The sequence below is a fragment of the Paenibacillus sp. 453mf genome, assembly GCF_900116105.1.
GTDB lineage: Bacteria > Bacillota > Bacilli > Paenibacillales > Paenibacillaceae > Paenibacillus > Paenibacillus provencensis.
The window spans coordinates 982,484-1,097,826 of record NZ_FPAC01000001.1; the positions used below are offsets into that span (position 1 = coordinate 982,484).

Consider the following 115,343-nt stretch of genomic DNA (forward strand, 5'->3'; position numbering starts at 1 on the left):
CAATTTTTGGGGAGGATTTTAACTAACATGGCAAATCGAATTTTAATCGTGGACGACGCAGCATTTATGAGAATGATGATTCGGGACATTCTGACAAAAAACGGGTTTGAGGTTGTCGGAGAAGCCCAAGATGGAGCACAAGCTATTGAAAAGTATAAGGAGCTTCGTCCTGACTTGATTACAATGGATATCACCATGCCAGAAATGGACGGAATTGCCGCACTGAAGGAAATCAAAAAGATTGATCCTAACGCTAAAGTCATCATGTGTTCTGCAATGGGACAGCAGGCAATGGTAATTGACGCCATTCAGGCTGGTGCGAAGGACTTCATCGTTAAGCCGTTCCAATCCGATCGTGTAATCGAAGCGATTAACAAGACGTTAGGTATTTAATCGATAGATGGAAGCCGCTAGTAGTACCAACACGATGGAAACCAGCTATTATGGCCAGCTGCTATGGGTAATTGTAGTCCTTATTGCGATAATCGCAGCCATCGTGCTGCTCGTACGCTGGCTGGGTCGTAAGAATCAACACTTTTTCCAAAAGAAAGCGATGCGAGTTGTGGGTGGAGTCGGTCTTGGACCGAGCAAGTCAATTCAAATCGTTGAGATCGGAAGTAAACTATATATCCTTGGGGTTGGTGAGGATATCAATGTTATTGATACCTTGGCTGATCCCGAGGAGATCAGTCTGCTAATGAAGCAATTTGAGCTTGAAGGAAGGGAAACAACAACATTATTCTCAACTATCGAGACTCTGAAGACCCGGCTTAATCGAAAAACGACCAAGTCTGAAGAAGTTGATGAAGCTGACTTTAAGCAATTATTTGAACAGAAACTTCAAGAAATGCCAGATCGCAAGGAACAGATGGAAGACTGGCTTCAAGAAGATACTAGAGATCGGTCGAGGGATTCATGAATAAGAAGATTGTAGTTGCATGTCTGTTGTGGGTGTGCCTGACGGTATTCCATGGTACAGAGGCCTTTGCCGCACAGCCGATCCCTGATATTTCTATCGAGTTTGGGAATACGGAAGGCGAAGAACCGAGCACAAGCGCATTATCAATTATTTTACTCGTTACGGTATTAAGCATTGCACCTGCAATTCTCGTATTAATGACAAGCTTTACTAGGATCGTTATCGTCCTGAGCTTTGTCAGAACATCGCTCGGTACGAACCAAATGCCGCCGAACCAAGTACTTGTCGGACTGGCACTTTTTTTGACCTTGTTTATTATGTCTCCAACCATATCACAAATGAATGAAGCCGCACTCCAGCCTTATCTGAGAGGAGAGCTTACACAGACGGAAGCACTGGAGGAGGCAGCGGATCCGATGAAGGAATTCATGTTCTCTCATACAAGAGAGAAGGATTTGCTGCTGTTTATGGAATACACCGGAACGGAAAAACCCGAGTCCTATGAGGATATTCCATTACATGTACTTGTTCCAGCCTATGCCATAAGTGAATTGAAAACTGCATTCCAGATGGGCTTTATGATATTTATTCCATTTTTAGTCATTGATATTGTCGTGTCGAGTGTACTTATGGCGATGGGGATGATGATGCTCCCGCCTGTCATGATATCACTGCCCTTCAAGATACTTCTCTTTGTTCTGGTGGATGGCTGGTATTTGGTCGTAAAATCTCTGTTATTAAGTTTCAGTCCTTAAATTAGGGCGCATCTAGACATTGGAGGCAAGCGGCCATGACATCCGATTTTATCATTGAGCTGGCTGGGCAAGCGATTTTTATTGCACTGGAAATCAGTGCGCCAATGCTTGTATTAGGGCTTGTAGTAGGTCTTATTATCAGTATTTTTCAAGCGACAACACAGATCCAGGAGCAGACACTGGCTTTTGTTCCCAAGATTATCGCGGTACTTGTGGCGCTATTGTTATTTGGGCCCTGGATACTTGCAACAATGGTCGATTTCACATTTAACATTTTGGATAATCTTCATACTTATATCGGGTAGGCATACACAAACATGGAGATGATGCTTCAAGGTTTTTCTGTCGCTCTGCTTATTTTTTGTCGAATTACAGCATTTTTTGTTGCTGCACCTATATTTTCCACTCCGGGGGTTCCAGGGGTATTTAAGATTGGAATATCTTTTTTTATCTCAGTCATCGTGTACCTCACTTTTGGCTTGGGTCAGTCGGTTCCGATGGATGGTCAATATATTCTGCTCATTGTTAAAGAAATTCTGATGGGTCTGCTGCTGGGTTACATTGCACTGCTCATGATTACAGCGATACAAACAGCAGGCGCATTTATCGATATTCAGATTGGGTTTGGGATGGCAAACGTCTATGACCCAATGACAGGCGCGGCCGCTCCTTTGACCGGTAATGTGAAGTATGCATTTGCTGTTCTGTTGTTTCTGACCATGAACGGTCACCATCGGATGCTGGATGCGATTGTATACAGCTATGAGTGGGTACCGCTGATGGGGAATGATCTTTTTAATGCAATCGCAAGCGGGAATATTGCTGAATTAATCATTACAGCTTTCGCTCAGGCATTTATGCTCGCATTTCAACTGGCAGCACCTCTGGTTGTCGCTCTATTTATGACTGATGTCGGTCTCGGCTTCTTGGCAAGAACAGCGCCGCAGTTCAATGTGTTCGTCATTGGTGTTCCGTTGAAAATTCTGGTAGGACTCGCGATGATGCTGGTTACCATACCAGGCCTGTTATATTTATTTGAAAATTTGTTCGCAGTCATGTTTGAAGCTATGCAGGGAGTTCTGGAAGTGATTAAACAGGGAGCTTAAAGCTTGAATCTGCGGGGCGGGGGTTAGAGCAGTAATGAGATTTAAACTGGACCTGCAGATGTTCTCAGGGGAAAAGACGGAGAAAGCTACCCCGAAAAAACGTCAGGAATCTCGTAAAAAGGGTCAAGTGGCCAAAAGTATGGAAATATCCGGAGCGGCCATTTTACTCGCCTGTTTCATGTGTCTGCTCATCTTTGGTGGATTTTACAAGGAACGCATAGCAGACGTCTTCAGAGATATCTTTGTTAACAGGCTGGATATGGAAGTGACAAGCGAGAACGTAATGGTCATGTTCGGACAGTTTGGAATGGAAATTCTTATCCTCCTTGCACCGATCTTTGCCATCGCTGTTATCATCGGATTTGCAGCCAATTATATTCAGGTCGGATTTTTGCTTACAGGCGAAGGGGTCACGCCTAAATTCAGCAAGCTGGATCCGATCAAAGGCTTCAAGAACATATTTTCCATGCGAGCACTGGTGGAACTGTTGAAATCCATACTTAAGCTCGTCATTATCGGTTATTTGGTTTACGACATCCTGTGGGGGGCACGTGATGAATTTGCAGGCCTCAGCTTGTTGTCATTGGATGGCATTCTGAAATTTGCAGCGGAAATGACGCTGGACCTCGGAATCAATATTGGCGCAGCCTTATTTGTACTTTCTATTCTGGATTACATGTATCAGAGATATGAGCATGAGAAGAACATCAGAATGTCCAAACAGGACATTAAGGATGAGTATAAAAAGATGGAGGGCGACCCTCTCATTAAAGCGAAAATTCGCGAACGGCAAAGACGCATGGCGATGCAGCGGATGATGCAGGAAGTTCCCAATGCGGACGTCATTATTACGAATCCTACTCACTTTGCAGTCGCTTTGAAATATGATGGCAATGAAATGGAGGCACCCACTGTAATAGCAAAGGGCGCAGATCATATGGCATTACGCATTCGGGAGATTGCCAAAGAGCATGGTGTGGCGCTTATGGAGAATAAACCGCTTGCCAGGGCTTTATTCCAAAGGACAGAGATCGGAGATTCTATTCCGGCAGATCTCTTCCAGGCGGTCGCTGAAATTCTTGCCTATGTTTACAAATTAAAAGGAAGATCGAATCATAAGGGGAATCGGAGGCATGGAAACTAGTGAAAATTAAAGACCTATCAATCCTGATCGGGATCATTGGCATCGTGCTAATGATGATTCTCCCTATTCCTGTTGGACTACTTGATGCACTGCTAGTAATCAACATCGCTATCGCTTTGGTTATTTTGCTAGTGGCGATGAATATGAGGGAAGCTCTGGAATTCTCCATATTCCCTTCCTTGCTGCTTGTGACGACCTTATTTCGTGTAGCACTTAACCTCGCAACGACCAAGCACATTTTGCAAGATGCTTATGCGGGACAGGTTGTTGCCACTTTTGGGAGCTGGATCTCCGGCGGTCAGCCGGTTATCGGTTTCATCGTGTTTCTTATCCTTGTCGTTGTTCAATTTATTGTAATAACGAAAGGTTCGGAGCGCGTGGCGGAGGTAGGAGCTAGATTTACGCTCGATGCGATGCCCGGGAAGCAGATGAGTATAGACGCGGATTTAAACGCAGGTCTTATTAATGAGCATCAGGCTAAAGATCGCCGAAGTAAAATCGAACGCGAAGCGGACTTTTACGGTGCGATGGATGGTGCGAGTAAGTTTGTTAAGGGAGACGCGATTGCGAGTATCGTTATTCTGCTCATCAACCTTATCGGCGGTTTTATTATCGGTATGGTAATGATGGGTATGAGCTTTACTGATGCGTTGTCTACTTATTCTCTGTTAACGATCGGAGACGGACTGGTCAGCCAGATCCCTGCACTACTCATTTCTACCGCATCCGGTATTATCGTTACACGTGCAGCTTCTAACGGCACAATGGCGGATGATATTACATCCCAGCTCTTCTCTTATCCGAAGCTTCTATATATTGTTGGAGCAACGGTTGCATTCCTAGGATTCTTCACACCAATTGAGCTGATTACAACATTGCCACTTGCGTTACTTCTCTTCTTTGCAGGGTGGAAGATGCAGCAGAATCTGAACAAACAGCAAATAAGTGATGAACAAATGGAAGAAGAGCAGCAGATTGAAGAGGTACGCAGTCCGGAAAGTGTAATTAATCTGCTTCAAGTGGATCCGATCGAATTCGAATTTGGATATGGACTTATCCCTTTAGCAGATACAGGACAAGGTGGAGATTTGCTTGACCGTATCATCATGATTCGAAGACAGTGTGCTCTTGAGCTGGGACTTGTCGTTCCGGTAATTCGGATAAGAGACAATATTCAGTTAAGGCCAAGCGAATATGTGATCAAGATTAAAGGGAACATCGTCGGGAGCGGTGAGCTTCTGCTCAATCACTATCTGGCGATGAGTCCAGGATATGATGATGATTCTATAACCGGGATTGAAACAACCGAACCTGCTTTTGGGCTTCCAGCACTATGGATTGACGAAGCCACTAAGGATCGGGCTGAATTGTCCGGCTATACCGTCGTCGATCCGCCTTCTGTTGTGGCGACTCATTTGACGGAAATGATTAAGAAGCATGCGCATGAGCTTCTAGGTCGTCAGGAAACGAAAGCTCTGGTGGATAACTTGAAAGAGAATTATCCAGCTCTGGTCGATGAGCTTATTCCATCGGTATTGTCCATTGGTGATATTCAAAAAGTACTGGCTAAACTTCTTCGTGAGAAAATTTCGATTCGGGATATGGTGACTATTTTTGAGTCGCTCGCGGATTACGGTACCTATACGAAAGATCCGGATGTACTCACGGAATATGTTAGACAAGCTCTATCCAGACAGATTACACAGCAGTTTACTCAAAAAGGGGAGACGATGCGTGTCATTACGGTTGGACCGAATCTGGAGAAGAAGATTGCGGAGAGTGTTCAGCAGACGGAGCAGGGGAGCTATCTAGCGCTTGATCCGGTATCAAGTCAGACGCTGTATCAGAAGCTGATGGAGCAAGTGAACCGACTGATTCAGACAGGTCAACAGCCGATTGTACTTACTTCACCGACAATCCGTATGTATTTGCGGCAATTGATCGAAAGAACGATGCAGGATATACCGGTCTTGTCCTACAGCGAACTGGAGCCTAATGTTGAAATTCAAAGTATCGGGGTGGTTAATCTATGAGAGTGAAAAAATATAGGGTGGATACCATGCCTGAAGCAATGGGCCTGATTCGCAGTGAGCTAGGAGCAGATGCGGTCATTTTATCGACAAAATCTATCAAAACAGGCGGATTTGCCGGGCTGTTCCGCAAACAAAAGATTGAAGTTGTAGCGGCGGTTGAGGAGCCGGCGGGATCGGCAGCATCGACCAATCTGCAACCAAGCCCTCCGGTTTCTCCGGCTCAGTCAAGATCGATCCCAAGAGCAATGGCCCCGGATGCTTACCGAAAAGTAGCAGACGGTATGAATAACGGAGAACAGGCACCGGCCAAGGAAAAACAGGAAGATGCAAAGCAAGAGAGTACGTCATACTGGGGGTCACGTTCAACAGTCCTTCCATCTCTTCCTGTTCAAGAGCCGCACCCGGAAGGGGCGGATTTTTCCGCTTCTACTGATCAAGCTCTGCTTGTTGAAATTCAGCAAATGAAGCAGATGATGGTCTCACTTGCTAAGCGAGATGCTCATGAAGCCGTGCTGCCAAGCAACCTGAATGAAGCGCGTACCAAACTAGTTCAACATGGCGTCAGCGATGAATTATGGATGAAATGGATCGATTCAGTAGCGGAGCAAGGGACAGAACAAACCGAGCAGAGCGGCTTAGCAATGGTGAAGGAAGAGATGAGGCAATTCCTCGCAGAGCGCATGGATGGCGGCATTGCACAGGACACACGTATCGTGTACGTTGCGGGTCCGACGGGTGTAGGTAAGACGACGACCATTGCCAAGCTGGCTGCTGAGCAAATGTTTAAGCACAAGCGCAAGGTCGGGCTTGTTACGGCAGATACGTACCGGATTTCAGCTGTTGAGCAGCTTAGAACCTATGCTTCCATTTTGGGGGTTCCGCTTGAGGTGGTTCAATCCCCTGCAGATACCAAGCGGGCAATGGAGCGTCTAGTGGATTGTGATCTTATTTTTATGGATACCGCAGGGCGAAACTATCGAAATGAAATGCTGGTGTCGGAATTGAACAGCCTGCTTCTCAATGAACCTAATAGTGAGATGGTGCTTGTCCTGAGTCTTACTTCAAAGACAGAGGACATGCTTGTCATCTTAGACCATTTCACTAAATATGGCCTATCTAAAGTCATCTTTACCAAAATGGATGAAACGGACAGTCTGGGTTCTATAATTAACGTGCTGTATCGTTACCCAGTGACACTGTCTTACATTGCTGATGGGCAGAATGTGCCTGATGACCTTATGGTGCCGGATGCCAAGACGCTCTCAGATTGCATATTGGGAAGTGATGGAGGATGAGTGATCAGGCTGCATCTCTCAGAGAATTAATGGCAACAAGGCCTATTCCGAAGATTCCGGAAGAGAACCTTACAACGAAGCAAAAGGTGAAGAAGCAGGCCAAATTGATTGCGGTAGCAAGCGGCAAAGGCGGTGTAGGGAAGTCCAACTTCACTTTAAATCTCGCATTGAAAATCCATGCTGCAGGCAAAAAGGTTCTCGTATTCGACGCTGATATGGGAATGGCCAACATCGATGTACTCATGGGGGTTTCCTCTAAATTCAGTCTATATCATGTGCTGACAAGAGAGAAACGGATTTCAGACATTATACAGCTTGGACCACTTGGTCTTCCTTATATCGCAGGCGGCTCCGGATTTGTAGAGCTGTTGTCTCTGACTGAACAGGATATCGATGCATTCACCCGTGATTTGGAGAGTCTAGCTTCGGAAATGGACTATATTTTCTTTGATACCGGTGCCGGATTATCACTGGAGAATAGAAGCTTTATCGCAGCAGCCGATGAATGTATTGTCGTGACGACCCCAGAACCGACGGCGATCACTGACGCTTACGCACTCATCAAGATGATGCACAAAATTAACGGTCACAGCCCTTTTGGTATGATCGTCAATCGGGCTGAGAACAAACGGGAGGCTGAGCAGGTCAGCTCGAAGATACAGCTGGTTGCTAAACGTTTTTTGGGAGCAGACATTCCGTTAATCGGATACGTGACCGAGGATAGTCATGTGATGCGTGCGGTCAAGAAGCAAACCCCCTTTACTACGTTATATCCGAACTGCACGGCTTCTAAGGATATGGAACGAATCTCCCAAAACTACACGGAGATGGGCAGACCGATATCGAGCGAGGGACCGGGTTTAAGAGGATTTGTTGCCAAGTGGCTGAGGAAAACGGCCCAATAAACAAGTTGAAATTATTTTAGAGGTGTCTTACATGTCAGTCTATCAGGTACTTGTGGTTGATGATTCAGCATTTATGAGAAAAATAATAACCGATTTAATTCAGCAGGATCCTTCTTTTCGTGTAGCAGATACCGCTGCGACAGGTGTGGAAGCTGTTGAGAAAGCCAGAAGACTTCACCCTGATTTAATTACGATGGATGTTGAAATGCCAGAATTAAACGGGCTTGATGCCTTGAAGATCATTATGTCCGAGCAGCCGATTCCCATCATCATGCTGTCAGGAATTAATGAGACCGGTCTTAAAGAAACCATCAAGGCGCTAGAAGCAGGTGCATTTGATTTTATACGTAAGCCCTCCATTCAATTTCGTCAGGATATTTATGAGGTGGGCAATGAGCTTCGTAACCAGATGAAGGAAGCCGTTCAGATGATGGAGCGGAGAGCCCGGAGAGCCGCGGAGAAGGATGAGGCTGCAGCAAGGACTGCTTCCTCAGGAGAGGAGCCGTCTACGTCTGCTAGGACCAAGAACAGAGATGCTGTTGTTCATCATAAGCTGCCTGACAAGACTATCGCACAAGAGTCTAAATCTGCTCATCCGGAGACAGCAAGCAAGAACATTCCAGCTCCGAGATCGGCGAAGAGCAAGTTGGATGACATCAAGTCCATTACCCAGAGGCTGGCCCAAGAATTAGAAACAGCCAAAAAAGAAACTGAGAAAAAAACAAGATCGAAATCGAGCAGAGCGGATAAGGAGCCTGCCAAACTGTCTTCCGATGTGATTAAAACAGAGCAGGAATCCTTGGCTCAAGTGAAAGCAGCCAAGACCAAGAAGCCTAAGAAGGCCGATTCATCGTCAAAACCTTCTGGTTCTTTCAGCAAATTGGTTGCCATCGGATGCTCGACAGGGGGCCCGCGTGCACTTAAGACGCTGCTGTCTCATTTCCCCGGGGATTTTGAGGCTCCGATTGTGATCGTCCAGCACATGCCGCCGGATTTTACCAGATCGCTGGCTGCTCGGCTTGATTCCTTCAGTGAGATTCATGTGGTTGAAGCAGCTCATGGAATGATCTTGAAGGCGGGAACTGCTTATATCGCTCCTGGCGGCTATCACATGAGAGTAAGGGAGAATGTTAATTCGGATTATGAGATTGAGCTCGGCAGTGAGGACCCGGTGAATGGACACAGGCCCTCAGTCGATACCCTATTTGAATCATTACTCCCGTTTGATGCTCTGGAAAGACATATAGCCATCTTGACGGGGATGGGCAGCGATGGAGCAAGAATGATGAAGCGTCTCTTCGAAGCTGGAGTTACTTCTACATTTGCCGAGAATGAGGAGACCTGCGTCGTATATGGGATGCCGCGTGCTGCAGCGGAGCTCGGATGTGTAAACCAGCTGCTCCCGCTGGAGGAGCTGGCCGAAAGACTGGTTAAAGCGGTCACTAGAAACGGTTAATTCGATAAAGGAGGTAATACAAAGTGGATATGAATCAATATTTATCCATGTTCATTGATGAGTCTAATGATCATCTCCAATCATTGAACGAGAAGATGCTCGAATTGGAAAATAATCCGGAGGACATCAGCATTGTTCAGGTTATATTCCGATCGGCTCATACACTTAAAGGAATGGCTGCTACTATGGGATTTGAGGATCTTGCCTCATTGACTCATAAGATGGAGAATGTGCTGGATTTGGTCCGCAATGAGAAATTGACCATGCAGGAGCCTATATTTGATGTTCTATTTCAGAGCTTGGATGCACTCGAGTCCATGGTCCAGGACATTATGGCAGGCGGAGAGGGCAAGGCTGACGTGTCTGCCATTGTAGCTAAGCTACAGGCGATCGAGAATGGAGAAGCGAGTGTTGCTGATGCTGCATCAGAGATCAGCGCAGCAGATACATCTTCTAGTTCAACAGCGTTATCACTTGATGAATTTCAAGCATCCGTATTAACGCAGTCCATTACTGATGGGCAGGGCGCGGTGTTTGTACACGTCACCATCAGTAAGTCAAGCCAGCTTAAATCTGTTAGAGCTTACATGGTATTTGATTTGCTTGAGCGTTCCGGTGAGGTTATTAAGACAGAGCCTTCAGTACAAGAAATTGAGCAGGACCAATTCGATTACGATTTTTCACTATACTACATAACTCAAATGCAACCGGAAGAGCTGCAGCAGGCCATTCTGAACATTTCCGAGATTGAGAAGGTAGAAGTCGTACCATTAACCTTAGAAATGCTGGGACAGATCGCCAGCAACGAAGCGGCTGCTACTGTAGAGATGCCCCTGATAGAAGAGAAGAAAGCAGAAGTTAATAAGAATGATAAAGGAACTGCTAAACCGACCAAGCCGGCAGCAGACAAGAGTAGTGCGAAGCCAGCCGGCGCCGCAGTTGGAAATCGAACGATTAGAGTGGATATTGAACGGCTTGATGTACTGATGAATTTGTTCAGTGAGCTGCTGATTGACAGATCTAGACTAGAGCAGCTGGCAAGTGAGCTGGATCATTCTGATCTAATAGAAACGGTTTCTCATATGAGCAGAGTGAGCTCAGATCTGCAAAATATTGTTCTGAAGCTCAGGATGGTTCCGGTAGACACCGTCTTTAACCGTTTCCCAAGAATGGTAAGGGATCTGGCAAAGTCGCTGGATAAAAAGGTGGATTTGGTTATCACCGGTGCCGAAACGGAACTTGACCGCACGGTCATTGACGAAATTGGCGATCCGCTTGTCCACTTGCTTCGAAACGCTGTGGATCATGGTGTTGAGTCCATCTCCAAGCGAATAGAGGCAGGTAAGCCTGAAACAGGAACAATTCAATTAAGAGCCTTCCACAGCGGCAATCATGTATTCATTGAAATCGAAGATGATGGAGCTGGAATATACCGCGACAAGCTGCTTAAGACGGCTGTATCCCGCGGTGTAGTCACAGAAGCTGAAGGAGAATTGATGACAGACGAGCAGGTGTATCAGCTGTTGTTCGCTCCTGGATTTAGTACAGCCGAGACGATATCGGATATTTCCGGAAGAGGTGTAGGACTTGATGTCGTTAAGGCAAAAATAACTTCGCTCGGCGGAAATGTATCGATCCACTCCACGCCGGGACATGGAACGAATTTCTCGGTTCAGCTGCCACTTACGCTATCCATTATTGCAGCGATGTTGATTAGACTTGGGGAAGAAAAGTATGCAATTCCGTTATCCTCCATCGTGGAAACGGCAATTATCAAGAAAGAAAAAGTCCGTTATGTACACGGTTCAAAAATGATCAGCTTCAGAGACTCTATGATTCCTTATGTTTCGCTGTCGAAAGTGTTTAATGTCAGCGGATATACCGATGACGAAGAGGACGAAGTTGAAATTGTAGTCATTCGTAAGGGTGAACAGCTTGCTGCACTTGCGGTAGATGATTTTATCGGACAGAACGAAATTGTAATCAAGACTTTAGGTAAATACTTACCTGCCATACAAGGCATCTCAGGAGCAACGATTCTTGGGGACGGCCAGGTGGCTCTCATTATTGATCCAAATGGCTTCATTAAATAGAAGATTAGTTTTTTCATGTTTCATTATAGATAGATTCGGCGGTGCTGGATTCCCGCATCCGAGGTTGTTCATTTCTTAAGGAGGTATTAGGTCATGGCAGAAGATATTAAAGTAATCGTATTTAAATTGGGTGAAGAAGAGTATGGCATTGAGGTCGATCAGGTTCAGACGATTGAGAGAATGATGCCGATTACGAGAGTTCCCAAAACCTACTCATTTGTAAAAGGCGTAGTTAATCTTCGTGGCATTGTTATTCCAGTTATTGATTTGCGTGGACGCTTTTCTCTCCCGGAGACGGAATACACCGATCATACTCGAATTATTATGGTCACTGTACAAGACATGCAAGTTGGATTTATTGTCGACTCGGCAAATGATGTATTAGACATCCATTCAGGAGATATCGAGAATCCACCAGAGGTTATTGGTGGCATAAAAGCCAAGTACTTGAGAGGTGTTGCAAAGCTGGGTGAAGATCGCTTGCTCATCATGCTCAATCTGGTGGAAGTGCTGAATAAGAGCGAAATTATCATGCTTGAAGGTATAGAAGGATAATGACACGCTCTTTTGATCAATTTCATGATATTGAAATGGATGTTCTGAAAGAAATAGGCAATATAGGTGCAGGCCATGCGGCTACTGCATTATCAACACTGCTGAACAGGCCAATCGATATGGGAGTTCCAACTGTTCAGCGTGTACCGTTCGAGTCGATTGCAGAAAGCGTTGGTGGTGACGAGAGTATCGTTACTGCTGTCTACTTTAGAGTGGAAGGTGATGCACCGGGGAATTTGTTTTTTATGATGACGCCGGAAGCAGCAAAACAGCTGTTGCATCACTTTAGTCGATCCGTGACAAATGAGGTGCTTGAATTCTCGGATATGGAACGATCCATCCTGTCCGAGATTGGAAATATACTTGCCGGATCCTACCTGTCTTCACTGGCAGACTTTACTCAACTAGCCATGCTGCCTACCGTACCCGGCTTTGCCGTTGATATGGCAGGTGCAATACTAAGTTACGGGCTGCTTCATATGAGTCATATGGGAAACGAAGCCTTACTAATAGATACGAATTTTTTGGAGGGATCAAATCGGGTGCAAGGACAATTTTTCCTTATACCTGATCCCGAATCCTTTGCCGCTATATTTGAAGCCCTTGGAGTACATGGCTGATGATTGAGCAAAAGAAGCTGATTAAGGTAGGAATGGCGGATTTAAACATTCTAGTTGAGCCAGGAGTTATTAGAACGACTGGGCTTGGATCCTGTGTCGGTGTCACATTGCACGATCCTGTGAGCAGAATTTGCGGCATGGCGCATGTTATGCTCCCCTCCTCTTCTATTGCAAGAGAAAGCATTGATTTGAATAGGGCAAAGTATGCTGATACCGCAATCGTACTATTGTTAGATAGAATGAAGGCGCAAGGAGCATCTCATCAGCATATTGTTGCGAAGATGGCAGGCGGATCACAGATGTTTCAATTTGCCGGATCTGGGGATACGTTACGTATTGGCCCTCGAAATACGGAAGCGTGTAAAGAAGCTTTGAATATAGCAGAAATTCCTCTGATCGCAGAAGATTGTGGTGGACACCATGGCAGAACCATTGATCTGGATCGGGATACAGGGGTGCTGACTATTCGAAGCGTTCAGATGGGTGTGAAGGAGTTATGACAACGTTGTTTGGTACGATTCGCATAAATTTTGTGTTTGGTCTTATTGGACTTGTGTATACATTTTTTGTTTCATACAGCAGTAATTTGTTATCTACCAGTTTATATCGTGCGGGAACGGCCTTTGTAATCTGGTTTGTCATTGCTTTTATTTGCAGATGGGTGCTGGGATACGTTCTGGCACCTTCGCAAAGTGCTGGAGATCATAGCAAGCAGAATGAAGAAAAGGAACATAAGGGAACCCAGCTGGATATAACGGCTCCTGATGACGATGAGGAGCTAAGGAATCTATTAAAGTATTCACCGCAAGAAGAAAGTGTCAATGAACCGAAAAAATCAGCAGCTAAAACGGGATTTGAACCACTTAATCCTCCGAAGCTTGTTCGGACAAAAGATGCTGAAGAATTGGCAAAAGCCGTTCGACACTTGTCAGACAATTAAGGGGGTGAAGCGATATGACAGGCCGAAATTCGTCCCATTTGGCAGATATGGACCTGTGGGAAAGATGGAAGGAACAAGGGGACCTGGATGCAAGGAACCAGCTGATTGAAAAACATCTTCATATCGTTCAGTATGTCTCAAGTCGACTTGCCGTCGGATTGCCCAAGAATGTATCAAAAGATGATTTGGAGAGCAATGGTGCTCTAGGACTGATGGATGCACTAGATAAATTTGACTATAAGCGCGGACTTCAATTCGAAACCTATGCCTCATGGAGAGTGCGAGGTGCAATTCTCGATGGCTTGCGCCAAGGTGACTGGGTGCCTAGATCTGTTAGAGAGAAGGCGAAGAAAATTGAGGAGGCCTATCAGCATCTTGAACAGAGATATTCAAGAAGTGTAACTGATGAAGAAATGGGCCAGTATCTCGACGTTTCTGCAGGAGATTTCAGGAATATGCTGCAGGAAGTGGCAGTAATGTCGCTTTATTCACTTGAAGATCCGCTGCGTGAAGAGGATGCCGAGACGCGTATGTCTCTATTAATCGATGAGAAAGCATATGCGCCTGAGCAGACCGTAAGAGATATTCATTTGAAGCAGGCTTTGATGCAGGGAATCGATAAGCTGACGGAAAAAGAAAGAATCGTTGTATCCCTACTATATTATGAGGATTTATCCTTGAGTGAAATTGCAGAAGTCATGTCATTGTCACCATCACGTATTTCCCAGCTTCACTCCAAGGCAATTCTGAGGCTGAGAGGTACTCTTGAAAAACAGCGTGAACTCTTAATGAACAGGCATTAGAATTAGAGTAATTTTAAAATAAGCTGTCTATGGAGAAAGAAGGAAGGTTGCAGATGACGCAGAAATTAGACCCAGCGCAGTACATCAAGGTACTGTTTTCAGCAGATCACAGCAGCGCAGTACTTGATATGATTAGACAAGAAGAATTTGAAATTACAGCTGGGGAATTAAAAGCATATCTTGCTCAGCAAGGAATCGTATACGGAATTCACGAGGATGTTCTACAAGATATCGCGAATCGTCCATCAGCATATTATGGATTAAAGCCGACGGTTGCTTCTGGTGAAGATCCGGTCCCAGGGACCGATGGAGTCATTGAATTAATTACGAACTTGATTGAAACCGGAGAGCGCAAGCCGCTCGAAACAGAGGGCGGGAGAGTAGACTACAAAGAAATTACTCAGCTCAGCAACGTGAAAAAAGGGCAGGTTATTTCCAGGCGGATCCCGCCTGAGCCAGGCATACCTGGGAAGAGTGTCAAAGGTGAAACGATACCCTACCGTCCAGGCAAGGAAGCCAGATTTAAGCCAGGCAAGAATGTGGTCGTTAATGCTGAAGGCGATGCGATGTATGCCGCACTAGATGGTCTTGTAACTCCTACGGAAAAGGATCGGATCAATGTATTCCCTGTGTACGAGGTGAACGGAGACATTGATTATAATACCGGAAATATCGATTTTGTAGGGACGGTCGTAATCAGAGGGAACGTTTTGACGGGCTTTAAAGTTAGAGCTGCAGGAGATATCCGTGTAGTTGGCGGGGTCGAAGGTGCCGAACTCTATGCTGGAGGTTCTATACAAGTTACAAGCGGAATCATTGGGTATAATAAGGGGCTTATTCAAGCAGGCGTCGATGTTAAGAGCTCGTTTATTCAAGATGCCAATGTAGAGGCCGGAGGGAGTGTATATGTAACTCAGAGCATCATGCATTCTAATATTAGGGCAGGCAAGCAATGCATATGTGAAGGTACCAAAGGCCTCATTGTTGGCGGTGTCATTCAGGCTGGTGAAAAAGTCATAGCAAGGACAATTGGGAATACGATGTCAACCCTGACAACGATTGAAGTGGGTGTCGTTCCAGAGCTGCGCAATGAGCTTGCACAGCTGAGGACAGAGCTCAAAGCCCAAACTGAAAGCATCGACAAGACGGCAAAGGCATTACATTTGCTGGATCAAATGGCTGCATCGGGGCAGCTGGCCCCTGATAAAATAAGTATGAGAATGAAGCTTCAGGTCACCCATCAGTCAAGTATGCGAGAACTTGCTGAAGTTAAGGAACGGATTCTTGAAATTGAGAAAATGCTCGAGGACACATCCAATGCCAGTGTAGATGTCATGAAGACCATCTACGGCGGTTCTAAAATAGTTATCGGCAGATACACTAGATTTGTTAAAGATTCAGCGACAAGAATATCGTTTTATTATCATAATGGCGATATATCAATGCTACCCTTAAAAGGAATGTAAACTTTATTACAGCCAAAGGAGTGACTTTTCAGATGAGTCTAAAAGCGGTTGAACTTCAGATTGCTATTCCGCGCACGAGTGAGGCGGGACGTTATCAAAGCGAATACGACCACAGAAGATCATCAGAGCAGTCGCTGCTCGCGGACAATCAGTCCAAACAGATCAAGAAGAAAGCCAAGCAAAGTCCAAAGACGAACGAGTCAGAGCAGGCAAGTATCAAGGATCAGCGCAATTCTTCACACACAATGGTGGGTCAGTTGAATCAGAGTAATGAGCAAGCTGATGAAACAGCAACAGTGCCCGCGGAGCATCCATTTAAGGGGAAAAATTTTGATGTAAGTTTGTAGTCTCATAAGAAGATGGCAAAGCTTCTGAATAGCAATAATTCTTAATATAATCAGAACGCACGTGCACGTAAATAAAGGAGAACAGGCTCATGCAACCATGGAGTACTATCGTCTTGCTTGGCCTATGTGTCATTGTATTCGCTTGGTTTGTGCCCAAATCAAGGACGGATTCAGGACAAAAGGCTGTAAAGGACGTAGAGTCTACACTGGATCGATACCTGGCAGAAATTGAACTTGAGAATGAGAAGGTTATTCACAGGCTCAAGCTCTATCAGCAGGAATGGTCAGAGACAGACAAACGCAGAGAACAGGAAATTCTTGATTTGAGCCAGCAGCTCAGTTCACTACAGTCCCATCTAGCGGCACAGTCAGCTCATAAGGAAACAGTGACGTCACCAGCATCTATTCAAGAGAGAGAGCTTGCTGCTGCGGTAGAAGATCCGATCATACAGAACAAGGAAACCTCTTCAGAAACAAATTCAATTCAGTCACGATTTCCAGAGTTGTTCAGGCTCTACTTGGAAGGGAAGTCTGTAGATTATATCTCCAGCAAGTTGAACATGCCTAAAGGAGAGGTCCAGGTTATATTGCAGCTAGGGAATAAGGAGGAGAGTCGATGATCAAAAATCGGTCCTTTCTTATTGGACTTGGAACCGGAATTGCAGCAGGCGCTTTGATTCTACAACTGGCTTTGATCGGACAAGGACAAGCTGGAGGACAGCCGACTCAGGATCTCAGTACACTATCGAGAGAAGAGCTTCAAGAGGCAGCGGAAGAATTGGAGCTCAAGGTCTATGATGCATCTGCTGAGGTCATGACAGAAGAGGAATGGACCGAGGCTAGGGCGGGGGAGCAGGCGCAGGATAACAGCACATTATCCGGCACTAACTCCGGCAATACGTCGAGCAGCGGTGGACCTGCTGTAAGTGTGCCTGAACAGCCGGATCAGCCGGAAGCACCGGAGAATACCAATGCTCCCAATCCGGCCGGCGAGCCAGTACCGGGTACGGTTTCTTATCGTGTAATAAACGGGGCTACCTTAAATGATGTAGCAGATAATCTGTTGTCTCTTCGCGTGATAGAGGATCGGGACGCATTCGTTGAAGAGGCAATAAATCAAGGAATCAACAGGAAGATTCAGGTAGGCACCTTTGAGTTCACTGAGGGAGAATCAATAGATTCTATAATATCAAAACTTATATCAGGTCCCTGAACAGAGACGAGATTTTTGAAGGTATTGTGAAAATAAATGAGATTCATGCCAACTTTGTTGCATCGAGGATGCAGTTGTGATATATTAATTGACGGTGTTAAAACACACGCTGTGCTAATTCTGTCGAGGGTGCTTGCCTTATGGTAAGTCTTGACGGGAAATGATGCCGGCGGAGGACACAAAAACCAATAATTAGGAGGTGTGTGGAGATGGCAGTTATCTCCATGAAACAGCTTCTCGAAGCTGGGGTTCACTTCGGTCACCAAACTCGCCGTTGGAATCCAAAGATGGATCGTTATATCTTCACTGAAAGAAACGGTATTTACATCATTGACTTGCAAAAGACAGTGAAAAAGGTTGAGGAAGCTTACAACTTTGTTAAGAGTATCGCAGGAGAGAATGGAACAATTCTTTTCGTAGGTACTAAGAAACAAGCTCAAGATTCCGTAAAAGAAGAAGCAGAGCGTGCGGGTCAATTCTACATTAACCAACGCTGGCTTGGTGGTACTCTGACTAACTTCCAAACTATTCAAAAACGTATCGATCGTTTGAAGCAGCTGGAAACTTGGGAAGAGGATGGCACATTCCAAGTGCTGCCTAAGAAAGAAGTTATCATTCTCCGCAAAGAGAAAGACCGTCTCGAGAAATTCCTCGGCGGTATCAAGAACATGAAGGGTCTTCCTAGCGCCCTGTTCGTAATCGACCCACGTAAAGAGCGTATCGCTGTTGCGGAAGCTCGCAAATTGGGTATCCCAATCGTAGGTATCGTTGATACAAACTGCGATCCGGACGAAATCGATTATGTCATTCCTGGTAACGATGACGCGATTCGCGCGGTTAAATTGCTTACTGGTAAAATGGCTGATGCTGTTATCGAAGCTCATCAAGGCGAAGAAACATCCGCTTAAGCATGACTTTGTAAGGGTCTCATGTATATGAATTAAATGAAAAGGGTGGTTGGTAGGTGGATAACCTTTCACTGCCCTTTTTTTAGGGTCATACGCAAAATTATCCTCTGGAGGGAAAACAAATGGCAGTAGATGCGAAATTGGTTAAAGAACTTCGCGAAAAAACTGGCGCTGGTATGCTGGATTGCAAAAAAGCACTGGAAGAAGCGAACAATGATGTAACAAAAGCAACTGAAATTCTTCGTGAAAAAGGTCTGGCTGCAGCAGCAAACAAAGCTGGCCGTGTAGCAACAGAAGGTGTGGTTCAATCTTACATCCACGCTGGCGGACGTATCGGCGTATTGGTTGAAGTTAACTGCGAAACAGACTTCGTAGCTATGACTGATCAATTCAAAGAGTTTGCACGCGACATCGCTATGCACATCGCTGCTTCCAGCCCGCGTTATGTAACTCGTGAAGAAGTTCCTCAGGAAGAACTTGAGAAAGAAAAAGAAATTTTGAAAGCTCAAGCTCTGAACGAAGGTAAGCCAGAAAAAATCGTTGAAAAAATGGTTGAAGGCCGTATCGGCAAATACTATGAAGAGTTCTGCTTGCTTGAGCAATCCTTCGTTAAGAATCCTGATCTGACAATTCAACAATTGCTGAACGAAAAAATCAGCACAATCGGTGAAAATATTTCCATCCGTCGCTTTGTTCGTTACGAACTGGGTGAAGGTCTTGAGAAAAAACAAGATAACTTCGTAGAAGAAGTTATGGCACAAGTGAAAAACTAATTATTGAAACATTTATGAACAGAAATCGTACTTGCCCATGTCTTCTGAAGATATAATTAGATTAGCTTCAAGAGATTTTACAAGACACCTTTATATTGAAAGAAGAACTGGATAGTCCGAGATTCGGCTCAGAAAGTTTTCTTTAACTAAGAGTGGAACACAATCCGTGTTCCTTTCTTTTTAACTAATATGAGGTTTACAAGTGCTTATTTGACGTGGGGAAGCGTCATTTTGAAGTGGAGGGTGAACATTTGAAACAGCCTGTATTTAAAAGGGTAGTACTTAAGGTCAGCGGCGAATCGCTGGCAGGACAAAATGGATATGGCATCGATGCGGAAACAATCTCATCAATTGCAACGCAGGTCAAAGAAGTTGTGGAACTGGGTGTGGAAGTTGCAATCGTATGCGGTGGAGGTAACATCTGGCGCGGCATCGCAGGCAGCGAGAACGGAATCGATCGGGCTACTGCAGATTACATGGGTATGCTCGCCACGGTGATGAACTCCTTGGCGCTGCAAGATGCACTTGAGCAGATTGAAGTGCCGACTCGTGTGCAAACTTCAATTGCGATGCAGCAAATTGCAGAGCCTTATATTCGCCGTAGAGCGATTCGTCATCTTGAAAAAGGACGCGTCGTCATCTTTGCGGCAGGAACAGGTAACCCATTCTTCTCCACAGATACGACAGCAGCGCTTCGCGCGGCAGAGATTGAAGCTGAAGTGATCCTGATGGCCAAAAATAAAGTGGATGGAGTTTATTCCGCAGATCCATTTAAAGACAGCACAGCTGTGAAATATGAGCAATTAACATATCTTGATGTATTGAACAAGAACCTGGGAGTTATGGACTCCACTGCTTCCTCACTCTGTATGGATAACAACATTCCACTCATTGTATTCGCTATTACTGAACAAGGGAATATCAAACGTGTTCTGCTGGGCGAAAAAATTGGAACCATCGTTAAAGGGAGTGTAGACTAATGCCACAATCAATTAAGAAGAATGCTGAAGAACGCATGGACAAAGCGATTCAAGCACTGAAACGGGATCTTTCAACACTTCGTGCAGGTCGTGCAACACCTGCTCTACTTGATCGTATTCAAGTTGAATACTACGGTGCAATGACGCCTTTGAACCAGCTTGCGAATATTAATACACCGGATTCCCGTACGCTGATGATTCAGCCTTGGGATAAATCCTCTCTCGCCGATATCGAGCGTGCGATCATGAAATCTGACTTGGGACTGACACCAGCGAATGACGGAGCGATGATTCGTTTGTCAATTCCTCCGCTTACAGAAGAGCGCAGAACAGAGCTGGTTAAATTCACGAAGAAATTCGGTGAAGAAGCCAAGGTTGCGATTCGTAATATTCGCCGCGATGCGAATGATGATATTAAGAAACTCGAAAAAACCGATATTTCGGAAGACGAGTCTCGCAGACATCAAGAGGATATTCAAAAAGCAACAGACAAGTTCGTTGCAGAAGTGGATAAAGTTCTTGCTGCAAAAGAAAAAGAAATTATGGAAGTATAATTAAGCATAGCATACGGCCCCTCCGCCTTCGGTGGGGTTTGCTCTTTTCACAAGAGTGAAAAGAAACTTCATGGGAATTTTGGAGGAAGTCGAATGATGAAACGCTTTCGGTCATGGTTAAACGGTGATGACAAGAAAGAGCTGCCACAGTTGTCCAAGGATAACATCCCGAAGCATGTTGCGATTATTATGGATGGTAACGGAAGATGGGCTAAACGGCAGGGCTTGCCCCGTATTATGGGTCATCAGAGTGGCATGAAGGCTGTTAAACGTGCTACGATAGCTGCAAATGATTTAGGTGTGGAATATTTGACCATGTATGCCTTTTCCACCGAAAATTGGACCAGACCAAGAGACGAAGTTGATTTTTTGATGAGATTGCCCGTTGATTTTTTATCACAGGAACTGGATGAACTCATTGAAAAAAATGTGCGCGTCGAAATGATGGGGCATGAAGAGCAGCTTCCGGAACATACAATCAAGGCGGTTAAAGAGGCGATCGAGAAGACCAAACACAATACCGGAATGGTACTGAATTTTGCTCTGAATTATGGTAGCCGCAAGGAAATCACGGAAGCGGTGAGATCACTCGGTCATAAAATTGAAGCCGGGGAACTTCAAGCAAGTGAGATTACGTCTGAGCTCATCGGGGAACATTTGTTATCAAGCAGCATGCCTGATCCTGATTTGCTTATACGCACAAGTGGTGAGCTTCGTTTGAGTAATTTCATGCTGTGGCAGCTTGCTTATAGTGAAATGTGGTTTACTGACATTTATTGGCCTGAATTCGAGAAGCAGCATTTGTATGAGGCTGTAGCTGAATATCAGCAAAGAACGAGAAGATATGGCGGTTTGAAGTAATGGAGGATGGACCAAGTTGAAAGAGCGAGTCATAACGGGAATTGTTGCCGGAGTATTTTTTCTGGGATTTGCAATATTGGGAGGAACTTGGTATAACGTTCTGATCCTCATGATGTCTCTGATCGGTTTATACGAATTTATTCGTATGATTGGGGTCTCGACATTTGGGGGAACTGCATTTATAGGCTATATAGGTGTTCTGATACTCGTATTTCCATCAATACTTGCAAGCTTAGATATTTCAATGTCGCTTATTCAGATCGTATGGCTCTTAATGCTGCTGTTCCTCTCTGCTACAGTAACGACCAAGAACAAACTGACCGTTCAAACAGCGGCACTGATGTTTATTGGTGTCGTATATGTTGGGATCGGTTTTTATTATATTGCAGCAACTCGTCAGTTACAGGACGGTTTGTTCTGGACTTTTATGATTTTAGTCAGCATATGGGGCAGTGATGCCGGTGCTTATTTCGTAGGCAAGAGTATCGGTAAACATAAGCTCTGGCCTGTGATCAGCCCGAACAAAACGATTGAAGGGGCCATCGGCGGCATCGTAATCGCAGTTATCGTTTCGATAGCTTTTGCTCTATTGTCAGATGGAATCGTTGGTGTTGGAAACGCAGTGCTGATCGGACTGTCATCTGCGATCATTGGACAAATGGGTGATTTGGTTCAGTCTGCATACAAACGTGTGTATGGAATTAAGGATTCAGGCAGTCTGCTGCCTGGGCATGGCGGTATCCTTGATCGCTGTGACAGCTGGATATTTGTATTTCCGTTTGTACATATGCTCGCACTGATACCTTACTAGCAGAGATAATGTATAACCACAATTGTGCGATCAAAGAATGACATGAGGTGTACCATATGAAGAAAATATCAGTTCTTGGTTCGACAGGCTCCATTGGAACTCAGACATTGGATGTCATATCAATGCATCCGGATAAATTTCAAGTAGAAGGCTTATCTGCTGGATCGAATGTGGAGCTGCTGATAGAGCAGGCGAACGTTTATCGCCCTAAGAAAGTATCTGTAGGTCGTATGGATGATGTCGATATCGTCAAATCAAATGTTCCTGCGGGTACAGAAGTGTTTTTCGGCGAAGAAGGATTAATTGAAGTGGCTGCCGGAACGGATGCAGAGATGGTAATTACAGCGGTCATGGGTAGTGTGGGTCTCAAATCTACCTTGGCGGCTATCAAGGAACAGAAGCAAATCGGACTTGCGAACAAGGAGACCCTTGTGACAGCAGGACATTTGGTTACATCACTCGCCAAAGACAAAGACGTGCAAATTATACCTGTGGACAGCGAACATTCTGCCATATTTCAATGCCTGAACGGCGAAGAGATTCGTGAAGTGAAGAATATAACGTTAACTGCCTCAGGCGGATCATTTAGAAATTTAAGCCGAGATCAGCTTCAGCATGTGACGGTGGAGGATGCACTGAAGCATCCAAACTGGTCCATGGGTTCCAAGATTACGATTGATTCAGCGACAATGGTGAATAAAGGACTTGAAGTCATTGAAGCCAGATGGCTGTTCGGTCTGCCTTACGAGCAAATCAACGTTTTGCTGCATCCAGAGAGTATTATTCATTCCTTTGTCGAGTTTCAGGATACGAGCATGATTGCGCAGATGGGAAATCCTGATATGCGGGTGCCGATTCAATATGCATTAACTTATCCGAAAAGGCTGCCTTCACCTGCAAAATCTTTGTCGCTCACTGAGATTGGATCTTTGCATTTTAAAGAGATGGATATGGAACGATTCCCTTGCCTGCGGCTTGCATTTGAATGCGGCAAAATGGGAGGTACCGCAACAACGGCGTTTAATGCAGCTAACGAAGTAGCTGTTGCGCGGTTCTTGAAAGGTGAAATTTCCTTCCTCAAGATCGAGGAGATCATTGAACGGGTAATTGAAGCTCACAGCAATGAACTAAATCCTGATCTTTCTGAAATTGACAGAGTGGATCAATATGTAAGGACGCTAGCAGGACAAATGTAAACAAGGTTTCATCCTGCTTACTAGGTTCAATAAGGAGATGCTGCTCAAAAGATTTGATTCTCTTGTATCCCCTGTCTGAATAATGATAATGTAAGTAGGACATGACTAGCTCTTCTTAAGTAAAAGGAGGATGGAAGTAATTTGGAAACCTTGCAAATCGTAGTACTAACAGTACTCATGTTTTTCGTCATTGTGACGGTGCATGAATGGGGCCATTACTATTTTGCCAAGCGTGCAGGAATTCTCGTCAGAGAATTTGCGATCGGTTTTGGTCCAAAGCTGTTTTCTTATAAGCACCAGGAGACGGTGTTCACTCTGCGTTTGCTTCCGTTTGGAGGATATGCACGGATGGCGGGTGAAGATCCGGAACTCATTGAGATTCAGCCAGGTCAGACGATTGCGATTAAAGCAGCAGACGGACTGGTGAAATCGATATACCTTGATCAGCTGGATAACCGCAAAAATGTGGTGCGTGGAGAGATCCTCACGATTGATCTGGAGCGCAGACTTATGATTGAGATGGACGTTGATGGAGAGAAGCAGCAATTCCCTGTCCATCCACAGGCAATGCTCATTGCAAGAGGACAGGAGACACAGATTGCTCCTAAGGATCGCCAGTTTAACAGCAAGACGGTCGGTCAAAGAGCACTGGCCATTTTTGCCGGACCGTTTATGAATTTCCTGCTGGCCTTCGTCCTGTTTGCGATTCATGCCATGATAGCCGGCGTCCCTGCTGAGAACCCAACCTATGTGAAGATCGGCAATATCAGTGAAGGAATGCCTGCTGCAGAAGCAGACCTTCGCAAAGGCGATATTATTGAAACTATTAATGGCGAAGCCATTGGTGGAGATTATAATAAAATGGTGGCCATGATTGCTGAATCAATGGATAAACCCATGGATTGGACTGTGCGTAGGGGAGAAGAGGTATTCAATCTAAGTATTACGCCTAGACCAATGGAAGGCCAGGAAGGTGGGAAAGTCGGAATCACACCTGAATTGCAAACAGAGGATGTCGGATTCTTCCAGTCCTTTGCTGTGGCCGGTGATCATATGGTTACAACTACAAAAAGCATATTTGAAGGCTTCCGGATGCTGATTGCTCAGTTCAATATCGATGATCTGGGAGGACCGGTTCGCACATTTGAAGTGACGGGTCAAATTGCGAAGCAGGGCATTTTACAGTTGACACAATGGACGGCAATCCTTAGCCTGTATTTAGGGATATTCAATCTATTGCCGATTCCAGCATTGGATGGAAGCCGACTTATCTTCTTGGGGATTGAAGGGCTTCGCGGCAAACCGATTGATCCGAATCGTGAAGGCATGGTGCACTTCATTGGGTTTGCGATGCTGTTCTTGTTGATGATTGCTGTAACCTATAACGATATTTTAAGATTGATTAATGGATAATTGTTGTTCGCATATCATAATGACCGAATGGATCATTAATGATGTGAGAACTATGGGAGGACGGAAACGAGTCTTATGTCGAACGATAAACAGTTTGTCACTGAAATTACACCCCAGTCTGAGGATTTCTCTCGCTGGTATATAGACACCATTAAGAAAGCGGATCTGATGGATTACTCTCCAGTTCGGGGATGTATCGTATTCAAACCGGATGGCTATGAAATCTGGGAGCATATTCAGGAAGAAATGGACCGTCGTTTCAAAGAAACAGGTCATCGTAATGCATACTTCCCGATGTTTATCCCGGAGAGCTTCTTCCAGAAGGAGAAGGAGCATGTTGAAGGCTTTAATCCTGAACTGCCATGGGTAACTGAGGCAGGAGGGGAGAAGCTTGAGGAGAGACTTGCGATTCGTCCTACCTCTGAAACGATCTTTGGACATATGTATTCCAAATGGATTCAGTCCTATCGTGATCTGCCGGTTATGATCAATCAGTGGGCAAATGTGGTTCGTTGGGAAAAACGTACGATGCCTTTCTTGCGTACAAGTGAGTTCTTGTGGCAAGAAGGTCATACTGCTCATGAAACAGAAGAGGAAGCTCGTCAGGAAACGATGCAAATGCTGGAAGTGTACCGTGAGGTCGTGGAGAACGTACTGGCGATTCCGGTCATCAAGGGGCAAAAGACCAGATCCGAGAAATTCGCCGGTGCAGTGGACACATTCTCCATTGAGGCCATGATGAAGGATGGACGAGCGGTTCAAGCGGGAACTTCCCATTACATGGGCACCAATTTTGCCAAAGCTTTTGAAATACAGTACTTGAACCGGGAAAATACACTAGAGTATGCACATACCACTTCATGGGGGACAAGCACACGTCTGATTGGTGCCATGATTATGGTGCACGGTGATGATCGTGGACTGGCACTGCCTCCAAAGGTTGCGCCTACACAAGTGATCATGATTCCAATTGGACCTCCAAAGACACGTGATCAAGTCGTTGGCCGGGCTGATGAGTTGTATGCAGAACTGAAGAAGGCTGGTATTCGTGTTAAAATGGACGATCGCAGTGATGTGCGTCCTGGGTGGAAGTTTAACGAGTATGAAATGCGCGGTGTTCCTGTACGCCTTGAGATCGGTCCTCGTGACATGGAGAACGGAGTATGTGTGCTTGTATCCAGAATCTCCGGTGAGAAGAAGGTTGTTCAGCAGGCAGACTTGGTAGAAGAGATCAAGGCTATGCTGGAGCAAGTACAGAACGAAATGTTCGAGCGTGCGCAGAACTTCATGAAGGACAACTTCTACTCCGTGGATACACTTGACGAGATGAAGGAACTGATGGAAGAGAAACGCGGCTTCTCACTTGCCGGCTGGTGCGGTTCGGATGCTTGTGAAGACAAGGTCAAAGAAGTGACAGGGGCGACTAGCCGTAACATTCCGTTTGAACCCGCTGAGGAAAAACATACTTGTCTGGTATGTGGACAGAAAGCAGAACATACGGTAGTATTTGCTAGAGCATATTAATTTTTTTTGAGTATACATGAATCAATTTCATAATACCTTCGGCTGCTTCAATCAAGACTATTAATTGATTCACACGTGTAAGAGAATGACAAGCTTCTGTCCGAAATGAGACGGTGCCTTTTAGCGGATCGGTTCCCATTTTTGTGTGCAGGAGCTTTTCATGTTCTATGGTTTGAAACGGGGGGAGAAAGATTGAACGGAACGGATGAGAAGAGAAAACGGTTTGAGCTGCTGATGAAACAGGTTGATTTGCCGGCGGGCATCGTGGAGCCTCATTTTATCGACGGCTTTATCGACCAGGTGGAAATTAGCCGCATGAACCGTGAATGGCACATAACCATTACGAAGGATACACTGGTTCCCGCTCCTGTCTTTAAAGCATTCTGTCTGCATATTCGAGATAAAATGAGTCATATAGCCAAGATTTCGTTTACTTTCAACTACGGTACTGCTGTATCCGAAGCAGATATTGTCGGAGAGTATTGGAATTTGTTCCTGGAATGGGTGCATCAGCAAATTCCTTCTGTTAATGGATGGATGAACCGGGCGACTCAGGAAGTTGAGTCTGGTCTACTCACGCTAACAATGAGTGATGGCATGGCGCTGGAGCTTGCCCGCAAGAAGCAGATTGATCAGGCAATAACCACGTATTATGATCGTTACTTCAAGCTCCCGCTTAAGGTGAAGATGCTGGTTGGCGAGAGTAACCGAGAAGAGCTGGAGAAGTTTGAACAGAAGAAACGGGAAGAAGAACGTGTTGTCATTGAGAACATGATGAGCATGATTGAAGCCGAGATGGCCCCAATAGAGGAAGAAGAAGGCGATGTTAGGCTTCAAATGGGATATGAGATTAAGGAGCCGGCAGTGCCTATTCAGGAAGTTCAGGATGAAGAGAAGAAGATTACTCTTCAAGGTACCGTATTTGGTCTGGACAAAAAAGAGCTCCGCAACGGTAATACGCTTTACATGTTCTACTTGACCGACTTTACGGATTCCATGCAGATGAAAGTATTTGCGAAGTCCAAAGAAGATGTCAAAATTATGAATCTGCTGGCGAATGGAAAATGGCTGAAGGTTCGCGGGCGAGTTGAATACGATCGATTTATGCAAGTACCTGAGCTCGCCATGATCCCTTCAGATCTCGTCGAGGTGCAGGCACCGCCAACACGTAAGGATAACGCAGCAGAGAAGCGAGTCGAATTTCACCTTCATACGAAGATGAGTACGATGGACGCGGTAACTTCCATCGATACTTATGTCAAAACGGCAGCCAAATGGGGACACAAAGCGATTGCTGTAACAGATCATGGAGGCGTTCAAGTATATCCGGAAGCAGCCAAGGCTGCTAAAAAGCACGGCGTCAAAATGATTTACGGACTCGAGGCGAATATCGTCAATGATGCTGTAGAGGTTGTTATGAAGCCGCAGCCCTTGGAGTTAAAAACAGCGGAATATATTGTGTTTGATATAGAGACGACAGGTTTATCGGTTACACAGAACAAGATCATCGAAATTGCAGCAGTAAAAATGCAGGATGACAAGGAAGTGGATCGATTTGCGACCTTTGTGAATCCTCATGAACGAATTCCGTATAACATCCAGCAGCTGACCAACATTAACGATGATATGGTCAAGGATGCGCCAGAGCTTGAGCCTGTGCTGCAGGACTTCGTCAAGTTTGTGGGAAACGGGATATTAGTGGCGCACAACGCGAGATTTGACATTGGCTTTATTCAAGCCAATCTCAAAACAATCGGGATGGAACCATTGGAGAATCCCGTACTGGATACACTGGAGCTCGCCAGATTGCTGCATCCAACGATGAAAAATCACCGCTTGAATACACTGGCGGATAAATATAAGGTTTCGCTTGAGAATCATCACCGGGCGATTGATGATACGATTGCGCTTGCCGGCATACTGACAGGGCTGCTGAATGATGCTTCACAGCTGAAGGGTATCACAATGCTGGACCGGCTGAATGATTACGTAGGCATGGACCTGTCCAATGCAAGGCCGTTCCACAGTGGGATATATGCACTTAATGGTACAGGCAAGAAGAATTTGTACAAGCTGGTTAGTCTGTCCCATACACAGCATTTCAAGCGGGTTGCGACGATCCCGAAGTCGAAGCTGGTGGGCCATCGAGATGGACTGCTAATCATGTCCGGCTGCGAGAAGGGTGAGTTTTTTGAAGCTGTACTCAATAAATCGGTTGAAGAAGCTGAGGAGATTGCCCAATTCTATGACATTTTGGAGATTCAACCGATTACGATGTATATGCATCTTGTTGACAAGGGACTGGTGGCGACGCCGGACGAGATTAAAATTGCGATTCGCAAAGTGGTTGAGATTGGTGACAAGCTGGGCAAACCGGTCGTTGCTACAGGGAATGTGCATTACCTTGATCCGAGAGACAAAATTTATAGAGATATTACGATTCACGGGATAACCGGGTTTAGTCCACTTAAGGATATGCGTAAGCCGGATGCTCACTTCCGTACAACAGACGAAATGCTGGAGGAATTCGAGTTCCTTGGCAAGGACAAAGCTTATGAAGTGGTCGTCACGAATACGAGTGAGCTGGCCGACCGCTTTGAAGAGATACAGCTCTTTCCCAAAGAGCTCTTTACCCCAATTATTGAGGGAGCTGAAGAAGAGATTCGCAGCAAGTGCTACGAGACAGCTAAATCTATTTACGGTGAAGAAGTACCGGATGTTGTCGTTAAACGACTGGAAAAAGAGCTGGAGCCCATTATCAAATTCGGATTCTCTGCCAACTATCTTATTTCAGAGAAGCTGGTTAAGAAGTCGAACCAGGATGGATATCTGGTAGGCTCCCGGGGTTCCGTAGGTTCCTCTGTCGTAGCTACATTCCTTGGTATATCCGAGGTTAATCCGCTGCCTCCGCATTATATTTGTGTTAATCCAGAATGCAAGCACAGCGAATGGTTCCTTGATGGCAGTGTGAAGAGTGGATTTGACCTCCCTCTGAAGGATTGTCCTGAGTGCGGCAAACCTTACAAGGGTGAAGGTCAGGATATCCCTTTCGAAACGTTCCTTGGCTTTAAGGGTGACAAGGTTCCCGATATTGATCTTAACTTCTCTGGTGAATACCAGCCCAAGGCTCACCATTTTACAAAGGTAATGTTTGGTGAGAAGAACGTATTCCGTGCAGGGACGATTGGTACGGTAGCGGAGAAGACGGCCTTCGGATTTGCGAAGAAATACGAGGAAGCTCATCACAAATCCTGGAGAGGTGCGGAGCTAAATCGGCTTGCATCAGGATGTACCGGCGTGAAGCGGAGCACCGGACAGCATCCGGGCGGAATTGTCGTTGTACCGGACTATATTGAAGTTGAGGATGTCACACCTGTACAGTATCCGGCAGATGACACCAGTGCGGAATGGAAAACGACGCACTTTGACTATCACGCCTTCGAGGATAATTTGCTCAAGCTGGATATTCTGGGACATGATGATCCGACGATGATGCGGATGCTTCAGGATTTGACAGGCGTTGATCCAACTACAATTCCAATGAATGATCCCAAGGTCATGAGCATGTTCAACTCAACGGATGCGCTTGGTGTAACCCCCGAGCAGATCCGTACGCCAGTTGCCACTTATGGCGTGCCGGAGATGGGTACCAAATTCGTTAGACAGATGCTGCAGGAATCCCAGCCAAGCACCTTTGCTGACCTCTTGCAAATATCAGGGTTGTCCCACGGGACTGGCGTATGGCTCGGCAATGCACAGGAGCTGATCAAGAACGGAACCTGCAACATTAAGACCGTAATTGGCTGTCGGGACGATATCATGCTGTTCTTGATTTATAAGCACGGCATGGATGCTGCACTTGCCTTCAAAATTACCGAGAGTGTACGTAAGGGTAAAGGACTCAGTCAGGAATGGATTGATGAAATGAAGAACTGTAAGGTTCCGCAGTGGTACATCGATTCCTGTCTGAAAATCCAGTACATGTTCCCGAAAGCCCATGCTTCTGCTTATGTTATATCAGCAGTTCGTACTGCATACTACAAGCTGTATTATCCTATTGAATATTACGCAACCTATTTCTCAGTACGTGCTGAGGATTTTGATATTGAGCTGGCATGTCAGGGCTATGAAGCAATATCTCGGAAGATCGTTGAGATTGAGCAGCTTGGCTTCCAGGCTTCGACGAAGGAGAAATCGATGTTATCGGTGCTAGAGATGGCGCTTGAAATGACAGCACGAGGATATAGCTTCAAAACGATTGATCTGTATCGATCGGATGCGACACGCTTCACGATTGAGGGGGATTCCCTGATTCCTCCTTTCTCTGCCCTTGCAGGTATTGGTGACAATGCAGCTCGCAATATTGCAGCAGCACGTGAACACGGGGAGTTCTTGTCCATTGAAGATTTCCAGCAGAAATCGAAGGCGAGTAAGACAGCGGTGGAGCTGCTGACGCAAATGGGCTGCTTCCGTGGTCTGCCAGAGAGCAATCAGCTGTCACTCTTCTAGTCAGAAATCATGACTAACCGATACAGAGACAGCGAGTCAAGTGACTATACTTGTCACTAATGTCTGACTATGTTATAATTTTTATGGTAATCATGAGGATAAAACCGTTGCTTAAAGAGTGGGGAAACCCACTCTTTACTCTTTGGTATACACTTTAATTTGCCGGTTAACCGGAACGAACCTGACTTGGAGGTTACCTTATTTGAGCACAAAGATTAAAACTACCGTGGAAGAAATGATCAAGCCTTTTCTGGATGAGCATGAATTTGAGCTCATAGATGTAGAATACGTGAAAGAAGGAAGCAATTACTTCCTGCGTGTTTACGTGGATAAAGAGGGTGGCATCGATCTGGATGATTGCGGATTGATCAGTGAATTTTTAAGCGCAGAGCTGGATAAGAAGGATCCGATCCCTGATGCATATTTTCTAGAAGTCTCTTCTCCCGGTGCTGAACGCCCCCTGAAGAAGTCTGCCGACGTGGCCAAGGCGGTAGGAAAGAATGTGTACGTCACTACATATGAGCCGATAGACGGTCTGAAGGAATTTGAAGGCGAATTGTTATCTTTTGAAAACGACGAATTGGTTATTGCCTCAGGAAAAAAAGAGCATGCCGTTCCTTATTCAAAAGTGGCGAGTGCACGTTTGGCCATTGTTTTATAAGTGTTAAATTTACACACTATATGATCAGATTCGTCCCGCGTGCAACGGCAAGGTTCTCTTTAATGTTTCTGTATAAAGAGAACTTCGCCGTTTTACGCTATGGATGACATGTTTGAAAGGGGGATTTACATTCATGAGTATGGATTTTATTGAAGCGATGAATGAACTAGAAAGGGATAAGGGAATCAGCAAGGACATTTTGTTCGAAGCGATTGAAGCTGCGCTGATTTCGAGCTATAAGCGTAATTTTAATACAGCGCAGAATGTTCGTGTTGACATGAACCGGAATTCAGGGGTTATCCGTGTATATGCTCGTAAGATGGTTGTAGAAGAGGTGCTGGATCCTCGGACCGAAATTTCTTTGCCTGCAGCAAGAGAGATTAACCCGCATTTTCAGCTGGAGGATGTAGCTGAGATCGAAGTTACACCAAGAGATTTCGGCCGTATTGCAGCTCAAACGGCAAAGCAGGTTGTAACACAGCGTATTCGTGAAGCGGAACGCGGGCTTATCTATAATGCTTTCGTTGATAAAGAAGAGGACATTGTTACAGGTGTTGTACAGCGCCAGGATCTGCGCAGCATTTATATTGACCTCGGCAAGGTTGAGGCGGTTCTTCCTCTTACGGAGCTTATGCCGAATGAGAAATTTGTTCACGGGGATCGGATCAAGGCATATATCACTAAGGTTGAGAACACGACAAAAGGTCCGCAAATTGTGCTTTCTCGCACACACCCTGGGCTGCTGAAGCGTCTGTTTGAGCTTGAAGTGCCTGAAATCTTCGACGGTGTAGTCGAGATTCGTTCCGTTGCGCGCGAAGCAGGCTTCCGTTCGAAGATCGCCGTTCATTCTCGTAATGAAGAGGTGGATCCGGTTGGTTCTTGCGTAGGACCGAGAGGGACTCGTGTTCAGACGATCGTTAACGAGCTTCGCGGAGAAAAAATTGATATCGTGAAATTCTCTGAATCGGTTGAGGAATATGTTGCTAACGCACTGAGCCCATCTAAGGTTCTGGAAGTTCAGGTGTTTGAGAACGAGAAGATGGCTCGAGTTATTGTTCCGGACTATCAGCTGTCTCTAGCCATTGGTATCAAAGGTCAGAATGCGCGTCTTGCTGCCAAGCTAACGGGCTGGAAGATTGATATCAAGAGCGAAAGCCAGGCAGAGCAGGAATTTGGCAGAGAAAAAGACTCTTCTGGTGAAATGCATCAGGATTCCATCACCGTCGATTAAGCTGTACTGAAGTGATTGGGGGTCTACAGAATGAAACAACGCAAAGTACCGCTTCGCAAATGCGTGGCTTGTCAAGAAATGATGCCGAAGAAACAGTTAATCAGGGTTGTTAAAACACCGGAAGATGAAGTGCTGATTGACCTTACGGGCAAGAAATCTGGTCGTGGTGCTTATCTTTGCGGTAAGGAAGCTTGCTTCCGTCTGGCTCAGAAGAACAGATCACTCGATCGGGCGCTCAAGTCGCAAGTGAAGCCTGAGATCTATGAGCAGCTTGCACAAGACTTTATCAGTGCCGAAGATGAATTTTTGGCCGCAAGGGATAGGGCTGAAGATGAATAAGGCGCTGTCCTATGTAGGTCTTGCGACGCGAGCAGGCAAACTAGTTTCTGGTGATGAAATTGTACTAAAAGCTATCCGGTCTTCCGAAGCGAAAATGGTTATTGTTGCGGCCGATGCATCAGCTAATACACTCAAAAAATTCCGTGACAAGTGCAATTCGTACAACGTTCCTCTTCTTATCGGCTTCAATCGGGAAACACTTGGCAGTGCCATGGGTAAACCAGAACGTGTTGTACTCGCTGTAACGGATCCGGGATTTGTCAAAATGATCGCGAAGCAGGCCTTGACAATGTCGGAGGTGGAGTATATTGAGTAAACAAGATAGCAAACTGCGAGTTTATGAATATGCAAAATCACTCAACATGAGCAGCAAAGAAATTATTACCATTCTTAAGAAGCTGGATATCCCCGTTAACAATCATATGAGCGTAATGGAGAATGGATCCGTTGCGAAGGTAGAACAATTTTTTAACAATATAAAAGCGGGAGCCGCAATTAAACGTGAGCAGAGCTCATCCGCTCAGACGGTTGCGACATCGGCGGTTCATGAAGATCAAGGAGCGACCGAGCGTCCTAATTCGTCTTTTCAAGGAGGTGCCACACAGAATTTGCAAAACGAAGTGAAGAACAATGAGTCTAAGAATACACGGAATGCTTCTGAGAACAGTAACTCAATACCAAAAAAACAACAGGAAAAGCAGGTAGGTATGAATAATAGACCAAATCAAAACAATAACAGTGGATCCCAACGGCAAAGCGGTCAAGATAACCGCAGATCAAACGGCAGTGTAGGCCAATCAGCTGGAGGTCAAGGAAACCGTCCTTCACAAGGAGGAAATGCAAGCCGTCCTTCACAAGGAGGAAATGCAAGCCGCCCTTCTCAAGGAGGAAACGCAGGACGTCCTTCACAAGGCGGAAATGCGAACAGGCCTTCTTCCCAGCAAGGCAGTGGCCAAGGAAGTAACCAAGCCAGAAGCAACAACAGCACAGCGGGCGGCAACAACCGCGGTGGCCAAAACCGTAACAACAGTAACAACAGTAACAGCAGTAACAATAATAATCGCAGTGGCGGCGGACGTCGTTTTGAAGATGGCAACGGCAGAGGCAACTACCGTGGCAACAACCGCGGTGGAAAAAACAACCGTGGAAGAAACCAATCCAATCAGCCACCTCGTGAGAAGATCGACAATACACCAAAGAAAATTATCGTTCGCGGTAACATGACGGTAGGTGAATCGGCGAAACTGCTTCACAAGGATGCTTCTGAAGTCATCAAGAAACTCATATCGATGGGTGTAATGGCAACCATTAATCAGGAGCTGGATATCGACACGATTCTGCTTCTTGCAGGTGAGTTCGGTGTTGAAGTTGAAGTGAAGATCCCAGTTGAAGACGATCGCTTCGAGACGGTTGAAGAAAACGATGATCCAGCCGATTTGAAAGCTCGTCCTCCAGTTGTTACGATTATGGGTCACGTTGACCATGGTAAAACAACACTTCTGGATACCATTCGTTCCACAAGTGTAACTTCTGGCGAGGCAGGCGGCATCACCCAGCATATTGGTGCATACCAAGTAGAGATTAACAACAAAAAGATTACCTTCCTCGATACTCCGGGTCACGAAGCGTTTACAGCGATGCGTGCCCGCGGTGCGGAAGTAACGGATATGACGATTATCGTGGTTGCAGCTGATGACGGTGTCATGCCTCAGACAGTAGAAGCAATTAACCATGCTAAGGCAGCAAATCTGCCGATTATCGTTGCTGTCAACAAGATTGACAAGCCGGGAGCAGATCCGGATCGTGTTAAGCAGGAGCTTACCAACTATGAGCTCGTTCCGGAGGAGTGGGGCGGAGATACCATCTTTGTTAACGTTTCGGCGAAGCAAAAAATGGGTATTGAAGACTTGCTCGAAATGATCCTGCTCGTGGCAGAAGTGAACGAATATAAGGCGAACCCGAACAAGCGTGCACGTGGTACAGTTATTGAGGCTGAGCTGGATAAAGGCCGCGGACCAGTGATGCGTCTGCTTGTTCAACACGGTACACTCAAAGTCGGAGATGCGTTTGTAGCAGGTAATTGCTTCGGACGTGTTCGTGCTATGGTAAATGATAAAGGCCGTAAGCTCAAAGAAGCAGGTCCTTCAACTCCGGTTGAAATTACAGGTCTGCAGGAAGTACCTCTTGCGGGTGATCCGTTTATGGTATTTGAGGATGAGCGTAAGGCTCGCTCCATTGCTGACAAGCGTGCAATTACACAACGTGAATCCGATCTGGGTACTCATACGCGTGTAACACTGGACGACTTGTTCAAACATATCAAGGACGGAGAGATCAAAGATCTTAACGTGATTATCAAGGGAGACGTTCAAGGTTCGGTTGAGGCACTTAAGGGGTCTCTAGCGAAGATTGAAGTTGAAGGTGTACGCGTGAAGATTATCCACAGCGGCGCTGGTGCGATCACCGAGTCAGATATCATTCTGGCAGCTGCATCCAATGCCATTGTGATCGGATTTAATGTTCGTCCTGACGTTCAGGCGAAATCTACGGCTGAATCGGAAAAAGTCGATGTACGTATGTACAACGTTATTTATAACGTAATTGAAGAGATCGAGCAGGCCATGAAAGGGATGCTGGACCCTGAATTTAAAGAGAGTGTCATCGGTCATGCCGAAGTACGTAATACCTTTAAGATCAGTAAAGTGGGAACCATTGCGGGATGTATGGTTACTTCCGGTAAAATTTCCCGTGCAGCACAAACTCGCGTCATTCGGGATGGAATCGTTATTTTTGAGGGCAAACTAGACTCATTGAAACGTTACAAAGATGATGCTAAAGAAGTGGCGCAAGGTTATGAGTGCGGTATTACCATTGAGAATTTCAACGATATTAAAGAGGGCGACGTTATTGAAGCGTTCGTAATGGAAACAGTTGAACGCAAATAATGTCCTTTGCTAGAGAGGTGAACACCTATGGCTAAAATTAGAACAGGACGTGTTAATGAGCAGGTAAAGAAAGAACTGAGCTTGCTGATTCAATCCGAGCTGAAAGATCCGCGTATCGGTTTTGTAACGATTACGGGTGTCGAAGTAACGAATGACTTGTCCCAAGCCAAAGTATATTTGAGTGTTCTCGGTGATGAGGAACAGAAGAATAATTCCCTGAAGGCTCTGGATAAAGCGAGCGGTTTTCTTCGCAGCGAATTGGGCAAACGGGTTAGACTTCGTCATGTTCCCGAGTTAATATTCAAGATTGATGAATCCATCGCATACGGAAGCCGCATCGAGAAGCTGCTCACCGAGATCGATAAACCGGATTCTAAATGAAAATGAATAGAGGCGACGGCAATGCAGACTTATGAACAGGCGCTTGAGCAAGGAAAAGAATTTCTTCTCTTGCATGATGACTACCTGGTCGTGTCGCATGTACAGCCGGACGGAGATGCAGTCAGCTCCACCGTTATGGTGGGCTGGCTTCTCTCATGTCTGGGGAAGAAATTCACAATGATTAATGAAGGACCGATACCACAGCGCATGCAGTATATGTGGAATGCGGACCAAATACTTAATGCTTCAACTCAATCCCCGCCGAAGCAGTTTCAACATGTCATATGTGTTGACTGTGCGGATTATGAGCGTGTAGGTAAAGTTACACACTGGTTTGCAGATGAAGCCGATATTCTAAATATTGATCATCATCCAACGAACAACGCTTATGGCAAAGTGAACATTATTAAGGATGATGCAGCAGCAACTGCAGAAATTTTATATGATCTTGTGGAAGCTTGTGGCGTGGCTTGGGATAAGGAAGCGGCGACAGCGGCATATACCGGTCTATTGACCGATACCGGAGGATTCCGATATTCAAGCACGAGTCCAAAGGTGATGAAGATGGCTTCTGATCTGCTTGCACTTGGTGTAAATGGCCCCGTGCTTGCTGAACGACTTCTCGAAGAGATTACATTGGCACAGCTGAAAGTATTGACAAGAGCTCTTAATACATTGTCTATTTCTGAAGATGGACAAATTGCCTGGGTCGTTGTCACTCCTGAAGATATGGCTGAGTGTGGTGCTCTAAATGATGATCTCGAAGGAATCGTTAACTATCCGCGGAATATTCAAGGCGTCGAGGTCGGCATCCTTTTTAAAGTCATCAATGATGAGGCTGCTAAAGTCAGCTTCAGATCGGCTGGTAAGGTGGATGTGGCTGCTCTGGCCAAAGGTTTTGGCGGCGGCGGACATGTTCGCGCAGCAGGGGCTAGAGTTGAAGGTCCATGGCAAGAAACGGTGAATCAAGTAGTAGAACGGGTGAAATCGCAATTATGAACGGATATGAAGGAGTGCTTCCTGTATACAAGCCAGCAGGCTTTACATCACACGATGTCGTAGCGAAGATGCGGGGCATTCTGAAGATGAAGAGGATTGGACATACGGGTACACTAGACCCTCAGGTCACAGGAGTGCTTCCATTGTGTCTCGGAAGAGCAACAAGAGTAGTTGAATACTTGCAAGAGCTTCCGAAGGAATATGAGGCAACACTTCGATTGGGTATTGCAACAGATACAGAAGATATAACAGGTGAGATTATTGATCGAGCTGACCTGGTTGAGGTTACTCCAGAAGAGGTCGAACAAGTCCTGGGACAATTTGTAGGGAAGATTGCTCAGGTTCCGCCCATGTATTCAGCAGTTAAGGTGGATGGAAAGAGGCTGTATGAGCTGGCTCGTCAAGGAAAGACGGTTGAGCGCAAAAGCCGCGAGGTGACCATCCATGAGCTGGAGCTGAAGAAGCTTACAAGCAAAGACGGCTATCCCGAAATTTCATTCCGTGTGCTGTGCTCCAAAGGTACTTATATTCGTACATTATGTGTGGATATTGGCAAGGAGCTGGGTTATCCGTCAACTATGGTAGAGCTCACGAGAACGATGTCGGCGGGAATTCCCTTGGGGCGTTGTCTTAAGATCGAGGAGATTCAGGAATGTGTTAATGAAGGGACTCTGTCCAGTTATCTCATTCCAACCGACCAATCCATTTGGAACATGCCTGCTTACATCCTGGAAGAAGGTTATGAAAAATCCGTGTTTCAGGGAAAAAAGCTGTCTGATACACTCGTGAATCAAAAAATTAATGAGGAAGGATTAATAAGGCTATATTCTGCCAATGAACAATTTCTAGGAATTTTTGATTGGACAGCAGAATCAGGTATAATTACACCTGTTAAAGTGTTTTTACCAGAGCCTTCTTAATATTTTATCTTAATATAGGTTTTATCGTAAAATCGTGGGAATTGCAGGTGAATAATCGTGATCAGAAAGATGTTATCTTTTCCGCTGGCAGAAGGTGTGCTGGATGAACTGTCGAAGCCGCAAGTGCTTGCTATTGGACAATTTGACGGACTCCATCCCGGCCACGCCAGCGTCATACAAACCGCAGTGAATCTTTCCCGGGAGCAGGGAATACAGGCTGCTGTTCTGACATTCCATCCTCATCCGAAAGAAGTCATACGGAAAGGGGATTACCAAGGATATTTAACTCCGCTGAAGGAGAAAGAGGCCATTCTTGAAGAGATGGACATCGATGTCATGTATGTTCTGGAATTCAATGAATCTCTGTCGAATCTATCTCCTGAACAATTCGTGAATCAATTTCTAATCAAACTGGATGTCCAAACAGCTGTTGTCGGATTTGATTTTCGATTTGGCCACAAGGGCGCGGGTGATGAGAACACACTCAGGGAATTAGGGGCGCCTTCCATGAACGTTGTTACTGTTCCGCCGCTCAAGCTGAATGGTGATAAGATCAGTAGTTCCTTTATTCGAAAAGCACTTCATGAAGGCGACATAGATGAAGTTACTCGTATGCTGGGCAGACCATACTCCTTTACGGGAATTGTTATGGATGGAGAGAAGCGCGGCCATACGATCGGCTTCCCAACAGCCAATGTCGAGCCTTCTGGGAATTTTGTTGTCCCTCTTAAAGGTGTTTATGCGGTGTGGGTTACACATGATAATAGGAGACTTCCGGGTGTTATGAATATTGGGGTTAAGCCAACGTTTCACGACAACCGTACCAAGCCTTCCTTTGAAGTACATTTGCTCGATTACAGCGGGGACTTGTATGGAGAAGAGCTGAAGGTTGAGCTTATTCATTTTCTTAGAACAGAGCAGAAATTTTCTTCAATTGATGCGCTGATCGCTCAGATTAAGCAGGATTCGGAAACGGCAAGTCAGCTTCTGTCTGGCGAATCTCAAAACTAGTAATAAATGTGAAGTTTAGATTTACATGAAATAGGCAAGTATGTTATACTAAAAGACGTTGTTAATTAAACAACATAACCTTAGCTTTGGTTGAAGGGCTCTCACCGGCCGCAACGAGGCTAAAGGCGATTATACTGAAGGAGGTGAACAGGATGGCATTGACTCAAGAACGTAAACAACAATTGATCGACGAGCACAAAACTCACGAGTCCGATACTGGATCTCCAGAGGTGCAAGTTGCTATCCTTTCGGAAAACATCAAGAACTTGACTGATCACTTGCGTACGCACAAGAAAGACCACCATTCCCGTCGCGGGCTTTTGAAAATGGTAGGTCAACGCCGTAAGCTTCTTGCTTACGTGAAGAATAAAGACGTTAAACGTTACAGCGCTTTGATCGAGAAGCTTGGATTGCGCCGTTAATCATCGTATATCCTAACAACGACAGCCTGGTTGTCCCCGTCCTCTATGAAGAGTACGGGCTCGCAGCCGGGTTGTTTTGTAGATTGGGCTTCTTTTTATTCATAGTAGACAATGTAGAGATTGTCTAATGCGGTGTTTATGAATCAGCTTCAAGCAGGTAATACTGGATATAACGATATTAATGGAGAAGATAAGGAGGGATCTCATGGAACAACGTGTTGAAATGATGCTTGGTGGCCGAAAGCTCGTTTTGGAGACCGGAAGACTTGCCAAGCAGGCAAATGCTGCTGTGACTGCACGCTATGGAGACACTGTCATTTTATGTACTGTCACTGCTTCTAGTGAACCAAAGGATTTGGATTTTTTCCCGCTAACAGTCAACTATGAAGAAAGGTTGTATGCTGTAGGTAAAATCCCAGGTGGATTTATCAAGAGAGAAGGAAGACCTAGTGAGAAAGCAATTCTTGCAAGCCGTCTGACTGACCGTCCAATTCGTCCGCTATTTCCCGAAGGATTCCGTAATGATGTTCAGGTTCTGAACCTCGTAATGAGCGTGGATCAGGATTGTGAACCTGAAATTACAGCGATGATCGGTACTTCTGCAGCGCTTAGTATTTCCGATGTTCCGTTTAATGGTCCAATTGGAGGCGTAGCTGTAGGTCGTGTAAACGGCGAGTTCGTTATTAACCCTAACATTCAGCAGCAGGAAGCCAGCGACATCTATGTAGTTGTTTCCGGAACGAAGGATGCTATTATGATGGTTGAAGCCGAAGCGAACGAAGTGCCTGAAGAGGTTATGCTCGAAGCGATCATGTTTGGTCATGAAGAGATCAAAAATATTGTTGCTGTTATTGAGCAGCTTGCTGCGATGGCTGGCAAAGAAAAAATGCAGGTTAAACTGCATACTGTTGATGAAACGGCAAATAAAGAAGTGCGTGATTATGCGGCAAGCCGTCTGGTTGAAGCAGTCCGTATAGAAGAGAAGCATGCAAGACAGGATGCGATTGATGCTATTAACGATGAAACGGTTGCTTTCTTTGAAGAGAAGTACATAGAAACTCCGGAACTGCTCAAAGACGTGAAAGAAATTCTTCACGACATCGTTAAAGAAGAAGTTCGTCGTCTAATTACACACGATAAGGTTCGCCCAGATGGACGAGCACTGGCTGAGATTCGTCCAATCGACTGCGATACAAGTCTGCTGCCTCGTACGCATGGATCTGGTTTGTTTACTCGTGGGCAAACTCAAGCACTCAGTGTATGTACGCTTGGAGCACTTGGAGATGTTCAAATCCTGGACGGTATCGATCCGGAAGAGACTAAACGCTTTATGCATCACTACAACTTCCCTCCGTTCAGCGTCGGAGAAGCAAGACCGCTTCGTCCTCCGGGTCGTCGCGAGATTGGTCATGGTGCGCTTGGTGAGAGAGCTCTCTCCAAAGTTATTCCTCCAGAGTCGGAATTCCCATACACGATCCGTCTTGTATCCGAAGTAATTGAATCTAACGGTTCTACTTCCCAAGCAAGTATTTGTGCGTCAACGCTTGCCATGATGGATGCAGGGGTGCCGATCAAAGCGCCAGTTGCTGGTGTAGCTATGGGTCTGATCAAAGATGGGGAGCATGTATCCATCCTGACAGACATTCAAGGTATGGAAGATCACCTTGGTGATATGGACTTTAAGGTTGCGGGTACAGCTGAAGGTGTAACTGCGATTCAGATGGATATCAAGATTGATGGTATCGACCGCGGAATTTTGTCTGACGCGCTTACGCAAGCAAGAGAAGGACGGATGCATATCCTGGGTAAAATGATGGAGGCGATCCAAACGCCTAGAGAAACACTTTCTCCATATGCTCCTAAAATTCTCACGATGTACATTAATCCGGATAAGATCCGTGATGTCATCGGTGCAGGCGGTAAAGTAATCAATAAGATCATTGAAGAGACAGGTGTTAAGATTGACATCGAGCAAGATGGTCGTGTCTTTATTTCTTCTGCCGATCAAGAGATGAATGATAAAGCCCGTGCCATCATTGAGGGCATTGTACGTGAAGTCGTTGTAGGCGAGATCTATGTCGGTAAAGTAAAACGCGTTGAGAAGTTTGGTGCATTTGTGGAAGTGCTCCCTAACAAAGAGGGATTGGTTCACATTTCCCAACTATCGACAGAGCGTGTTGCCAAGGTGGAAGATGTCGTTGCAGTCGGTGATTCTATCACCGTTAAGGTAACGGAGATCGATCAGCAGGGACGTATTAACCTTTCGCGCAAAGCGGTATTGACAGCTGAAACGAAAGCCTAACATCTAATTGCTCTTAAAGAGAGACAGAACTCGAATTCTGGCTCTTTTTTTGAAGCATTGGAGTCCAAATTTTAAAGCAGATATTATACGAACGCCATTCCGGCGTTTTTTTTGTACATATTGGAACCGCTGCCGTCATAAAATGGGACAAATGAGGGGCGGGGGGTTAGACGTGTGAAGATGCAACATAAAAAATGGGCTGTCGTCATCGCTAGTACGTTAGCTGTGGTTACCATTGGACAAGCCACGGGCATTACGAATCATTTTCCACTTTATCGGAGTGTAAATACTGAGGATGCTTTCGATATGTACGTGAATGCGGTCCCTGAGGACGAGCTGAAGAAGCAAATTGAAGAAAAGGCAGCAGAGTATAAGGTACCACCTATTGACGCCAAGGTTGATCGGGTCTGGAAGGCCATTCCTGGATATAACGGAATTGAAGTGGATGTTCAGGCTACTTACCTTCAGGCACGTTCGAATCCGAATGCAGTCTCCATACCTTTAGTGTATAAGCAAATCCCTCCAAAGGTGTCGCTCGATGACTTGGGGGCTCAGCCGATTTATCGTGGAAATCCGGAGAAGAAGATGGCTTCCTTCATGATAAACGTTGCATGGGGAAACGAGTATATCGTTCCCATGCTGGATATCCTTGATGAGTATAAGGTAAAGGCTACGTTTTTTCTCGATGGGAGCTGGCTGAAGAAGAACGAACAAATGGCCAAGGAGATACAGAAGAGAGGACATGAACTGGAGAATCACGCCTATTCACATCCGAATATGAGCCAGCTGACGAGTGAGAGAGCTGAACTTGAAATATCGAAGACCAAGTCACTCCTTCATGAAATGCTTGGTGTGGAGAACAAATGGTTTGCTCCCCCTTCCGGAGATTATGATCAGGAGACGGTGGAGCTCGCAAGGCAGCAGGGCTTGAAGACCGTCTTGTGGACTATAGATACCGTTGATTGGAAGAAGCCGAGTCCAGATAGTGTGGTGGCCAAGATTACTAAAGGGGTTGAGCCAGGCTCACTTATTCTGATGCATCCGACAGCATCCTCAGCCGCGGCTATGCGAGGGATGATTGAAGGGATTACGCAAAAAGGGATCAAGCTGGGTACGGTTAGCGAAACCTTGTCTTCTGAGAGACTGGATGTACCGGAAAGTTGAGTGAAGCCGTTTTTTTTGGTAGGATTAATGCTGTCGATCGTTATTAATTTTTAGGAAAAAGCAATGGAGGGCCAATCGTGAAAAAAATAGTACTTAGTAATGGCCTAAGAGTGGTCATGGAGCAGATTCCGACCAGCCGATCGGTATCCTTCGGTATTTGGGTGAAGACGGGTTCTCGTAATGAGGATGATTCAATAAATGGAGTGTCACACTTTATCGAGCATATGCTGTTTAAAGGAACAGACCGTTTTAATGCTAAGGACATAGCTGAGCAGTTCGATGCCATCGGCGGTAATGTCAATGCGTTCACTTCCAAGGAGTATACTTGCTATTATGCAAAAGTATTGGATGAGCACTTGCCTATCGCTGTTGATGTGTTGTCAGATATGTTCTTCCACTCCAAATTTGACAGTGAAGAGCTAGTGAAGGAGAAGAACGTTATTCTCGAAGAGATCTCCATGTACGAAGATACGCCGGATGATATGGTGCATGATCTTATCTCCCTGGCTGCTTATGGAGAGCATTCATTAGCTTATCCGATATTAGGTACGGAAGAGAAGCTCAGTGCGATGAACGAGTTCAGCCTGCGTTCCTATATGAAAGAGCAGTACACTATCGAGAACACCGTCATTAGTTTAGCTGGAAACATTGACGAGGAGAGCACGCTCGAGCTGCTTGAGAAGTTTTTTGGCTCTTTTAATGTACATAGCCCGTCTGATCAGTCTGGGATTGAGGTTCCTGATTTTAAAGGTAATCTGCTGTTTCACAAAAAGAAAACAGAACAGAATCATATTTGCCTGGCATTTCCCGGATGTTCAATCCATGATGACAAGCAGTATGCCATGGTACTCATTAATAATGCAATCGGCGGCGGAATGAGTTCACGTCTGTTTCAAGAGATCCGTGAGAAGCGCGGACTCGCTTATTCTGTCTATTCGTATCATAGTGCGCATGCAGATAGTGGACTATTTACGATCTATGCGGGTACAGCGCCTAAGCAAACAAAGGAAGTCATGGACCTGACAAGAGAGATTTTGCAGGATCTAGCTGAGAATGGGCTGACTGAGGATGAGCTGCGCAAAGGGAAGGAACAGCTGAAAGGCAGTCTCATTTTAAGTCTGGAAGGTACCGGAAGTCGTATGAATCGAAACGGTAAGAATGAACTGATGATAGGCAAGCATCAAACGCTTGATGAAATTATCGCCAAAATTGAGCAGGTTTCGATGGATGATGTGAATGCTGTTCTGGATCGAATGTTTGCACACCCTTATGCTCTTGCTATGGTAGGAGCTTCGGATCGTGCGTTTGCATCACTTAGGAGGGACGATTTTGTCAATACACGTACAAATTAAAAAAATGCCTGGAACCGAAGATATTCCGCTTCCGATGCAAATGTCTGAGCTGGCCGCCGGGTTTGATTTATATGCCGCTGTTGATGAGGAGACGGTGCTGAAGCCGGGAGAAAGAGCCTTAATTCCTACGGGATTTGCGATGGCAATTCCTGCAGGCTACGAAGCACAGATTCGGCCTAGAAGCGGTCTAGCCTTCAAACATGGGATAACTTGTCTTAATACACCCGGCACGATTGATGCTGATTATCGGGGAGAGGTTAAGGTTCTCCTTATTAATCTTGGTAACGAGCCATTCACGATTGCACGTGGAGAAAGAGTAGCTCAAATGGTCATTCAGGCTGTACCTCAAGTCATTATTGCAGAGGTTTCCGAGCTGTCTGAAACGGTGCGCGGTGCAGGCGGATTTGGCCATACAGGTAAATAGAAGAAAGTGAATTGTGAAGCCGCTCTAACTGAGAGCGGCTTTTTTTGTGCTTTAAGCGAAATATGCAAAATCCTGGGTTTTGAATCACCAGGGCGAACTTCACGGCATAAGATGACAACGTAAAGTCGTAGAAAGGAGTGACATCCTGATGTTGACCGGATTACGGATCGTCGTTCTAGGCGGAGATGCACGTCAGCTAGAGGTCATTCGTCGCTGCGCTGAGCTTGATGCGTCGGTTAGTATTGTTGGTTTTGATACGCTACTGCACATCCCGGAGGGAGCGGTAAAGGAGGAATTGAATGAACATCTCCTCACTTCTGCAGATGTAGTAATATTGCCCGTTGTAGGGTGTGATGATGAAGGAAATATTCAAGCCAAATATGCCGCAGAAGGAACCGTTCTTCAATTAACACCTGAACTAGCAGGAGCACTTCCTGTACATAGTTCGGTCTTTACAGGAATAGCGAAGCCGTATTTGAAGGAGCTGTGCAGCAACCATAATTTGCGTCTAGTGGAACTGCTTGAACGGGATGATGTCGCCATTCATAATTCAATCCCAACTGCAGAAGGCGCGATCATGATTGCGATTCAGAATACAGATTTTACGATTCACAATTCGGCAGCACTAGTGCTGGGTATGGGACGTACGGGATTTACCATGGCTAAAACATTGCAGGGACTCGGTGCCGATGTAAGGGTGAGTGTAAGACGTGAGGAAGATGCAGCCAAAGCGTCGGTGATGGGCCTAAAGCCTTTCCTGACAAGGGATTTAGCGAATTATGCCGGGGAGGCCGACTTGATTTTTAATACGATACCGTCTATGATTATCACAGCACAAATCCTGTCCAAAATGAAACCTAAATCGTTAATTATTGATCTGGCCTCAGCGCCTGGAGGGACCGATTTCCGCTATGCGGAAAAGCGCGGAATCAAAGCGATGCTCGCTCCTGGGCTCCCTGGCATTGTTGCTCCCAAAACAGCTGGTGAGATTATCGCAAACTCGATCGTCAGTTTGCTGCTTTGTGATCAATAATGAACGGAGGAATTAGGTTATGAATTGGCAGGGAAAAACGGTTGGTTATGCGATTACAGGTTCACATTGTACTTTTGAAGAGGTTATGCCTGTCGTTAAGCGGTTTAAAGATGAAGGTGCGGATGTTGTGCCTATTATTTCAAATACGGTGCTTACAACGGATACCAGGTTCGGTACGTCCGAAAGTTGGCAAAAACAGTTGAAAGATATAACAGGTAATGATATCATTTCTTCAATTGTTGAAGCTGAGCCTCTGGGACCGTCCAAAAGGCTTGATGTATTGGTCATTGCTCCTTGTACAGGAAATACCACTAGCAAGCTCGCTAATGCGATGACGGACAGTCCAGTGCTTATGGCTGCCAAATCCCAAATGCGGAATCAGCGCCCGGTCGTTCTCGCAATTTCAACGAATGATGGACTTGGTTTGAATGCAGCGAATATTGCCAAATTACTTGTAGCCAAACATATTTACTTTGTGCCATTTGGGCAGGATAATCCACAAGCGAAACCAAATTCGCTCGTCGCTAAGATGCATTTGACCCCTGAAGCAGCTTATGCAGCTCTTGAAGGAAGACAAATGCAGCCGATCCTTATGTGAAGCGACAAGCGTTATGTTAATTCACTTCACGAACGAGAGGTATCGCAAGATGCCTTTTTCGGGGTGTAAATATACCGGGAAATCCGGCTGATGAAGAAAGAGTCATAACAAAGCACTTTCGTTAGTCAGTAATCAAAGGGGAGATACACTATAATGAGCAATCAAAAGTTTAATGTGGCTGTCGTGGGTGCGACGGGAGCAGTAGGAGAACAAATTATCGGTCTACTCGAGAAGAGAGATTTTCCGATTAATAAGCTTAAGCTGTTGTCTTCCAAGCGCTCTGCCGGCTCCACGATTAACTTTAGAGGCCAAGACATTACAGTAGAAGAAGCAACCCCTGAAAGTTTTGAAGGAATCGAAATTGCACTCTTTAGTGCGGGCGGTGATGTAAGTAAGGAGCTAGCTCCTCATGCTGTTCGTCATGGTGCAGTTTGTATCGATAACACCAATGCTTTCCGTATGGATGAGAATACACCGCTTGTTGTACCTGAAGTTAACAAAGAGAAGATCAGCGAGCACAACGGCATTATTGCTAATCCTAACTGTTCTACAATTCAAATGGTAGCCGCGCTTAAGCCGCTGTATGACCGCTATGGTATTTCTAAAATTATTGTATCCACATACCAAGCTGTCTCGGGTGCCGGCAGCCGTGCCATTGATGAGATGCTTCGCCAATCGAAGGCTGTACTGTCTGGTGATGAGGTTAATCCGGATATCCTTCCAGTAGGATCGCTCCCAGTGAAGCATCAAATTGCTTTTAACGCAATTCCACAAATTGATAAGTTCCAAGATAACGGCTATACATTAGAGGAAATGAAAATGGTTCGTGAAACCAAAAAAATCATGTCGGATGATGCACTCGGGGTTACAGCGACATGTGTACGTATCCCGGTTATTTATGGTCACTCCGAATCGGTATATGTAGAACTTAAAGAAAATTATGATCTAGAAGAAGTAAAAGCACTGCTGGCAGAAGCTCCTGGAGTCACTCTTGTAGATGACCCGGCAAATCAGCAGTATCCCCTTGCGACAGATGCAGCTGGCAAACCTGATGTGTTTGTAGGCCGCCTTCGTCGCGACTTGGGGAATGAAAATGGACTGAATATGTGGATTGTATCGGATAATCTTCAAAAAGGCGCTGCATGGAACGCTGTGCAAATCGCCGAAATTATCGCATCTGAACGCTTAAGCAAAGCCTAAGTTTTCATTCCATTTGTTTTACGTACTTTCTTTCAGCTTAAGTCTTCTTGATATACAAATGGAGGAATACATGCATGGGTATTTTAGTGCAAAAATTTGGGGGAACATCCCTTTCAACACCGGCCGCAAGAGAACGTGTTATCGGACATATGAAACGCGAAATTGCTGCCGGACATTCATTAGTGGTTGTCGTCTCTGCGATGGGTCGCAGAGGCGAGCCTTATGCTACGGATACACTTCTGGACTGGATTGTTCAGAATGGAAATGCGCTGCCTGCGCGTGATAAGGATATTCTGTTATCCTGCGGAGAACTGATTTCAGCAGCTACACTTACAAGCCTGGTTGAGCATGAAGGAATTTCAGCAACCGTACTGACAGGTGGTCAGGCTGGCATACTAACTGACGATCAATTTGGCAATGCCCGGATTCTCGCCGTTAAGCCTGAACGAATTCTTGAAGAACTGAAGACACACCAGGTTGTTATTGTGGCGGGGTTCCAGGGCGCCAATGAAACAGGTGACATAACGACACTGGGACGCGGAGGCAGTGATACTTCAGCTACAGCGCTCGGTGCTGCTCTGCATGCGGATATGGTCGATATCTATACAGATGTGGACGGAATTCTTACCGCAGACCCGAGAATTGTTGAGGATGCAAAGCCGCTCTTGTATGTTGGATATGCGGAGATCAGCAATATGGCTCACCAAGGTGCGAAGGTAATCCATCCTCGTGCAGTGGAAATCGCGATGCAGGCACAGATTCCTGTGCGTGTCAGATCAACCTTCGGTGATGGGGAAGGAACCTTAATTACGCATCCTGAAGGGATCAAGGACATACAGACTGGAATTGTGGACCGATTCGTAACGGGTATTGCCTATGTGAATAATGTCACGCAAATTATGGTTGAGGCAGACAAGGAAGTTGGTAAACTTCAGCTACAAGTGTTCAAAGCGATGGCTGAGAATGGAATCAGTGTTGATTTTATTAATGTATCACCTTCCGGAGCTGTTTATACTGTATTTGATTATGACTCGGAGAAGGCAATTCGTATTCTTCAGGAAATGGATCTTAAGCCTAGAAGCTTGTCAGGCTGTGCTAAGGTCAGTGTCATTGGTGGAGGCATTAATGGTGTTCCCGGAATTATGGCTAGAATTGTAGAATCACTCGCAGAGGCGGATATCGAGATATTGCAGTCTGCGGACTCCAATACAACGATTTGGGTACTTGTCAAGAAGGAAGATATGGTGGGAGCGCTTCGTGCACTTCATTCCAAATTTGAACTTCATCGCTAGAGACGAGAGTGCAAGGAGGATACAATCGTGGAATTCGGAAGACTAATAACAGCAATGGTTACCCCGTTTAACGATGAAGGCGGTATCCATTGGGAAGAAACCTCCAGACTAATCGATTACTTAATTGATGTGCAAAAAACAGATACATTGGTCGTTGCTGGAACAACAGGCGAATCACCGACATTATCCGAACATGAAAAAGTTCAGCTGTTTGAATTTGTAGTTAAGCACGCTGCAGGCCGTGTCAAAATTATTGCCGGTACAGGCAGCAACAGCACACATCATTCGATCGAGCTTACCCGTGAGGCGGAGAAGGCCGGTGTGGATGGTGTGCTTCTGGTTGTTCCTTATTACAACAAACCGAACCAGGAAGGAATGTACCAGCATTTTTCTGCGATAGCCAAGGCTACCTCCCTTCCTGTAATGCTGTATAACGTACCTGGACGAACAGGAGCCAGCCTGTCTGTGGAGACGACGCTTCAGCTTGCAGCTATTGATAATATTGTTGCCACTAAAGAGTGTGCATCCATTGAACAGGTGGCACGGATTTCAGGTGCTGCTCCTGAAGGATTTAAAGTCTATTCAGGCGATGATTCCTCAGTGCTTCCAGCTCTGGCTGTGGGTGGATACGGTATTGTCAGTGTAGCCGGCCATATTGTTGGTGCATCAATGAGAGAAATGATTGATGCCTATGTTAGCGGTGATGTGTCGAAGGCAGCTTCGATTAATCATCGATTATTACCTGTTTTCAAGGGCTTGTTTGAAGCGCCGCATCCGGTCCCTAATCCGGTTGCAGTCAAATATGCACTTGCACTGAGAGGTTATGCGGTAGGAACCGTTAGACTGCCTCTTGTACCTCCTACGGAGCAGGAGCAGGAATTTATCCGTCATTTGATCAGTAACGTATGATCATGTAATATTGGTGGTTATAGAAGTGTCAATTGTCAAACCCTCGTACTCAAGAAGTTTGAGTACGGGGGTTTTTTGTAAGGGATAGGGAAGTTCTATGAAGCGGTAGCTAAGGCTTAAATGTACTTCAGAAGCGCTGTTTAAAGAAGGGGAACTTGTTTGTTTTCATATGAAATGGAGAAACTAAACCTTACAAAACGTGACTGACTTGTTTTTTCAGTTTTTAATCATGTATAATGATGTCAAGTGACTGGGTGCGGTATATTTTTGAAATAGATTGTTTAACAGCAAAGTGTGTGGGAACTTCGGCTGAGAAGCTATAGGTTTCTTTAATAAAATAGTAATAATATCATTAAGGTACGACGTCCAACTACCATAGGAGGTTCAGATTCTTTTGTCAAAAAAAAATAACAACGATAAATTGATGATTTTCGCATTGGGCGGCGTCGGTGAAATCGGTAAGAACATGTATGTTGTTCAGTACGGTAATGACATTGTAGTCGTAGATGCAGGTTTAAAATTTCCAGAAGAGGATATGCTTGGCATTGATATCGTCATTCCAGATATTTCCTATCTAACTGAAAATCGAGATAAAGTAAAAGGGATTGTACTGACACACGGACATGAAGATCACATTGGCGGATTGCCTTATGTACTCAAACATCTTAATGTACCAGTATACGGAACCAAGCTTACACTCGGACTTGTAGAAAATAAGCTGAAGGAAGCTAATTTGCTTGGCGAGACCAAGCGGATTCTCATCAACGAGGATTCCGAAATACAGCTTGGCAATAGCCTTAAGGTTAATTTCTTCAAGACAAACCACAGTATTCCTGATTCTGTAGGTGTGTGCGTCGAGACTCCAGAAGGTGCCGTTGTTCATACGGGAGACTTCAAATTTGACCATACTCCAGTCAATGGTCAGTATGCAGATCTTCAGCGTATGGCAGAAATCGGTTCCAAAGGCGTGCTGGCACTGTTATCAGATAGTACGAACGCAGAGAAGCCAGGGTTTACTCCTTCAGAGAAAAATGTTGGAGTCGTTATGGAGGATATTTTCCGTAAGGCAAGTCAGCGAGTGGTTGTTGCGACCTTCGCATCGAACGTGCACCGGATCCAGCAAGTAATTAACGCTGCTGAAACAACGGGACGCAAAGTAACCGTGATCGGCAGAAGCATGGTTAATGTAGTGAGTATTGCTTCCGATCTTGGTTATCTGGATATTCCTGATGGCATGATTATTGAGCCGGAGGAAGTAGGGAAGATTGCCGCAGATCGAGTTGTTATATTGTGCACAGGCTCCCAAGGGGAACCGATGTCTGCGCTTACTCGCATGGCTCGCTCCACACATCGTAAAGTCGATATCTTGCCTGGTGACACAGTCATTATTGCAGCAACACCAGTTCCAGGTAACGAGAAATATGTTGGGCGTACGATAGATGAATTGTTTAGACTTGGCGCTGAGGTTCATTACAGCGGAGCTAACTCTGGCGTACACGTCTCCGGTCACGGCAGCCAAGAGGAATTGAAACTCATGCTGAATCTTATGAAGCCTAAATATTTCATTCCAATTCACGGTGAATTCAGAATGCAGCGTCGTCATGCACTGCTGGCTGAGTCTGTGGGTATTGATTCAGATAACATCTTTATCACGGATGTTGGTGAAGTTGTTGAGATTCAAGGTGGAGCTGCTCGCAGAGCGGGCAAGGTTTCTTCCGGAAATGTATTAATCGATGGTCTGGGTGTAGGCGATGTAGGAAATATCGTACTGCGTGATCGCAAGCTGCTGTCGCAAGATGGAATTCTTGTCGTCGTTGTTACGCTTAGCAAGCAGGACGGTAAGATTGTTTCCGGTCCTGACATCATCTCCAGAGGATTCGTGTATGTTCGTGAATCCGAAGGTCTGTTGGATGAAGCTAATCGTATTGTAACAAGTACGCTTCAGAAGCTTATGAGTGAGAATGTCAATGAATGGGCATCACTCAAAACAAATGTCAAAGACGCGCTCGGACGTTTCTTGTATGAGCAAACGCGCCGTCGCCCTATGATTTTGCCAATCATTATGGAAGTATAGTAAACCAATAACTTCAAACGAAGGCACACAGTCGCCTCTTCTAAGCTAACAGGTAATATTGGACGGTTCCCTGTTAGCGCGGAAGAGGCTTTTTCGTGTGTATTCGTGTGTATAAGATCCGTTATGGAATTGTCATACTAACCCAGATATTGAAGACAAAACTTTCAAAGGAAGTGTTGATGTGACAAATCCGTTATTCGGCAAAGATAAAGGCGAAAGTCCAAAGAACGAGACGCCTATGCTGCCTCCTGAGCAGCAGCCCAAGACTAATCCTGTTGTAAATACAATACAAGAGCTTGGTCAAACTACAGTCCCTTCCGGGGAATCCAATATCTTCTGCATGACAATTATTGGTCAAATCGAAGGGCATCTTATTTTGCCTCCACAAAATAAAACAACGAAATACGAGCATCTCATCCCACAGCTGGTTGCGGCAGAGCAAAATCCACGGATCGAAGGCATTCTAATCATATTGAATACCGTTGGCGGTGATGTGGAAGCAGGCCTTGCCATCGCAGAAATGATTGCTTCGATGTCCAAGCCCACGGTTACTGTTGTCATCGGCGGAGGTCATAGTATCGGGGTGCCTATAGCCGTCAGCAGTACGTATTCCATTATTGCGGAGAGTGCTACAATGACCATTCATCCGATACGCATGAACGGGTTATTTATCGGGGTTCCCCAGACCTTTGAGTACATTGAGAAAATGCAGGAGCGGGTTGTGCGTTTTGTAACTTCCCACTCTCGTATTACGGAGGATCATTTCAAAGAGCTGATGTTTAAGCAGGGGGAATTAAACCGGGATATTGGTACAGCAGTAGGCGGAAATGATGCAGTTCAATATGGCTTAATGGATGCGGTGGGTGGAATTGGTGATGCCATTGCAGAACTAAATAAGTTGATTTTGTCGAGAAAGGGTATGAGGGCTGCCGCTTCTCCTGGAGGGATGACACAATGACCCTATATACGATAATGTCAGGTGAGCAGATCTTTGAAGGAATGTGGAAAGAACAGCCTGCACTATTAGAGATGGAAGTAGAAGGCCGATTATTGCAGATCATGCCTGTTAACGAACGCTCAGGGGTTATCGTAAGGCTGATTAATGGCAGTCTGTATGATTATCTGGATTCTGCATATGCTCCCGGGCGTGAAATTTCGCTTAACTCTGCTCAAAATTAGGCATATGGACTCGTGGTCAAGATTCGACGAAAAAGAACATATGTGCGGATGTGGACTTATGGTATAATATTCTTCTGGAGGTGACCTTTTTGGCCAGAAGAAAGAAAAAGAAAAAGAGAGCAGCCCTTGGCGGGGTTCTTAAATATGAGATTTATGGGATCATATTGATTACCCTGTCGGTTATAGCTCTATCGGGTGAAGCCACTGTAGGACGATCATTGTCCAAAATGTTTGGACTTCTGCTCGGCAAGTTTTACTTCATCATCCCGTTAATTGGTATCTACTATGGATTAATGGTGATGATTCATCGTAAATGGCCATCAGGGTGGAATCATCGTAAAAGTGGAGTTCTTTTGTTAGTTCTTGCATTGACGTTAATGAGCACAATATCAGCCATGGAGCAGAAGCTGAGTCCTATAGGTGAATTGAATCCTGGCGGTGTTATGTCTCAAATACATATCGATTTGCAGACAGAGCTGTTAAGGCCTGCTGAAACGGGCAACGCTTCGATGCTTGGTAAGGACATCAGCGGCGGATATACAGGTGCAGTGGAATATTCGGCATTATTATGGCTGTTCGGAAGCATGGGGGCCAATCTCATGATGATTGTCATGTTCATCATCAGCTTCATGCTGATTACGAACTTATCCTATGTAGATCTGATTCGTATCTTCAGAACGCGGGTTCTTCGCGCAGGGAAATCATTTATCCAGAACTGGAGCACTTCCAAGACAACAGCGGTGCGTCACAAGAAGAAGCAAACTAAACAGAAGACGAAGGCTGTTCCGGTCCATGAGGAAGTTGAGGATGAAGAAGAGGAAGAATTAGTATCTCCTTCCCGGAAAAAGATTCCTTTGTTATTTCAATTGTTTGGACAAGGAACCAGCAAGAAGAGTAATGCTTCCAATGGTGAGTTGTCAGTTCACGATGATGAAGAGGAGCATGATGGACAAGGAGCTGTTATATATGGTGAATCTTCAGCTCCTGTCAGCCGCTCTCAGCAAGTATGGCATGAGGACGCGTCAGACAATGATCAGGATCTAATTCCTCAGAAAGATCGTGGAAACCCTCCATTGCCGATCATTCGAGATTTCTTCGAGAATGTGCGCAGTGAAGGATCGGTATTGGAGGAAGACCTGGATGACGCTTACGAGGCCAAGGACACTGTACATGAGGAGATGCCGTTCCCTGACGAATTTGTGAATGACACAGCTGAAGGTAATGCAGAATCTATAAGCGATAGTGCAAATGAGCAGTTGAACTCTGCTCCGTCAGCAGAAGCGGGTGAACAGAAACCACCTGCTAAGCCGCCGAAGCCTTACAAGCTGCCTCCTTTTCGCCTGCTTGCTAAACCAAACGGCAGTGGAAAGGGAGGAGATCAGAACGATTACAAGCAAACGGCGAGGAAGCTGGAAGCGACGCTTGAAAGCTTTGGTGTCAGAGCCAAAGTGCTTGAGGTTGTCCGAGGTCCTGCCGTAACGAGATATGAGATTCAGCCAGATATCGGGGTTAAAGTTAGTCGGATTGTCAGTTTAACAGATGATATCGCACTCGCGCTCGCAGCCAAGGACATTCGTATGGAGGCACCTATCCCCGGGAAATCGGCAATAGGTATTGAAGTGCCTAACAGCGAAGTATCGGTAGTAACGATGCGGGAAGTGATGGAGACAGCTACATTCCAAGAAGCTGAATCGAAATTGTCGATTGCTTTTGGCCGGGACATCTCGGGACAGACGATTGTTGGAAACCTGGCGCGAATGCCCCACTTGTTAGTCGCTGGGGCAACTGGTTCAGGTAAATCGGTATGTATTAACGGAATCATCACGAGTATTTTGTATAAGGCTAAGCCTACGGAGGTTAAGTTTCTGATGGTCGATCCGAAGATGGTCGAGTTAAATGTGTACAATGGCATTCCTCATTTGCTTGCACCTGTCGTCACCGATCCGAAACGCGCTTCTCTTGCACTTAAGAAGATCGTAGTCGAGATGGAGAAACGTTATGAGCTATTCTCTAAGTCGGGTACACGTAATGTCGAAGGGTACAACAATCTCATGAAGGACAACCCTGATGCGGTACTGCCCTACATCGTTGTTATCGTTGATGAGCTTGCAGATCTCATGATGGTTGCTGCTAATGATGTCGAGGATGCCATTGCAAGACTTGCACAGATGGCTCGTGCGGCAGGCATTCACCTGATTATTGCCACCCAAAGACCATCAGTAGATGTCATCACCGGTGTGATCAAGGCGAATATTCCTTCTCGGATCGCTTTCGGCGTGTCCTCTCAAGTGGACTCCAGAACAATACTCGATATGGGCGGTGCCGAGAAGCTGCTTGGACGAGGAGATATGCTGTTTATGCCTATGGGCTCTTCTAAGCCTGTTCGAGTTCAGGGTGCATTTATGAGCGATCATGAGGTTGAGAACATTGTAAGCTTTGTTAGCAATCAGGCTGACGCAGAATATGACGAATCGCTTGTGCCAGAGATCGATGATTCGGTTCAGCAGGCAGATGAAGTACAGGACGAATTGTACGAGCAGGCAGTCCAGATTATTCTTGAAGCGAAGCAAGCCTCCGTTTCCTTACTGCAGCGTCGTATGCGGGTAGGATACACTCGTGCTGCCAGACTAATCGACTCGATGGAGGCCAGAGGTATTATTGGACCTTACGAAGGCAGCAAACCGAGAGAAGTCCTTGTATCACTAGAGCAATACCAAGCTAATAAAATCAGCTAATAATCCGCTCATGCGGTGCTAAAGTATTGATTGAAAGAATGAAGGCCTCTAACCCTTTAAATAGGGATAGAGGCCTTTTTTATACAGATCGAAAAATGAGTGATCTTGATTACCATCCTTTTACATGCTCTCGATATCCATGGTTAGTGCATAGGAACAATAAATGCTAAACATAATAATTGTAGCCATCGAATCAATTTCATAAAACATAAACAGGTAATATGAAATTGATTCTCAAGAGAACATTAAAGAAAGGTAGATTCTACTCATGCGAAAAATCAATCTATGGATTCTTGCCGGCATCATCTTGATCTCAGCGACTTCATATCGTGTTCTGCTGAAGACAGATCATGAGGTTTCACGAGCTGAATCCAGTATCCAGCATCAACCGCAGGAAGCCGAGGCTATCCCTACTTTTAGTCAGAATGAAGTCAGATACGGCTCGTCCGGAAAGGATGTATATGAGCTACAGGGCCGTCTCAAATATTTGGGTTATTACTATGGTAAAGTAGACAGCGATTTTGGTGAAAAAACCTTGGGATCGGTTAAATGGTTCCAATCCGAATTCGGAATGAAGGCTGATGGAATCGTCGGAGCAAGCACAAAGCTGAAGCTGTATAATGCAACGAAGGATTGGCGTCCAACTGAACCAGGACCAGGGCTTGTCTACTCTGGCGGTGGAGGTAAAGGCGGAAACACAGGACAGGGTAACAACACAGGTGGCACTGATAACAGCATGGGCAGCAACAACTCGCTCGGTCTAACGGAGAATGAGATTAAGCTGATGGCCAATGCAGTATACGGAGAGGCGCGTGGCGAGCCTTTTGAAGGACAGGTCGCGGTGGCTGCGGTTATTTTGAACCGAGTAAAGGCTCCGCAATTTCCGGATACACCTTCAGGCGTAATATTCGAGCCTAGAGCTTTTACAGCAGTTGCTGACGGACAAATTTGGCTCGAGCCAAATGAACAAGCTAGAAAAGCAGTGATGCAAGCAATTGACGGTTGGGATCCAACAGGAGGCTGCTTGTATTACTTCAACCCTAGAACAGCGACCTCGCCTTGGATCTGGACACGCGAGCAAGTAAAGACAATTGGTCAGCATATATTCTGTATGTAAGTTATAGAATGGGGATGACTGGGGCGAACAGCATATAAGCCTACCTTCATGCCGTTTAACTTATATGCTCACTTTGGCAATCGGCGGCATGTCCTCCGGTTGCTTCTGTGCTTTTAGATCGGTTAGAATGATGAGATATAAGAAAATTATGACAAACAATAAAGGGGTTTTGGAACTTGACTAAAACAGGATTTGAACGTGGCAGCAATCAGCATATTCGCATACACGTGCTGCCCACCAAGCGTTTTAAGACGTTTGCCATATCCCTCTATGTAGGGTCACCTCTTAAAGAAGATACCGTTACCAGCACAGCGCTTATTCCCTTTGTGCTTCGCAGAGGAACCGAGTCCTATCCAGAGACGATTCAATTCCGTGAGCAGCTTGAGGAGATGTATGGGGCGGGATTTGGTTTTGACGTATATAAACGAGGGGATCATCAAATTATCCAATTCCGTATGGATACCATCAATGACTCCTTTGTGCAGAGCAGCGAAAGTTTGCTGGATCGTTCGTTCTCTTTCTTGGGTGAAGTCGTAACAAATCCAGCCAAAGAAAATGGCCAGTTCCGCTCTTCTTATGTTCAAGCCGAACGCGAAACCGTACGCAAGCGCCTCGAATCCATCGTAAATGACAAGATGAGATATGCAGCTGAGCGATGTATTGAAGAGATGTGCAAGAATGAACCTTACCGTCTGCATCCGCTGGGTGAACGCAAAGAACTGGATCACATTAATGCGGCGGCTCTATATTCTTCATATGAAGAGTGGATTAATAATGCCGGAATGGACTTGTATGTTGTTGGGGATACGACGTTCGAAGAGGTAGAGGGCCTCGTTCAGAAATACTTCCATTTGAATCGTGATCATTCTTTTGAATACAAGACGGAAACAGGTCATCATGATCGCCGTGATGTTCAGACCGTAGTAGAAAAATTGAATGTAAGCCAGGGTAAGCTTAATATGGGCCTGCGAACTTCGATTACATACGGAGATGACCAGTACGCTTCAGCACTGACATATAACGGAATACTCGGAGGATATCCACATTCCAAGCTCTTCGTTAATGTTCGTGAGAAGCACAGTTTGGCTTACTACGCATCCTCTAGATATGACGGTCACAAAGGTATCGCAACGATTCAATCAGGCATTGAAATTCCTAATTATGAAAAAGCAGTTGAGATTATTCATCAGCAGCTTGCTGATCTGAAGGCAGGGGTCATCAGCGATTTGGAGCTGAATCAGACCAAGGCGATGATCCGTAATTTGCTGAAAGAAATTCAGGATTCTGCGTTTGAGATGATCTCGTATGATTTCAATCGGGTGTTATCCGGCAAGGAACGCACGACGCAGGAGCTGCTGGAACAGATCGAAGCATTATCAAAGTCAGATATCCAGAAGGCAGCGGATACATTTGAGCTGGATACGATTTATTTCTTGAGAGATCAGAAGGGGGAATGACCGGTGGAGAGCATACGGTATGAACACCTGCAGGAAACTTTATATTATGAAGTGATGGACAACGGACTCTCCGTATATGTACTGCCGAAGCCGGGCTTTGAGAAGACCTACGCTACATTTGCGACAAGGTTTGGGTCTGTGGACAATCACTTTAAAGTGGAGGGCAATGAGGAGCAGCGTGTCCCAGATGGGATTGCCCATTTTTTGGAGCATAAAATGTTTGAAGAGCCGGAAGGTGATATTTTTGCTGCCTTCGCTTCCAATGGGGCTTCCGCCAACGCTTTTACGAGCTTTGATCAAACAGTATACCTGTTTTCGGCTACAGAGAATGTCAACAAGAATATCGAAACTTTGATTAATTTTGTGCAAAATCCATATTTCACAGATGAAAATGTCAACAAAGAAAAAGGGATTATCGGTCAGGAAATCAACATGTATAAGGATAATCCAGATTGGCGAGTTTATTTTGGATTAATTGAGGCCATGTTCCAGAAACACCCGGTTCGGATCGATATTGCGGGAACGGTTGATTCCATCAGCACCATTACGAAGGAAACGTTGTACGATTGCTACAATGCATTTTATCATCCGAGCAACATGCTGCTATTTGTTGTAGGCGGTGTAGATGCAGAAGAAGTCATGGACCTTGTCAGGGAGAATCAAGCGAACAAAAATTATGATAAGCAAGGAAGAATAGAGCGCCTGTTTGATCAAGAGCCGACTGAAGTTGGAGAGAAGCGGCGCGAAGCAAAACTTGCGGTTTCACTACCTAAATGCTTATTTGGTTTCAAAGAAGATACAAAGGGTCTGCGCGGGGAAGAGCTTCTGCGTGAAGATTTGACAACAAGATTGATGATGGATTTGCTATTTGGATCAAGTACAGAGCTTTATCAGAAGCTGTATGATGAAGATTTAATATCTGACGGCTTTGGTCATGAATATAACAGCTCACCTCAGTATCGATTCTCTGCCATCGGAGGGGACACCAAGGATCCTGATCTGCTGCTCTCCCGGGTTCGTGCGGAAGTGGAGGAGATCCAGAAGAGGGGCTTTGATGCAGCTCATTTTGAACGTACACGCAAAAAGAAAATGGGTGGTTACCTTCGAATGCTGAATTCACCCGAGAGTATTGCACATGAATTTACCCGTTATCAATTTAGAGGCGGGGATTTATTTAATGTGCTGCCGATATATGAGTCCATTACACTGAAGGATGTAAACAGACGTCTCAAAGAACATGTGAATTGGGAGCAGTTAGCCATATCATTGGTGGTGAGTCCTTAATGGAGAGAGAAACCGGATCCTTCATGAAGCCTATTCTGGAAACAACGGTTCTGGTTACAGGAGCAAGCAGGGGAATTGGAGCTTCCATTGCAGAACGATTCGCAAGCATTGGCATGAATGTGGTTATTCACTACATGAACTCTCACGAGGCTGCGAATGAAGTGGCGAGACGCTGCATGGATCACGGCGGCAGAATCATGACCGTATCTGCTGATTTGCGGAGCAAGGAACAAATTGAAAGAATGTATGAGAAGCTGGAGCACCATAACATGCTGCCCGATATTCTTGTGAACAATGCGGGAGTGAGTCATTATGGACTGCTGAGTGATGTGTCTGAGGAAGAATGGGACGCGGTTATGGCGCTCAATTTAAAGGGTGTGTTCATGTGCACCCAGATGTTTATGCCACACATGATATCACAGCGTTATGGGCGTATTATAAATGTTTCTTCAATTTGGGGAATATCAGGTGCCTCCTGTGAGGTGCTCTATTCAACAACGAAGGGCGGTATCAATGCCTTCACTAAAGCGCTCGCCAAGGAGCTGGCTCCTTCAGGAGTAACAGTTAATGCTGTTGCCCCAGGTGCTGTGGAGACAGAAATGATGCAGTCATTTGATGCGGATGAGATCAAGTCGATTGAAGAGGAGATTCCGGCAGGCAGATTGGCAAAGCCGGATGAAATCTCTTCGCTGGTTTACTTCCTGGCACTGCCGGAGTCGGGTTACATTAATGGTCAGATTATATCGCCGAACGGCGGCTGGCTGACATAACGATCTGTTGTATAAACTCACCAGTATATTAGAAACTTTATCTGCTCATATTAACTACTGCCCACTTTTTAAATCTCATGCTTTGTGCAAAGGAGGATTTAATAATGTCAACAGTAGTGAGTAACTATGATGCATGGAAGAAGTTTCTAGGTGAGCGTGTCGTGCAAGCCGAAAAATTGGGGATGAGCCAAGATGTCATTAACAAATTGGCCTATGAGATTGGTGATTTCCTTGATGAGAAAGTCGATCCTGCTAACCATTCCAACCGCGCATTAAAAGAACTGTGGGATGTTGGCGATGATGAAGAACGTCGCACTATCGCAAAACTTATGGTCAAATTGGCCAAGAAAAATGCATAACTAATGCATAGGAGAGCTCCCGTAAGGGGGCTTTTCTCTAATTGTTACATTCGTGTTCTTGTAATTCATTTTCATTTTATATATCATTAGATAGACCCGTGTTTGATGGATGTCAGATGCAACATTTTTCTTATAAAAATGTGCTGATTATGTCGAATGATGAGGAATAAGGCTTCAGAGGTGTTTAAATGGAGTACAAACAGTGGTATATGGAATATAAAATACATAAGAACAGACCTGGTTTGTTGGGAGACATTGCTTCAATGCTGGGTATGCTCGAAGTGAACATTTTGACGATAAACGGAGTCGAGGGCAAAACAAGAGGTATGCTTCTTGAGTCGGACGACGATGAGAAAATAAAGCTTCTTGGAGAAATGCTCAAGAAGGTTAACAATATTACGGTGACTGCGCTCCGTGCGCCGCGGCTTGTCGATATTTTGGCCGTGCGACATGGCAGATATATTGATCGCGATTCTGATGACCGGAAAACGTTCCGTTTTACCCGTGATGAGCTTGGGCTCCTCGTGGACTTTTTGGGTGAAGTATTCAAGAGAGAAGGTAATCATGTCATTGGACTTCGCGGAATGCCGCGAGTGGGTAAGACAGAATCCATTATTGCCGGCAGTGTTTGCGCAATGAAGCGATGGACCTTTGTTTCTTCTACACTCCTTCGTCAAACGATTAGAAGTCAGATGTCTGAGGACGAGATGAACCCGAACAACGTATTTATAATTGATGGTATTGTGAGCACAATAAGATCCAACGAAAAACACTACAATTTGCTGCAAGAGATTATGAATATGCCTAGTACTAAGGTTATTGAGCACCCTGACATTTTTGTTCAGGAATCTGAGTATGACTACAATGATTTTGATATTATTATTGAGCTTCGCAATAATCCGGATGAAGAGATTTTATATGATACATTTACTGCGAATTATACAGACGATCTTTAGGATTAATATGACAATTTAAAGGAATGTGTTTATATATAAGCATCTTAGTGAATACGAAAGAATGAGGAGGAATTGGCATGTCTGAACTGGGTCAGCAGTTGAAGGAGGCCCGGCTGCAAAAAGGATTGAGTCTTGATGACGTTCAAGAGATGACAAAGATTAGAAAGAGGTATCTCGAAGCGATTGAATCAGGTGACTACAAAGTGCTGCCAGGCAGCTTTTATGTACGGGCGTTTATTAAGACCTATGCAGAGACGGTGGGCTTAAATCCTGAGGAGCTGCTGGAAGGTCACAAGAAGGATGTTCCGGTCCCTGAGCAGGAAGCTACCATGGAGCCTGTCATGCAGAAGCGTTCCAGCCGTCCACAAGCAGAACGGAACAATAAATGGCTGTCTATTGTTCTGCCATGGACTTTTTTAGCTTTAATTTTGGTTCTTATTTATTTCTATTGGGTGCCTACCTTAAACCAGGCAGAAGATCCAAACGAGCCATCTACAGAACAAACGGATAATCAGCCTGCGCCGAATACACCTGAGCCTGGGACTGGTGAGGATGCTGAAGAAACAAGTTCTGAAGTAGGTGGCGGCGATCCGAACGGTGAAGAGAATCCGGATGCAACAGCTCCTGAAGAGGGGGCAGGCCAGGAAGAAGAGTCTGTAGAAGATGTTCCTGTTACCGTTACAGAAAGCGGCACTTCAGGCAACATTACGATTTTTGATGTGACGGGCGGAAGTGCGGAAGAGCCAATTACGGTTGAGATCAACGCTTCTGGCGGAAGCTGGCTCGAAGTTTATAAAGGTGAGAATTCGAGCGGAGAACAACTGGTGTATGGCAATACAGTTGCTGGAGATCAGCATAGCTTTGAATTGACTTCAGAGGGGATGTACATTAAGTCAGGCTATGCCCCTGCGACGGAAATTACCGTGAATGGTCAAGTGGTGACTGATGGCAAGACGACGAATCGGATTCTGCTTCAGCTTGCTGAAGGTGAAGGCAGTGAGGATGCCCAAGATGACGCGAACAGCGATAGCGCAGCTGGATCTGAAGACGGTCAGTAAAATAGGACTCATTCCAACATGTACAGCGCATTCGCTGTACATGTTTTTACGAGATATCGTTGCACAAGCTGTAAGGAACATGATTAGACTTCGCATTTATTGTTTCAATATAATGGTACACGAAACAATTTCATATGATTTACACAAGGTCAGATTACATGAAGGGAAGTGTTTTTTACATGAGTTCAGAAAGTTCATTTGATATTGTATCCAAACTCGATTTGGCAGAATTAACGAATGCGGTGACACAGGCAGAGAAAGAAATAGCGAGTCGTTATGATTTTAAGGGGAGCAAGAGCAGCCTGAAGATCGAGAAGGACGCGCTAATTATTGTGTCCGATGATGAATATAAACTGAATGCAGTTATTGATGTCCTTCAATCCAAGATGGTGAAGAGAGGTCTGCCTCTCAAAAATTTGGATTACGGTAAAGTAGAGCCGGCTTCTATGGGAACGGTAAGACAACGTCTTGGCTTCAAGCAAGGAATTGACCAGGACAATGCGAAGAAGATCAACATTCTTATTCGTGATTCCAAACTGAAGGTGAAGAGCCAGATTCAAGGAGATCAAATCCGCGTTACTGGAAAAAGCAAAAATGATCTTCAAGCGATTATTCAATTGCTGCGATCAAGTGATCTTCCGTTGGATCTGCAATTTACGAATATGAAGTAAACCGCTGTTTCTGTTAATTTATCGCCTATAAATGATGCGAAATGAAACGGTTCATTTCGTTCCTCTTAACGTATGTCTTTTTTGACATGTATATTGGTGTATAATATACTCGGTGGGGACTTATACAGACGAATGTTTGTTATTAACATTACATATCTTAGGCAAAAAAGACTTGGAGCAAGAAGGATGGTTGTTCCTAATAGTACGATGTAAAGGGGAGGCGCTTTTTTTTGAATTTACCTAACCGGATTACACTGGCAAGAATTTTTATGATTCCGGTCATGATGGTGTTCTTGCTTGTCGATTTTGAAATGTATCCGTCGCCGATTCAAATGGGTGAGTATACATTACCGTACAATCAGCTCATTGGAGTGATTATATTCATTATAGCGGCCAGTACAGACGGTATTGATGGATATATCGCCAGAAAGCATAATCTAGTCACGAACCTGGGCAAGCTTCTAGATCCATTGGCAGACAAGCTTCTTATTACTGCCGTGCTCGTATCTTTGGTTGAGATGGGAAGCATTCCTTCATGGATTGCCGTCGTTATTGTGAGCAGAGAGTTTGCGGTTACCGGCCTTCGCCAGATTGCCCTGCTTGACGGTTCTGTCGTTGCTGCGAGCGCTTGGGGAAAAATCAAAACCATCATTCAAATCGTTGCCATATCACTGCTGCTTCTGAACAATTTTCCGTTTGCTTTTATCGGAATACCGATGGATACCATATTAATATGGCTGGCAACTTTGGTTACGATCTACTCAGGTATTGATTATTTCGTGAAGAACAAGCATTTGTTGACACAATCCAAAGCGTGAAAAAATGAAGGACTCTAAGTAAAAGCAATAGGTGATCCTATTGCTTTTTTTAAAAGTTATATTCATGAATCCAAGAAACTTCTTCTAATATAGAAGCTATTCGACACAGAGGAAATGGAGGCATCGTCATGAAAGCAGAAATTATTGCAGTAGGCACAGAGCTGTTGCTTGGACAAATTGTAAATACGAACGCACAATTTTTATCAAAAGAGCTTGCCGCGATCGGTATTGATGTTTATTTTCAAACGGTTGTTGGTGATAATGCACTGCGGATGAAGCAATCGATAGAGACCGCACGAAGCCGGGCTGATATCATTATTTTTTCGGGTGGAATTGGACCGACCCAGGATGATATTACAAAGGATGTTGTAGCTGAATTGCTGGGCAGAGAGCTTCATATCGAACAGCGGTCTCTGGATAAGATTGAGCAAATGTTTACGAGCCGCGGAACGATTATGACCGAGAACAACAAACGTCAAGCGACATTAATAGAAGGAGCAACTCCGCTTACGAACGAGACAGGGCTTGCTCTTGGTAACGCGATTTTCCAAGATGACAAATATTATATTATTTTGCCCGGACCTCCTAAAGAGTTAAAGCCTATGTTTATAAACCAAGCTGTACCATGGCTTCAGCAGCATGCGCTTACCGGTGAGATGCCGATCTACTCTAAAATGCTGAAGTTTGCGGGTATCGGTGAATCTATGCTGGAGGATAAGCTGAAGGATCTTATTTCGGCACAGACAGATCCGACAATTGCTCCTTATGCTGGAGAAGGCGAAGTGACGGTTCGAATCTCTACCAAAGCCGGGAGCGAAAGTGAGGCCATGGTCAAACTGAATGAGCTTGAATTGCAAATTCAACAGCGGTTGCCGGAACATTTGTATGCAAGCCATGACATTCCTATTGAGCATGTCATCGTAGAGATGATGGCGGACCGTGAGTTGACCTTGGGGGCTGCAGAGAGCTGTACAGGAGGCCTGCTCATGGAACTTCTGACATCCATACCGGGAAGCGGAACGATGCTTCGTGGCGGGATCGTGTGCTATACAAATGAAATGAAGGAGAAACTGTTGAACGTTCCCCATGCTTATCTCGAAGGGGAGGATGCTCCTGGAGCGGTCAGTCCTGAAGTAGCCAAAGTGCTGGCAGAACAGGTCCGGATGATTACGGATGCTGATTATGGCCTGGCTGTTACGGGGGTAGCTGGACCTGGCTATTCAGAGCGCAAGAAGGTCGGCCTTGTATATATCGGCATTGCGGAGCGTGAAGGGGAAACAGAGATTTACGAACTTAACTTAAGCGGCAACCGGGAGACGATCCGTATTCGTTCAGCCAAAACCCTGCTGTATCGCTTATGGCGCAAGCTTGTCGAGAACGAGAAGCTGGCCTGACGCTTATCCGGACTGTGACATAACGGTTTGACGACCAGCGCTGGAATCAGTATACTGTATATATCGGAAGAACCGAAGCGAACTTGATTTGCGCTGGTTCTTCCTTTTTTATTCTTTTATTTTGAATTTGAAAGTTAGAGAGAGACCGGCGGGCGCCCCGCTCCTCAAAAAAAACGAATGTATGTTCTCAAAAAATGCTTGGCAAACGAACACAAAGAGAGTATCATATAGTTATAAATAAAGAAGGATGTGAGTTTATTGTCAGATCGTCGTGCTGCGCTGGATATGGCGCTCCGTCAAATAGAGAAGCAATTTGGTAAAGGCTCAATTATGAAACTGGGTGAATCAACTCACATGCAAGTCGAAATTGTACCCAGTGGATCAATTGCTTTGGACATTGCATTAGGAACCGGTGGTTTCCCGAGAGGCCGGATTATCGAAATATATGGACCTGAATCTTCTGGTAAAACAACCGTAGCACTTCACGCTATTGCTGAAGTACAGAAGCAAGGTGGACAAGCAGCATTTATCGATGCAGAGCATGCTCTTGATCCACAATATGCTAGAAAGTTAGGCGTTAATATTGATGAATTGCTATTGTCCCAGCCGGATACAGGTGAGCAAGGACTAGAGATTGCAGAGGCGCTCGTACGCAGTGGTGCGGTTGATATCGTTATTATCGACTCTGTAGCTGCACTCGTGCCGAAGGCAGAGATCGAAGGCGATATGGGTGATTCCCACGTTGGTCTTCAAGCGCGTCTGATGTCCCAAGCTCTTCGTAAGCTGTCTGGTGCGATTAGCAAATCGAAGACAATTGCGATCTTTATTAACCAGCTTCGCGAGAAGGTCGGCATCATGTTTGGTAACCCAGAGACAACTCCTGGTGGCCGTGCGCTTAAATTCTATTCAACTGTACGTCTTGACGTACGCCGTGTAGAGAGCATCAAGATGGGGAACGATGTTGTCGGGAACCGAACTCGGATTAAGGTTGTGAAGAATAAGGTTGCTCCTCCATTTAAGCAAGCAGAAGTTGATATTATGTATGGTGAAGGGATTTCCAGAGAAGGAAGTCTGCTCGACATCGCTACAGAATACAACATCGTGGACAAGAGCGGTGCTTGGTATTCCTATAACGGTGATCGCTTAGGTCAAGGCCGTGAGAATTCGAAGCAGTTCTTGAAGGAGAATCCTGAGCTTACACAAACGATTGAGTTGAAAGTGCGTGAAGCAAGTAATTTGACAACCACCGTTCCAGCTCAGTCTGACGTTGATAAAGCGAAGGAAGCTGAAGAAGAACAGGAATTGTTTGAAATAGAATAAATGTTTGATTTGATTGTTGTTCTCGATATTGTGAGGCTTAGGTCGTGCAATGACGAGTCAAGTATTGAATTGAATCTGCAAATGCAATCAACCGCTGATGTCGGTTATATAGTGTTCTTTTGATTTAGATTCTCTGTAAACCGCAGCTCACTTGATCTGCGGTTTTTTGTCTAGTCATACAGCTGCACTACAAATTTAGTTATGAGGAAGTGAGAGACACAGGATGAACGACAATTGCGAGCAGGATATGAACCAGGACATAGAGCGGGGTGTCTCCCATTTTCCTAATGAATCACTGGAAATAACTCGTGTAGAGAAGCTGCGAGGGCGTGAAGCGAGGTATATGATATCATTTGGAAAGTATGAGCTGTCTGTACTGGAAGACGTGATGATTAAATACCGGATGATTAAAGGGAATTCATTTCATAAAACGGAGCTTGAAGAAATTGTTATAGCTGATGAGAAGCAGCGAGCTTATGTGCAAAGTCTAAAATTCCTCGAGCGGAAACCGCGAACAAGGCACGAGATGACACAGAAGCTAAAGCAAAAGGAATATATGGATTCAATTATTGAAGATGTACTATTAAGACTAGAGCGAGAAAGGCTGATCGATGACGAATTCTATGCAAAAGAATGGGCTAGACAGCGTATTTCCAATCATCGAAAGGGGAAACTGTGGGTAGGACAGGAGCTCCGGCAAAAAGGAATCGCTAAAGATCATATTCAGCTTGCTCTTGGTGAAGTCAGTGTAGAAGAAGAATGGGACAGCGCGATGACTGCTGGACGCAAAAAGTGGGACCAGGTTAAAGGTGACATGCTCGAGAAGAAGCGTAAAACCTATCCATTCTTAATGCGTCGTGGATATTCTGGAGAGGTGACGAGGAAGGTTATCGGACAGCTTCAAACCCAGTATGCGGATGAGCATGCCGGTGAAGTGGATGAAGAAGAAATGATGGACTAGGACAGTCCATACCATAAAAAGCGCATTCTCTTGACAATTTCTTAACACGAATACTAAAATGTACATGAGTCCATACACGAATAAGTATTTTTTCCTTCCAAAAAAATTTCTTGTTCGACCTTCGTATGGTCCTCGCGTTTAATGATGTAAGACCATCCTTTGTCGATGGTAATATGTACATGCACTGTGTGTACAACAAGAAGACGGTGATTGCGACCGTTTCCATTTTTTTTTGTAAAATGTGTAAGATTCGAACACAACAATTGCAAATATCCCAAGGATAAATCCCTTGGAGGAATCAACGAGGAGGTGAACATAATGGGTGGTGTAGACATCTTGATTCTCGTTGTTGCCGCTTTAGCTACTGGGGTTATTGGGTTCCTTGCCGGATATTTTATTCGCAAATCTTTAGCTGAGGCTAAAATTTCTAGCGCTGAAGAAGCTGCTGTCCAAATCGTAGAGAACGCGAGAAAGGACGCAGAGGCGCTGAAGAAAGAAACGGTACTTGAAGCAAAGGACGAAGTCCATCGTGTACGTACCGAAGCTGAAAAAGACATTCGTGAGCGTCGAAATGAAGTTCAACGACAAGAAAGACGATTGTTGCAAAAGGAAGAGTCGCTGGATAAAAAATTGGAGTCCTTGGAACGCAAAGAAGAACAAGTGGCCAACAAAGAGAAACGTATTGATGAAACACAGCAACAAATTGAAATGATCTACAAGAGTCAGGTTGCTGAGCTTGAACGAATTTCTAATCTGACGATGGAGGATGCGAGAAGCATCATCTTGTCTAACGTAGAGCAAGAGGTTCGACTGGAAACAGCTCAGATGATTAAAGAGATTGAACAGCAGGCGAAGGAAGAAGCTGACAAGAAATCTCGTGAAATTATTACCTTGGCGATTCAGCGTTGTGCAGCGGACCATGTTGCGGAAACAACAGTTTCTGTTGTAACTCTGCCTAACGAAGAAATGAAGGGCCGTATTATTGGTCGTGAAGGCCGTAATATCCGTGCTCTTGAAACCCTTACTGGAATTGACCTCATTATCGATGATACACCGGAAGCTGTTATACTGTCCGGATTCGATCCGATTCGCCGTGAGATTGCCCGCACTGCCTTGGAGAAATTGGTGGCTGATGGCCGTATTCATCCAGCTCGAATTGAAGAGATGGTTGAGAAGTCTCGCAAAGAGGTGGATGAACGTATTCGTGAGTATGGAGAACAAGCTACATTCGAAGTTGGAGTGCATGGTCTTCATCCGGATCTGATCAAAATTTTGGGCCGTTTGAAATTCCGTACAAGTTATGGACAGAACGTACTGAAGCATTCGATGGAAGTCGCATATTTAACAGGGCTTATGGCTGGAGAGCTTGGCGAAGACATCGTGCTTGCCAAACGTGCCGGGCTCCTTCATGATATTGGTAAAGCACTGGATCACGAGGTGGAAGGCTCACACGTGGAAATTGGTGTGGAGCTGGCGAAGAAATACAAAGAACATCCGGTTGTGATCAACAGTATTGCCTCTCACCATGGAGATGCGGAAGCAACTTCAGTGATTGCGATGCTGGTGGGTGCAGCGGACGCTCTATCTGCAGCAAGACCAGGTGCACGTCGTGAAACGCTCGAAACCTACATCAAGCGACTGGAGAAGCTCGAAGCGATCTCGGAATCGTTTGAAGGTGTTGAGAAATCGTATGCGATTCAAGCGGGGCGCGAGATTCGTGTTATGGTACAACCAGACAAAATTGATGATGCAGAGTCGTTCCGCTTAGCTCGAGATATTTCCAAAATGATCGAGAATGAGCTGGATTACCCTGGACACATCAAGGTTACGGTACTTAGAGAAACGCGTGCAGTGGAATATGCTAAATAAGGATTTTGCATATGCATAATCCTGAAATAAGAATGAACGTAAGAAAGTGGCCGGATAACGGCCACTTTTCTAATTCATAGATGATTCTTGATTCATTAATTGGGTTAATAAGGAGGCAACGCACATTAAGGTTTTATTCATAGGTGACATTGTAGGCAGCGTTGGTCGTACAGCAGTGAAAGAGAATTTACCTTATTTGAAATCGAAATATAATCCTCACATCATTATTGCCAATGGTGAGAATGCAGCGTCTGGCCGCGGTATTACACAAGCGATTGCCAGACAATTTTTCGATTGGGGAATTCACGGCATTACCATGGGAAATCACACATGGGATAATCGGGATATCTTCGAGTTCATTGAGAATGAGCCACGTTTGATTCGGCCGGCTAATTTCCCGGATAACACGACTCCAGGCAACGGTCACGCGGTAATTAAGGCAAACGGCAAAGAACTAGCGATCGTTAATCTCCAAGGCCGTACCTTTTTGCCGCCACTGGATTGTCCCTTCCGCAAAGCAGATGAACTGGTGGATGAACTCAGGAAGAAACACCAGTGCATTCTTGTCGACTTCCATGCCGAAGCCACTTCAGAGAAGATTGCGATGGGCTGGTATCTTGACGGAAGAGCATCAATCGTTGTGGGGACGCACACACATGTCCAGAGCAATGATGAACGGATCTTGCCAGAAGGAACTGCCATCATAACGGACGTTGGGATGGTAGGGCCTAGAGACGGCATACTCGGCATGCAGCGGGATGCTGTACTACAGAAATTCCTGACGGGCCTGCCGGTTCGATTCAATGTGGATGAAGGTAAGTGGCATTTCCATGCGGTGGTCGTTGAGATCGAGGAGTCGACCGGTAGAGCAGTGAAGATCGAGAAGATCAGACTAATGGAAGACGAGTGGCGCATGGAATAAAGGCTGCTCCTAACAAAGTGGAGCCTTCGTCTTCACCATACAGTGCATCATGTGATGAGCTGTAAAAAAGAAGGAATTTTTTCGTATCTCGCGAATAACATTTATTAGAGTCTGTTCAAGAAAAAAGATCGCGCCGATGTATCGAAACGGACTTCCGTGCTAACAAAAAGGAACGTGGATCAAGCTGTTCAAGTTGCTGCATTTGTCACATGTTTGTTGGACCATGCATTTGAAAACATTCCATCATCCTATTCCCAGGGGAGGTACTTATCATGGAAGTATTAAAAGTTTCAGCCAAGTCCAATCCGAATTCAGTCGCAGGTGCATTAGCCGGTGTTCTCAGAGAAAGAGGAAATGCTGAGTTGCAGGCGATTGGAGCGGGAGCTCTTAATCAAGCGATAAAAGCAGTTGCCATTGCCCGGGGATTCGTGGCACCGAGCGGAGTTGATCTGATCTGTATTCCTGCCTTCACGGACATCGTCATTGACGGGGAGGATCGAACAGCCATTAAACTAATTGTTGAGCCGAGATAGCAATGCTGATTCCTTACTAGTCTTGAAGCCTGTTTGCCGTTGTGCAAACAGGCTTTTTTGCATAAGCAAATTTATATCAGCAGCCAGAAATAAATAGGTTGGTTACACTTCAACACTGCATATATAGATAGGAAGTGTTTAATCCTGATCAAGGAGAGACCCTCATGGCGAATCATATACCTGTGGTTGACATGCATTGTGATGTGCTCAGCAAAATCCAAATGAATTCTGAGCTTCAATTTTTAAACGGCCCTGGCCTCGATGTAACGCAGAAGCGACTCGAAGAAGGTAATGTCATTCTCCAAACCTTTGCAATATATTTATCTGAGAAACTAGGAATTCTAAGATTTGAACATATTATGAAGCAAATCGAGATTTACAATCAGCTCGGTTTGAGGTTAGTGCAATCCAGAGAAGATGTGTCTTATCTTCGGAAGCAGCTCAACAATCTGAGGGGCGGACAATGGGGACTTCTATCACTCGAAGGTGTTGACGGACTGGAGGGGAACCTCTATTATTTGGAGCTGTGCTACCGGCTTGGTGTGCGTTTTATAGGGATCACATGGAACTATGCCAATTGGGCAGCAGATGGAATTCTGGAAGTGAGAAATGGAGGCTTCACGAACAAAGGCAGGACTCTCATTCAGAGATGTAATGAAATCGGAATGCTGATGGATGTTTCACATTTGTCAGAAACGGGATTTTGGGAGCTTGCTGATGCTTCATCTCGGCCTTTTATCGCGTCACACTCTAATGCAAGAAGTATTTGCCCGCATCCTAGAAATTTGACGAATGATCAGATTCGGGCTGTCATCGCCCTGGATGGAAGAATTGGAATGACCTTCGTTCCATGGTTTATCAAGGAGAAGGGGCCTGTGAATGCCTCAGATCTATTGAAGCATATTGAACGAGTCTGTGAGCTTGGGGGAGAGAAGCATTTGATGTTCGGGTCGGATTTTGATGGAATACATGAGTGGATACAGGGCCTGGAGCATTCCGGTACATATCCGGAACTTGTAAACTTGCTGCTAAAGCATTATCCGGAATCGGTCGTACGGGGTTTCATGTATGACAATATTTTGTCATTTATGGAGGAAAATTTGAATTCTAAGGAACTGTGTAGCGATTAAAGTCATTCGAAATGTCAGGATGACTTTTCATTTTGCGCTTAATATGGGTATAATAATGGATGGAGCATTATAGATAGAGAGACAAGGAGTGTTTGTAAACATGAGTAAAACTGTAACTGTAGGCGTATCAGCACGCCACATCCATTTGACCCAAGAGCACATTGAGGTGCTGTTTGGCGCTGGATACCAATTGACTGAATTTAAACCATTGTCCCAGCCTGGACAATTTGCAGCAAATGAGACTGTTGCTGTTATCGGTACGAAAGGTCAATTCGATAAAGTACGTATTCTCGGACCTGCTCGTCCTGCGAGCCAGCTTGAGATTTCCCGTACAGATTCCTTTGCAATTGGTATCAAAGCACCTGTTCGCGAATCCGGCTCGATTGATGGAACACCAGGCGTCACATTGAAAGGTCCAGCGGGTGAGGTTACACTTGAAGAAGGCGTAATTGTTGCAGCACGCCACATTCATTTCCATACTTCTGATGCTGAGAAATGGAACATTAAGGACAAGGATATGCTGAAGGTTCGTCTCGGAGGCGAGCGCGGTTTGGTTCTTGAAAATGTGATCGCCCGTGTATCTGATTCCTTTGCACTGGATATGCACATTGATACAGATGAAGCGAATGCCGCTGGAGCTAAAACTGGCGACGTAGCTGAAATTATTGATTAATAGTAAATAGAAGATTGTGATAAGAGGGTTGTTCACTCTGGATTTTTTTTCAGAGGGACAACCCTCATTTTCTTTTTACGCGAATCAAATTCCTAATACCCCGAGAGACGGAATGTGGATATGATTATTAAAGCATGTTATAATTTGGTGTAATGCCTTTTTTGAAAGTGAAGGCGCGTGTGTGTCAATCATTAATGTTTATCATTGTGAAATAGATTCAGCGTAAGGAGTGACCGTGTGACCATGGCGAAAGAGAAGAAAGATTACTCCAAATATTTTGATTTTTCGGATGCGAAAGTCATTTCAGAAGATGAATTTGGTAAGAAAATACGAATTCGGGGACGGGAAATCAATATTATTTCGGAGCCTGACCATAGACGTGAGAAGCAACGGGGTAAAGAAGACATCCAGGTCATTTATGAGAGCGCAGTTCCCGAAGAGATGAGAACCATCGGCAAAGGGAAGCATTATCTTGTATATACCTATGGCTGTCAAATGAATGAGCACGACTCAGAAACGATCAAGGGTATTCTGGAGGAAATGGGTTACCAGCCTACAGAGGATCGCAAAGAGGCGGATATTATTCTGCTCAATACCTGTGCCATTCGTGAGAATGCGGAAGATAAAGTGTTTGGAGAGCTTGGCCATTTGAAGCATCTGAAGACAGAGAAGCCAGATCTTCTGCTCGGCGTATGCGGCTGTATGTCTCAGGAAGAAACTGTAGTAAATCGAATTCTCCAAAAGCATGGTTTTGTAGATATGATCTTTGGTACTCATAATATTCACAGACTGCCGCACCTCATTAATGATGCATTCTTCAGTAAAGAAATGGTAGTTGAAGTTTGGTCCAAAGAAGGCGATATTATTGAGAATATGCCCAAGAAGCGTCAAGGAATGCGGGCATGGGTCAACATTATGTACGGCTGTGACAAATTCTGTACATACTGCATCGTACCATTTACGCGTGGTAAGGAGCGGAGCCGCCGTCCAGAGGATGTTATAGCTGAAGTTCGGGATCTTGCTCGCCAAGGCTTCAAAGAGATCACATTGCTCGGGCAAAACGTGAACGCTTACGGAAAAGACTTCACGGATATTAAATACGGCTTCGGTGATCTCATGGATGAGATTCGCAAGATTGATATTCCACGGGTCAGATTCACGACTTCACATCCACGTGATTTCGATGATCATCTGATTGAAGTTCTTGCTAAGGGCGGTAACTTAGTAGAGCATATTCACTTGCCTGTTCAATCCGGCAGTACTGCGGTTCTGAAGAAAATGAGCCGCAAGTATACACGAGAACGTTATTTGGAGCTCGCAAGCAAAATTAAACAATCGATTCCGAATGCCGTACTCACAACGGATATTATTGTTGGCTTTCCGGGTGAGACAGATGAGCAATTTGAAGAAACATTGTCGCTCGTGCGGGAAGTGGGATATGATTTTGCCTACACTTTCATTTATTCTCCACGCGAGGGAACACCAGCGGCGGTCATGGAAGACAACATACCGATGGAGGTTAAGAAGGAACGGCTGCAGCGCCTGAACAGAGCAGTTCAGGAGTACAGCTATGAGGCTCATGAGCGGATGAAGGGACAAGTCGTGGAGGTTCTTGTAGAGGGCGAAAGTAAGAATAATGAAGCCGTGCTCTCAGGACGGACACGCGGCAACAAGCTTGTTCACTTTGAAGGGTCCAAAGATTTGATCGGGACTTTTGTACAAGTACAAATTACAGACGCTAAATCATGGTATATTAAAGGTGAACTTGTGACTCTGTCTCAAGCAGCGAACCAGTAACCAACCCTTAACATAACAACTTGACATTGCACTATGAGAAAATCAAATCAGGAATGGAGCGATCATTCATGGCAGAGGATAGAGTTAAAGTCAATCAATATGGTATGCCTTCATTTAATACGCGAGATCTCATTATACGCGATGATATAATGCATAAGGCAAAAGAACTGGCCGATCTTATCGGCACTAGTGAAGAAGTGCAGCATTTTAAACAGGCGGAGCTTAAGATACGAGAGCATGAGCGAGTTCAAGGCCTGATACAGAAGATGAAGAAAAAGCAAAAAGAAATAGTCGCGTTCGAATCGTTTCAAAATAAAGAAATGGTTGAAAAAATTGAACGTGAGATTGAGGAGCTTCAGGATGAAATTGACAACATTCCGCTGGTCACGGAATTTCAGCAAAGTCAGAGTGATATCAATTATTTACTGCAGCTTGTCATTTCAGTAATACATGATACCGTGTCGGAAAAAGTAAATGTCGAGACGGGTACGGAAGCTCCTCCGTCAAGTTGTAACTAAAGACAAGAGTGCGGAATTTTCAAAATTCCCGCGCTCTTTTTACGTATTGCAACAAGCTGCACCGAACACTTATCATCAAATAGGATATAGAAGGTATCATGATAATGATTCAGGGAATTCTAATTTTACCATCTAAGGGGGAACATTCATGAATATCGTAGAAGACATGATTAAGGATGCTGATGAACGCTTCTGGGGATTACTCGGATGCAGGCTTGTCAGTGCAACAGAAGACGGAATTACAATAGCAATAACGGCTCAGAAGAAGCATACGAATTCAATGGGTATCATTCACGGCGGAGTACTGTCTTCATTAATGGATCAAGCGATGGGAATGGCTGCCGTTCAGGCCAAGCAGCTGGATAACTGTGTCACAACCAATCTAAATATTCATTATCTCGCACCGATGCGAGAAGGAGAATTAATTGTAACAGCTAAAGTCATCCACGAAGCGGGAAGGAGTCTGACCACTACTGCAGAAGTAAGAAATGCGGAAGGGGTAATTGGATGTATGGCAACTGCATCCTTCCGTTTGGTTATACCTAAGAAATAGAAGGGTCAGCAGTTAAATGATATCGATAGCTTCTGGGTAAGGTTGACAAACAGTATCATGATGTCATAATGAAAATATCAAAATGAAATCATAGCGGTGATAATCCATGAATGAAGAACTATACCTGAAAGAACAGGAAGAAGATCGATCCGTACCCGCTGGTCAGAAGAAGAAATACCGAACACCGGATGGTGTACCGGCAGATATTGTCATGTTTACACTCACGAAGCGAGAACGCAAGACCGTAACCAAGACACTCCCAATCCGTGAATTGAAAGTGATGCTGATTAAGCGTAAATCTTGGCCATTCGCAGGTAAATGGGCTTTGCCGGGTGGTTTTTGCCAGGAGAACGAATCTATTTATGATGCTGCAAAGCGAGAGCTGATGGAAGAAACCGGGGTCGATGGCGGTCATCTCGAATATTTGGGTGTTTACAGCCAGCCGGGCCGGGATCCGCGTGGGTGGATCATCTCCCATGCTTTTTTTGCGCTTGTTGAGGAATGGATGCTGGAACATAGACAAGCTGCGGATGATGCAGAGGATGTCGGCTTGTTTACGATTCAGGAAGCATTAAATAAATTGGAGCTCGGATTCGATCATAGAACCATTATTGAAGATGCTTACAAAAGAATTCAGCAGCAAATGCTGCAAACGACGATCGCCAGACAGTTCCTGCCTCAGCATTTCACTTTAAGCGAGCTATATCAGGTTATACAAAGTGTTGTGCCGGATTTTGAAGAACCTAATTTCATTCGTAAAATTACATCAACTCGAAGCCGTCAGGGGATAATTGAAGACGTCAGGGATGAAGAAGGAAATCCAGTCAGTTCTAATCAATATTCTCAGCGGCCAGCACAGCTGTATCGCTTCACAGAGCTTGTGCCGAGATTATCTATTTATACTTGATATCTAAGGAGTGAAGAATATGAGAGCTCTGATTGTTATTGATTATACGAACGATTTTGTGAATGGCAAACTTCCAGTTGGAGAACCCGGGATGGCAATTGAACAAGCCGTAGTGCAAATAACGAAGCAATTTATCGAGAATCATGAGCTGGTTGTAATGGCTGTTGATCTGCATGAAGAGAATGATCCTTACCATCCCGAGACGAAGCTGTTTCCTCCTCATAACCTGCGGGACACGGAAGGAAGACAGCTCTATGGAGAGCTTGCGGCCGTTTATGAATCGAACAAGAGCTCGATCTATTGGATGGACAAGACAAGGTACAGCTCTTTTGCGGGCACCAATCTTGAGCTGAAGCTGCGCGAGCGTGGAATTACAGAGGTTTACTTGATTGGGGTATGTACCGATATTTGTGTGCTTCATACGGCTGTGGACGCCTACAATAAAGGCTTTTCGATTACTGTGTACGAGGATGCCGTAGCCAGCTTTAATGAGGCGGGGCATGTTTGGGCACTCGGTCATTTTAAAAGCAGCCTCGGGGCTGAGGTATTAACGTTTAACAATAAAGAGGATACGGACCTCTAACCATATGAATTTGTTTTGGCTTTTTTTAACGGCCTTGAGAGGATGAGTTAGATGCAAACGATTAGCCTGGCTTTACATACGGATAAATATCAAATTAATATGATGTATGCTCATTGGGTAAATGGAACACACAAGCGCAAAGCGGTATTTGAAGCCTATTTCCGCAAGCTCCCGTTCAAGAACGGGTATGCAGTGTTTGCCGGCCTGGAGCGAATTGTACGTTATATTAGCAATCTTCGCTTTACAATGGAGGATATTAAATATTTGTCCAGCCAGGAGGAGAATTATGACCCTGCTTTTTTGGAGGAGCTGCTCCAATTTTCTTTTCAGGGTACCATCTATTCCATGAAAGAAGGAGCCATGGTGTTTCCGGATGAGCCGCTGATTCGCGTCGAAGGAAACATTATGGAAACACAGCTGGTAGAGACGGCAATCTTGAATTTTATGAATTATCAAACCCTGATTGCAACCAAAGCGTCCAGAATTAAGCAAGTATCTGGTAATGATGCTCTGCTTGAATTTGGGACTAGGCGGGCACAGGAGGCCGATGCAGCGATATGGGGAGCACGTGCAGCCTATGTTGCTGGGTTTGATGCGACTTCCAATATGCTCGCAGGGGAACAGTTCGGTATTCCGACAGCAGGCACGCATGCACATTCCTGGGTACAGAGCTTTGAGACAGAGCAGGAGGCTTTTGACGCATATGCCAAAGTCATGCCCGATCAGGTCACACTGCTGGTGGATACATTCGATACCTTGGGAAGCGGTGTGCCGCATGCCATTGCTACGGCCAAGATGCTGGAAGCCCAGGGCAAGAAAATGAATGCGATCAGACTCGACAGCGGGGATCTTGCGTACTTGTCCATTCAAGCACGCAAGATGTTGGATGATGCAGGTCTGCATTATGTCAGGATCGTCGCTTCCAATGACCTGGATGAGCATACGATCTTCAACTTGAAAGCGCAAGGTGCCAGAATTGACACTTGGGGTGTGGGAACACAATTAATTACTGCTGCGGACCAGCCTTCACTAGGTGGAGTTTACAAGCTTGTGGAGCGGGAAATGAACGGAAAGATGGAGCCAACCATTAAAATCTCGGCCAATCCGGAAAAGGTGACGACGCCAGGAAAAAAAGAAGTATACCGTTTAATTGATCCCGAGACGAATAAAGCGATTGCGGATTATATCTCCTATCCCAATGATGAACAGCCCAAAGAGCAGCAAGCACTGGAGCTGTTTAATCCGGTTCACCCATACATTAAGAAAAAAGTTAAAAAGTATAATGCGGTTAATATGCTTGAACCTATATTCGTGAATGGGCGGAGAGTATATGAGCTTCCAACCCTGGAGCAGATTAGAGCGTATCATCGTGAGCAGCAGGAAATGTTCTGGCCGGAATACCTTAGAAAATTAAATCCTGAAATTTATCGGGTTCATATTAGCCCTGCAGCGTGGAATTTGAAACAAAAAATGCTGGCGGAATATATACAGTCATAAGGCGCTATTACTATTTTAATAGAACACCTTCCCAAACTGAATTATATTAGGTAGAGGGAAGGTGTTTTGATTCGTTCCGCGGATAAAGGGTAATGGATAATCTATTTTTTCTGACCACTATTTAGGAAGGGGACATGACAATGAACAGCCCAGATATCAAAACTCCGTTTAAAGCTTATGTCGTTTGCAAAGACGAAGAAGGCTTCAGAGCGGGTATAGAGGAGCTGACTCTTTCGGACCTTCCGGAAGAAGCAGTAACCATACAGGTGGAGTATTCCAGTGTGAACTATAAGGATGGTTTGGCAAGCACAGAAAATGGTAAAGTGGTAAGAGCTTATCCTATCATACCAGGGATTGATCTTGCGGGCACCGTCGTTTCTTCTACTGATGATCGCTTCAAGCAAGGCGACAAAGTACTAGCTACAGGCTATGGGCTTGGTGTTCAGCATTATGGAGGATATAGTCCTTATGCGAAGCTTCCGGCAGACTGGTTAGTTCCACTACCGGAAGGGCTGACAACAAAGGAAGCGATGGCTATTGGAACCGCTGGATTTACATCGGCCATGTCTGTAGAGGCCCTGCTTCAAGCGGGTGTTACGCCAGAAATGGGACCGATCCTCGTTGCGGGTGCAAGCGGTGGTGTAGGTTCGATGGCGATCTCCATCTTGGCCCAGCTTGGATTTGATGTTATCGCTAGTACAGGGAAGAAAAATAATGAAGAACAACTCCTCAGACAACTAGGAGCAAATGAAGTGATTTCACGAGAGGATGCTTATCAAAAAGATAAAGGCGCATTGTCGCCTGAGCGATTTGCCGGTGTCATTGATCCGGTTGGCGGATCTGCTCTGAATTCAGTGCTTGCTTCAGTTCAATATGGAGGGGCTGTGGCCTTATCGGGCATGACCGGAGGGAATACGTTTGAATCAACGGTATTTCCGTTTATTTTGAGAGGTGTTTCGCTGGTTGGGATTGATTCTGTATATTGTCCTCAGAATAGGAGATTGAAGCTATGGAAACTGCTGGGGAAGGAATGGAAGCCGGAGACCGCACTTTCCCAAGGAGTTAACGAAATTACCCTTGAAGAGCTGCCACATACTTTGTCACGGATCCTAGAAGGAAGAGCTGTAGGCAGATCGGTTGTTAGGCTGAATGAAGCCTAAGTAGGCTGATTATTGATTAGAATGATAAAAAACAGGATCGCTCATGGCATATAATTAGCATCCTGTTTTCTTTATGTCTAAATAGAGTTACAATTACTTTCAGATCACTTGATCTTGTATATTTCGCGCATGACATGACCAAGCTCGGGTGCAATAATGCGTGTTATGGCGAGCTTGACGGCTCCGGTTGAACCTGGCATAGAGAATATCGCTTTGGAGCCAATGACACCTGCCACAGCACGGCTTAATATAGCTGCAGTACCAATATCCTCTGCAAAGCTAAGGTATCTGAAGATTTCTCCAAAGCCGGGAAGCTCTTTGTCAAGCAAAGAATGTACAGCTTCATATGTATTATCTCGAGGTGAGATCCCTGTGCCACCAGTCAGTAGAATGGCTTCAATATCATCTCGAATAACCGCTTGATGGATCACGGATTGTATAGTGGGTGTATCGTCAGGGATAATGATATCATCGACGACAGTGTAACCGGCATCACGCAGAAGCTGCTGCATGAGTTGTCCGCCGGTATCCGTATCCTTAGTGCGGGTATCCGATACCGTAATTACCATGCACTGGACTGTCTCAGGTGCCTCATTGCGGTGCTCTTGGACAGAATTCATTTCGATCAGGCCTCCAGTATATTCTATCCTAACAATAGACGATATAAGAGAAGTAAGCAACGCTAGATTCAAGATCAACATATATCTAGAAAGGATTTATTATGACCATGAAACAAGAACAGACGCTATCAGCTCCGATCCCCGTATATATTCTGTCTGGATTTTTAGGAAGCGGCAAAACAACACTGCTAGTGAAGCTGATTGAATATTGGAAAAGTCAAAACCTCACTACCGCTGTTGTCATGAACGAGCTGGGGGAGGTTAATCTAGACGGCAAATTAATTGATCAGCGTGTACCTATGGCTGAGCTGCTCGGCGGATGTATCTGCTGCTCTGTCCGAGACAATCTCGGTATTGAGCTGGTCCAGCTGGTACAGAATACATCGCCTGATGTCGTTGTCATTGAAGCGACAGGCGTCGCAAATCCTATCGAAATATTGGACGGACTTGCTGATACATCCCTCTACGTGACGCTAGATGTGAAAGGCATCATCTCAGTGGTTGACAGTATTCATTTATTGGAAACGTACCGCCTGCAGAAAGGCAAAACATTCCGGCTCATGCAAGAGCAGATCCGTGCTGCCTCCATCCTTCTTCTGAACAAAATAGATCGGATTGAAGAAAAGGATCAGCCTGAATTACTCAGCCTGGTAAAGGAATGGAATGAGCATGCATCTGTATATTTTACAGAACATTGCAATATCGATCCGGTACTTCTAGCAGAGGACGCCAGCTGCCCGGTAAATCCTGAGAGAGAAGTTTCCGCCTCCCAAGCTCAGGAAGAGCATCAGCTTCACCACTCACATAATCATGTTATGGTTTACACTCATTATTTTAACTGCAAGATTAATAGCGTATTGTTTGAGCAATGGCTGAGGGAGCTGCCGCGTGACATCTACAGAGCTAAGGGCATTGTTCATTTTTCCGATACAGGCAGCCGCTTCTTGTTTCAGTATGCTTACCGTGAACCGGACTTTACCAAGCTGGGTCCAGAAGAAGAGCTAAAGGATGTCGGTGTATTTATAGGTGAGCATTTTTCGAAAACAGAGCTGATTCAGCTGCTGCAGCAGCTTGAAGAAGAAAGTTCAAAGATTAAATCATAAAAAGTCGAATTCAGAGGAAAGTTATTGCATATTGATTATCATACCGATCTTACGGGTAATAGAATGAAAATGAGATTACGCGGAGGGATGTAACAATGGCTATGACAAACATAGAGATGGAGACACAGACACAGATTGCAGCTTGTTTGGAAGCGATGAATGCATGTAATAAATGTTATGTCTCAAGTTTAAAGGAATACGATCTTGGCATCTTAAGAGAAAGTATCAGGCTGAACAGAGAAGCTGCCGAAATTTGCAGCTTTGCGGCTTCTGCGCTCAGCCGGGGTACAGAATACAAGGAAGAGATTCTGTCCCTTGTCGTTAAGGCGTGCAGAGCATGTGTAGCGGAATGTGAGAAGCATGAGCATCTGCACTGCAAAGAATGTGTGGACAGCTGCCGCAAATGTGCAGAAGTCTGCAGTCCTGCTGGTCTTGCTGTATAACGACAAATTTCCGAATGAATTGAAGTTGCAAATGATGGTAGACCAAGATATAATGATACAAATTATAAATTCAATGATCGGGAGAGTAATATCAGAACACCTCATGTTTCAGCGAGCCGGGATGGTGTGAGCCGGTATGAAGGATCTGGCAGGAAGCGCACCCGTGAGAAGGTACATTGAATATTAGTAGGTGTACTCGTCTTCAGCGGGCGTTATCCGCTTTGAGAGGAATCGAACAGGTTGCCAGCCGCGTGAAGAATATGCGAGTTAGCCTTTCGGATTCACGTAGAGTGGTACCGCGGGACTATGTTATCAATAGCTCTCGTCTCTGTAATATACAGAGACGAGAGCTTTTTTGTATATATGGGAATAGGAGTGTGTACGTATGTTGATGGATAAGGTTGTTAGCTTGTTAGAACCGTTGTTGGACCTGTCGAGAGAGGAGGTTGAAGCTATGTTGGAGGTACCCCCTCGTCCAGTGATGGGGGATCTGGCTTTTCCTTGCTACACGCTTGCCAAGAGAATGAGAAAGGCTCCGGACGTTATTTCAGCTGAACTGGCAGCCGACATGACAAGTCCCGAGCTTCGGGCTGAGGCTTCAGGTCCGTATATCAATTTTTATTTTGAGCGCACGAATATGGCTTCGGCTATGCTCAACAGCCTGACTGATCCGCAGTTTGGAAAATTACAGTTAGGTGCAGGCAAAAAAATGGTGATTGACATGTCATCACCTAATATTGCTAAGCCCTTTGGTATCGGTCATCTACGTTCCACGGTTATCGGTGCAGCACTGTATCGAATGTACGAAGAGGCAGGTTATACTGCAGAGAGTGTGAATCACTTGGGGGACTGGGGTACTCAGTTCGGCAAACAGATCGCTGCATACAAAAGATGGGGTGAAGATGATCGACTAGCGAAAGAGCCGATAAAGGAATCGCTGCGTTTATATGTGAAATTCCACGATGAAGAAGAGAACGACCCAAGCTTGGGACCGGAAGCTAGAGAATGGTTTAAGAAGCTCGAGCAGGGGGATGAGGAAGCCGTATCCTTGTGGAAGTATTTTGTCGATATCAGTATGCAGGAATTTAACCGGATGTACGACCGTCTTGGTGTTAAATTCGACCATATACTTGGAGAGAGTTACTATATTGATCAAACCGACAAGACAGTGACCAAGCTAAAACAGGCCGGTCTACTGACGGAAAGTGACGAAGCCATGGTCGTCAGATTGGATGAGGAGGGAATGCCGCCATGTCTAATTATCAAGAAGGATGGAACGACCATCTATCCAACTCGGGATCTAACAACCGCCTACTATCGTCATGAAGTCATGAAGGCGGATGAAGTGCTCTATGTTGTGGGTGCAGAACAGAAGCTTCATTTTCAGCAGGTGTTTGCCGTACTTGCCAAAATGGGAGAGATTTGGTCCGAGAATTTCATCCATGTTCCTTTTGGTCTGATGAAGTTTGAAGGGCGCAAAATGTCTACAAGACGTGGCAAGGTTGTATTTCTTGAAGAAGTGCTTGATGAAGCTGTTGAGCGGGCAGCACAGATCATTAACGAGAAAAATCCGAATCTCCATAAAGCAGCTGAGGTAGCTGAACAAGTCGGACTCGGGGCGATCGTATTTGGTGATTTGAAGAATCACCGATTAAATGAAGTGGATTTCTCACTAGAGGAAGCACTCAGCTTTGAAGGAGAGACCGGACCTTATGTACAATACACTTACGCGAGAATTCAAAGTCTGCTGTTCAAAGCAACGGCCAACATGGATGAGGAAATACAAGAAGCTTCGAAATCTGCAGCTGCCGAGCATTCGGAACAGGTACTGATCAGTGATGCTGCCTGGGCAGTGATGAAGCATTTATCCCGATACCCTGAACAGCTTGAACGGGGAGTTCGTTTGAAAGAGCCTTCAGTACTGGCAAGATACGTCATCGATTTAGCACAGTTGTATAATCGGTTCTATCATCAGGAAAAAATTCTGGGGAGCAGCAAGAGTGAACGGACCTACAAGCTGAAGCTCTCCGAGATCGTTGGATCTCGAATAAAAGGAATACTCGGTCTGCTTGGGGTTCAAACACCGGAACGGATGTAATAAATTCATTGTTCAATGGAGGAGAATCATGCCAAGCATCTGTCTGCATCAGGTGAATAAAGCCTATAAACAGAGAGTTGTACTGAAAGATATTTCTTTAAATATTCATAAAGGTGAATGTGTTGTCCTTACAGGTCATAACGGTTCTGGCAAAAGTACGCTGCTAAGAATATTAGCAGCGTTGCTTTTTCCTTCAAGCGGGGAAGTTAGGGCCTGGAGTACCACAGGAAATATCGCGGATGTGCATAAGGGTTATGCGATAGACCGGCTCCCACCCCTCCCATTTACTGCTGAGGAGTACTTAATGTCTATGGGCGGTGTTCAGGGGATAGAGAAAAAAGAAAGGGAGAGACAAATCATTGCCTTAATGCAGGCTTTGCATCTTAAGCCGGAACCGAAACAACATATTTCTTCTTATTCCAAAGGAATGAGGCAGAAGGTGAATTTAATTCAGGCTCTCCTAGGTAAACCCGATCTGCTGCTGCTCGACGAGCCGCTATCGGGCCTTGATTATGAATCTCAGCTTCAATTTGCAGCGATACTCTATGATCTAAAGGCTGCAGGCACGACCATTATCTGTGCCAGTCATGAAAATATACTCATACATAAAATTGCCGATTCTGTTGTTGAATTAGAGAATGGACGGATTAATAGAGTGATTCAGCGGGAAAAGCTAGCATTTAAGGCGGTTATGGTAATCAAGGCGGGGAACTTAACGGATGACGATATTGACCAGCTTGCAGCTTTCGAAGGAGTTATTGAAATAAGCAAGGAGACAAACAAACATGAGATGTATTGTCTGATGAAGGTTGCTGCTGAAGCTAGCGATAAGCTCCTTCTGAACATTATAAGCCAAGGCGGCACAATAATATCTGTTTTACATGATCAATATCATTTTAATATGAGCGGGAGGGACTGAGTTGAAACCTCTCTTGATCTATTTTTTAAGAACGTTTATACGTTCACCCTATTCTTTTGCACCGATTGTCACCTATCTTTTCATAATGGCAATTCAGTATTCGTACCGTCCGAATCCGATCGCTGACAGCTATAGTGTTACGGCTACACTGCTCTTTTTTTCTTCTGCCTGGATTGGGCGAGGCTTCTATCATGCCGAGCATCCGGATCAACGGGCGCTTACGATAATGCACAGCCGAAAAAAGTGGATATACTTTATAGGGATGTGGATCGCCTGCTCTATAATTATTGCTGCTATGACCTGTATTTCAATACTATTTCCCATTGCGGCTTGGATGTTTGAACGGCTGCCAACCACTTCAGAGCTGTTCACAGCTATAGTTGGTCACTATATGCTTGGTGTGTTGGGTATCTCCATTTCCTTATTTACTCAACGCAGCTGGATTAAGGTACAAAGTAACGCGCTTGCTATATTGTTTATTTGGTTAATGGCCGGGATGATGCATACCCAGATGGAAAGATGGCTTCCTGATGGATTAAACTTTTTAGCCTACTTATTGCCTCCAGCGCTCCCATTTATTAAAGTTATGTTAAACCCAGATGATATTGTATCCATGTCAGCTTCTACAATACATGTCATTGTATACGTTCTCATTTTATTGTCATGTTATGTTTATGTTTCTGTCAAAAGAAAGGATGTTATGTTGTAACGCTTACATTGTTGCAGAGATCTATATTTGCTGATGAATATCGGCTATATAGATCTTTTTTTAATAATTTAAGATAGAATTGTGTTATTATTTCTGACACTATCATTGATTTTTATCAATTTTCGTTAATTACAGATATAGTATCTGCATCCATTAAATTTTACAATGGACTTCAAGAGGAGGGGGAACAATGTCGGAGATCTCTACAAATACAAAATTGGCGCAGCACAAAAGATCCAGAGGTCTTGCTGTTCGATTGAAGAAGCAATGGGAACTACAGATTATGGTCATCCCTGCGCTCATACTCGTATTCATATTTAGCTATATTCCGATGTACGGAGTGCTGATGGCTTTTCAGGACTATAGCATTTTTGACGGGTTCTGGGCGAGTCCATGGGTTGGATTCAAACATTTTGAAATGTTCTTTTCTTCGCCTGATTTCTGGACCATCATGAGAAACACGCTTATTATTAGTGCGCTTAAGCTGTTCATCGGGTTTCCAGCACCCATTATTCTAGCCCTAATGCTCAATGAAGTGCGGCAGATGGCTTTTAAACGAGTCATACAAACGGTTAGTTACCTGCCTCATTTCTTGTCCTGGGTTATCGTTGCTGGATTTGCGATGTCCATCTTGTCTACAGATAACGGAAGCTTGAACATTCTGCTTGAGAAGCTGCACTTGATTGATGAACCGATCGGATTCTTGGGGATCGCAGAATATTTCTGGGGAATTCTCGTCAGTGTCAATGTTTGGAAGGAGATTGGGTTTAACTCGATCGTATATCTGGCAGCGATTGCCGGAATTAATCCTAACCTGTACGAGGCGGCACAAATGGATGGTGCAAGCAGACTGAAGCAGATCCGATATATTACGATTCCATCCATCATGCCTGTTGTGATCATCTTCTTTATCCTTGCGATCGGAAATCTGCTGAATGCAGGATTTGAAGACATATTGCTGCTTGGCGGTAACCCGGTATTGCGCGATGTATCCGATGTACTGGATACCTACGTATACAGGACAGGAATTGAGAATCAGCGGTTCTCCTACGCTACAGCAGCCGGTCTGTTCAAAGCCGTCGTCAGCGTGTTGCTGTTAACACTGGCGAATTACGCAGCAAGAAAGTCGGGGAATAGCTTATGGTAGGAATCATGCATAGGACTGGATTACGCATAGATGCCGCAATGAGGAGGTATTTAGATGAAATATAGGAGCTTTGGAGATCGAATGTTGATGCTCTTTATATACACGTTTCTTATCCTCCTGGGATTCACAACCTTCTATCCATTCTGGAATGCACTTGTCATTTCCTTTAATCAGGGATTGGATACAGCTCTAGGCGGTGTTACATTCTGGCCACGGGTGTGGACGCTTGAGAATTATGCCATCGTATTTCAGGACAGCCGTATCCTTAATGGTTTTTACATATCGATCATGAGAACCGTGATTGGGACAATATTGTCTGTACTGCTTACTGCCTTGCTGGCGTTTGCCATGTCGAAGAGTGAACTGATCGGCAGAAAATTTTATATGGTATTCTTCATTGTTACGATGTATTTCAGCGGCGGCCTGATTCCAACCTTTATGGTTGTACGCTCACTTGGACTCATGGATAACTTCTGGGTATTTATCATTCCATCATTGATTAGTGTGTGGAATATGATTATCTTTCGAACCTTTTTCAAAGGACTTCCGGATGGACTGATGGAATCCGCACAAATTGATGGCTGTGGTCAGTTCAGAACGTTCTTTCAGATCGTCCTTCCTTTATCAGGGCCTGTGATCGCGACATTGTCGCTCTTTACAGCAATCGGACACTGGAACGAATGGTTCCTGCCGAGCATCTACATCAATAATGAGAATTTGTTGCCGATACAATCTATGCTTCAGCAAATATTAAATTCGAACATTATGACAGAGCAGATGTCACAGCTGGACTCGGCAGCTCAATCCAGAATGTCTCAAATGAGAGAAGTAACCTCAAAATCCTTATCAATGGCTACCATGATGGTCGCCACACTACCGATTATTATGGTTTATCCATTTGTGCAAAAGTATTTTGTTAAAGGTGTATTGGTCGGTTCACTTAAAGAATAGGTGTTTAAAGTCCCTGGACTTTGGACCATAGATTGATTTGCCGTATAAATAAGGGAGGGTTATGGAAGATGTGGAAAAGCAAAAAAAATCGAATGGGTAGTGCACTGACTTTGCTTCTGGCTTCAGTCATTGGGATTGCGGGCTGTTCAAGTGGAGGAAACGGGGGAACGACGAATACACCGGAAGCAGAACCGGCTCCTGAAACGACGAATGAGGAAACCGCCTCAACCAATTTTGAACTTGGCGCAGAACCGCTGAACTTCTCCTTCTACGGTAACTATGACTGGTATACTATGCCTCAGTGGGGCGGTGACGAGGCCAGCAAATGGATTAAGGAGAACAAACAAGTGGATATCACCGCCATCAACTCAGGCGGAAATGCGGCTCAGAAGCTGAACACGATGATTGCTTCTTCTGAACTTCCAGATGTCATATGGACAGATCGTGGTGCAGATGTAGAACGTCTTCGGGCAGCTGGCGCACTCGTTCCTTTTGATGACTATCTCGATAAATACCCTAATCTGAAAGAATGGGCAGGCGAAGAAACACTTAATATGCTTCGTTCAAGCGATGGTAAGCTATACCAATTCCCGAACTGGTATACATCCCAGCCTAACGGCAATGCAGGTTACATCGTTAACAAGAAAATATACACCGAGCTGGGTGAGCCTAAGCTCGAGACCACAGACGATCTCTACAATTATCTGGCACAAGTAAAAGAAAAGTATCCGAATGTGATTCCTTTTGAGCCGGATCTTGCAGTAGATGGTCAAGGTCTGGATGTCTTGTACGGTGCATTCGGTGAGGATCACCCACCAGCGTATGTAAGCCAGAGAGCAGTTCCAAATGGAGATCAATTGACATCGATCTTCACGGATCCTGTATTCAGAGAAGCTACTCAATATGCGAGCAAGCTATTCCGCGAGAAACTGATGGCACAGGATGCCCTTACTCAAACAAAAGATCAAGTTAAGGAAAAAGTATATACAGGACGTGTTGCCGTTGCCGCAGGGGCAAGTCCAACCGAATACGGTTCTGTAGGTGACACAGAGCTGAAGAAGAAGGATCCGAATGATGGCTACTTTATGATCTGGCCGGTGCACAAAGAAGGACTTGATAAGAACAAGATCTGGACAGGTACGTATAACAGTCTTGGCTGGAACGTTAGCGTAATTACCAAAAGCGCGGAGGATCCTGAGAAAATCTTTGCTTTCCTGGATTGGTACACAGGTCCTGAAGGCCAACGGGTCATTATGTGGGGACCAGAAGGCATCTACTGGGATGGAACTGACGAGGAAGGATCTCCATTGTTCACAGATGCATTCGTAACGGATGTCGAAGGTCGTTCAAAGATGATGGATGCTACGGTTAATCTTCAGTGGAACGGAAATACGGTCTTTGTAGATAATTCTAAAATGAAGTTTGAGCAAACTCTTGCCCCAGAAGATCAAAACTGGGAAACTAGATATCAATCCGAGATTACCTGGAAGACGCAGTACAATGCAACTGAATTTATTAATCTAGCTCCACTTCCAGAATCTGAAGAAGGCATCATTCAGCAGCAAGTAAATGAAATATTCAATGAAGCAAGAGCCAAAGCCTTGTACGCACAGAATGATGAGGAAGTGTTAAGCATTCTGGATAAAGCTCAGGAAGATGCCGTGGCGGTTGGCTATGATAAGCTGCTGGCCTTCAAGACGCAAAAGTGGCAGGAAAATAAAGCACAAATCAGTGGTCAATAATTTCTTCACGATAAGCCGGCTCATCCTAGTATAATAATGATAAACGTACACCGTTCCTAAAGTGAGCGGTGTTCACGTTTATCATTTTTCTCTATTTTCTTAGTCAGGGAGTGATCTTATGTATCAAGTGCTTATAGCTGACGATGAAATTTTAGATCTTGAGGGGATGTTAAGGTTTATCCCATGGGATAATCTAGGGATTCAGATTGTAGATGCCGTGAATAATGGCTTTGATGCGCTGGAAGTCATCAAAAATCAGGCAATAGACATTTTGGTAACAGACGTACATATGCCTGGCATGTCAGGAATTGAACTTGCACGAACGGCGTTAACGATGAACAAAGATTTGAAGCTTATTTTTGTTAGCGGTTACCAAGACTTTCGGTATGTGAAGGAAGCACTAACACTTCATGCATACAGTTATGTCCTGAAACCGATGGATGATACAGAGCTCATATCTGTGCTTGAGCAAATTACGAGTGAGCTGGATGAACAGTATCTCCGGACTGAACTTGATCATAAGTTCAGCGAAGCTGCGATACAAACGATTGAATATCATATCATGGGCGGACGCGCTAATATAGCGGAGCAGCATCCTGCCATATCTCATATAAACTTGGACAGCGAGGAGCTGTTTTTTGATAAGCCCCTAGACCTGCTGGTTACATATCTGCTTGCTCAGGATAAAGACATGGTTCAAGCGCAAATTACAATTCTTATGGAGCCGGTACACAGACTTAACTTGCTGTCACAGCTACATTTTATTGTGATATCCTTACTGATTAAAATCGATCATTACGTCAGGACAAAGCTTAGTTATCCGGAGGGTTTTATTCCGCTGGGAGAACATGACGTGGAGACAATTAAGAGTAAGGGTTCACTAGCTGAATTAGTAAACTGGTTGTCGAAGCATCTCATGGATCTGTTTGATATGAGCAACCATCCGAGACTTAAACAAAAAAAGCACACGAAGATCGTCGGGCAAATCATCGAATATATCGAAGCACATCTTCATTTGAATGTTACCTTGCGCGAGGTTGCAGATGAGCTTTGCTTCTCGCCTAATTACCTTGGAGCCATATTTAAGGAAGAGACCGGAAAAAGCTATAACGAATACATTGTGAATTTAAGGATGGAAAAAGCATGTCATCTTCTAAAAGATCCCAAGATTAAGGTGTATGAAGTAGCAGACCGGGTTGGCTACAGGTATATGCCTTATTTCAGCAAGCAGTTCAAAGAAACATATGGAATGACCCCAATAGAGTATCGTAGAAAAGCATAATATAGAGGGGCTTTAAAATATGTACAAATATAATACAAAATTTCTTCCGTTCGGTTGGAAGCTTCTCATCTCGTATTTAGTTCTTATTATCCTTCCTGTTGCGATCCTCGGCTTCACCGCAAATGCTATATTAGTAGAATCCATGCTGACTCAAACGAGAAATAATTTGCAGGGAACCTTGTCCCAAATGAGAGATAACGTAAGATATAAGCTGGAGGATACGGAAAGAATTGCAGATATGCTCTATTATGATGAAACACTTGCGCTCAATTTAATGCGTTACGAAGAAGGGTGGATCAGTTATGAGACAACCTCAACCATTCTTCTCCCCAAGTTCAGACAAGCGGTCGAATCAACCAATCAAAATTTATGGTTATCTGTTTATTTAAAAGATGATAAATTACCAGAAATATATTATGACTCAGGTGATATTGATCTGCTGCGGGTTAAACAGCAGTATTTTGATGTTTATCACATTAGCCGTATACAGAATGAAGATTGGTACAAGAACTTCCCGAAAGAACAATATGGCAAGACGCAGTCCTGGTCCCAGGTAGACGATGATAGTAAATTCGGAAGAATTTCACTGCTTCGGCGACTTGTGAACACCATGAATCCTCTGGATCTGAAGGAGATCGGTTTTGTGCGAGGCAGTGTCTATCTCTCCGATTTATTTGCAAGTCTCGACTATAACAAAATTGGATCTGGAAGTCTGCTTCAAGTCGTTGACCAAGGAGATATTATAATGTATTCCTCCGGGGAGTTACAGACCGAGAAGCACAGCAGACAACCGCTTGAGAGCAGGTCCAATCATTTGCTCATTTCGGAACAGCTGCCCGAGCTGGGATGGACGATTAATGCTTATGTTCCACAGGATCTGCTTGAGATCGGTGTTCAAAAGGTGAATCAAATGACTCTGTTCATAAGCTTGTTATTCGTTATTCTTATCAGTGCCGTAGCAGGATATATTTCTCGCTTTTTCTCCAGAAGGTTTGCTAAAGTCATATCCGTGCTCACGATGTTTCAGCAGGGCGATTTTCACAAAAGGATAGCATATAAAGGTAATGACGAGTTTGCGATCATTGCAGATGCCCTGAACCGAATGGGGGAGCAGACCGAGCGTTTAATCGAAGAAGTGTACGAGACCAACCTGAAGAAAAAGCAAGCTGAATTGGAATCGTTACAGGCTCAGATTAATCCTCATTTTCTATATAATACACTGTCGTCGATTAGCCGATTAGCTAAATTTGGTCGTGTCGAGCAGCAGCATCAAATGATTATGAATTTAGCCAAATTCTACAGACTGACCTTAAATGATGGAAGGACAATCATATCCATTCATGATGAACTTGATCAGGTGAGAGCATACCTGGATATTCAAAAAGTGAAGTATGGAGATCGACTGGATGTAGATTATTCTATCGATCCAGAAATATTAAAGTTGAATACAATTAAGCTGATATTTCAGCCGTTTATTGAAAATGCCCTAGAGCATGCATGGGTTGGAGATCGGATCTATATTCGAGTCATCGGTGAACTGAAGGACGAACATATCCTGTTTCAGATTATTGATGACGGCGTCGGTATGAAGGCGGCCTATGCTGCCGAGCTGCTGCAATCGCGGGATGAACGACAGAAGGGCTATGGAATTCTTAATGTGCATAGACGAATCCAATTGTCCTTCGGAGATGAGTATGGCGTATCCATCTACAGCCGGCCCGGAATTGGAACGAACATATCTATAACTATTCCAATCCAAGCAAAGAACGATATTTGATCATATATGATAGATTTTGGTTGATCTTTCCACAGCTTTCCGAGTAACATAAATGTAAGAAAGCAAAAAGGAGAGACAAGGTATGCAGGAGCATCGGCTGCTGGATAGTGAGCATTCTAAAGAATTGTTCTCTTATTACGGTTTGGCGGTATATTACTCACAAGCTTTAGAACAACAACTCGTCAATTTGCTGGTGCTTATGAAGCTCACGCAAGGAAAGGTCAGCCCCGAGGAAGAATTAACTTCGTTGTACTACAAGAAATTAGGGAATTCTCTCGGACAACTGGTTAATGAAATACAGCACAATTTCGCTTTTACTGAAGAGGAAAGCACCCTTCTTAATAATATTTGGAAGAAACGGAATTACATTGTGCATGATTATTTCAAGGAACGCATTCTGGAGACATTCAGTAGTGAAGGTCGGAGCCAGATGATTGAAGAGCTGATTGAATTTAAGGATCAGGCTCAGAATTTAGAGCAGAAGCTGTTGTACTACACAAAGGAATTGTTAAATTCTCTCGAGCTGGAGGAAGAGGAGATCGGTCAAGATTCGAGTGATGAAGAATGGAGCGCGCAGGAGTAGTAAATGGAGAACCCTAGTTTATGCTTGTGTTCTATTGACGGGAATCATATTTATATGGATGTGTATAACCATGTGGGAGATCGTTTCCTACAGTCATGAGGACCATCGGCGTCACGGTGATGCAGCGGTTGTCCTAGGTGCAGCTGTTTATGGGAATACGCCTTCACCTGTGCTTCAAGCCCGAATAGATCATGCCATTCACTTATATCAAAACGGCGATGCGGATACGATCATATTTACAGGTGGTCGGAGCGAGAGTAATGCGCCTGCAGAATCTGAGGTTTCCAGTACGTATGCTATTCAAAATGGAGTGTTTCCAGAGGATATATACATAGAGGACGTCTCACGCATTACAGAATCCAATCTGATTCAAGCAAAGAAGCTTGGTGATACTCAGCTCATAAGTACCTATACGCTGGTGAGTGATCCGCTTCATATGAAGCGGGCGATGGCTATTGCTCAACAGCTGGGGATGGATGTAGTATCCTCTCCGACCCAGAGCTCAGGATATCAGAGCTTTCGTACGAAGGTGCCTTTCTTAATGAGAGAAACGTTCTTGCTTATGGGGTATCGTGTCGTTCAGTGGATAAAATAACTCTCTTGCGTGTCTTCGCAAGAGAGTTATTTTGTGTTACTAACCTATTAGTGATGGAGTGAGACTACCGGCTTTGTTAAACATTACCCAATACGCCCGCTATACTGTGTGTATCTGCAGCTGGGGTTTCAGATGCTCCCGAGCCATGCTGCAGCTGATACATTTGATAATACCGGCCGCGCTTCTCCATGAGCTCGTCATGGGTACCACTTTCCACAATTTCTCCTTTATGCAGAACCAGAATCTGATCTGCACTGCGGATCGTGGATAGACGGTGCGCGATGATGAAGGTCGTTCGGCCCTTTTTCAATACTTCAAGTGCATTTTGAATAATGGCTTCGGTTTCGGTATCAATATTCGCTGTCGCTTCATCGAGGATAAGGATCGCAGGATCATAGGCAAGCGCCCTTGCAAAAGAGATCAACTGACGCTGCCCCGCGGATAGTGTACTTCCTTTCTCGACCACCGGCTCATCAAAACCTTGAGGCAAGTGTGCGAGCAGCTGCTCTGCGCCTACATCTCGGAGGGCTTTGACGACCGTTTCTCTTGCTATTTTTTTATCCCCAAGACTGACATTGGAAGCAATCGTTCCTGTGAAGAGATAAGGGTCCTGAAGTACAATTCCCATATGCTCTCGGAGCCATTGTTTTGGAAGCTCTTGTACGTTCTTGCCGTCAATGGTAATCGTGCCTTTCTGCGGATCGTAGAACCGGAATAGCAGGTTAATGATCGAGCTCTTACCAGAGCCCGTGTGACCAACGAGGGCTACCGTTTGGCCCTGCTTTGCTTCGAAGGTAATATTTTTAAGCACATAGTCTCTCTTGTAAGCAAAGGATACGTCTTTGAATTGTACATTTCCAAGATATCTGGGCATAGATCCATCGGTTACATTCTCGCCCTTTTCATCCATGAGCTCAAACACTCGGCCTGCGGATACCATGGAGGAATCGAGGTTTGCCAATTGGTTGACCATACCTGTTATCGGCTGAAATAGACGTCCCAGAACATCGACAAATGCATACAGCACACCTAGTGAAACAATGCTTGTGCCGTCAATGGAGCCTGCGCCGAAATAGAGCAGGATGATGGCAAAGGCCAGATTCCGTAGCACATTAACCAGGTTATGGGATGTAAATGCGTTTAGATTCAGCATTTTGTTCTGATGCTTCATATAATCTTCGTTTAATGCTTCAAATTCCTCATATGTTTTCTTCTGTCGACGGAACACACGGATAATGGACATGCCCTGAATGGATTCGTTAATCATCGCATTGATTTCACTCAATCTGGAGCGAATCACCGTATTGTATTTCGTCGCCAATTTCCGGTAGAGCACAATCCAGGTAATAAGGAGTGGAACAACAAATAACGAGATAAGTCCAAGCCTTACATCCAGGATAAATAGTGCAATGTATACTCCAATCATGTTGATGATACCTGAGAAGAAGTTGGAGAGAACAGCAACAAATAATTCTTTGACAGCCTCGGTATCGTTTGTAATTCGAGAAACGACTTTACCTGCCGGCAGGTTATCAAAGAAATGAACCGGAAGCCTTTGCATATGAGCGTAAACATCCCTGCGCAGTCCTTGAATGACCTTGTTTGCTGAGGATTGCAGCCAGTATGTCTTCCCAAACTCCATTACGATGGCTATGATCAGGAATATGAAGTAGAGTCCAATTAGCTTGTAAATTCCCGGCAGCTCCGGTTTGTAAAAAGCGAACAGCTCACTCGCGCTAAGCGGGGTAGCTTGGTATGTTGCTGTCTGCTCGCCTCTTGTGATGGTCAGCTCACCGCTCGAGTATGATCGATCCCCTCCTTCAATGGTAACTGGTTCGTCGACAAGGTAGAAGGTGCGTCCGCTTTGGAGCACGCGAATTTCGTCCCCACGGGTTTCACCCTCTTCAAATCGATCGCCACGTTTAAAATACTGATCATTATATAAGACCGACTCATCTCCGGGTGCAGCTTCATAATAGGGCTTTTCAATGGCGAGTACATGATTGTCGATTATGTTTTTGGCGATGAACGGGCCGGCCAGATCAGCTGCTACACCAATAGCGAGCATGATTAGAGCCGCAATAAATGTTCCTTTTGACTTTAGCGCATATTCATATAGTCGTTTAGCGGTGCTTTTTTTCATAGGATCGGTGCACCTCCTTAACCTTCTAGATTGGATTCAACTTGCTGTCGTTCATATTGTTCGCGGTACCAGCCATTGTGCTGAATTAACTCATCATGCGTACCTTGTTCAGTAATGATGCCTTGGTCTAGCACGACGATATAGTCCGCATGTTCTACCGCGGATAGGCGGTGGGTTGAGATCAGTGTCGTTTTGCTATCACGTTTATTGCGGATGTTCTCAATAATCCGTGCTTCTGTTCTGGCATCGACCGCAGACAGGGCATCATCCAGTATTAAAATATCCGGATCAGATATAAAAGCTCTGGCCAATGACACACGCTGCTTCTGACCGCCGGACAGGGCGATGCCTTTTTCACCGACCAGTGTATCAAGCCCATCCGATAATGTGCCAAGATCTCCATCAAATGCGGCTGTTCGAATGGCTTCCATAATAACATCATCTGCAGCGTCCGGTTTACCGAATTGTATATTCTCCCTTACGGTTTTGGAGAACAGAATTTGTTCTTGAGGAACATAGCCGATCCAGCTGTGCAGCTGGTCTTTGGTGATGTCATCGATCGATGCCCCGCCAATGAGCAGTTCCCCTGATCCAGAAGGATATTCATGCAGAATCTGTTTAAGCAGGGTCGATTTGCCGCTCCCTGTGCGTCCGACGACACCGAGGGTCTGCCCTTGCTTGATTCGAATGTTGATATTGTTCAGGTTGTCTACCGTTGAAGTAGGATAGCGGAAAGTTAACTGCTTCATTTCAATCATATCGGGCTTATTCACGTGAATTGGCTGTGCTGCATCCTCAACGTCAGGCTTAACATACAGCGTCTCGTTTACCCGATCCAGAGAGGCGTTACCGCGCTGCATAATATTGATGAGTTCGCCAATGGCAAACATCGGCCAGATCATCATCCCTAAGTACATATTGAATGAAACAAGATCTCCTAGTGTAATCTCATTTTGAAATACAAGATAAGTACCATAACCCAGACCGATAATATAGCTAAGACCTACAAACAAGCGAATGGTAGGCTCAAAGAAAGCGTCGAGCTTGGCAACCGCTAGATTCTTGCGGTATACGTCATCTGTAATTTCGTTAAAGCGTTCTTCATCATGACGCTCCTGTACGTAGGCACGAATGACACGAACTCCAGCTACGGATTCAAGCACCTGGTCATTCATATCTCCAAATGCATCCTGCGCCAGCGTATATCGTTCATGTACCTTCTTACCGTATATCATCATGGCAATGGCTATAAAAGGAAGAGGCAGAACTGCGGCTAATGTCAGCTTCCAGCTCACAAGGAATCCCATCGCTAACAGTACAGTGGCCAGATACGCAGTCGAGTCTGTTAAGGTCAGCATCCCGAAACCTGCGGTCATGGCTACAGAACGAAGATCATTCGTTGCCTTCGCCATCAAGTCGCCGGTACGGTTCCGCTCGAAAAATGGCGGCGTCATCCGGAGCAGATGCCCCATATATTTGGAACGCAGGAGCTTCTCTACAAGATTGGCTCCGCCAAACAACTTATGCATCCAAACATATGTAATGAGGTAGATGATCAACAGCATGCCGAGAATAAAGAAAATATAAGTGAGGAGAGAAGACCAAGTAATGGAGCCGGTAACGATGTCGTCCACTGCGATGCCGAGTATTCTTGGAGGAACGAGTTCCAAGACACCAACGAGAATGAGCAGAAGCATACCGACTGCATATCGCCTTCGTTCTTGCTTGAAATACCAGCCTAAATTTTTTAATACAGCAAACAAGTAAATCCCTTCCTTTCTTATTTAAAATACGACACGATTCTTCTTCTAGCAGTGAAACAACCTATTGAAGCAACAAAAAAAGCACACCGCTTTCGCAAACGGTATGCCTTATTATTGATCAGGTTCATACGCAGCAATGGTCACGTGCGTGAGCAGAACTGCGGGTGAATTCATGTAGAAGTGTATTCGTAAAATAAATTAAAGCATGTGAATTAGCTTCCATCTAACAGGCTGCTCTATATGAAGTTGTCTGAGCTGTAGTGCGTTATCATTCAGATTAATCATTAGAGTCACCCTTTCATTTGGAAATTTGTTTACATGGAATCGTATGAAAGGATATTACCACTGGAATAAATATCTGTCAAACATTTTTCACAATTTGGGTGTTTCAAATAAGGTGTTGACAAGCTTATAGATACAGATCTGACATTTGTAATCCGAGCGCAAGGACGATATGATAATATAGACACAAAACGATGGGGAGTTGACCTTTTAAATGAGTATTCATGTGACGGAATCAGCCGCAAACTGGTACAAAAAAGAACTAGGTGTCAAAGATGGCGAAGCCATTCGTTTCTATGCCCGTTATAGTTCGGGCGGCGGGCTTCATCCGGGCTTCTCACTCGGTATTTCAGTCGAACAGCCAGAGTATCCGGTGGAGAGTACAGAAGTATCCGGTGTATTATTTTTTATGGAAGAGCATGATCATTGGTATTTGAAAGGACATCGTCTGGATGTGGGATATATTGAAGCAGAGGACGATATTATATACCGTTACGAAACTGAATAATGCGTAAAGTTAGTGAATCGGATTGCATTTACAGCGATTATGCCTTTGAGGGAGGGGACGAAGAAGTGACTTCTGCCAAAAAAGATATGGCCCAATATGTTGCAAACAAAGCAATGATTACTGTGAAGGCGGCAATAGCCGTAGTAAATGATCAAGGTCATATTTTGCTCCAAGAACGCGCAGACGATGGCCTATGGTATATGCCCTTAGGTGTAATGAAGCCAGGTGAAATGCTTGAGGATACGGCTTATCGTGAGCTATGGGAGGAGACAGGACTTACTGCCGAAGAAATGAAGTTTGAAAGACTTCTCTCTGGACCCGAATTCAAGCGGGAATTTCCCTCAGGAGATGAGGAATATTATGTGATTGGGGTCTTTAGAGCTCAGGGGATACTGTATTCGGAACTAAACTATAGCTCAATGCAAGAAGGGCCCATGCGTTTTTTTGCATTAAATGAGATTCCTAAGCTTTCACCTGTTACCGCCCGTGTACTATCCGACTATTTAGAACTAACTGAATTGAACTAAGAACAGCTTCTCCTGTAATTGAATTACGGGGAGGGGCTGTTTTTTTGTTTTTAAGAAGAAAAATCTATTTTCATTATCGGTAAGCGGCTCGTATACATATACTGCCACAAGTGAGTGTTTGGGCGGGGGGGTGATACAGCTGGTGACGTCTTAAGAATGATTATGAATACTTCTGGAAGTAATAGCTCGGGTAGTTATATTGGCCCCGTATTTAATGTAGTTAGAATAAGTTAGCATGGAAAAAAGCCGCATATCGCGGCTTCTTAAGTAACGAACAAACAAATTATCATTGGTTAATTAGGCAGGTCCTGTTGTGAAATCATTATTCTCTAAGGCAAAATCAAAATCCTCGATATCATACACTTGTACTGGTACGCCGGCTTCTATGATACGGCCAATCCATTCGACTTGATCTGTAAGAAGCGGCTGCTGATAACGTTGGGCGGTGAGTAGTAGCTCTGTCTCAATCGGATCAAAAAATTCCCCGTATTGGGCCGTGTCCATTGCACCAACAATAATAATTGATACGTGATCATCAAGCGGAATTGAAGCGCTTTTTGCCCAGGGTACTTGGAGCGCTCTGCTAATTTTCTTTCTATTAAAAGGTTCCTCAAAATAAGAAATAAGTTCTCCGATCTTCTGTTTAACATGCTGATCTTCTTGGGGAGATCCCATTAAAGGCTCCGTGCTGGATTGCAATTCATACAATTCCAAGACCGTGGTATAAGGTATGAGGTATTCTACAGGCGCTGAAGGCTCCAGCAACTGACCATAAATTGCGACCATCACGGCTTCAGTAACCAGTTGTCTTGGCATAGCTTATCCTCCTGCTGCAACTATGTATTTTGCTTTTTGACAATTGATATGAGTATATCACAGTTTACCGGTGTCCATAAACATTCCACGCAAAATACGCAAGGGCCGTCAACTGCATAGAGAAGTATGATTGCCCTCGCTTATTTATGACTTTCCAATGAGTAGAGAGAGGATACCTGCTGCAATCAAGGGGCCAACAGGTACGCCTTTAAATAAAGCTACACCTAGAACGGTGCCGATCAGTAGTCCAGCTACGACGGTTGGTTGACCGCTCATTAAGAAGGTGCCTCGACCTCCCAGATAAGCAACGAGCATCCCGACAGCAATGGCGGCAAGCGATTTCCAATGCATAAAAGAGGATAGGAGTATATCGATGCTGATCTTACCACTAGCCAGTGGAGCCATGACTCCGATTGTCAAAATAATAATCCCGACGGTCAACCCGTATTTCTCAAGCCATGGAAAAGCCTGCTGAGCTCCCGTAATCCGGATCAACAGCAGCACGACAACGGCAATCGTAATCGGCGTATTATTACTAATGATTCCAAGAGCCGCAAATCCGAGTAATAACAGGGAAGTCATATCCATTTTGTTCATCTCCCTACACCGTTATAATCCATTTTTCCCTTTAATATGCTCGGCAATTAATCTCCCGTGCCATCTGCCTGATTCAATAAACACTTCATTCGCATTCCGCCCAGAAGCAATGACGCCGGCTACATAAATTCCAGGAACACTACTTTCCATTGTTTCCGAATTATACAATGGTTTATCCAAATCATCGGACATCGATACGCCTACAGAGGTGAGCAGCTTTCGATCCGGTCTAAAACCAGTCATCGCCAGTACAAAATCGTTAGGCAGCTCAAAATCCGCCCCATCATTAGGAGTGACAATTACACGATCTTCAAGAATCTCAGTGACCCGTGATCCGAGATGTAATTTAATTCTGCCTTTGGATACTAATCCTTCAAATAGAGGACGCACCCATGGCTTGATGTGTTCTGAGATACTATGTCCGCGGTATACCATATCGATTTCGGCATCTACACGAGCCAGCTCCATAGCCGCATCTACTGCAGAATTACTTCCTCCAATAATGGTTACTTTTGTCCTGGTATAAGGATGGGCTTCACGAAAATAGTGGGTTACTTTATCTAACTGTTCTCCGGGAATGCCTAAATAATTAGGGTGGTCAAAATATCCTGTGGCTACAACCACATTTCGTCCTTCGTAATAGACGGTTTCACCAGTTCTTTTATGGGAGCTTACACGGAACCCGCCCTCTTCGAGAGGACTGATCTCATAAGCTTCTTCATACAGTGAAATCTCCAGGTTATAATGTGCGGCTACTTTGCGATAATAAGCCAGAGCTTCATAACGATAGGGTTTGTCGTTTGGTGTACTGAACGGAATATCTCCTATTTCCAGCAATGCAGCCGTACTGAAAAACTGCATGTTTGTTGGATACAAGTAGATAGACTGCACCACATTGTATTTTTCAATAATGACAGAGGATAGTCCCTGTTTGCCGCACTCGATGGCTGCAGATAAACCACAAGGTCCTCCTCCGATGATGATAATGTCTTTCATCATGCTGCATTTCATCTCCCTTTTCTGCTCCAATCTTTTTCTCAAGTATTTATTATCCTACCGTATTCTGCTGATGAATACCAGTAATCCGAAATCATTCATGGTTCAGGTTGACAATCGTGAAGCAAAAGAATACTATCTAATTAGGCAATTATCAAATATCATGAATATCTAATTAAATGACATAAGCTTAGCTCAATATATGATGTGGAGGTATAGTAATGCAGCTCGATAAGATTGTGAATTATCATAAGGCACTCGCCGATCCAAATCGGATGCGGATGATGCTGTTATTATCTCAAGGAGAAATGAATGGACAAATGCTCGCAGACAAATTAAATCTATCTCAGCCAACAGTAACGCATCATGCTGCAAAGCTGAGAGAAGCAGGACTTATTAAAGAGCGGAGAGACAAGAATACGATATATTTTACGCTGTATCCTTATCTCATCAAGGAACATGCCGAAGCATCACTAAATTTCATATTTAAGGGAGAGAGTACGATGGTTGAAACGGACAGTAAACAGAAATTGAAAGATTCCGTTATGAAAAATTTCTTTACGAAGGAAGGCAGGCTCAGATCGATTCCGGCTCAATACAAAAAGAAACTCATTGTACTTCAGCATCTAGTAGAACAGCTTGAGAAGGGAAGGAAGTATCAGGAGAAAGAAATCAACGAGTTTATTAAACAGTACCATGAAGATTATGCCACGATCCGAAGAGAATTTATTATGCATGATTTTATGTACAGGGAAGAAGAAGTATACGAGCTGAATCCGACAGAGATGTGGACGAAATGGGAGAATGTCAAATAATTTAAATTGACATTATAATGCGGTATCCTGTAATATATGGAAAAATGATGAAGGAGGCGATATCTATGAGTAACCTAATGACGAACGTAAATGTTGCTTGTAACTATCGTCTCCCGATCGGACAATAGTCATTGGTTAATTGTTTAAGCTGTCCTTTATGGAAGAGCTAACAATCAAGGGATGATTAATATCCGTATGGGAGTATATCCTATGCGGATTTTTTATGATTTCTCCTTTTCCCATGTTGAGGGATGCTCGTCTTGGCTGGAGGAGGACAATGCCGCAGGGATATACCTGCGGTTTTTTGTTTGCTTCGGGAGACTTGTTTTAAGAAGAGAGTACCCAAATTTATGGAGGTAGAACATTTGGAGAATAGGATACAGAGAACAGAATTAATCCAATTTGGCTGGTCCGCAGCATGGGATCAGAAGTGGGAAGTTACGATGAGCACATACACCCATGCAGAGAAGGAAACGCGCCCTCATTTTGAGCCTGCCCGGATTACAGCAGACTATGGTCAGAAGTATGGCATCTTAACTGCCGATGGGAACAAGTTCGGGAGCTTATCTGGAAAGGCAAGAGATCTATTCTGCGAAGGGAGCAAGCCGGGTGTTGGTGATTGGGTTATCGTAAAATCATATGGTGAATATGACGATGCTCTAATTCATGGAGTGCTTGAACGGAACAGCGTCATATCCAGACAGGCTGCCGGTTTTGAAACTAAAGAACAAATTATAGCTGCGAACGTCGATACCTTATTCATCGTGTGCGCGCTGAACGGAGATTACAATTCGAGAAGGCTGGAGCGTTATCTGATCATGGCTTGGAATAGTGGGGTTAATCCTGTCATTGTACTGAGCAAAAGTGATCTGTGTGAGGATTTAGCTCCCTATCTGGCAGAAACGGAAGCCATTTCTCCCGGCGTTCCTGTAATCCCGGTATCCGCTCATTATGGCTTAGGAAAAGAAGCCTTTGAAGTCTATACTGGCTACGGAAAGACCGTTGCGCTGGTCGGCTCCTCAGGCAGTGGAAAATCAACCATCATCAATTGGCTCACAGGAGAGACTCATCAGCTGACTCAGGAAGTTCGGGAGGAAGATAGTCGAGGAAGACACACAACGACACACAGGGAATTGTTCAGGCTTCCAGGGGGAGGAATCTTGATTGATACCCCGGGTATGCGAGCTTTGTCCATTTGGGAAGATGGAGAGGGAGTGTCCCGTACCTTTGAGGATATTGAACAACTCGCTCAGCAATGTCGATTCGCCGATTGTCAGCATGTTAAGGAGATTGGCTGTGCAGTCAGGAATGCAGTACAAATGGGCGAGCTGGAGGCCAAGCGGCTTGGGAATTATCACAAGATGCTGCGCGAGATTAAATTTCAAGTGAATAAAGAGGCTGCTGCTGCCAAAAAAAGTACTCGAAATGCCAAGCATAGCACTAACCGCGACAAAAAGGCTGGTTGGCGTAAAGAAATAGAAGATTAAGACTGCGCTTATCGATGCGGCAGTGCATAGAATGGAATAGGAGGGATGCACATGCCGGTTTATCGAATTATAATCGATCTGTCTGATCATCAGCTGTACTTGCTTGATAATGATGTTGTCGTTCGAGCATATCCCGTTGCGGTTGGTGCTATGGTTACGCAGACACCAGTCGGAGACTTAACGATTGTCAACAAGCAGCCCAATCCTGGAGGGCCATTCGGGGCTTTTTGGATGGGATTATCCAAACCACATTATGGAATTCATGGGACCAATAATCCATCTTCAATTGGACATGATGTGTCCCATGGCTGTATTAGGATGTACAATCAGGATGTGCTTGATCTTGAAAGCAAAGTTCCTGTTGGAACAAGAGTGACTATAAGACCCTAAGTTCAAGTGACAGAGGGTATTCGCTTCCTGGCGAGTGCCCTAATCTTAATATTCATTCAGGAGGGATTCGAATGATCATTAGACAAGCTGTATTTGAAGACGTAAAATCTATCGCTAGAGTACACGTAGAAAGCTGGCGAACAGCATATAAAGGAGTCATCAAGGATGAGGTTCTTGCCGGGTTATCGGTGGAACAGAGGATGATGAGCTGGGAGAGTCAGCTGCAGCCGGGTCATGATCAAACGGCGGTGTATGTAGCTGAGACAGAGGAAGGAGCGATCGTTGGCTTTGCGAGCGGGGGGCCAAGCCGAACTCATAGTCTCCCATATAAAGGAGAGTTATACGCGATATACATATTGGATAGCTATCGAAGGCAAGGAATCGGATTGCTATTGATGCAATCAATCGCGGTATTTTTGCGGGAACAAGGGCATGATTCTATGTTTCTATGGGCGCTTAAGGATAACAGGTATCGAGCATTTTATGAAAAATGGCACGGGGTTCCTGCCGGGGATAAACTCGTTCAAATCAGGGGCGAAGATTATACCGAAATTGCATACGGCTGGGATCACCTGGATGAGTTGATACAGTTCAAACAAATATAGGGCGGCAATAGGCCGCCTTATTTGCACAGATATATGGAGGTCATTACTGTAGTAATCAACTGATTAGTTTACACCGAGCAGTGTGATTAATCTTTCAGCTCTTCCTTTTTCTTTGCGCGGAATCTTCTGACCTTCATCAAATTTCCGCATAGCTTGTCATCACAATAACGCTGGCGCCGATTTCGTGTTTCATCATAAAAAATCCATCGACAGTTCTCATTATCACAAATTCGAATTCGAGACGGATCACCTTTGATCACTGTTTTGGCAAAATCGATGACAATATCCGCTAATATATCATCCCAGTTAAGAATGCTGCCAGCATACATCAGAACTAATCCTTCATCTTGCTTGACGATCTCAGGAAATAGAGATTTTTTATGCATTATTTTGTTATAGAAATTAATATCCTCATCCTTCAGCGACTCTCCGCGTGCAAGAGAACCGGAAGATTCGATCAGTCTGTCTCTAAGTGCAATCATTCTTTGTCCTTCTGCGGTACTAGGCTGCTGTATATCGATATATTGATATCGTTCCAAAAAAAATTGCTGCCATTTTGTCTGCATCAGTCGATCCTCGCTCTGCCCGTGACCCTTCCAGTCATGCCATAGACTGTTTGCAAAATCGGTCCAAATTCTTTCCATTTTGTTCATCCTCCAGCTGAATACGGCTATTATCAAATAACATCGTTGTAACTTATAAATTGAAAATAAAAGGTTTCAAAAACTCTCTTTTCGTGTATATTTACATTGTAACCCGAGAAATTATATTTAACTAGTTACACAATTGAAGGAGGATGAATCAATAATGAACTCTTATGGTTTGAAATCTCTTCTGCTGCAAGTTGCTCAAAATGAAAACCTCGACCATTGGTATGTTCCTTTGTCCAAAGCATTAAGTGGATTAACCGCTGAGATCGGTGCCTGGAAACCGGGTGGTTCAGTGAACACCATCTGGCAAACGCTAAACCATATGAACCATTACAATCGACAGGTCTTGAACAAGTTAACGGGTGAGGAAAATGGAAAGGATAAATTAACGAATATTGAAACGTTTGGTTCTCCAGGGGATCCGGTCGATGAGAAAGCTTTTGCTGCAACTTGTCAGGAGGCAGAGAAGCTCTACTCGCTTATTAGGGAAGAGCTTCAGCAGATTGAGAAAAATGGTTTGTCTTCAAGGGACCTCGATGTGGCTTATTTGACGGAGCAGTTGCCTCAGTGGGTACAGCATGATGCTTATCACATCGGACAAATCGTGCTCATTCGTAAGCTGCGCGGAGATTGGATAAATAATTAGTAACAAATTCGAGTACAGCTGTTTTGAAATGACAATTTATGGTTAATTTTGGGGTACCGGATCAAAAGCGGGAAATACAGTCACGCCGGACTGAGGAATAAATAATAGGAGGCTGTTACCTATGTCAACGTCCATTGATCGATTTATCCTGCACAAATTAAACAGCTGTAAGGAAGAGAATACGAGAGAGCATTTACTTGAGCTATTTCTGATACGCATTGAAATGGCGGCCAGAACTGAGGAAGTGATGAAGCGAAGGAAGTCTGTTTTTATCAATTAGCCGGATAAATCTACTCGAAGGAACCTTCGTCATAGGAGGTTCTTTTTTGCGCTTAAGAGGATAGAAGTCAACAAAAGATACCTGATGTCAACACCCTCCACTATAAAAGCGACGCAGCTTACTCCTATAATCAATTTGAAGGAGGAGATGGCATATGCGAATTAACATCAAGCAATTTATTCGAAACATCCCGCTTCATCTAATGATCCTGCCGGGGCTTATTCTCGTATTTGTTTTTAGTTATATCCCCATGGCGGGTCTTGTTATTGCATTTCAGAATTTTTCCCCGATCGCAGGCTTCAGAAATATGAACTGGGTGGGTATCGATAATTTCAGGTACTTATTAGATTTGCCGGGCTTCGGTCAAGTGGTATGGAATACGGTGTTTATCTCGGTGATGAAAATTGTTACGGGGCTTGTTGTTCCTGTTCTTGTGGCATTGCTCTTAAATGAGGTTAGAAGAACAGGATTTAAACGAACAATTCAAACTATCATCTATATGCCGCATTTCTTCTCATGGGTAATACTGGCCAGTATTATTGTCGATGTATTGTCACCCAGCAGCGGAATCGTCAACATGGCATTAAAAGCCGTCGGTATTGACCCGATTCAATTTCTAGCAAGTAATGAATGGTTTCCCTACATATTAGTCATTACAGATCAATGGAAGGAATTCGGGTTTGGAACCATCATATATCTCGCCGCATTAACAAGTATTGATCACTCCTTGTACGAAGCATCTGTTATTGACGGAGCCGGGCGATGGAAGCAGACATGGCATATTACCCTTCCGGGAATTCGGCCCATTGTCATTCTCATGGTAACACTCAGCCTTGGCAATGTGCTTAATGGAGGCTTTGATCAGGTCTTTAACTTATATAATCCGCTTGTATATGAATCAGGGGACATTCTCGATACGATGATCTACCGGATCGGACTTCAAGACGCACAGTACTCGGTATCTACTGCACTGGGTCTTATCAAATCTGTCGTTTCGTTCGTCTTTATCGGGCTTGGTTATTATTTAGCATATCGCTTTGCGAACTATCGGATTTTTTAATAAGGAGGCTATTGCATCATGCATCATACGACCAAAGCCTATCACTGTTTCATCGTATTCAACTACGTCATCTTAACTATCCTTGCCCTGCTCTGCTTATTTCCAATTGTGAACATTTTGGCGATATCCTTCAGCTCAAGCGAAGCGGTAAAAGCGGGAAGCGTGACCTTTTGGCCGGTTGATTTCACCCTATCCTCCTATCAATATATATTGGAGCACAGGCAGTTCCTTAACTCTTTTGGCACAAGCCTGCTGAGAGTCTTGCTGGGGGTTCTGGTCAATCTCGTCTTCACGATCCTTGTGGCTTATCCATTGTCCAAGGAAGCGGACAAGTTTCGCTCAAGAACGGCATACGCCTGGATTTTCGTTTTTACTATGCTGTTTAGTGGCGGGTTGATTCCTGGGTACCTCATTGTAAAAGAAGCAGGTCTGCTTGATTCCATATGGGCTTTAATTCTTCCCGGCGCGGTGCCGATCTTTAACGTATTGCTGATGCTGAATTTCTTCCGTGGTCTGCCCAAAGAATTGGAGGAAGCTTCATGGATGGACGGTGCAGGTCATCTGCGGACACTATGGAGTGTTTACCTGCCGATCTCCTTGCCAAGTATCGCCACAGTTACTCTGTTTGCGCTGGTTGGTCACTGGAACGCATGGTTTGACGGTATGATCTATATGAAGAGTCCGGATAATTATCCGCTTGCAACGTACCTTCAGTCCATGCTGCAGCAAGTACAGACGATCTCCACGGACAGCATGACATTTGAAGATGCAGCACTATTGAATCAAATATCGGATCGTACAACACAAGCATCTCAAATCTTCTTGTCCGTCATTCCCATACTGCTGATTTATCCGTTCCTGCAGCGTTATTTTGTTCATGGTCTTGTTGTAGGAAGTGTAAAAGGGTAAGATTCCACAAGGGAGCAGCAGTTGGCAGTTAAGGGGCCATTTTCCGGCTCCTTTTTGCGTTAGGAGAGGAGCAGATATTACCTTGAGAAGGTTCCTGGCTATGTGGAAATCAAAATCCATTGTGGTGAAGCTGATGGGTGCTTTTGTACTCGTTATTTTACCGTTATATGTCATCAGCATCATGATTACAATGTCTAGTTCTGCACAAATGCAAGCTGAAGTGGAGAGGGCCCATGAGTCCAAGCTCCATTTCTACCATAGTCATCTAGAGTTTGAGCTTCAACGGATGACCGGGCTGGTCAATGAATATACCTTTGATGACACGATGTCCACCTTGAGCACACGCATACCTATAATGAATACTTATGAAGTTACCTCGATTTTGAACAATATCCATAGCAAACTTAGTCAAATCAAAGAAACAAGTCCTTATATCAGTGATGTTATCTATTATGTGCCAGCTATACATAAGAGAGTCAGTGCGGTCGACGGGATTCGAAATGTAGAGGATGAAGAGTGGAAGAATCTCATTGATTCAATGGGGAATCTGCATGGCGCTTTATCTCATATTGGTGACGAACTATACCTGCTTCGCAGCAATCCATATAACATTAATCGTGAGGAAACCCCGAATTTCTTACTCGGTATTCGGCTCTCCAGCACCGAGCTGAAGCGCCGGCTTCAAGAGTTTTCTGAAACAGGAGGGAGCGAGATTACACTGTCCTTCGGACAGCGCAACCAGGTGATTATCCCATCTTCAAATCAGCCGGATGATCTTAAACAAAACGTACAGACTCTAGATGCATCACAGCCGGCCCAGAACATTACACGCTATGTTACAGAAAAATCATTCCATTACTCTCTTTTTGACCGCGAACATTACTTTACATTAACAGCCCGTATTCCGCATCAGGTTCTTAGAGCACCTATGGAGAAATTTACGCTTTGGCTGTGGGGATTAACCATACTGTCCATTGTCATCATATTTATCTTTTCCTTCTCTGTATATAAATCTATTCACAAGCCTCTATCAGTACTCATCGGGGGATTCAAGACGGCAGAACAGGGACAGACGGGGATTCACATTCATCATTCTAGGAGAGACGAATTCGGTTATTTGTATTCCCGGTTTAACGAAATGCTAAAACGCTTACATGTCTTGATTGAAGAAAACTATGTTGCCCGAATTCGGACTAGTGAAGCCGAACTTAAGCATCTTCAGTCCCAGATTAAGCCGCATTTTATGTATAACAGCTTCTTTAATATCAAACAAATGGCAGAGGTCGAGAACGTTGAGCTGATTCAGGAGTTTACGGATTATTTGGGTCAGTATTTCCGCTATATGACAAGAGATTCCAAGTCAGAGGTATCACTTGGGGAAGAGATTGATCATGCACTTGTGTACTTGGCGATCCAAAATATCCGCTTCGGTTCGAGAGTTACGGCGATTGTCTCCGATATGGAACATCAGTTCAGAGGTGTAACGGTTCCGAGAGTCATGATCCAGCCTGTGATTGAGAATGCGTACGAACATGCCTTGTCTAAGCGAATCCAAGGCGGGGTACTGAAAATATCTTATGTGAATGATGAGAATCAGCTTCAGATCTGCATCGAAGATAATGGGGAAGCTCTGACGGATGAAACCTTGAGCACATTGTCTAAGAAATTATCGCATGCAGCACATAGGCATGATGGCGAAGAAATTACGGGACTCATTAATGTTCACGAGAGACTACGTATTCATTTCGGCAATGATTATGGGCTCTGTGTGAGCCGCAGTCATCTGGGAGGTTTGTGTGTTACTTTTATCTTACCATTCAAGGGAGAAGATAGATGATGTATCGAATGCTTATTGTTGATGATGAACCTCTTATTCTGGACGGTTTATATACTTACTTTCAGAAGGCGGAGATTAGCGAACTAGAGATTATCAAAGCTTATTCCGCGATTGAAGCCATGGATTGGCTGAATACGGTGAAAATTGATATTGTACTCAGCGATATTTGTATGCCTGAAATGGATGGAATGGCTCTAATCCAAGAGATTATGGAGCGCTGGCCTCGCTGTAAGATCATATTGCTGACAGGTCACAATGAGTTTGAATATGCTCACCAAGCGATTCGCAATCCTTGCGTTGTCGATTACCTGCTGAAGACAGAAGGAATGAGTCAGATTCATAAGACGGTAGACCTGGCAATACAGCAAATTGAGGAGGAAAACGACTTTCGGTATCAGACCAGCTGGTTTCATAGCAAGCTTCCGCGTGCTTTGCCCCAGCTCCATAGGCAATTATTAATTGACCTCCTTCAGAGAGACGAGAACCTGGATTCAAGCAGTTTACAGGATGAGTTTGATGCAATTCAGCTTCCATTTACATCTAGCGAATTAGTGCTGCCCATTGTTATTCGTGTGGAGGAATGGAACAACTATGAAACAAGCTCAGACCGGAGTCTGATACGCTATGCAGCGGCGAATATCGCTGAGGAGTATTTACAAGATAAGACCCGTGTAAGAGCAATTGACCTGGATCATCAGGTGATCGCCTGCTTTGTACAGATGAAGGAGAACGCGCCGAATCATTCGCTGGAAGATAAGTGGGTGCGAATCCTGCGATTTGTGCATGGAACACTCGAAACCGTGCAGCAATCCATCGCTAATTGTCTCCATATTTCTGTATCCATAATGGTGAGCGAGCAGCCTGTAGACTGGGCGAAGCTTAGTCAGGTGATCGCCCAGCTCCGTCTATCCGCTTTGGAAGGGCCGGGACAAGGAATGGAGAAGCTGCTTCGCGTTGACGTTCATAATGAAGTCAGTCACACTCCAATGCTGATGAACAAGCTGGCTGTTGCCTCGCTTCACTTAGAGCACATTAAACAGAGAGTAACGACGAGAGATAAGGATTGGAGTGAGTCCTTTCGCAAATGGACGGATACAGCTTCCGAAGGACTCGAAGATCCATTTGTACGAATGAGAATATACGCAGCGGCGGGAACCTGCTTACTGGAAGTACTGCATGAGCTCGGCTTGTATGAAGCGGCTCTTAAAGAGATTGATCTATCCCAAATGCTCCATTTTAATATACAGACTCGCTGGCCGGATCTCGTAAGATTTTACCAGTCTGCATTTGAGTGGATTGCTTCCAAGAGGAGTGACAGCCGTATTACAGACCAATCTCATATTCTGATTGTCATCCATGCTTATATTAAAAATCATCTGGAGGATGATCTCTCGCTTACTCGGATTGCACAGGTGGTATCATTAAATCCTTCTTACTTATCAAGGTGGTATAAACGAATTACGGGTAAAGGTATTTCTGACTATATCTATGAGAAAAGAGTGGAGCGCAGCAAGGAGCTGCTACTAGGGTCGACGTATAAAATGCACGAGATTTCGGCTAAGGTGGGCTTTAGTGATCAGCATTATTTTTATCGATTTTTCAAGAAGGCGATCGGCTGCACTCCACAAGAATATCGGGATCAAAAAAATTGATATACAAATGGTAAATAAAAGATACCGGATGTAAAGACGTACCACTCGCTGATGTCAGCGCTTTCTTAGTACGATGAGTATATACCTCAGGGGAGGAAATAAAGGGGGATTAGCATGGGAATGTCATTTAGGAAAATAACGATGTTATCAATGTCAGTAGTACTTACAGCAACACTAGCTGCTTGTTCATCCGGTTCAGGGAGAACTGAGGCTGAATCAACACCTGCGACACCACAGCAGGATGCAGGGGGCCCGCTTACCAAATATGATCCGCCAATCAAGCTGAGATCCACGATGAACGAGACCGGCAAAGAAACACTCGCTGAAGGTGACAGCCATACGGATAATATTTGGCTTAGAGGATATAAGGATGAGCTGGGTATTGAGGTTACCTATGACTGGGTTGTAGCGGATGCCAATTATAATGACAAAATGAATGTTACACTTGCCAGCGGTGATTTGCCCGATGTTCTGAAAGTGAGCGCCGTTCAATTCGAGCAATTGCATGAGGCGGGTATGCTTGAGGACTTAACCGAGGTCTATGATAAATATGCTTCCGATCTTGTTAAAGAATTTCTGTCAGCCGAGGACGGCGCAGGTCTGAAGCCTGTAACCAAGGATGGAAAAATCTATGCGATGGTCAGCTTTCCAGGCTCCCTTGATTCATCCGATATGATCTGGATTCGTCAAGATTGGCTGAAGAGTGTAGGACTTGATGCACCACAATCCATGCAGGACGTTATTGAAATTGCAGAGGCCTTTACATTTAACGATCCGGATGGAAACGGCAAGCAGGATACTTTCGGAATCGCATTAAACAAAGATCTGCCGATTAATGGATTCTTGCTTGGATACCATGGCTATCTTGAAACATGGATTAAGGATGAATCCGGACAGGTCGTGAATGGAACTATTCAGCCTGAAGTCAAGGAAGGTCTGCAAGAGCTCCAAAGATTGTATAAGGAAGGCGTAATTGATCCCGAATTCGGTGTGAAAGATTTCGCCAAAATGATGGAGGACGTTAATGCTGGGAAGTCAGGCATGTTCTTCCTGCCTCAATGGGCGCCGTTCCAAGTCAGCGGCATGATTAAGAATGATCCTAATGTCGATTGGCTTCCATACCCGGTTCAATCCATTGATGATGAGCCGGCTAAGACTCAAAACCATCTGACGCTCGGCGGTATATTCGCTGTACGTAAGGGCTATGAGCATCCGGAAGCACTGATTAAGCTGCTGAACTTCCAAGCCGAAAAAATGTTTGGAGAAGCTGCGGAGACAGAGCGCGCGGACTACCTGAACGGTATGACAGGGCTCGGCTTCCAAAATGCAACTGTATCAAATCTTCCTGCCAACAAGAACGTACAGGCTCAGGACGAAGTTGAAAAGGCACTGGAGTCAGGGGACATATCAGGACTTGGACTTGAGGCGAAGCTGTTCTATGATGATATCTTGGATTATCGTTCAGGTAACCTGGATAAATGGCATATGGAACGAATCTTCGGACCTGAAAGCTCGCAAGCTGTGATCAAGCACTACCGTGATAACGACCTGATTGTCATGAATGAGTTCATATATGCACCAACCAAAACGATGAATACGAAATCAGCAACGCTTGATAAGCTCAGAGCAGAAACCTTCCTGAAAATTATATATGGCAACCTGCCAATCGAAGAATTTGATAACTTTGTCGCCAACTGGAAAAAGCTCGGCGGTGATGAAATTACCAAAGAAGTAAATGAACTGATTAACGCAAGTAAATGATTGATGTAAAATTCTGAAATGGAATTCTGAAAATAACAATGAGATTGGTGTCAGCAAGCCACAATACGAATTTTACGTATTGTGGCTTTGGCATTGCTGGATATAAAAAAACACTATCCCTTTAGTAAAGGGATAGTGCCAGCGTGTCGTCCTCTCTAATACTGTGGAGAATCGCCTCGCTTCCGATGATTTCAATACTGATTAATGTATGCAAACATTTTTGTAAAGCGCGTTTACCGTTATTAATCTTATGTTCTAATGCACTGCTTAGCAGCTTTAATGTTTTTTGTACAGGTTGCTTGTTCTCAGCATTAAAATAAACCGGAATTTTTTTGTTTTGGAAAAAGATCAATGTTCTCATCAGAAATCACCTCAACTAGATTACTAGAGTTGTTTCATGTTGCTAATTTTAAATATCGTTGCTTAAAATTACCTTAAAATTAGCTTATGGAAACATAAAGATGATTAGTGTTTGAAAATTGTTCACAATTAAAGGTTTTGCATAATTCATAAATTAGATAAAAAACAAGAAAATATTAAATTATGGAGGGATAACGGCAAGTTTGTCGAATTTTCATATATTTGAAATTAAATGTAGTGAAATGCTGAGTCTATGGTAATAGAATCAATTGGATTACATAGGTATTTTGCTTTAAAAATGCACGGTTGAGATTGCAATAAAGGGCCTTCTGTAAGAAAATATGATAGATTACTAGTAAAACAATTCGCCAAAATGTGTATACATGGATTTAGGACGATGGACATAGCTGAAAAGGGCGTGATGGGATGATTCTAACAGTCGTTCAGTCAAGACGAGAGGGAGAATGGATTGATATTGAAGTTCCAGATGAGAGCACCGTCCAGTATTTCAAATCTGTACTGTCTGTTCGCATATTCAACGAGCCGCCTCAAGAGAACGTTCAATATATATTGGAAGCTAAATTTCCAGAAGGTAACTGGTTTACGCTCCCTGATGCAAAACAATTAACCGAA

111 protein-coding genes and 1 other annotated feature (1 of these 112 cut by a window edge) are annotated in these 115,343 nt (G+C 44.7%); of the genes, 103 read left to right on the forward strand and 8 right to left on the reverse strand.

Annotated features, from left to right (window positions below):
* Positions 1–27 precede the first annotated feature (27 nt).
* The 77 genes from BM415_RS04770 to BM415_RS05150 all read left to right on the forward strand — a co-directional run bounded on the left by BM415_RS04770 (position 28) and on the right by BM415_RS05150 (position 80,657).
* The gene (locus BM415_RS04770) at positions 28–393 is read left to right on the forward strand and encodes a response regulator (RefSeq protein ID WP_091155145.1); all 366 of its coding nucleotides are present in this window, start codon (positions 28–30) and stop codon (positions 391–393) included.
* 7 nt (positions 394–400) lie between these two features.
* Positions 401–919 carry a FliO/MopB family protein gene (locus BM415_RS04775; protein ID WP_091155147.1) on the forward strand — a complete coding sequence of 173 codons (519 nt, stop codon included), beginning with the start codon at positions 401–403 and terminating at the stop codon, positions 917–919.
* The gene (gene fliP, locus BM415_RS04780; protein ID WP_091155149.1) at positions 916–1,674 is read left to right on the forward strand and encodes a flagellar type III secretion system pore protein FliP; all 759 of its coding nucleotides are present in this window, start codon (positions 916–918) and stop codon (positions 1,672–1,674) included. Before BM415_RS04775 ends, fliP begins: the two co-directional genes overlap by 4 nt.
* Positions 1,675–1,709: 35 nt before the next feature.
* Entirely contained in the window at positions 1,710–1,979 is a 270-nt protein-coding gene (gene fliQ / locus BM415_RS04785) for a flagellar biosynthesis protein FliQ (RefSeq protein WP_047909707.1), read from the forward strand.
* A gap of 12 nt (positions 1,980–1,991) precedes the next feature.
* Complete coding sequence (gene fliR / locus BM415_RS04790; protein WP_170862371.1) at positions 1,992–2,780, forward strand: flagellar biosynthetic protein FliR; 789 nt, start codon at positions 1,992–1,994, stop codon at positions 2,778–2,780.
* Between the two features lie 34 nt (positions 2,781–2,814).
* Positions 2,815–3,924 carry a flagellar biosynthesis protein FlhB gene (flhB, locus tag BM415_RS04795; protein ID WP_091155151.1) on the forward strand — a complete coding sequence of 370 codons (1,110 nt, stop codon included), beginning with the start codon at positions 2,815–2,817 and terminating at the stop codon, positions 3,922–3,924.
* Complete coding sequence (gene flhA / locus BM415_RS04800; RefSeq protein WP_091155154.1) at positions 3,924–5,957, forward strand: flagellar biosynthesis protein FlhA; 2,034 nt, start codon at positions 3,924–3,926, stop codon at positions 5,955–5,957. The genes flhB and flhA overlap by 1 nt, the downstream gene beginning before the upstream one ends.
* On the forward strand, positions 5,954–7,252 hold the full coding sequence (flhF, locus tag BM415_RS04805; protein ID WP_091155156.1) for a flagellar biosynthesis GTPase FlhF: 1,299 nt from the start codon (positions 5,954–5,956) through the stop codon (positions 7,250–7,252). The genes flhA and flhF overlap by 4 nt, the downstream gene beginning before the upstream one ends.
* Positions 7,249–8,157 carry a MinD/ParA family protein gene (locus BM415_RS04810; RefSeq protein ID WP_091155158.1) on the forward strand — a complete coding sequence of 303 codons (909 nt, stop codon included), beginning with the start codon at positions 7,249–7,251 and terminating at the stop codon, positions 8,155–8,157. Before flhF ends, BM415_RS04810 begins: the two co-directional genes overlap by 4 nt.
* 31 nt (positions 8,158–8,188) lie before the next feature.
* Positions 8,189–9,613 carry a protein-glutamate methylesterase/protein-glutamine glutaminase gene (locus BM415_RS04815; RefSeq protein WP_091155160.1) on the forward strand — a complete coding sequence of 475 codons (1,425 nt, stop codon included), beginning with the start codon at positions 8,189–8,191 and terminating at the stop codon, positions 9,611–9,613.
* Between the two features lie 23 nt (positions 9,614–9,636).
* Positions 9,637–11,706 (forward strand): chemotaxis protein CheA, encoded by a 2,070-nt coding sequence (locus tag BM415_RS04820; protein WP_091155162.1) that lies wholly within the window; start codon positions 9,637–9,639, stop codon positions 11,704–11,706.
* Positions 11,707–11,799: 93 nt separating this feature from the next.
* Complete coding sequence (locus BM415_RS04825; protein WP_091155165.1) at positions 11,800–12,261, forward strand: chemotaxis protein CheW; 462 nt, start codon at positions 11,800–11,802, stop codon at positions 12,259–12,261.
* Entirely contained in the window at positions 12,261–12,881 is a 621-nt protein-coding gene (locus BM415_RS04830) for a chemotaxis protein CheC (RefSeq protein ID WP_091155166.1), read from the forward strand. The genes BM415_RS04825 and BM415_RS04830 overlap by 1 nt, the downstream gene beginning before the upstream one ends.
* Positions 12,881–13,381 (forward strand): chemotaxis protein CheD, encoded by a 501-nt coding sequence (locus tag BM415_RS04835; protein WP_091155169.1) that lies wholly within the window; start codon positions 12,881–12,883, stop codon positions 13,379–13,381. Before BM415_RS04830 ends, BM415_RS04835 begins: the two co-directional genes overlap by 1 nt.
* Entirely contained in the window at positions 13,378–13,821 is a 444-nt protein-coding gene (locus BM415_RS04840; RefSeq protein WP_091155170.1) for a hypothetical protein, read from the forward strand. Before BM415_RS04835 ends, BM415_RS04840 begins: the two co-directional genes overlap by 4 nt.
* Before the next feature lie 14 nt (positions 13,822–13,835).
* Positions 13,836–14,624, forward strand: a complete 789-nt coding sequence (locus BM415_RS04845) for a FliA/WhiG family RNA polymerase sigma factor (protein WP_091155173.1) — start codon at positions 13,836–13,838, stop codon at positions 14,622–14,624.
* A 53-nt stretch (positions 14,625–14,677) separates the two neighbouring features.
* On the forward strand, positions 14,678–16,090 hold the full coding sequence (locus BM415_RS04850; RefSeq protein WP_091155176.1) for a DUF342 domain-containing protein: 1,413 nt from the start codon (positions 14,678–14,680) through the stop codon (positions 16,088–16,090).
* Positions 16,091–16,122: 32 nt separating this feature from the next.
* On the forward strand, positions 16,123–16,437 hold the full coding sequence (locus BM415_RS04855; RefSeq protein WP_091155179.1) for a hypothetical protein: 315 nt from the start codon (positions 16,123–16,125) through the stop codon (positions 16,435–16,437).
* An 89-nt stretch (positions 16,438–16,526) separates the two neighbouring features.
* Complete coding sequence (locus BM415_RS04860) at positions 16,527–17,057, forward strand: hypothetical protein (protein ID WP_091155182.1); 531 nt, start codon at positions 16,527–16,529, stop codon at positions 17,055–17,057.
* Positions 17,054–17,650: a hypothetical protein gene (locus tag BM415_RS04865; protein WP_091155184.1), complete on the forward strand. Its 597-nt coding sequence runs from the start codon at positions 17,054–17,056 to the stop codon at positions 17,648–17,650. The genes BM415_RS04860 and BM415_RS04865 overlap by 4 nt, the downstream gene beginning before the upstream one ends.
* A 209-nt stretch (positions 17,651–17,859) precedes the next feature.
* Positions 17,860–18,558: a 30S ribosomal protein S2 gene (rpsB, locus tag BM415_RS04870; protein ID WP_091155186.1), complete on the forward strand. Its 699-nt coding sequence runs from the start codon at positions 17,860–17,862 to the stop codon at positions 18,556–18,558.
* A 122-nt stretch (positions 18,559–18,680) separates the two neighbouring features.
* Positions 18,681–19,331 carry a translation elongation factor Ts gene (gene tsf / locus BM415_RS04875; protein WP_091155189.1) on the forward strand — a complete coding sequence of 217 codons (651 nt, stop codon included), beginning with the start codon at positions 18,681–18,683 and terminating at the stop codon, positions 19,329–19,331.
* Between the two features lie 251 nt (positions 19,332–19,582).
* Positions 19,583–20,311 (forward strand): UMP kinase, encoded by a 729-nt coding sequence (gene pyrH / locus BM415_RS04880; RefSeq protein ID WP_091155192.1) that lies wholly within the window; start codon positions 19,583–19,585, stop codon positions 20,309–20,311.
* Positions 20,311–20,865, forward strand: a complete 555-nt coding sequence (gene frr, locus BM415_RS04885; protein WP_091155195.1) for a ribosome recycling factor — start codon at positions 20,311–20,313, stop codon at positions 20,863–20,865. The genes pyrH and frr overlap by 1 nt, the downstream gene beginning before the upstream one ends.
* A 93-nt stretch (positions 20,866–20,958) precedes the next feature.
* Positions 20,959–21,726 (forward strand): isoprenyl transferase, encoded by a 768-nt coding sequence (locus tag BM415_RS04890; RefSeq protein ID WP_091155197.1) that lies wholly within the window; start codon positions 20,959–20,961, stop codon positions 21,724–21,726.
* 16 nt (positions 21,727–21,742) lie between these two features.
* Positions 21,743–22,537 (forward strand): phosphatidate cytidylyltransferase, encoded by a 795-nt coding sequence (locus BM415_RS04895; RefSeq protein ID WP_091155200.1) that lies wholly within the window; start codon positions 21,743–21,745, stop codon positions 22,535–22,537.
* A 56-nt stretch (positions 22,538–22,593) separates the two neighbouring features.
* On the forward strand, positions 22,594–23,733 hold the full coding sequence (locus BM415_RS04900; RefSeq protein WP_091155203.1) for a 1-deoxy-D-xylulose-5-phosphate reductoisomerase: 1,140 nt from the start codon (positions 22,594–22,596) through the stop codon (positions 23,731–23,733).
* 141 nt (positions 23,734–23,874) lie between these two features.
* Positions 23,875–25,146 carry an RIP metalloprotease RseP gene (gene rseP / locus BM415_RS04905; protein WP_091155204.1) on the forward strand — a complete coding sequence of 424 codons (1,272 nt, stop codon included), beginning with the start codon at positions 23,875–23,877 and terminating at the stop codon, positions 25,144–25,146.
* Positions 25,147–25,221: 75 nt separating this feature from the next.
* On the forward strand, positions 25,222–26,670 hold the full coding sequence (gene proS / locus BM415_RS04910) for a proline--tRNA ligase (protein ID WP_091155206.1): 1,449 nt from the start codon (positions 25,222–25,224) through the stop codon (positions 26,668–26,670).
* Positions 26,671–26,862: 192 nt separating this feature from the next.
* Positions 26,863–31,179 (forward strand): PolC-type DNA polymerase III, encoded by a 4,317-nt coding sequence (locus tag BM415_RS04915; RefSeq protein ID WP_091155209.1) that lies wholly within the window; start codon positions 26,863–26,865, stop codon positions 31,177–31,179.
* Between the two features lie 202 nt (positions 31,180–31,381).
* Positions 31,382–31,840 carry a ribosome maturation factor RimP gene (rimP, locus tag BM415_RS04920; protein ID WP_091155212.1) on the forward strand — a complete coding sequence of 153 codons (459 nt, stop codon included), beginning with the start codon at positions 31,382–31,384 and terminating at the stop codon, positions 31,838–31,840.
* A 133-nt stretch (positions 31,841–31,973) separates the two neighbouring features.
* A complete protein-coding gene (gene nusA, locus BM415_RS04925) occupies positions 31,974–33,071 on the forward strand; it encodes a transcription termination factor NusA (RefSeq protein ID WP_047909682.1) in 1,098 nt (365 codons plus the stop codon).
* A 30-nt stretch (positions 33,072–33,101) separates the two neighbouring features.
* Positions 33,102–33,410 (forward strand): RNase P modulator RnpM, encoded by a 309-nt coding sequence (locus BM415_RS04930; RefSeq protein WP_091155215.1) that lies wholly within the window; start codon positions 33,102–33,104, stop codon positions 33,408–33,410.
* Positions 33,403–33,726 carry a L7Ae/L30e/S12e/Gadd45 family ribosomal protein gene (locus BM415_RS04935; protein ID WP_091155217.1) on the forward strand — a complete coding sequence of 108 codons (324 nt, stop codon included), beginning with the start codon at positions 33,403–33,405 and terminating at the stop codon, positions 33,724–33,726. Before BM415_RS04930 ends, BM415_RS04935 begins: the two co-directional genes overlap by 8 nt.
* On the forward strand, positions 33,719–36,355 hold the full coding sequence (gene infB / locus BM415_RS04940; protein WP_091155220.1) for a translation initiation factor IF-2: 2,637 nt from the start codon (positions 33,719–33,721) through the stop codon (positions 36,353–36,355). Before BM415_RS04935 ends, infB begins: the two co-directional genes overlap by 8 nt.
* Before the next feature lie 27 nt (positions 36,356–36,382).
* Positions 36,383–36,736 (forward strand): 30S ribosome-binding factor RbfA, encoded by a 354-nt coding sequence (rbfA, locus tag BM415_RS04945; RefSeq protein WP_091155223.1) that lies wholly within the window; start codon positions 36,383–36,385, stop codon positions 36,734–36,736.
* Positions 36,737–36,757: 21 nt separating this feature from the next.
* A complete protein-coding gene (locus tag BM415_RS04950) occupies positions 36,758–37,735 on the forward strand; it encodes a DHH family phosphoesterase (protein ID WP_091155225.1) in 978 nt (325 codons plus the stop codon).
* The gene (gene truB / locus BM415_RS04955; RefSeq protein WP_091155227.1) at positions 37,732–38,655 is read left to right on the forward strand and encodes a tRNA pseudouridine(55) synthase TruB; all 924 of its coding nucleotides are present in this window, start codon (positions 37,732–37,734) and stop codon (positions 38,653–38,655) included. Before BM415_RS04950 ends, truB begins: the two co-directional genes overlap by 4 nt.
* A 57-nt stretch (positions 38,656–38,712) precedes the next feature.
* Positions 38,713–39,666 (forward strand): bifunctional riboflavin kinase/FAD synthetase, encoded by a 954-nt coding sequence (locus BM415_RS04960; RefSeq protein WP_091155231.1) that lies wholly within the window; start codon positions 38,713–38,715, stop codon positions 39,664–39,666.
* A gap of 152 nt (positions 39,667–39,818) precedes the next feature.
* The gene (gene rpsO, locus BM415_RS04965) at positions 39,819–40,088 is read left to right on the forward strand and encodes a 30S ribosomal protein S15 (RefSeq protein WP_091155233.1); all 270 of its coding nucleotides are present in this window, start codon (positions 39,819–39,821) and stop codon (positions 40,086–40,088) included.
* A 205-nt stretch (positions 40,089–40,293) separates the two neighbouring features.
* A complete protein-coding gene (gene pnp, locus BM415_RS04970; RefSeq protein WP_091155236.1) occupies positions 40,294–42,390 on the forward strand; it encodes a polyribonucleotide nucleotidyltransferase in 2,097 nt (698 codons plus the stop codon).
* Between the two features lie 180 nt (positions 42,391–42,570).
* Positions 42,571–43,554, forward strand: a complete 984-nt coding sequence (locus tag BM415_RS04975; protein ID WP_091159064.1) for a polysaccharide deacetylase family protein — start codon at positions 42,571–42,573, stop codon at positions 43,552–43,554.
* 77 nt (positions 43,555–43,631) lie between these two features.
* Positions 43,632–44,906 (forward strand): M16 family metallopeptidase, encoded by a 1,275-nt coding sequence (locus tag BM415_RS04980; RefSeq protein ID WP_091155237.1) that lies wholly within the window; start codon positions 43,632–43,634, stop codon positions 44,904–44,906.
* Positions 44,884–45,330, forward strand: coding sequence for a dUTP diphosphatase (gene dut, locus BM415_RS04985; RefSeq protein ID WP_091155240.1), 447 nt, complete (start codon positions 44,884–44,886; stop codon positions 45,328–45,330). The genes BM415_RS04980 and dut overlap by 23 nt, the downstream gene beginning before the upstream one ends.
* Before the next feature lie 148 nt (positions 45,331–45,478).
* The gene (dpsA, locus tag BM415_RS04990; protein ID WP_091155241.1) at positions 45,479–46,363 is read left to right on the forward strand and encodes a dipicolinate synthase subunit DpsA; all 885 of its coding nucleotides are present in this window, start codon (positions 45,479–45,481) and stop codon (positions 46,361–46,363) included.
* Between the two features lie 19 nt (positions 46,364–46,382).
* Positions 46,383–46,961, forward strand: coding sequence for a dipicolinate synthase subunit B (locus tag BM415_RS04995; RefSeq protein WP_091155244.1), 579 nt, complete (start codon positions 46,383–46,385; stop codon positions 46,959–46,961).
* Positions 46,962–47,114: 153 nt separating this feature from the next.
* Positions 47,115–48,161, forward strand: a complete 1,047-nt coding sequence (locus tag BM415_RS05000) for an aspartate-semialdehyde dehydrogenase (RefSeq protein ID WP_091155246.1) — start codon at positions 47,115–47,117, stop codon at positions 48,159–48,161.
* Positions 48,162–48,235: 74 nt separating this feature from the next.
* Positions 48,236–49,453 (forward strand): aspartate kinase, encoded by a 1,218-nt coding sequence (gene dapG / locus BM415_RS05005; RefSeq protein WP_091155249.1) that lies wholly within the window; start codon positions 48,236–48,238, stop codon positions 49,451–49,453.
* 27 nt (positions 49,454–49,480) lie between these two features.
* Complete coding sequence (gene dapA, locus BM415_RS05010) at positions 49,481–50,362, forward strand: 4-hydroxy-tetrahydrodipicolinate synthase (RefSeq protein ID WP_091155251.1); 882 nt, start codon at positions 49,481–49,483, stop codon at positions 50,360–50,362.
* 394 nt (positions 50,363–50,756) lie between these two features.
* Positions 50,757–52,436, forward strand: coding sequence for a ribonuclease J (locus BM415_RS05015; RefSeq protein WP_091155254.1), 1,680 nt, complete (start codon positions 50,757–50,759; stop codon positions 52,434–52,436).
* A 238-nt stretch (positions 52,437–52,674) separates the two neighbouring features.
* Positions 52,675–53,394: a ClpP family protease gene (locus BM415_RS05020; RefSeq protein WP_091159065.1), complete on the forward strand. Its 720-nt coding sequence runs from the start codon at positions 52,675–52,677 to the stop codon at positions 53,392–53,394.
* A complete protein-coding gene (locus BM415_RS05025; RefSeq protein WP_091155255.1) occupies positions 53,391–53,615 on the forward strand; it encodes a YlzJ-like family protein in 225 nt (74 codons plus the stop codon). Before BM415_RS05020 ends, BM415_RS05025 begins: the two co-directional genes overlap by 4 nt.
* An 89-nt stretch (positions 53,616–53,704) precedes the next feature.
* Positions 53,705–56,350: an FtsK/SpoIIIE family DNA translocase gene (locus tag BM415_RS05030; protein ID WP_091155258.1), complete on the forward strand. Its 2,646-nt coding sequence runs from the start codon at positions 53,705–53,707 to the stop codon at positions 56,348–56,350.
* Between the two features lie 268 nt (positions 56,351–56,618).
* Complete coding sequence (gene sleB / locus BM415_RS05035; protein WP_091155261.1) at positions 56,619–57,467, forward strand: spore cortex-lytic enzyme; 849 nt, start codon at positions 56,619–56,621, stop codon at positions 57,465–57,467.
* A 176-nt stretch (positions 57,468–57,643) separates the two neighbouring features.
* Positions 57,644–58,924, forward strand: a complete 1,281-nt coding sequence (locus BM415_RS05040; RefSeq protein ID WP_091155263.1) for an EF-P 5-aminopentanol modification-associated protein YfmF — start codon at positions 57,644–57,646, stop codon at positions 58,922–58,924.
* A gap of 3 nt (positions 58,925–58,927) precedes the next feature.
* Positions 58,928–60,208 (forward strand): EF-P 5-aminopentanol modification-associated protein YfmH, encoded by a 1,281-nt coding sequence (locus tag BM415_RS05045; RefSeq protein ID WP_091155265.1) that lies wholly within the window; start codon positions 58,928–58,930, stop codon positions 60,206–60,208.
* Positions 60,208–60,978, forward strand: a complete 771-nt coding sequence (locus tag BM415_RS05050; protein WP_091155268.1) for an elongation factor P 5-aminopentanone reductase — start codon at positions 60,208–60,210, stop codon at positions 60,976–60,978. The genes BM415_RS05045 and BM415_RS05050 overlap by 1 nt, the downstream gene beginning before the upstream one ends.
* Positions 60,979–61,082: 104 nt before the next feature.
* Entirely contained in the window at positions 61,083–61,337 is a 255-nt protein-coding gene (locus tag BM415_RS05055; protein ID WP_091155269.1) for a DUF3243 domain-containing protein, read from the forward strand.
* A 188-nt stretch (positions 61,338–61,525) separates the two neighbouring features.
* The gene (locus BM415_RS05060) at positions 61,526–62,293 is read left to right on the forward strand and encodes a DUF3388 domain-containing protein (protein WP_091155272.1); all 768 of its coding nucleotides are present in this window, start codon (positions 61,526–61,528) and stop codon (positions 62,291–62,293) included.
* A 77-nt stretch (positions 62,294–62,370) separates the two neighbouring features.
* Entirely contained in the window at positions 62,371–63,351 is a 981-nt protein-coding gene (locus BM415_RS05065) for a helix-turn-helix domain-containing protein (protein WP_091155274.1), read from the forward strand.
* A 179-nt stretch (positions 63,352–63,530) separates the two neighbouring features.
* A complete protein-coding gene (locus tag BM415_RS05070; protein WP_091155276.1) occupies positions 63,531–64,022 on the forward strand; it encodes a YajQ family cyclic di-GMP-binding protein in 492 nt (163 codons plus the stop codon).
* Between the two features lie 230 nt (positions 64,023–64,252).
* Positions 64,253–64,840 (forward strand): CDP-diacylglycerol--glycerol-3-phosphate 3-phosphatidyltransferase, encoded by a 588-nt coding sequence (gene pgsA, locus BM415_RS05075; protein WP_091155278.1) that lies wholly within the window; start codon positions 64,253–64,255, stop codon positions 64,838–64,840.
* A gap of 128 nt (positions 64,841–64,968) precedes the next feature.
* A complete protein-coding gene (locus tag BM415_RS05080) occupies positions 64,969–66,234 on the forward strand; it encodes a competence/damage-inducible protein A (protein WP_091155281.1) in 1,266 nt (421 codons plus the stop codon).
* 258 nt (positions 66,235–66,492) lie between these two features.
* On the forward strand, positions 66,493–67,554 hold the full coding sequence (recA, locus tag BM415_RS05085) for a recombinase RecA (protein ID WP_091155284.1): 1,062 nt from the start codon (positions 66,493–66,495) through the stop codon (positions 67,552–67,554).
* Positions 67,555–67,777: 223 nt separating this feature from the next.
* The gene (locus BM415_RS05090) at positions 67,778–68,515 is read left to right on the forward strand and encodes a regulatory protein RecX (protein WP_091155287.1); all 738 of its coding nucleotides are present in this window, start codon (positions 67,778–67,780) and stop codon (positions 68,513–68,515) included.
* A 318-nt stretch (positions 68,516–68,833) separates the two neighbouring features.
* Entirely contained in the window at positions 68,834–70,384 is a 1,551-nt protein-coding gene (rny, locus tag BM415_RS05095) for a ribonuclease Y (RefSeq protein ID WP_091155288.1), read from the forward strand.
* 124 nt (positions 70,385–70,508) lie between these two features.
* Entirely contained in the window at positions 70,509–71,306 is a 798-nt protein-coding gene (locus BM415_RS05100) for a TIGR00282 family metallophosphoesterase (RefSeq protein WP_091155290.1), read from the forward strand.
* A gap of 272 nt (positions 71,307–71,578) precedes the next feature.
* Positions 71,579–71,839, forward strand: coding sequence for a stage V sporulation protein S (locus tag BM415_RS05105; protein WP_019005392.1), 261 nt, complete (start codon positions 71,579–71,581; stop codon positions 71,837–71,839).
* 164 nt (positions 71,840–72,003) lie between these two features.
* On the forward strand, positions 72,004–72,969 hold the full coding sequence (locus BM415_RS05110; RefSeq protein WP_091155293.1) for a dipeptidase: 966 nt from the start codon (positions 72,004–72,006) through the stop codon (positions 72,967–72,969).
* Between the two features lie 100 nt (positions 72,970–73,069).
* The gene (locus BM415_RS05115; RefSeq protein ID WP_091155295.1) at positions 73,070–73,642 is read left to right on the forward strand and encodes a phosphate propanoyltransferase; all 573 of its coding nucleotides are present in this window, start codon (positions 73,070–73,072) and stop codon (positions 73,640–73,642) included.
* A 243-nt stretch (positions 73,643–73,885) separates the two neighbouring features.
* Positions 73,886–75,439, forward strand: coding sequence for a tRNA (N6-isopentenyl adenosine(37)-C2)-methylthiotransferase MiaB (gene miaB / locus BM415_RS05120; RefSeq protein WP_091155297.1), 1,554 nt, complete (start codon positions 73,886–73,888; stop codon positions 75,437–75,439).
* 68 nt (positions 75,440–75,507) lie between these two features.
* Positions 75,508–75,957 (forward strand): YlbF/YmcA family competence regulator, encoded by a 450-nt coding sequence (locus BM415_RS05125; RefSeq protein WP_091155299.1) that lies wholly within the window; start codon positions 75,508–75,510, stop codon positions 75,955–75,957.
* Positions 75,958–76,105: 148 nt separating this feature from the next.
* Positions 76,106–76,510, forward strand: a complete 405-nt coding sequence (locus BM415_RS05130; RefSeq protein WP_091155301.1) for a PaaI family thioesterase — start codon at positions 76,106–76,108, stop codon at positions 76,508–76,510.
* 106 nt (positions 76,511–76,616) lie between these two features.
* A complete protein-coding gene (locus BM415_RS05135) occupies positions 76,617–77,417 on the forward strand; it encodes an NUDIX hydrolase (protein WP_244533150.1) in 801 nt (266 codons plus the stop codon).
* Between the two features lie 19 nt (positions 77,418–77,436).
* Positions 77,437–78,000 (forward strand): cysteine hydrolase family protein, encoded by a 564-nt coding sequence (locus BM415_RS05140; protein WP_091155304.1) that lies wholly within the window; start codon positions 77,437–77,439, stop codon positions 77,998–78,000.
* Positions 78,001–78,051: 51 nt separating this feature from the next.
* The gene (locus BM415_RS05145) at positions 78,052–79,497 is read left to right on the forward strand and encodes a nicotinate phosphoribosyltransferase (RefSeq protein ID WP_091155306.1); all 1,446 of its coding nucleotides are present in this window, start codon (positions 78,052–78,054) and stop codon (positions 79,495–79,497) included.
* A 140-nt stretch (positions 79,498–79,637) separates the two neighbouring features.
* Complete coding sequence (locus BM415_RS05150; protein ID WP_091155310.1) at positions 79,638–80,657, forward strand: acrylyl-CoA reductase family protein; 1,020 nt, start codon at positions 79,638–79,640, stop codon at positions 80,655–80,657.
* A 104-nt stretch (positions 80,658–80,761) separates the two neighbouring features.
* On the opposite strand, the gene BM415_RS05155 is transcribed toward BM415_RS05150, so the two are convergent.
* Positions 80,762–81,283 carry a MogA/MoaB family molybdenum cofactor biosynthesis protein gene (locus tag BM415_RS05155; protein WP_091159068.1) on the reverse strand — a complete coding sequence of 174 codons (522 nt, stop codon included), beginning with the start codon at positions 81,281–81,283 and terminating at the stop codon, positions 80,762–80,764.
* Between the two features lie 95 nt (positions 81,284–81,378).
* On the opposite strand from BM415_RS05155, the gene BM415_RS05160 reads away from it, so the two are divergent.
* The 12 genes from BM415_RS05160 to BM415_RS05220 all read left to right on the forward strand — a co-directional run bounded on the left by BM415_RS05160 (position 81,379) and on the right by BM415_RS05220 (position 94,626).
* Entirely contained in the window at positions 81,379–82,380 is a 1,002-nt protein-coding gene (locus tag BM415_RS05160; RefSeq protein ID WP_244533151.1) for a CobW family GTP-binding protein, read from the forward strand.
* A gap of 101 nt (positions 82,381–82,481) precedes the next feature.
* Positions 82,482–82,823, forward strand: coding sequence for a four-helix bundle copper-binding protein (locus BM415_RS05165; RefSeq protein WP_091159071.1), 342 nt, complete (start codon positions 82,482–82,484; stop codon positions 82,821–82,823).
* A 64-nt stretch (positions 82,824–82,887) separates the two neighbouring features.
* Positions 82,888–83,156, forward strand: a binding site (T-box leader).
* Positions 83,157–83,208: 52 nt separating this feature from the next.
* Positions 83,209–84,921 carry an arginine--tRNA ligase gene (gene argS / locus BM415_RS05170; protein WP_091155313.1) on the forward strand — a complete coding sequence of 571 codons (1,713 nt, stop codon included), beginning with the start codon at positions 83,209–83,211 and terminating at the stop codon, positions 84,919–84,921.
* 28 nt (positions 84,922–84,949) lie between these two features.
* Positions 84,950–85,840, forward strand: a complete 891-nt coding sequence (locus BM415_RS05175) for an ATP-binding cassette domain-containing protein (RefSeq protein ID WP_091155315.1) — start codon at positions 84,950–84,952, stop codon at positions 85,838–85,840.
* A gap of 1 nt (position 85,841) precedes the next feature.
* Positions 85,842–86,549, forward strand: coding sequence for a hypothetical protein (locus tag BM415_RS05180; RefSeq protein ID WP_091155318.1), 708 nt, complete (start codon positions 85,842–85,844; stop codon positions 86,547–86,549).
* A gap of 190 nt (positions 86,550–86,739) precedes the next feature.
* A complete protein-coding gene (locus BM415_RS05185; protein WP_091155321.1) occupies positions 86,740–87,696 on the forward strand; it encodes an ABC transporter permease in 957 nt (318 codons plus the stop codon).
* A 54-nt stretch (positions 87,697–87,750) separates the two neighbouring features.
* Complete coding sequence (locus BM415_RS05190; protein ID WP_047909634.1) at positions 87,751–88,647, forward strand: carbohydrate ABC transporter permease; 897 nt, start codon at positions 87,751–87,753, stop codon at positions 88,645–88,647.
* 68 nt (positions 88,648–88,715) lie between these two features.
* Positions 88,716–90,389, forward strand: coding sequence for an extracellular solute-binding protein (locus BM415_RS05195; RefSeq protein ID WP_091155322.1), 1,674 nt, complete (start codon positions 88,716–88,718; stop codon positions 90,387–90,389).
* A 118-nt stretch (positions 90,390–90,507) separates the two neighbouring features.
* Positions 90,508–91,671 carry a response regulator transcription factor gene (locus tag BM415_RS25435; protein WP_244533152.1) on the forward strand — a complete coding sequence of 388 codons (1,164 nt, stop codon included), beginning with the start codon at positions 90,508–90,510 and terminating at the stop codon, positions 91,669–91,671.
* A 19-nt stretch (positions 91,672–91,690) separates the two neighbouring features.
* Positions 91,691–93,448 carry a sensor histidine kinase gene (locus BM415_RS05210; RefSeq protein ID WP_091155325.1) on the forward strand — a complete coding sequence of 586 codons (1,758 nt, stop codon included), beginning with the start codon at positions 91,691–91,693 and terminating at the stop codon, positions 93,446–93,448.
* Between the two features lie 82 nt (positions 93,449–93,530).
* Positions 93,531–94,031 carry a hypothetical protein gene (locus BM415_RS05215; protein ID WP_091155328.1) on the forward strand — a complete coding sequence of 167 codons (501 nt, stop codon included), beginning with the start codon at positions 93,531–93,533 and terminating at the stop codon, positions 94,029–94,031.
* A 70-nt stretch (positions 94,032–94,101) separates the two neighbouring features.
* A complete protein-coding gene (locus BM415_RS05220; RefSeq protein WP_170862372.1) occupies positions 94,102–94,626 on the forward strand; it encodes a YdcF family protein in 525 nt (174 codons plus the stop codon).
* Between the two features lie 76 nt (positions 94,627–94,702).
* Here BM415_RS05220 and BM415_RS05225 read toward each other — a convergent pair whose 3' ends face one another.
* Complete coding sequence (locus BM415_RS05225; RefSeq protein WP_091155332.1) at positions 94,703–96,769, reverse strand: ABC transporter ATP-binding protein; 2,067 nt, start codon at positions 96,767–96,769, stop codon at positions 94,703–94,705.
* Positions 96,770–96,786: 17 nt separating this feature from the next.
* Positions 96,787–98,532: an ABC transporter ATP-binding protein gene (locus BM415_RS05230; protein WP_091155334.1), complete on the reverse strand. Its 1,746-nt coding sequence runs from the start codon at positions 98,530–98,532 to the stop codon at positions 96,787–96,789.
* Positions 98,533–99,028: 496 nt separating this feature from the next.
* Between BM415_RS05230 and BM415_RS05235 the strand changes: the two genes are divergently transcribed.
* Together BM415_RS05235 and BM415_RS05240 are read left to right on the forward strand one after the other, a co-directional pair.
* Positions 99,029–99,322 (forward strand): HesB/YadR/YfhF family protein, encoded by a 294-nt coding sequence (locus BM415_RS05235; protein ID WP_091155336.1) that lies wholly within the window; start codon positions 99,029–99,031, stop codon positions 99,320–99,322.
* A 65-nt stretch (positions 99,323–99,387) separates the two neighbouring features.
* Entirely contained in the window at positions 99,388–99,849 is a 462-nt protein-coding gene (locus BM415_RS05240; RefSeq protein WP_170862373.1) for an NUDIX domain-containing protein, read from the forward strand.
* A 297-nt stretch (positions 99,850–100,146) separates the two neighbouring features.
* Here the strand turns inward: BM415_RS05240 and BM415_RS05245 are convergent, their stop codons facing one another.
* The 3 genes from BM415_RS05245 to BM415_RS05255 all read right to left on the reverse strand — a co-directional run bounded on the left by BM415_RS05245 (position 100,147) and on the right by BM415_RS05255 (position 102,258).
* Positions 100,147–100,665, reverse strand: coding sequence for an ADP-heptose synthase (locus tag BM415_RS05245; RefSeq protein ID WP_091155341.1), 519 nt, complete (start codon positions 100,663–100,665; stop codon positions 100,147–100,149).
* Between the two features lie 144 nt (positions 100,666–100,809).
* On the reverse strand, positions 100,810–101,253 hold the full coding sequence (locus BM415_RS05250; RefSeq protein ID WP_091155343.1) for a DUF441 domain-containing protein: 444 nt from the start codon (positions 101,251–101,253) through the stop codon (positions 100,810–100,812).
* Between the two features lie 21 nt (positions 101,254–101,274).
* The gene (locus BM415_RS05255; RefSeq protein ID WP_091159074.1) at positions 101,275–102,258 is read right to left on the reverse strand and encodes a YpdA family putative bacillithiol disulfide reductase; all 984 of its coding nucleotides are present in this window, start codon (positions 102,256–102,258) and stop codon (positions 101,275–101,277) included.
* A 221-nt stretch (positions 102,259–102,479) separates the two neighbouring features.
* Here BM415_RS05255 and BM415_RS05260 point away from each other — a divergent pair, with 221 nt between their 5' ends.
* From BM415_RS05260 to BM415_RS05275, 4 genes are all read left to right on the forward strand, one after another.
* Positions 102,480–103,073, forward strand: coding sequence for a DUF2087 domain-containing protein (locus BM415_RS05260; protein ID WP_091155345.1), 594 nt, complete (start codon positions 102,480–102,482; stop codon positions 103,071–103,073).
* A 365-nt stretch (positions 103,074–103,438) separates the two neighbouring features.
* Positions 103,439–104,560: a ribosome small subunit-dependent GTPase A gene (rsgA, locus tag BM415_RS05265; protein ID WP_244533153.1), complete on the forward strand. Its 1,122-nt coding sequence runs from the start codon at positions 103,439–103,441 to the stop codon at positions 104,558–104,560.
* A 51-nt stretch (positions 104,561–104,611) separates the two neighbouring features.
* Positions 104,612–104,950 (forward strand): L,D-transpeptidase, encoded by a 339-nt coding sequence (locus tag BM415_RS05270; RefSeq protein ID WP_091155350.1) that lies wholly within the window; start codon positions 104,612–104,614, stop codon positions 104,948–104,950.
* Between the two features lie 71 nt (positions 104,951–105,021).
* The gene (locus BM415_RS05275) at positions 105,022–105,555 is read left to right on the forward strand and encodes a GNAT family N-acetyltransferase (protein ID WP_091155352.1); all 534 of its coding nucleotides are present in this window, start codon (positions 105,022–105,024) and stop codon (positions 105,553–105,555) included.
* A gap of 86 nt (positions 105,556–105,641) precedes the next feature.
* Here BM415_RS05275 and BM415_RS05280 read toward each other — a convergent pair whose 3' ends face one another.
* On the reverse strand, positions 105,642–106,199 hold the full coding sequence (locus tag BM415_RS05280) for a CGNR zinc finger domain-containing protein (RefSeq protein ID WP_170862374.1): 558 nt from the start codon (positions 106,197–106,199) through the stop codon (positions 105,642–105,644).
* A gap of 163 nt (positions 106,200–106,362) precedes the next feature.
* Here BM415_RS05280 and BM415_RS05285 point away from each other — a divergent pair, with 163 nt between their 5' ends.
* From BM415_RS05285 to BM415_RS05310, 7 genes are all read left to right on the forward strand, one after another.
* On the forward strand, positions 106,363–106,851 hold the full coding sequence (locus BM415_RS05285; RefSeq protein WP_091155356.1) for a DinB family protein: 489 nt from the start codon (positions 106,363–106,365) through the stop codon (positions 106,849–106,851).
* A gap of 121 nt (positions 106,852–106,972) precedes the next feature.
* Complete coding sequence (locus BM415_RS24990) at positions 106,973–107,131, forward strand: hypothetical protein (RefSeq protein WP_170862375.1); 159 nt, start codon at positions 106,973–106,975, stop codon at positions 107,129–107,131.
* Between the two features lie 154 nt (positions 107,132–107,285).
* A complete protein-coding gene (locus BM415_RS05290; RefSeq protein ID WP_091155358.1) occupies positions 107,286–108,191 on the forward strand; it encodes an ABC transporter permease in 906 nt (301 codons plus the stop codon).
* 18 nt (positions 108,192–108,209) lie between these two features.
* The gene (locus BM415_RS05295; RefSeq protein ID WP_091155361.1) at positions 108,210–109,100 is read left to right on the forward strand and encodes a carbohydrate ABC transporter permease; all 891 of its coding nucleotides are present in this window, start codon (positions 108,210–108,212) and stop codon (positions 109,098–109,100) included.
* Positions 109,101–109,200: 100 nt separating this feature from the next.
* Entirely contained in the window at positions 109,201–110,937 is a 1,737-nt protein-coding gene (locus BM415_RS05300; protein WP_091155364.1) for a sensor histidine kinase, read from the forward strand.
* Complete coding sequence (locus BM415_RS05305; protein ID WP_244533154.1) at positions 110,934–112,589, forward strand: response regulator transcription factor; 1,656 nt, start codon at positions 110,934–110,936, stop codon at positions 112,587–112,589. Before BM415_RS05300 ends, BM415_RS05305 begins: the two co-directional genes overlap by 4 nt.
* A 114-nt stretch (positions 112,590–112,703) precedes the next feature.
* Complete coding sequence (locus BM415_RS05310) at positions 112,704–114,350, forward strand: extracellular solute-binding protein (RefSeq protein WP_091155368.1); 1,647 nt, start codon at positions 112,704–112,706, stop codon at positions 114,348–114,350.
* A gap of 121 nt (positions 114,351–114,471) precedes the next feature.
* Here BM415_RS05310 and BM415_RS05315 read toward each other — a convergent pair whose 3' ends face one another.
* Complete coding sequence (locus BM415_RS05315; protein ID WP_091155370.1) at positions 114,472–114,711, reverse strand: hypothetical protein; 240 nt, start codon at positions 114,709–114,711, stop codon at positions 114,472–114,474.
* 425 nt (positions 114,712–115,136) lie between these two features.
* Between BM415_RS05315 and BM415_RS05320 the strand changes: the two genes are divergently transcribed.
* Positions 115,137–115,343, forward strand: partial view of a hypothetical protein gene (locus BM415_RS05320; RefSeq protein ID WP_091155372.1) — the 5' portion only. Its footprint extends 114 nt past the window's final position; the window shows 207 of its 321 coding nt (coding positions 1–207); its start codon is at positions 115,137–115,139; its stop codon lies off the right edge, out of view.

What these genes read in the sequence shown, in the direction of transcription:
- BM415_RS04930 (WP_091155215.1), top strand. Translation starts at nt 33,102, where the DNA reads ATGAAACAACGCAAAGTACCGCTTCGCAAATGCGTGGCTTGTCAAGAA.
- BM415_RS05060 (WP_091155272.1), top strand. Translation starts at nt 61,526, where the DNA reads ATGGAGTACAAACAGTGGTATATGGAATATAAAATACATAAGAACAGA.
- BM415_RS05165 (WP_091159071.1), top strand. Translation starts at nt 82,482, where the DNA reads ATGACAAACATAGAGATGGAGACACAGACACAGATTGCAGCTTGTTTG.
- truB (WP_091155227.1), top strand. Translation starts at nt 37,732, where the DNA reads ATGAACGGATATGAAGGAGTGCTTCCTGTATACAAGCCAGCAGGCTTT.
- BM415_RS04890 (WP_091155197.1), top strand. Translation starts at nt 20,959, where the DNA reads ATGATGAAACGCTTTCGGTCATGGTTAAACGGTGATGACAAGAAAGAG.
- BM415_RS05025 (WP_091155255.1), top strand. Translation starts at nt 53,391, where the DNA reads ATGACCCTATATACGATAATGTCAGGTGAGCAGATCTTTGAAGGAATG.
- BM415_RS04815 (WP_091155160.1), top strand. Translation starts at nt 8,189, where the DNA reads ATGTCAGTCTATCAGGTACTTGTGGTTGATGATTCAGCATTTATGAGA.
- nusA (WP_047909682.1), top strand. Translation starts at nt 31,974, where the DNA reads ATGAGTATGGATTTTATTGAAGCGATGAATGAACTAGAAAGGGATAAG.
- BM415_RS05280 (WP_170862374.1), bottom strand. Translation starts at nt 106,199, where the DNA reads ATGGAAAGAATTTGGACCGATTTTGCAAACAGTCTATGGCATGACTGG.
- BM415_RS05190 (WP_047909634.1), top strand. Translation starts at nt 87,751, where the DNA reads ATGAAATATAGGAGCTTTGGAGATCGAATGTTGATGCTCTTTATATAC.
- BM415_RS04900 (WP_091155203.1), top strand. Translation starts at nt 22,594, where the DNA reads ATGAAGAAAATATCAGTTCTTGGTTCGACAGGCTCCATTGGAACTCAG.
- BM415_RS04855 (WP_091155179.1), top strand. Translation starts at nt 16,123, where the DNA reads ATGAGTCTAAAAGCGGTTGAACTTCAGATTGCTATTCCGCGCACGAGT.
- rpsO (WP_091155233.1), top strand. Translation starts at nt 39,819, where the DNA reads ATGGCATTGACTCAAGAACGTAAACAACAATTGATCGACGAGCACAAA.
- BM415_RS05020 (WP_091159065.1), top strand. Translation starts at nt 52,675, where the DNA reads ATGCTGCCTCCTGAGCAGCAGCCCAAGACTAATCCTGTTGTAAATACA.
- flhB (WP_091155151.1), top strand. Translation starts at nt 2,815, where the DNA reads ATGAGATTTAAACTGGACCTGCAGATGTTCTCAGGGGAAAAGACGGAG.
- rbfA (WP_091155223.1), top strand. Translation starts at nt 36,383, where the DNA reads ATGGCTAAAATTAGAACAGGACGTGTTAATGAGCAGGTAAAGAAAGAA.
- BM415_RS05225 (WP_091155332.1), bottom strand. Translation starts at nt 96,769, where the DNA reads ATGAAAAAAAGCACCGCTAAACGACTATATGAATATGCGCTAAAGTCA.
- BM415_RS05065 (WP_091155274.1), top strand. Translation starts at nt 62,371, where the DNA reads ATGTCTGAACTGGGTCAGCAGTTGAAGGAGGCCCGGCTGCAAAAAGGA.
- BM415_RS04860 (WP_091155182.1), top strand. Translation starts at nt 16,527, where the DNA reads ATGCAACCATGGAGTACTATCGTCTTGCTTGGCCTATGTGTCATTGTA.
- dapG (WP_091155249.1), top strand. Translation starts at nt 48,236, where the DNA reads ATGGGTATTTTAGTGCAAAAATTTGGGGGAACATCCCTTTCAACACCG.
- BM415_RS05295 (WP_091155361.1), top strand. Translation starts at nt 108,210, where the DNA reads ATGCATCATACGACCAAAGCCTATCACTGTTTCATCGTATTCAACTAC.
- BM415_RS04975 (WP_091159064.1), top strand. Translation starts at nt 42,571, where the DNA reads ATGCAACATAAAAAATGGGCTGTCGTCATCGCTAGTACGTTAGCTGTG.
- BM415_RS04825 (WP_091155165.1), top strand. Translation starts at nt 11,800, where the DNA reads ATGGCAGAAGATATTAAAGTAATCGTATTTAAATTGGGTGAAGAAGAG.
- BM415_RS05090 (WP_091155287.1), top strand. Translation starts at nt 67,778, where the DNA reads ATGAACGACAATTGCGAGCAGGATATGAACCAGGACATAGAGCGGGGT.
- BM415_RS05260 (WP_091155345.1), top strand. Translation starts at nt 102,480, where the DNA reads ATGCAGCTCGATAAGATTGTGAATTATCATAAGGCACTCGCCGATCCA.
- BM415_RS05130 (WP_091155301.1), top strand. Translation starts at nt 76,106, where the DNA reads ATGAATATCGTAGAAGACATGATTAAGGATGCTGATGAACGCTTCTGG.
- BM415_RS05250 (WP_091155343.1), bottom strand. Translation starts at nt 101,253, where the DNA reads ATGGATATGACTTCCCTGTTATTACTCGGATTTGCGGCTCTTGGAATC.
- BM415_RS05070 (WP_091155276.1), top strand. Translation starts at nt 63,531, where the DNA reads ATGAGTTCAGAAAGTTCATTTGATATTGTATCCAAACTCGATTTGGCA.
- proS (WP_091155206.1), top strand. Translation starts at nt 25,222, where the DNA reads ATGTCGAACGATAAACAGTTTGTCACTGAAATTACACCCCAGTCTGAG.
- flhF (WP_091155156.1), top strand. Translation starts at nt 5,954, where the DNA reads ATGAGAGTGAAAAAATATAGGGTGGATACCATGCCTGAAGCAATGGGC.
- BM415_RS04950 (WP_091155225.1), top strand. Translation starts at nt 36,758, where the DNA reads ATGCAGACTTATGAACAGGCGCTTGAGCAAGGAAAAGAATTTCTTCTC.
- miaB (WP_091155297.1), top strand. Translation starts at nt 73,886, where the DNA reads ATGGCGAAAGAGAAGAAAGATTACTCCAAATATTTTGATTTTTCGGAT.
- BM415_RS05110 (WP_091155293.1), top strand. Translation starts at nt 72,004, where the DNA reads ATGGCGAATCATATACCTGTGGTTGACATGCATTGTGATGTGCTCAGC.
- BM415_RS05310 (WP_091155368.1), top strand. Translation starts at nt 112,704, where the DNA reads ATGGGAATGTCATTTAGGAAAATAACGATGTTATCAATGTCAGTAGTA.
- BM415_RS04995 (WP_091155244.1), top strand. Translation starts at nt 46,383, where the DNA reads ATGAATTGGCAGGGAAAAACGGTTGGTTATGCGATTACAGGTTCACAT.
- BM415_RS24990 (WP_170862375.1), top strand. Translation starts at nt 106,973, where the DNA reads ATGTCAACGTCCATTGATCGATTTATCCTGCACAAATTAAACAGCTGT.
- BM415_RS05235 (WP_091155336.1), top strand. Translation starts at nt 99,029, where the DNA reads ATGAGTATTCATGTGACGGAATCAGCCGCAAACTGGTACAAAAAAGAA.
- BM415_RS05210 (WP_091155325.1), top strand. Translation starts at nt 91,691, where the DNA reads ATGTACAAATATAATACAAAATTTCTTCCGTTCGGTTGGAAGCTTCTC.
- fliQ (WP_047909707.1), top strand. Translation starts at nt 1,710, where the DNA reads ATGACATCCGATTTTATCATTGAGCTGGCTGGGCAAGCGATTTTTATT.
- BM415_RS05275 (WP_091155352.1), top strand. Translation starts at nt 105,022, where the DNA reads ATGATCATTAGACAAGCTGTATTTGAAGACGTAAAATCTATCGCTAGA.
- argS (WP_091155313.1), top strand. Translation starts at nt 83,209, where the DNA reads ATGTTGATGGATAAGGTTGTTAGCTTGTTAGAACCGTTGTTGGACCTG.
- rpsB (WP_091155186.1), top strand. Translation starts at nt 17,860, where the DNA reads ATGGCAGTTATCTCCATGAAACAGCTTCTCGAAGCTGGGGTTCACTTC.
- BM415_RS05055 (WP_091155269.1), top strand. Translation starts at nt 61,083, where the DNA reads ATGTCAACAGTAGTGAGTAACTATGATGCATGGAAGAAGTTTCTAGGT.
- BM415_RS05255 (WP_091159074.1), bottom strand. Translation starts at nt 102,258, where the DNA reads ATGAAAGACATTATCATCATCGGAGGAGGACCTTGTGGTTTATCTGCA.
- BM415_RS05105 (WP_019005392.1), top strand. Translation starts at nt 71,579, where the DNA reads ATGGAAGTATTAAAAGTTTCAGCCAAGTCCAATCCGAATTCAGTCGCA.
- BM415_RS05160 (WP_244533151.1), top strand. Translation starts at nt 81,379, where the DNA reads ATGACCATGAAACAAGAACAGACGCTATCAGCTCCGATCCCCGTATAT.
- tsf (WP_091155189.1), top strand. Translation starts at nt 18,681, where the DNA reads ATGGCAGTAGATGCGAAATTGGTTAAAGAACTTCGCGAAAAAACTGGC.
- BM415_RS05290 (WP_091155358.1), top strand. Translation starts at nt 107,286, where the DNA reads ATGCGAATTAACATCAAGCAATTTATTCGAAACATCCCGCTTCATCTA.
- BM415_RS05215 (WP_091155328.1), top strand. Translation starts at nt 93,531, where the DNA reads ATGCAGGAGCATCGGCTGCTGGATAGTGAGCATTCTAAAGAATTGTTC.
- BM415_RS05270 (WP_091155350.1), top strand. Translation starts at nt 104,612, where the DNA reads ATGCCGGTTTATCGAATTATAATCGATCTGTCTGATCATCAGCTGTAC.
- BM415_RS05305 (WP_244533154.1), top strand. Translation starts at nt 110,934, where the DNA reads ATGATGTATCGAATGCTTATTGTTGATGATGAACCTCTTATTCTGGAC.
- BM415_RS05300 (WP_091155364.1), top strand. Translation starts at nt 109,201, where the DNA reads ATGTGGAAATCAAAATCCATTGTGGTGAAGCTGATGGGTGCTTTTGTA.
- dpsA (WP_091155241.1), top strand. Translation starts at nt 45,479, where the DNA reads ATGTTGACCGGATTACGGATCGTCGTTCTAGGCGGAGATGCACGTCAG.
- BM415_RS04775 (WP_091155147.1), top strand. Translation starts at nt 401, where the DNA reads ATGGAAGCCGCTAGTAGTACCAACACGATGGAAACCAGCTATTATGGC.
- BM415_RS05000 (WP_091155246.1), top strand. Translation starts at nt 47,115, where the DNA reads ATGAGCAATCAAAAGTTTAATGTGGCTGTCGTGGGTGCGACGGGAGCA.
- BM415_RS04845 (WP_091155173.1), top strand. Translation starts at nt 13,836, where the DNA reads ATGACAGGCCGAAATTCGTCCCATTTGGCAGATATGGACCTGTGGGAA.
- BM415_RS05315 (WP_091155370.1), bottom strand. Translation starts at nt 114,711, where the DNA reads ATGAGAACATTGATCTTTTTCCAAAACAAAAAAATTCCGGTTTATTTT.
- BM415_RS04840 (WP_091155170.1), top strand. Translation starts at nt 13,378, where the DNA reads ATGACAACGTTGTTTGGTACGATTCGCATAAATTTTGTGTTTGGTCTT.
- BM415_RS05145 (WP_091155306.1), top strand. Translation starts at nt 78,052, where the DNA reads ATGCAAACGATTAGCCTGGCTTTACATACGGATAAATATCAAATTAAT.
- BM415_RS04830 (WP_091155166.1), top strand. Translation starts at nt 12,261, where the DNA reads ATGACACGCTCTTTTGATCAATTTCATGATATTGAAATGGATGTTCTG.
- BM415_RS05245 (WP_091155341.1), bottom strand. Translation starts at nt 100,665, where the DNA reads ATGCCAAGACAACTGGTTACTGAAGCCGTGATGGTCGCAATTTATGGT.
- BM415_RS04865 (WP_091155184.1), top strand. Translation starts at nt 17,054, where the DNA reads ATGATCAAAAATCGGTCCTTTCTTATTGGACTTGGAACCGGAATTGCA.
- pnp (WP_091155236.1), top strand. Translation starts at nt 40,294, where the DNA reads ATGGAACAACGTGTTGAAATGATGCTTGGTGGCCGAAAGCTCGTTTTG.
- fliP (WP_091155149.1), top strand. Translation starts at nt 916, where the DNA reads ATGAATAAGAAGATTGTAGTTGCATGTCTGTTGTGGGTGTGCCTGACG.
- BM415_RS05185 (WP_091155321.1), top strand. Translation starts at nt 86,740, where the DNA reads ATGTCGGAGATCTCTACAAATACAAAATTGGCGCAGCACAAAAGATCC.
- sleB (WP_091155261.1), top strand. Translation starts at nt 56,619, where the DNA reads ATGCGAAAAATCAATCTATGGATTCTTGCCGGCATCATCTTGATCTCA.
- BM415_RS04835 (WP_091155169.1), top strand. Translation starts at nt 12,881, where the DNA reads ATGATTGAGCAAAAGAAGCTGATTAAGGTAGGAATGGCGGATTTAAAC.
- BM415_RS05080 (WP_091155281.1), top strand. Translation starts at nt 64,969, where the DNA reads ATGAAAGCAGAAATTATTGCAGTAGGCACAGAGCTGTTGCTTGGACAA.
- BM415_RS05135 (WP_244533150.1), top strand. Translation starts at nt 76,617, where the DNA reads ATGAATGAAGAACTATACCTGAAAGAACAGGAAGAAGATCGATCCGTA.
- BM415_RS05175 (WP_091155315.1), top strand. Translation starts at nt 84,950, where the DNA reads ATGCCAAGCATCTGTCTGCATCAGGTGAATAAAGCCTATAAACAGAGA.
- BM415_RS05125 (WP_091155299.1), top strand. Translation starts at nt 75,508, where the DNA reads ATGGCAGAGGATAGAGTTAAAGTCAATCAATATGGTATGCCTTCATTT.
- BM415_RS05115 (WP_091155295.1), top strand. Translation starts at nt 73,070, where the DNA reads ATGAGTAAAACTGTAACTGTAGGCGTATCAGCACGCCACATCCATTTG.
- BM415_RS05050 (WP_091155268.1), top strand. Translation starts at nt 60,208, where the DNA reads ATGGAGAGAGAAACCGGATCCTTCATGAAGCCTATTCTGGAAACAACG.
- BM415_RS05140 (WP_091155304.1), top strand. Translation starts at nt 77,437, where the DNA reads ATGAGAGCTCTGATTGTTATTGATTATACGAACGATTTTGTGAATGGC.
- fliR (WP_170862371.1), top strand. Translation starts at nt 1,992, where the DNA reads ATGGAGATGATGCTTCAAGGTTTTTCTGTCGCTCTGCTTATTTTTTGT.
- BM415_RS04850 (WP_091155176.1), top strand. Translation starts at nt 14,678, where the DNA reads ATGACGCAGAAATTAGACCCAGCGCAGTACATCAAGGTACTGTTTTCA.
- BM415_RS05150 (WP_091155310.1), top strand. Translation starts at nt 79,638, where the DNA reads ATGAACAGCCCAGATATCAAAACTCCGTTTAAAGCTTATGTCGTTTGC.
- BM415_RS25435 (WP_244533152.1), top strand. Translation starts at nt 90,508, where the DNA reads ATGTATCAAGTGCTTATAGCTGACGATGAAATTTTAGATCTTGAGGGG.
- BM415_RS04770 (WP_091155145.1), top strand. Translation starts at nt 28, where the DNA reads ATGGCAAATCGAATTTTAATCGTGGACGACGCAGCATTTATGAGAATG.
- frr (WP_091155195.1), top strand. Translation starts at nt 20,311, where the DNA reads ATGCCACAATCAATTAAGAAGAATGCTGAAGAACGCATGGACAAAGCG.
- BM415_RS05195 (WP_091155322.1), top strand. Translation starts at nt 88,716, where the DNA reads ATGTGGAAAAGCAAAAAAAATCGAATGGGTAGTGCACTGACTTTGCTT.
- BM415_RS05285 (WP_091155356.1), top strand. Translation starts at nt 106,363, where the DNA reads ATGAACTCTTATGGTTTGAAATCTCTTCTGCTGCAAGTTGCTCAAAAT.
- BM415_RS04935 (WP_091155217.1), top strand. Translation starts at nt 33,403, where the DNA reads ATGAATAAGGCGCTGTCCTATGTAGGTCTTGCGACGCGAGCAGGCAAA.
- BM415_RS05220 (WP_170862372.1), top strand. Translation starts at nt 94,102, where the DNA reads ATGTGGGAGATCGTTTCCTACAGTCATGAGGACCATCGGCGTCACGGT.
- BM415_RS04810 (WP_091155158.1), top strand. Translation starts at nt 7,249, where the DNA reads ATGAGTGATCAGGCTGCATCTCTCAGAGAATTAATGGCAACAAGGCCT.
- rny (WP_091155288.1), top strand. Translation starts at nt 68,834, where the DNA reads ATGGGTGGTGTAGACATCTTGATTCTCGTTGTTGCCGCTTTAGCTACT.